Here is an 82993-nt window from a genome sequence, read left to right as displayed (position 1 = left end):
GAGGTAATTTTTTATATAAGATTTATTTCATTTTAAAAATATAATAAATAGTGGGGTAATATTTATGAAGAGTTTTAAAAAATCTTTTGAGGTAAAATTAGTAGGAATCTTTATATCAATTATTATTGTACCTATGATTCTATTAGGAGAGTTAACTTATAATAAATCAAAAAACACTTTATTTAATGAAAAAGTTAGCTCTATGGAATCATTAACAAAGGAAATTGATACATCAATAGATGAATTTTTAGCCAGTAATATATATAAGCTTCAATCTTTATCGAAAAATACTGGTCTTATAACTGTAGCAGAAACCACTTATGAAAATGGATTTTTAGATAGAGCAAGACAAATTGAAGATGCTTATAATGTAGTAGATCCTATAAAAAATCAGCAAATAAAAGATATAAGAGAAACTATGTTCTCTTTAACAGAAGATCCTAATATTAGCACTTGTTATATGACTATGCCAAATAAAAATATGATTTCTGGTAAAACACAATATATTTTTAACAAAACTGAAAAAGATACTTTTGATCCAACGGAAAGGGATTGGTATAAAGAAGCTATAAAAGCAAAAGGAAATGTTGTATGGAGTGAACCTTATTTAGATAGAGAAAAGAATATTTTGTTAATTACAGCATCTAAAGCAATAGAAAATAATGGACAAATATATGGAGTATTAGCTTTAGATATTAAGTTAAACAAACTTATGGATAAAATAGGAACATTAAAAGTTGGAGATGAAGGAGATATTTACATATTAAGTAGTAATAATAAATATATATTTAATTCAGATTCATCATTACTTTCTAAAGAAATAGAGAATAAGGATTTAGAATCTGTAATTAAAAATAATAATGATTTAACAAAGTATGAAGATAAAGATATTGTAAGTACTTTAATTAAAAGTGAATATACTAAATGGACAATTATGCTTTCAGTTCCAAAGGCTAAGATAAATAGTAAATCAGCAGCTATTAAAATCTTCACTTTAATACTAACATTATTATTTATAGCCATAGGAGTTATTATAAGTCTTTTAGTAAGTAGAAATATAGTAAAAAGATTAAATGAATTAGATAATTCATTTAAGAAGGCTGCTAATGGAGATTTAACAGTACAATTAGAAGTAAAATCGGAAGATGAATTTGGTAGAATAGCTTTATCATTTAATAAAATGATAAAAGACATTAATGAATCATTTAAAGAAGTAGCAAAAATTTCACAAGTTATATTAGAAAATTCTAAGGATTTAGAACGAATAGGAGAACAAACAAAAATAAGTTCTACAGAAGTTGGAAGAGCTATAATTAATATATCAGAAGAAAGTTCAAATCAAGCCTTTAGTGCACAAAAAGGTAAAGAAAGAATGGATGATTTCTCTTTAAACTTAGAAGATATAACAAAGTCTATAAAAAATACAGATGAATCAGTAAAGATTACAGAAGCATCTAGTCAAAAGGGAATGGAAACTATTAAAGAGTTAACAGAAAACACTTCTATAATAATACAAAACAACAGTACATTAATGGATTCTATAATGGAAGTAAATAGTAGTGTTAAAGAGATAAGTAGTATATTAATAGCAATTGAGAATATTGCAGAGCAAACAAATCTTTTAGCATTAAATGCATCTATAGAAGCTGCAAGGGCAGGAGAGGCAGGAAAGGGATTTACTGTAGTTGCAGATGAGGTTAGAAAATTATCAGAAGAAAGTGCTAAATCAACTAGTATGATTAAAAAAATAATTAAAGATATAGAAGATAAATCTAATAACTCAGTTAATGAGATAAATAATAATAATAGCATTTTTAAAGAATATGTAAAAATGGTAGATGAAACTGAAGAAGCTTTTGAAAGAATTTCTAAAGGGGTTAAATCTATATATGAAGAAACAATAGAGGTAAATAATTACAATAATTTAGTTATAGAAGGAAAGCATGATGTAGAGAAATTTATTGATAATATAACCTCTTCAATTGATAATACATCAAGTACAACAGAAGAAATTTCAGCTAGTGTAGAGGAGACTATAGCTATGATGGAAAACTTAGATAATAATGTAAAAAGCTTTTACGGATTATCAAAGGAATTAAAAGAAAAAATAGATAAATTTAATATATAAAATATATTAAATTTTCAATGGAAAGTATATATAATAGTAAATTTAAAGAATAATTAAATACAAATAATAATATAAAAACTTTTGTTAATTAATAAAAATAAAAAAAATATTAGAATTTATAAATTCTAATATTTTTTTATTTAAAATTTAAAGTGAAAATATATATTTAAATTAAAAAAATACAATGTATAAATTTAAGCGGAAGAAAAAATTAATCAAGGAGAATATAAGCTATTATTAAAAAGATATAATTATTTATAAAATTAATAAAAAACTAAATAAAAAATAAAAATATTATATTAGATATATATGGAAAAGATAGAATTTTAAAATTATATAGAGCTTTAAAAGGTTAAAGTTTATTATTAAGGCTTTAAGTTAGAATATAGAGTTTAATTTATAAAACCATATAGGATATCATAAATAATAGTTATATATAGGTGTAAAAGGGGGATTTTACTTATAAAGAAAAAAATATAAATCTATATAAATATTATTTTGAAAGAAGGATTATAAATGAAAATTACAACTGTTATAGAGAATTCTCTAGGAGAAAATAAAGAATTAATAAATGAACACGGTTTAAGCTTTTTTATAGAAGCAGAAGATAAAAATATACTGTTTGATACAGGAAAGTCGGGAGAATTTATATCTAATGCTAATAATCTTGCAATAGATTTTAAAAATATAGATTATTTAGTTTTAAGTCATGCTCACTATGACCACTGTGGTGGAGTTAGAGGATTACTAGATAAATTCTCAATTAAACCAGAACTTTATGTTGGAAAAAGTTTTTTTGATAATAAAGATAAATATCATTACTGTAGTTTAGAAAATGCATCTAAAAATCAATCAATAGATTTTATTTCTAGTGATAATGAATATAAATATATAGGAATAGATTTTGATAAAAAATATTTAGAGGATAAGAATATCAATATAAATTTTGTTGAAGATTTTAAAAAAATTTGTGATAATGTTTATTTATTTTCTTCCTTTGAAAGAAAATATGATTTTGAAACATTAAATCCTAATATGCTTATAAAAAAGGATGATCATTACGAAATAGATAATTTCAACGAAGAAATAGCCTTAGTTTTAGATACAGAAAAGGGCCTTATAATCCTTTTAGGATGTTCTCATCCTGGAATACTAAACATGATAACATCAATAAATAAACAAATTAAAAAGCCAATATATGCAGTAATTGGAGGAACTCATTTAATAGAGGCAGATGAGGATAGAATAGAAAAAACTATTGATGAAATTAAAAAATTAAATATAAAGTTAGTTGGGGCTTCACACTGTACAGGAGAAAAAGCTGTAAATATATTTGAAAAAAATTGTGATGGATTCTTTAAAAATTATACAGGAAAAGAATTGACTATATAAATTTTATATTAGTAAAATAAAGTTTTTATAAATATAGGGAGCTGTGTAAAACTATAATTTTATAACTTATATTTAATAGCTGTGAATAAAAAAATAACCAGTAGAATTTAATATTTCTACTGGTTTTATTTTAATTTGTACTTATATAATGAATTCATTTAGTACAATTTAAATTCTTAGACACTTAATATTTTTAAGATAACCTATTTAGTTAATTAAACTTAAGATAAGTAAAATTTATTTATCTTTTCTATTTATTTTTGTGATAGGCTCTATAATTTCATCATCTTTTATATTTAATATAGATAATATTTTTTTAGATCTATCTTTTGTAGAACCTTCAATAACAGAATACTTTACATTTTCACTGTCTAAAAATTGTTTTATAGCTTTGTCTATAGATGATGCAGTATCTTCATCTTGCCATCTAATTCCATCTTTTTTATATCCAAATTCTCTTGGAACAAAGAAGATATAGTCATATTTTTGTAAATCTTTAAGTGCTAAATGGTAAAGATCTTTTAATATTTCGATTTCTTTAGAAGTTCTTTTTCTGTCTCCTAACATAAATCTTCCATATATGTATGGTACAAAAGTCGCATAATCTGTTAAGGCATAATCAAACTCATTTAATCCTTCTTCTAATTGAAGTTGTCCTAAATAAATACCATATTGTTCTGAAATTGATTCAATCATTCCTTTTTCTTTTAAATAATCAGTGCTATATTCTGTAGCGGCTCCTACATTAAGTCCTTTAATCTTTAGTTCTACATATAGTTGTTGAATTAATGTAGTCTTTCCGCATCTTGGCCCACCAAGAATTGCTATTCTAATTGGCATTTTTAAACCCCCATATTTATGTAAATATCTATTCATATTATTAAAAACAAACTTTATTATATCAATTTAAATTTAAACTTTCAATAATATAAGTTTCGTTATAAATATAGATTTTTAAAGGGATTAACAATAAATTATTAAATAGTTAAACTGTTTACATTTTATAGAAAAAATATGAAATAAATTTATTTTTAATCATATATTAATTGTAGAAGACAAAAATTAATATAAAAGGAATGATTTAATTGGAATTAGATATTTTACAGTTTGTACCACAAAATATTATGATATTAATACCGGCTATTTATATATTAGGAATATTTTTAAGAAATTCTCCTAAAATAAAAAATTGGACAATTCCTTGGATTTTAATGGTGCTTGGGATTTTAGGATCTATTGTCATAGAAGGATTTTCTTTTTTGGCAATAATACAAGGAATTATTGTAGCTGGAATGGCTGTCTTTACAAATCAAATAGTAAAACAAACTAGGAATAAAGATTGATAATTTTTTAGTTTATAAAAAATTAGAATTTTAATAATAAGTAATTACTTTAATATTTATTATGATAAAATAAAAGAATAATAAATATAAAGTAAGCAGGTGAATTTTTATGAAACTTTTACAAATAAAACCTACTATATTTAAGTTCAATAAAATTAATGAATTTTTAAAAGAATTTAATATAGGAGAGGGAGATTTAATTTTTACTAATAATAGATTATATGAGGATTTTTTGAAAGAATTAAATCTTAATTGTAATTTTATTTTAAAGGATAAATATAATTTTAATGAGCCTAATGATTATGCTATAGATTCTATATTAAAGGATATTAAAAATATTAGCTACAAAAGAGTTATTGCTATTGGCGGAGGATCTATAGTTGATGTTGGTAAGTTATTAGTTTTAAAGAATGTAGAAAATACAGAAAAACTTTTTAAAAAGCAAATTCCAATTATAAAGGATAAAGAATTAATTGTTATACCAACTACTTGTGGTACTGGAAGTGAAGTTACTAATATTTCTATAACAGAAATAAAAAGTGATAAAACAAAGATGGGACTAGCAGTAGATGAGCTTTATCCTGATTATGCAGTTTTAATTCCAGAACTTTGTATAAGTATGCCATATAGATTCTTTGTTTATAGTTCAATAGATGCTTTAATTCATAGTATAGAATCTTATATATCTCCTAAAAGTAATTTATATACAGAAATGTATAGCTTAGAAGCAATAAAAATCATAATAGAGGGATATAAAGATATAATAAAAAATGGAGAAGAGTATAGAAAAAATATAATGGAGAAATTTCTAATTGCTAGTAACTATGCTGGTATTGCTTTTGGAAATACTGGAGTTGGAGCAGTTCATGCATTATCTTATCCATTAGGAGGTAAATATCATGTTCCTCATGGAGAGGCCAATTATGAATTTTTAATATCAGTTTTGAATTTTTATAATAAGAAGAATCCAGAAGGAAAAATCTCTAAATTAAATGATATTTTATCAGAAATATTAAAGGTTTCAAAGGATAATGTTTATAAAGAATTAGATAATCTTTTAAATAATTTAATAAATAGAAAACCACTAAAAGATTATGGAATGTTAGAAGAAGAAATAGATATATTTTCAGGCTTAGTATTATCTACTCAGCAAAGGCTTTTAAATAATAACTATGTAGCTATGAGTAAAGATGACATGATAAATATATATAAAGAATTATACTAAATCTTTATATTAGAATATTAAAACTTAATTTAAAGCTTAGTAAGCTTTTGGCTTTATAGTTTCATAAAATATTATATAGTGAAATTATAAAAATAAATATTTAAGATATTATAAAATAAGGCTGTATCAAAGTTTAAACAATATAAGATATATAGTATAGGAATAAGTTTAAGAATAGAACTATATATTTTAATTGATAAATCATTAAGATACAGTCTTTTTTATATTTTTTATAAATTGTATAGTAACATTAAGAAATATAAATTTTATAACATAGATTTTAATTTTAAGTTGTTTTTAAAAGTTAATTATATATTTGATTTATACATGAACTTGAATTAAAAGTAAAATTGCAGCGAATAGAGCTATATATCCCATCAGTTTCATTATAAATTTTAACCATTTATCATAGGTTACATTAACCATGGCTAAGGTTGCAAGGATAAGCCCTGTAGGGGTTATGAATGCAATTAAGCCTTGGCCGTATTGATAAGCACTAACTATAACATCTCTAGGTAATCCTACAGTATCTGCAAGTGGTGCCATAATTGGTATGGATAAAACTGCAAGACCAGAAGATGAAGGGATAAAGAATCCTAAAATTATAAATATAATTAGCATTAAAATTATAAATATATTTTTATCCATTCCTTGAACTGCATTTGAGAAAAAGTTAAGGATAGAATCTGAAATTTGTCCATTTTCTAAAACTAGATTAATAGATCTTGCTACACCTATAACTAATCCAACTCCCATTAAATCAGCAGCACCAGAAACAAATCTATCTACAAATTTCTTTTCTCCCATTCCAGATATTATTCCAAGTATTATCCCTACAATCAAGAATAATGCAGTCATTTCTGTAAACCACCAATCTTGGCTAGATACACCCCAGACTAAGATCACAAAAGCAAAGGCAAAGATTATAAGCATTAATTTAAGTCTTAAGGTGAATTTTGGAACTTCTCCAGTGTCAGAGCAGAATCTTTTAGATATTTCTTCCCTTTGATCATATATAAGTGATTTTGTAGGATCTTTTTTTACTTTGTTACCATATTTTATTATGTAAATAATAGTGATTATTGTAGCTATAATAAGGCCTATAGTTCTAAAACCTAGACCCTCTGTAAAGTTTACTCCTGCAGCATTAGAAGCTATTACAGAAGAAAAAGGGTTTACTGTAGCAAACATTGTGCCTATAGAAGAACCCATATATAAGGCTGCTATACAAACTATGGCGTCATATCCAGCAGCCATAAAAACGGGTATTAAAATAGGATAAAGTGCTATAGTTTCTTCTGCTAGGCCAAAGGTAGTTCCACCAAGGGAAATTAAAGATGTAACTAAAACTATTAATAAAAATTCTTTGCCCCTTGTAGCCTTAGAAAGACTAGAAATTCCTGCATCAAAGGCGCCTGTAGCATTTAACACACCAATAACTCCACCTATAACAAATACAAACATTATAATATCAACTGTATCGTATACACCTTTAATAGGTGCTTCAATTATTTGAACTATGCCTTGAGGGTTTTGTTCAACTTTTTCATATGTACCAGGAATAGCAACAGGTTTAGTAATACTTCCATCTGTAAACTTTCCTAATTGAACTTTTATATTTAAATCATCTAAAGTTTTTTGGTTCCCAGGAAGCTCAGAAACTTCACCAGTAGGAGTAGTAACAATAAAAACTCCATTATTCATATTGTATTTTAATTTAGAATATGAACCAGCTGGAATTATGTAGGTTAATATTGCGGCAATAATTAAAACTATGAATAGTACTGTAAATGCTGTAGGGAATCCATGTTTCTTTTTGCTCATTAAAATCCCTCCTATATAATATTATTGTTAATAATATTATACACCTATAAACACATAAAACAAATTATTACCTTATATTATATATTTTAACATTAATGTCTTTTAGTTAATAAAAATATAATAAATATTTTATATGATTTAATATATATTAAAATTTATATAGGATAATATTTTTATTAATTAAATTAAAGAAATTTTAATTAACTTTATTAAGCCTAAAAAAGGTACCATTATAGATTAAATAAATAGTAGATCTATTTTTTACTAATATGTAATTAAATTCATTGCTAAATGGTGTATTTTTTATAGTTATTTTTTTAGCTTTAGGGGCATATATACCTAATGATTTTAATGAAACTCTCCACTGAGAAAAAAATTCTTCTTCTGATATATCATATATGTCATAAGATATATCCTTATAAGTTTTATTATTATAATTAAATAATCTGTTATTTATATTAAGATATTTTCCTGAATACCTTAATGAATCTTCTTTATTTTCAGAGGACATAAAGGTACTAATAATATCATCAGTAACAATCCATTCTCCAGAAATATAATTAATATTTTTTGATTTTAAGTTATTATTACTTAAAAGAAATTTATTTTCATGATGGGTATTTTTTGAGAGTTCTGAATTATATATTAAGTTGGAATATGTATCTTTATAATTAAATTGAAAATTTGAAAATAATAATATAAAAATTGAAGAAAACAAGAAAACTCTTCTCATTAAACTCACCTCTTTAATTTATTTATTAAATATTATTACCATTTTTTTATAAATAATTAGTTTATTTGCTTTAATAAATAAAATTTAGTATATTCAATAAAATAAATTGAAAATTTTTAAAATTTACGCAAAATAATTGATATATTTATAAGTTATATGATATAATTCTTTGATTAATTTATTAGAGGAGAGAATTTATGAGTATAAGGAAAAAATATTTAATATTATTTTTAGTTATTATAATACTTTTAGGGCTTTATATAGTTAAAGTTAATATTGGAAATAAAGATTCAAATAAAGAACTTTCAAAAATAACTTATGAGGAAGCAAAAGAAATGAAAGAACCAATGGTTTTATATTTTACTAGTGATAGTTGTTTTGCTTGTAAAATAATAAAACCAACTTTGGTAGATATACAAAAAGAATATAAAAATAAATTAAATATAGTATCTATAAGTTTAGATGATCCTAATAATTATTTTATAGCTAATCTCTATAATGTAAGGGTTACTCCTACTTTAGTATATTTAAACGAGGAAAAAGAATATGTAACTAAAAGTGAGGGAGCTATTTCTCATAGTGAGATTGCTAAATATTTAAAAGAGATAGGAGTAAAATAAAATGATAGATGGAAATTTTATTAGCTCTAATATATATTTAGCTATTCCAATAGTTTTTTTAGCTGGTATAGTGGCATCTTTTGGACCATGTATTATGACTACTTTGCCTGTAATTATTGGATATATGGGGAATAGCAATATAAAAACAAAGAAAAAATCTTTAATATATAGTTTAGTTTTTGTTTTAGGTATGACTATTACTTTTGTAATAATAGGTATAGCTACATCTTATTTAGGAATGATATTTATAGCAATAAATAAATATGTTTATGTTATTTTAAGTATAATTTTAATAATAAGTGGACTTAATTTATTAGGTGTAATAAACTTAAAAAAAAATAATAATACCTGTGAGGTTCCTAAAAAGCCAGAAAATTTATCACTATTAAAAATATTTTCTTTAGGATTATTTTCAGGATTAGTTGCAACGCCTTGTGCAACTCCAGTTTTAGCATCAGTTTTAGCAGTAATAGCATCTAGTAGAGACGTTTTTATAGGGATAATACTTTTAGTATCTTTTAGTTTAGGGCATTCATTAATTATAATATTAGCAGGAGTTTCACAAGGGTTATTAAATAATATAATTAGCTCTGAAAGATACAATAATATAGGTAGGATATTAAAGATAATATTAGCATTTATAATATTAGGATTAGGTTTTATATTATTTTATATAGGTATATAAAATTAAATGTTAGTAAATTTCATATAAATATAAAAACAAAAACTTATATTGATAATATAAATAGTATTTAAAGAAATTCTTATTAATATGCTAATAAAAGCAATGCTTTTGTATAATATTATATTTTAATGTTATTTATTTTTACATGCTAATAAGAATGAAGTCCTTTTAAATTAGTAGTACAATTAAGTTAATACCATAGTTAATAGTATCCATTATATAATACTATTTTAAAACAAAATTTAAGGGGGCTTCAATCATATGAATATTATGATGTACAAAGATTTTGTTTTATATTCTATTATTTTTTCTTTTATGGTAGTAATATGTATAATACTTTCTATGGCGAGATATAGAATTAAAAGATATAGTGTTAAGTCTAATATAAATATATTTAAGATAATATTTAGTAAAACAATTAAAAATAATTTTAAAATATATGAAGTATTAGAGAGAATTAAAGGTCATAAGAGAATATTAGCAAATGTTAAATTACCATTAAATGAAAAAGATATTTTAACTTTAGATTTTATAGTTCTTCATAAAAAAGGAATCTTTATAATAAAATATAAAAATATAAATAAAAAAGTTATTGGAAATGAAGATTATAAATATTGGGGAGCTATAGATAAGAGAAATTTAAAGTCTCAAATTGATAATCCGATTATAGAGGCTAGAAGAGAGCTGATATCATTAGATAGAGCTTTACCAGGGTATAATAAATACATAAAAATTTTTATTGTTTTCGGAAGAAAGAGTAACATAAAAAATATAATAGTAAAAAATAATAGTCATATTAAACTGACAAAGATTAATTCTTTAGTAAAAGATATAGAGATTTTAGAAGTAGATAAAAGTATAGTATTAACTAAAGAAGAGATAGATTATATATACTATAAATTTAAATATTAAAATAAAACTAAGAAGTTGTTGATTATATCAATTAGGATAATATATAATAGTAAATAATTTGTAAAATTTCCTATTATATATTATTGAGGTGTTTATATGGTTTTAGTTTTAATAATTTTGATATCCGTAGATTTAATTTTAATAATAAATTATTTACCTAAATATCTTAAATATAAAAATAAAAAAGATTTAAAAAATTTAATTTTAATGATAATTTTTTTTATAATAGCTATATTAATTTTAAACTTTATTAAAAATTAATATACTACTTATATAATTTTACTAGCTTTTTAGATTATAAATCTTCAAAGCTTTATTTTTATTTATGTTACAAATTAAATAAAAATGTAAAAAAACATTAAACTTAAATAATATTTAGTTAAAATAAATACGTTTTTAATTTGTAATTAATAAACATGGTATAATTAAATAATTAATAATTTTTCATAAAGAGAGGATTGATAATATGGAAAATGCCAATCCAGCACTAAGAAAAGGCTTTGAAGAAGTAAAAGGATATAAGTCAGAAAATACTATGACTTTAGGTGGAACTGTAATTAAAACAATTTTACTTTTAATAGTAGTTTTATGTTCTACATTAGTTTCATATTTAAAATTAGAGCAGATAGGATTTTTTAACTCTAGTTATTTAATAGTGGCAGCTATAGGAACTATTATTTTAGGATTTGTTACTTCGTTTTTACCTAAAATAGCACCAATAACAAGTGTATTTTATGCGGCGTTTGAAGGGGTATTATTAGCTAATTTATCATTTTTTATAAATCAATATTATCAAGGAATTGCTATGAATGCTATTATTGTAACAATTATTATATCTTTCTCAATGATTTTAGTTTATATGTTTAATCCATCAATTGGTCATAGAATAAGGAAAGCTGTAATAGGAATGACTTTAGCTATTGGATTACTTTATATATTTACTTTTTTATTAGGATTATTTAATATAAACATACCTTATATTTATGGAAATGGTATTATAGGTATAGGTTTTTCGATATTTATTCTAATAGTAGCATCATTAAATTTAATAGTGGATTTAGACTTTATATCTGAGGAAATTCAATATGGTGCTCCTAAATATATGGAGTGGTATTCAGCTTTTGGAATTATGATAACATTAATATGGATATATATTAGGGTACTAGATTTATTAACTAAACTAGTAAGTAGAGATAATAATTAAAATATATGGCATAAAATTAATAAGACTTATATTACTAGGTACCTAATAATTTTCTATTAGGTACCTAGTTTTTTTAGAAAAATTTTCATATATTATTTTATTAAATAATATTATTTAATAAAAAATAAGAAAAAGTTTTCATTCATATATTAACAGGGATTTAAAAAATATATATGAAATTATACGAAAATATTAAAAAACAGTAGAAAATAGTAGATTATCTTTGAGATAAATTAAAAGATAGATTTTATAGGGGTTTGTAAAGAAATATGAACTAATATAATCTAATATTTATATTTTGGTTTTATGTTAATTATTAAATATAAATATAATTTAATAATAAAAAAGCTATTCATTATTATGATAAAATATAAGAAAAAGTTTATATAGTGGGGAATGTTAAAAATGGTTTGAAATTCATAAGATATTTTAAATTTGTGAATTTGAAAGGTGATGATAGAGTGAATAAGGTACTTAATTTAGGATTAGATGTAGGATCTACTACTGTTAAAATAGTTTTATTAGATATAGATAATAATGTGGTTTATAGTAAATATAAAAGACACTTTTCAGATATAAGAAGTACAATAATATCATTAATGAAAGAAGCTTTTGGTGTTTTTCAAGGGGAAATAACAGTTAATGTAACAGGTTCTGGTGGATTATCTGTTTCTGAATGGCTTAAAATTCCCTTTGTTCAGGAGGTTATTGCATGTACTAAAACTATAGAAACATTTATACCGAAAACAGATGTAGCTATAGAATTAGGAGGAGAAGATGCAAAAATAACTTATTTTAAAGGTGGAATAGATCAAAGAATGAACGGAACCTGTGCTGGTGGAACAGGAGCTTTTATTGATCAAATGGCAACACTTTTAGAAACTGATGCCGAAGGATTAAATGCACTTGCAAAAAATTATAATAATATATATCCAATAGCAGCGAGATGTGGAGTTTTTGCAAAAACAGATGTACAGCCTTTAATTAATGAGGGAGCTAGAAAAGAGGATATTGCAGTTTCAATTCTTCAAGCAGTTGTTAATCAAACAATAAGTGGATTAGCTTGCGGAAAACCTATAAGAGGAAATATTGCTTTTTTAGGAGGTCCATTATACTTTTTGTCTGAACTTAGAAATAGATTTATAGAAACGTTAAATCTAAAGAATGATCAAATTATTTTTCCAGAGAATTCTCAGCTTTTTGTTGCAGAAGGAGCGGCTTTAAGTTCAAGGGATGGAGAAATAATAGAGTTTTCTGATTTAGTTAAAAGAGTGGAAAAACTTGAAACATTAAATACAGAAAAGATAGATAGACTTAGACCTTTATTTAAAGATGAAGGGGAATATGAAGAGTTTAATAATAGACATAAAGGAAATAAAATAAAGAGAAAAGATATAAGTGAAATAGAGGGACAGTGCTTTTTAGGTATTGATGCAGGATCTACAACTACTAAAGTTGCATTAATAGATAAAGATTGCAATTTAATTTATTCTCATTATGGAAATAATGATGGGAAACCTTTAAAAAAGACTATAGAAATTTTAAATGACTTATATAGTAAATTACCTAAGGATGCATTTATAGCTAATGCAACAGTAACTGGTTACGGGGAAGGGCTTATAAAACAGGCACTTTCAGTAGATGTAGGAGAAGTTGAAACTATTGCTCACTTTAAAGGAGCAGAACACTTTTTAGATAAGGTTGATTTCATACTTGATATAGGTGGTCAAGACATGAAATGCTTAAGAATAAAAGATAAAGTAATAGATAGCATCTTATTAAATGAAGCTTGTTCTTCAGGATGTGGTTCTTTTATAGAAGGTTTTGGTAAATCTTTAAATTTACCTGTGCAAGATTTTGCAAAAGAAGCACTTTTCTCTAAGCATCCTGTAGATTTAGGATCTAGATGTACTGTATTTATGAACTCTAGAGTAAAACAAGCTCAAAAAGAAGGAGCTACTTTAGGGGATATATCAGCAGGATTATGTTATTCTGTAATTAAAAATGCAATATTTAAGGTTATAAAAATAAGAGATCCAAAGGAAATGGGGAAAAATATTATAGTTCAAGGAGGTACATTCTATAATGATGGAGTACTTCGTGCTTTTGAATTAATTTCTGGTAGAGAAGTTATAAGGCCTGATATTGCAGGACTTATGGGGGCCTTTGGTGCTGCTATTATATCTAAAGAGAGATGGAATGAAGGAAAAGTTTCATCTATAAAGAAATTAGATGAATTAAATAACTTTAAAATTGATACTGAAATAAGAAGATGCGGTAAGTGTAATAATAATTGTTTATTAACAATTAATAGTTTTGGTGAAAATAATAAATTTATATCAGGAAATAGATGTGAAAGAGGAGCAGGAATAGAAAAGAAAAAAGATGAAGCTATAAATCTTTATGATTATAAATATAAAAGAACTTTTTCTTATGCTCCTTTAAAGAAAGAAGAAGCTAAAAGGGGAACTGTAGGAATACCTAGAGTTTTAAATATTTATGAAAATTATCCTTTTTGGGCAACATTTTTTAAAGATTTAGGATTTAAAGTAGTGCTTTCAAGAAGAAGTTCTAAGGAAGTCTATGAGATGGGTATAGAAACTATTCCGTCAGAATCAGTATGTTATCCAGCAAAATTAACTCATGGGCATATAATGGATTTAGTAGATAAAAATGTAGATTTTATTTTTTACCCTTGTATAGCTTATGAAAAACAAGAATATAAGGAAAGTAATAATCATTACAATTGTCCTATAGTAACTTCTTATCCAGAGGTTATAAAAAATAATATGGATATATTGAAAGAAAAGAATATTAAATTTAAAAATCCTTTCTTCTCTCTTCAAAATAAAAATAAGCTAAAAAAGAGATTATATGATGAATTTAGTGAATTTAATATTTCTAAGAGTGAAATAAATAAAGCAGTAGAAAATGCATGGGAAGAACAAATAAACTTTAAGGATGATATTAGAAGAAAAGGTGAAGAAACATTAAAGTGGTTAAAAGAAAATAACAAGATAGGTGTTGTTTTAAGTGGAAGGCCTTATCATGTAGACCCTGAAATAAATCATGGAATTCCTAATATAATTACTTCTTTTGGTATAGCTGTTCTTTCAGAAGATAGTATAAGCCATTTAGCAAAGATAGATAGACCTTTAAGAGTAGTGGATCAATGGGTTTATCATTCAAGACTTTATGGAGCTGCTACAGTAGTTGGAGAAAATGAAAATCTAGAACTTATTCAACTTAATTCTTTTGGATGTGGATTAGATGCTATAACTAGTGATCAGGTAGAAGAAATCTTACATAAAAGTGGGAAAATATATACAATACTTAAAATAGATGAGGGAACAAATTTAGGGGCAGTAAAAATAAGAATTCGTTCTTTAAAAGCGGCCCTTGAAGAAAGAGCAAGAAATAATTATGTTTCTAAAAAGCCGGAAAAGAATGTAGAAAAGAGACCTATATTTACAGAAGATATGAAAAAGGATTATACAATATTAGCTCCAGATATGTCTCCTATACATTTTGGATTTATGAGTAATATATTTAAAAAGCATGGCTATAACTTAGAAGTACTGCCTTATGATGATAAAAAGGCTATAGAAATTGGACTTAAGTATGTAAATAATGATGTTTGTTATCCTTCAATAATAGTAATAGGATCTTTATTAAGTGGGATTTTATCTGGAAAATATGATCCTAAGAAAACAGCTCTTATAATTTCTCAAACAGGGGGAGGATGTAGAGCTACAAATTATATAGGACTTCTAAGAAAGGCGTTAAAGGATGCAGGATATGGAGACATACCAGTAATATCATTAAATGCTAATGGTCTTGAAAAAAATCCGGGATTTAAAATAACACCATTATTAGCAAGAAGATTAGTGTTAGCGTTATGCTATGGTGATTTATTAATGAAATGTTTATATAGAACAAGACCTTATGAAGAAATAGAAGGAAGCTGTAATAGCTTATATGAAAAATGGCAAAGTAAGGCTACAGATACCCTTTTAAATAGTGGTTTTAGCCAATTTAAAAGGGATGTTTATGAGATTGTTAATGACTTTGATAATATTCCGTTAAGAGATATAAAGAAACCAAGAGTTGGACTAGTTGGTGAAATTCTTGTTAAGTTCCATCCACTTGCAAATAATAATGTTGTAGATATTGTAGAAGGAGAGGGAGCAGAAGCTGTAATGCCAGGGCTACTTGACTTTTTCCTATACTGTTCTTATGATGGAGACTTTAAATATAAAAAGCTTTCAGGTTCTAAGTTTAGACAAATTGCAGGAGATTTAGGGATAAAACTTATAGAACATTATAGAAAGCCTGTAGTTGATGCTTTAAAAAATAGTAAGAGATTTAATCCTCCTAAAAGTATATATCACTTAGCAGAAAAAGCTAGTGAAATAATATCTATAGGAAATCAAACTGGCGAAGGATGGTTTTTAACTGCAGAAATGATAGAGCTTATAGAAGAAGGTGCAAATAATATAATTTGTATGCAACCTTTTGCATGTCTTCCTAATCATGTTACTGGTAAAGGTGTTATTAAAGCTTTAAAGGATAGATATAAAGAAGCTAATATAGTCGCAGTAGACTATGATCCAGGAACTAGTGAAGTTAATCAATTAAATAGAATTAAACTTATGCTAAGTGTGGCCTTTGATAAAGAAAAAGAAAATAATAAAAAAGTTAGGCAAGATGAGGAAATAGAATTAGAATTAAAAAATTCTTTAAGTTTTTAAACTTATATAAAATGCGAGTGTTATTTTTAAAAATTCACTCGTATTTTGTTTTATAACATTAAAAAAGTTAACAATTTATCAAAGATATATACAAATTTAATAAATAAATTAGTATAATTAAATAAGCGCCATAAATACAAAATATTTTGGAGGTGAACTTGTGAAAAAGAACTTAAAAAGATGCTATATAAGTATATGGGTTTTTTTGATTGTATTTATTTTTTTACTCCCATAATAGTAAAAGCTGAAGAAGAAGATATAAACTTTAAAAGAATTAATATAGAAGATGGATTATCTCAGGCATCTGTAGAATCTATTTTTCAAGATAATTATGGATACATGTGGTTCGGAACAGAAGACGGATTAAATAGATATGATGGACATAATTTTGATGTTTTTAAATACGAAGGAAGCAAAAAAAATAATATTAATGGAATTATATCTAACATAGTAAGTGATGTTTTACAAGATAAAGATGGTGATTTATTAATAGCAACTTCAAAGGGATTAAGTAAGATAGATAATAAAACAGGTAAAATAGTAAGCTATACTTATGATGAAAAAAATAATAATAGTTTGTCTCATTATAATATATGGGATATATTTATAGATTCTAAAAATAGAATTTGGGTAGGAACAGAAAATGGATTAAACATATTTTTTAAAGAAAAAGGAACTTTTAAAAGAATATACATAAAGGAAACAAATCTTAATGGTGACCCTAATAATTTCGTGACATCCATAGAAGAGGATGGAAAAGGCAATATATGGGTAGGAACTAAAGATGGTTTAGAAAAGTATGACGAAAAAAATAATAAGTTTCTTAGAGTAGACTTGGGAAACTTAAGCAATATTAATCTTCAATATGTAAGTAAGATTTATAAGGATAAAAACAATCATCTTTGGATAGGAACAAAGGATAATGGATTATTTGAATTAGATGAGGAAGGAAATAAAATAAATAGATTTCAAAAAGAAGAAGAAAATCCTTTTGGAATTCCATCTAATACAATTAGGGCAGTTTATGAAGATGAAATAGGGAATATTTGGATAGGTACTGATAGAGGGCTTGCTAAATATTTAGGAAATAATAAATTCATAACTTATAAAAATAGTTTATATAATCCTCAAAGCTTAACAAATGACCAGATTAACACTATTTTTGAAGATAAATCTGGTATTGTTTGGGTTGGTACTAATAATGGAATAAGTACCTTTAATCCTAAAACAATTTTTAAACATTATAAAAGAACGCAAGGAAAAAATAGTTTTAGCGACAATATGATCCAAGGTATATATGAAGATAAGGATGGAGAACTTTGGATTGGTACTAATAGTGGAGGACTAAATAGATTTAATAGAAAAAACAATAATATAAAAATTTATAAACATGATGAAGATCAGAATAGTATAAGTGATGATACTGTATGGACTGTTACAGGAAAAGATGATGAAATATGGATAGCTACTTCTTATGGTCTTAATAAGTTAAATAAAAAGACTAATACATTTACTAATTATTATAATGATGGTACAGATAAATCCTTAATTTGGAATGAAGTTAAATCTTTATATATAGATAGAGAAGGAATTTTATGGATAGGAACTAGAAATGGATTATGTACTTTTGATAGGAAGGATAGCTTTAAAAGTTATAATTTTATTTTTGATAATAATGGAATAATAGATAAATTTATAACATCTATATATGAAGATGATTCTGGAGTTATGTGGTTTGGAAGTGCTATAAATGGAGGGGTTACTAGTTATAATAAAAGTACAGGACAAGTTAAAAATTACAAAAGTGAAGAAAGTGATGATAGCTTAAGTATAAATTCTATTAAAGCAATAACAGGAGATAAATTAGGCAACTTATGGATTGCTACTAATTATGGATTAAATAAATTTGATAGAAAAACTAAAGGGTTTAGTAGATATACTGAAAAACTTGGATTAGCTAATAATTTTGTTTATGGAGTTTTAATAGATAATGAAGGAAATCCTTGGGTAAGTACAAATGGAGGAATATGTAAATTAGATATTGTAAAAAATAAATTTATTTCATTTAATATAACTGATGGACTTCAAAATAATGAATTTAATGCATATTCATTTCATAAAAGTAAAAGTGGAGAAATGTTTTTTGGTGGAATAAATGGATTCAATAGTTTTTATCCTGGCAAGTTACAGGAAGAAACGTTTTTACCAAAAGTGGTTATAAAGGACTTCTTAATTAGTGGTAATCATAAAGATATTAGAGAAAACATAATATTAAATTATAATCAAAACTTCTTTTCTTTTGAATTTTTTCTGCCGGATTATAGAAATGTAACTAAAACTAATTATGCTTATAAATTAGATGGTGTTGATAAAAGCTGGATATATTCTAATAATAGGAATTATGCCAACTATACAAATGTAAGACCAGGAAAGTATAGGTTTTTAGTTAAAGCAAGAAATGCTACAGGGGAATGGAGTGATCCTACAGTTATAGATGTTATGATAAAAAATCCACCATGGCAAACTCCAATGGCTTATACTTTGTATATAATAATAATAATAATAATTGTTATATTTATTTGGAATAGAATGAATATATTAGAAGGCTTAGTAAGACAAAGAACCTTAGAACTTAATAACAAATTAGATGAAAATGAAGAACTTTATAATAAATTAATAAAAATAGAAAGATATAAAAATAATTATTTTGTAAATTTATCTCATGAACTTAGAACACCTTTAAACGTAATATTAGCTACAGTGCAACTTATAAATGAATTTAATTCTAAAGGTAAAAAGATAACAAAGGATAAATTAGCTTATTATATGGATGCTCTTAAAGGAAATTCTGATAGATTATTAAGACTTATAAACAATATAATAGATACTTCTAAGATAGAGTCTGGTACATATAGATTACATATAACAGAGGTAGATATTGTGTACCTTGTAGAAGAGGTAGCTTTATCTATGAAAAATTACATAGAAAGTAAGGGGATAGAGCTTATAATAGATCCTGAAATTGAAGAAAAAGCTATTGAATGTGATAGAGGGGAAATAGAAAGATGTGTTGTTAATTTAATAGGAAATGCTGTTAAATTTACAAAAGAAGGTGGAACTATAGAGGTTGTAATTAAAGATAATATAGATACTGTAGATATAATAGTTAGAGATACAGGAATAGGAATAGATGAAAAATATCATAAAGCTATATTTAATAGATTTGGACAAGCTTATAACTCTATAACAGAAGAGCATGGTGGAAGTGGTTTAGGATTAACTCTTGTAAATCAGTTAGTAAAACTTCATAAAGGAGATATTAAGTTAAAAAGTAAACTAGGAGAAGGTAGTGAGTTTACTATAACAATACCAGTAAAACAAAATATAGATAATAATGATATAGATTAAATTTATTATTATGGTTTTCTATATAGGGTTTAAAAATTAAAAATATTAAATATTTATTTATAAAGACTGCTGATAATTTATCAGCAGTCTTTAATACAATATTGAATAAAATTAAAAAAGAAAACTATAAAAATAATATTATAATTAAATAGTTTAGGATTTAGAAATCTCTATTGTTTTTATTATTTTAGCAGGGTTTCCTCCTACTACAACATTATTAGGGACATCTTTAACTACAACTGATCCGGAGGCTACAACTACATTATTTCCAATAGTTACACCGGGGTTTATAGTAGCATGACCTCCAATCCATACATTATCTCCAATAGTTACAGGTTTTCCAAATTCATATTTTAATCTTTCTAAAGGATCTATAGGATGAGCTGCAGTGTATATATGAACTCCAGGAGCTATAAAACAGTTATCTCCGATAGTTACAGGGCATATATCTAAAATTACAAGATCAAAATTAGAATAAAAGTTTTTTCCTAAATGAATATTAAAACCATAATCACATCTAAAAGGTGGTTCTATAAAAGGGGCATCCTTAAAAGAACCTAATAAATTTTTTAATATTTCTGTTCTATTATTAAAATCTTCATCAGATGATTCATTATATAAACGAGTTAGTTTTCTTGTTCTTAGTCTAGATTTAACTAAAGTTTCATCAGATGCATCGTAATTTTCTCCGTTAATCATTTTTTCCTTTTCAGTAACAAAAGTCATAATTATACCTCCGTATATGATTTACTATTATTTTACAACTATTTAAAGAAAATAAAAAGTATAAAATTTTTATATTATATTGACAAATATAAGAAATTTTTAATAAAAATACAAGTAATAAATCATTAGATGGCTAATTAATAAATTAAAAATCAATACAGAATAGGGAGTTATTTACTTTATTACATAAATGTTAACAGTATAAATATTTTTAAATAATAATTAAATAAATATTAAATCAGTAAATATGTTAAATTTTAATAAATAAACATTATTGACATAAAAAAATCATTATGATAATATTCTAATATATTTTGACGTCTAAATTAATGAGGTGATTTTATGGAAGAAAGAATTGAAACTATATACTATGCATATCTACAAAATATAAAAGCTCACTACCAAAGGATTCATATGGCTTTGGAAAAGCTTGGGTTATACCCAGGGCAACCTTATGTGCTTTTAGCTTTGGAAAGTAAAGATGGCCAAAGTCAAAAGGAGCTTTCTGATAGAATATCTGTAAAACCATCTACTTTAACAATAGTTTTAGGAAGAATGGAAAAGGCTAATTTAATCTATAGAAAATCAGATAAAGAAGATCAAAGAATTTCTAGAGTTTATTTAACTGATAGGGGAATTAAAATTTGTAAAGAAATTAAAGAATTAGAAAAAGATCTAGAAAAAGAATATTTTAAGGACTTTACTCAAGAAGAAAAAATAATATTTAGAAGATTACTTATCCAGATGACAAATAATCTTAAAGAAATTATAGAATATGAGAAAAATAATAAATGATATTAGGAGATGATTAAATTGTTAAAGCTATTTAAATACTTAAAAAAATATAAAAATCCATTAATTATAGTTTTAATTTTATTATTTTTCCAATCAATATCTCAATTATATCTACCTACCTTAATGGCAGATATTGTTGATACTGGTATTGTAAGTGGTGATACTAATTATATTTTAAAAATTGGTGGAGTAATGCTTATTGTTGCAGCTTTAGGCGCTATATGTACTATAGGAGCAAGCTTATTATCAGCTAAAATATCAGTTGGATATGGAAAAGACCTTAGAGATATTGTATTTGAAAGAGTACAAAGTTATTCTTTAAATGAATTTAATAAATTTGGAACAGCATCATTGATAACAAGAACTACAAATGATATAAATCAAGTTCAACAAGTGATAATTATTATGTTAAGAATGATAGTAACAGCACCAATGATGTGTATTGGTGGAATAATAATGGCGGTATCAAAGGATGCTAAATTATCATTAATTATATTAATAGTTATTCCTATTTTGGCATTAACTATATTTGGCATTACAAGACAGGGGATTCCTTTATTTAATGCAATGCAAAAAAAATTAGATAAATTAAACTTAGTACTTAGAGAAAAACTTACAGGTGTTAGAGTAATTAGAGCCTTTAATAGAGATGACTATGAAAATAAAAGATTTAATAAAGCTAATAAGGATTTAACTGATACAGCTATAAAGGTTAATAAAATAATGGCAGCTTTAATGCCTTCTATGATGATAATATTAAATCTTACAACAGTTCTTATATTGTGGTTTGGATCTATTAGAGTTGGCGATGGGAACATGGAAGTTGGTAACTTAATGGCTTTTGTTCAATATGTTATGCAAATAATGTTTTCACTTATTATGGTTTCTATGATGTTTGTTTTAATACCTCGTGCTTCAGCATCTGCAACTAGGATAAATGAAGTGTTAGATCAAGAAACATCTATAAAGGATTTAGATAAGGAAGAAAATTTTAATGACAAAAAAGGTTATATAGAATTTAAAAATGTAACTTACAGATATGAAGGAGCTGAAACACCAGCTATAGAAAATATATCTTTTAGTGCAAAACCTGGAGAAGTTACTGCAATAATTGGTGGAACAGGTTCTGGTAAATCTACAATAGTTAACTTGATACCAAGATTTTATGATGTTAAAGAGGGAAGTATTTTGGTTGATGGTGTAGATATAAGAAATGTAGATCAAAAGAGTTTAAGACAAAAAATAGGTCTAGTTCCTCAAAAAGCAGTGTTGTTTAGTGGAACTATTGAAGACAATATAAGATATGGAAAAGAAGATGCTTCTTTAGAGGAAATAAAAAATGCTGCTAAAACAGCTCAAGCTTTTGAGTTTATTTCAGAAATGAAAGATGGTTTCGATTCAATTATTGCCCAAGGAGGTAATAATGTTTCTGGAGGACAAAAACAACGTTTATCTATTGCCCGTGCTTTAGTTAGAAAACCAGAAATTTATGTTTTTGATGATAGTTTTTCTGCTTTAGATTTTAAAACAGATGCTAAACTTCGTCATGCTCTTAAAGATGAAACAAAGGAATCAACAGTTATTATAGTAGCTCAAAGAGTTAGTACTGTTATGGATGCAGATAGAATAATAGTTCTTGATGATGGAAAAGTAAAAGGTATTGGAACTCATAAAGAACTTTTAAAGAATTGTAAGGTATATTGTGAAATAGTAGAATCACAGCTTTCAAAGGAGGAGATAGCATGAGTGGAGATAAAAAACAAAAAGATTTACCTATAAGAAGAGGCCCTCATGCAGGATTTGCAATGAGTGTTGAAAAGCCTAGGGATTTTAAAGGTACAATGAAAAGAATACTTAAATATTTAAGTCCTAAGAAAGTTCAATTATTTATAATATTTATTATGGCTATATTGAGTACCCTCTTTTCAATTGTAAGTCCAACTATAATGGGTAAAGCTACTACTAAATTATTTGAAGGCATAATGATTAGAATGAAAATACCAACTGCAACTATAGATTATAAATATATAGGTAAACTACTTATAATATTAGCAGGATTTTATGTATTTAGTGCTATATTCAGTTATTTTCAACAATATATTATGGCAGGAGTAGCTCAAAGTACAGTTTTAAAAATGCGTAAAGATGTTGATGAAAAGTTATCTAAGTTACCTTTAAAATATTATGATTCCAAAACTGTAGGAGAAATTTTAAGTCGTGTTACTAATGATATAGATAATGTAAGTTCAACTCTTCAACAAAGTATAACACAACTTGTTACAGCAGTGGTTACTTTAGTGGGAGTAATTATTATGATGCTTACTATAAGTCCTCTTTTAACTTTAGTTACAATTATAACAATTCCATTATGTATAATAGCAACTAAAACTATAATCAAAAAATCACAACAATACTTTGTAAAGCAACAAAAAGTATTGGGAGATTTAAATGGTCATGTAGAAGAAATGTATACAGGACATAAAATTGTAAAAGCTTTTGGTCATGAGGAAACTTCAATAGAGGAATTTAAAGAAATAAATAATAATCTTTATGAAGCTGGATGGAAGGCACAATTTATATCTGGAGTAGTAATGCCTATAATGACTTTCATAAATAATATAGGATATGTTATTGTGTGTGTTGTTGGAGGGGTAATGGTTACTAAAAGAACTCTTCAAATAGGAGATATTCAAGCCTTTATTCAATATTCAAGACAATTTACTCAACCAATAAATCAAACTGCAAGTATTGCAAATATACTTCAATCAACAGTGGCATCTGCAGAGAGAGTTTTTGAATTATTAGATGAGTTAGAAGAAATTCCAGATAAAAAGGAAGCTGTTTCTGTAATAAAAGAAGAGAATGGTATTATGTTTAAACTTTATGAAGATAAAAATGATCTTTTAAAAGTTAATGGTGATGTAGATTTTCATAATGTTAACTTTGGATATAAAGAAGATTCAATTTTAATTTCAGATATGAATATTAGTGCTAAGAAAGGACAAACAATAGCAATCGTTGGTCCAACAGGAGCAGGAAAAACAACTATAATAAATCTTCTTATGAGATTTTATGAAATAAATAGTGGATCTATAAAAATTGAAGGAATAGATACAAGAGATATAAAGCGTGGAGATTTAAGAAGTTTATTTGGAATGGTTCTTCAAGATACCTGGTTATTTAATGGAACTATAAAAGATAATATAGCTTACGGAAAAGAAAATGCTACAGAAGAAGAGGTGATTAGTGCAGCTAAAGCAGCTCATGCAGATCATTTCATTAGAACTCTTCCTAAGGGATACGATACAGTTTTAAATGAAGAAGCTTCTAATATATCTCAAGGTCAAAGACAACTTTTAACTATAGCAAGAGCAATAATTGCAAATCCATCTATATTAATCTTAGATGAAGCAACAAGTAGTGTAGATACAAGAACAGAATTATATATACAAAAGGCTATGAATAAAATGATGGAAGGAAAAACAAGTTTTGTAATAGCTCATAGACTTTCAACTATAAAAAATGCAGATTTAATTTTAGTTATGAATCATGGGCATATTATAGAAAAGGGAACTCATGAAGAACTTTTAAATAAAGGTGGTTTCTATTCTGACCTTTATAATAGTCAATTTGTAAATAATATAGATGAAGCAGTATAATTTTATTTAATGAAGTTTTATGTTTATTATTTATGATAAATTAAAATATATAATCAAAGAAATAAAATAAATTATTTAATTATAGGTTACAATTTTTAAATAAAAAAATATTTATTAAATATATAAAAATAGTATCTTAAGATAAATTACTTAAGATACTATTTTTATGTTATAAATTATTATTTTAAATAAATATTAATCTAAAAACTCTAATTTAAATTTAAATATCCAATTAAATCTTCAAATACTGTTTGAGCAATAGGAGCAGAGATAAGTCCACCAAAATATTCTCCCTTAGGTTCATCTATTACAACCATAACTGTAACCTTAGGGTCGTTACAAGGAGCCATACCAACAAAGGATGATAAATATTTACCAGGCATATAAACTCCGTTATAAACTTTTTCGGCAGTTCCTGTTTTACCACCTATATGAGCGCCTTCTATATAGGCATGTTCTCCAGAACCTTTAGAAACAGTATCTTCAAGAACTTTTCTTAACTTTTCACAGCTTTCAGCACTAGCTACCTCTTTTGTTTTCGGCTCAAATTTTTTATCAATAACTCTTTCTCCATTATTATCAATATGAGAAATTTCTTTCATAACATGAGGTTGAATCCAAACTCCATTATTAGCAACAGCATTAACTGCAGCCATAAATTGAATAGGATTTACAGTATCAGTTTGTCCAAAAGATATTGTAGCAAGATCTATTGGACTTATTTCATCGATAGGTTTTACTATTCCAGGAGTTTCTCCAGGTAAATCTATTCCTGAAAGCTGACCTAATCCAAACTTTTTAATATATTCATTTAATCTTTCCTTACCTAATTTTGCACCTATTTCCATAAATGCTACATTACATGAATTTTGCATTATTTGAGAAAAAGTTTCTGTACCATGCCCCTCTTTTTTCCAACAATGAATAGGTGAACTCATTCCAGGAAATTTTAGAAAACCAGGACAGTAGTAAGTTTCATTACCTCCAGCAACTCCCTCCTCTAAAGCAGCCATAGCTGTTATTATTTTAAAGATTGATCCAGGTTCAAAGGCGTCACTAACAGCCATATTTCTCCACATCTTTTGAAGTTTATCTGAGTTAGTTTTCCCATCAAATTTTTCAGCTCCTGCATAAGGATTATTAGGATTAAAGTCTGGTTTATTTGCTAAAGCTAAAACTTCACCATTTTTAGGATTCATAATTATAATTGAAGCAGCCTTTGCTTTATGTTCTGTCATAGCTTTAGTTGCAGCCTTATCTGCAATATTTTGAAGTCTTTCATCTATAGTTAATGTTACGTCTTTTCCGTTAACTGGATGTATAAAAGTAGATTCAGAATAAGGAAGAGCAGTATCTTGCCTATCAACTTCTCCTATTACCATTCCAGGAATACCGGAGAGTTCTTTATTGTACTCTAGTTCTATTCCAGAAAGACCATTAGAGTCAGTATCTGTAACTCCTATTACATGAGATAGTAAGTTATTATTTACATAATATCTTTTAGTATCAGGGGATACTATTATACCTCTAATTTTTAAGGCTTTAACATTGTCTGCTTGTTCTTTTTCTATTCTTCTTATTAAGGTTACAGAATTTGCAGGCAATCCGCTAGGTAATTTGTATTCTAGTTTGTTTAAAACTTCATTTTCATCCATATTTAATGCTTTTCCAATATCTTTAGATAAAGTTTCATTAGATATTTTTTCAGAACTTTTTTTATTTTTTAAATCTATATATTCTCTAATAGATTTTAAATCTAAATCTACTCTATATACATTAGCGCTAACTGCCAATTCTAATCCATTAGTATCTAAAATTTTACCTCTTTTAGCATCAATTTTTACTTCGTTTGTCCATTGTTCTTGGGCTTTAGCAGCTAATTCTTTATGGTCAAAAACCATTAGATAAAGCAATCTTAGCGTAAGTAAAAAGAAAACAAAGGTAATTCCTACAGATGCTAAAACTAATCTTTTTTTTCTGTTATTAAAAGATTTAAAAAATGGTTTTTTCTCTTTTTTATTTTCTTTTTTCAATTGTTTTGCCCCTCCTATAAAAGGTAGTAAATTTAAAAATCTTGTATAATAAAGTTTAAGATTAACTTTATATCCTTATATTATATAATAACTAAAGTTATAATTAAAATATATTATAAAGAAAATATAAATTTTTATAAATTTTTAAAAAATATTTATAGTTAAGGAGAAATTAAAATGATAAAATACATAATAAGATAGATTTGATAAAAAAAGGAGTGAGATTTTTGAGATTTGGAAAAGAAAGCTGGATAACTTATGAGAAATCATTAGAAAGGGAATGGATCATTGCAAATGGTATAAGTGGATTTGGAGGATGTAGTATTGTAGGATCTAATGGAAGAAAACATAATGGATTATTAGTTGGAGCTATAAATTCTCCAGAGGAGAGATATATGATACTATCAAAATTAGAGGAATATATCTATATAAATGAAAATAAATATCCTTTATTCACAACAAAATACAAAGATTTTATTATAGAAGGATACAAAAATCAGCAATCTTTTGAGTATGATGGAATTCCTCACTATAGATATGTAGTAGAGGATGTTATAATAGATAAATCTATAGTAATGAAATATAGAGAGAACCTTGTAGCTATTAAGTATGATATAAAAAATGGATCAAATAATATATCTTTAGAAGTTAATCCTCTTATGTGCTTTAGGGATTTAAGTATATATAATAATAAAGAAAATTTAGTTTTTAATAAAGAGAAAATAGAAAATGGATTAAAATTAATACCACATATTAAAAAAGATGCTGTAATAAATCTTTGGGTGGAAAATGGAATCGATTCCAAAGATTTAGATTTAATAACAGAAGAAGTTTATTACGACATAGATAAGACAACTGGAGATAAAAAGCCTTATGAAAGATTTTATATACCTAATACAGTTAAATTTAAACTAAAGCCTTATGAAAGAAAAGTAGGGTATATAATATGTACTTTAAATTATTTTAATAAACCTAGTGGAGAGAAAATCTTTAAAGAGGAGATAGGAAGAATAAATAAATTAAAAAATACTTTTAATGATAAAAGGGATTTAGCAAAATATTTACCTTTAGCAGCGGATCAGTTTATTGTAGAAAGAAATTCAACTAATTGTAAAACAATACTAGCAGGATATCCATGGTTTTTAGACTGGGGAAGAGATGCTATGATAGCTATTAATGGATTAACTTTAGCTACTAATAGATTAGATGATTGCAAAGAAATACTTAAAAGTTTTAGTTTATATGAAAAAGATGGACTAATACCTAATATGTTTCCTGGAAAAGGTAGAGAACCTATATATAATACTGTAGATGGATCTTTGTGGTTTATAAATGCAGCTTATAGCTTATTGCTTTATGGTAACGATTCTAAAACCTTAGAGTTTATAAAGGAAGAAATATATCCTACTATAAAAAATATAATTAAATTTTATAAAAAAGGGACAAAATTTTCTATTCATATGGAGGAAGATGGTCTTATTTCAGCAGGATCTGGATTAGATCAAGTTACTTGGATGGATGTTAGGGTAAATGGAATAGTTGTAACTCCAAGGCATGGAAAGCCTGTAGAAATTAATGCTTTATGGTATAATGCCTTAAATATTGCAGGACTTTTATGTAGTAAATTTGAAGAGAAAAAAGAAAATGAGTATTTTAGCTTAGCGGAAAAAGTAAAGAAATCCTTCTATAAAGTATTTTGGAATGAAGATAAAAAATGTCTTTATGATGTGGTAAATGATAATGAAAAGGATGATAGCATAAGATGTAATCAAATATGGGCTGTTTCTCTTTGGTTTACTATGCTTGATAGGGAGAAAGAGAAGAAGATAGTAGATAAAGTTTTTAAAGAATTATATACTTCTTATGGATTAAGAAGTTTAAGTAGAGATAATAAAGATTATAAACCATATTATTGTGGTGAATTATTAAAAAGGGATATGGCTTATCACCAAGGAACAGTTTGGGCATTCCCTTTAGGTGCATTTTTTACTGCATATTGTAAAGTCAATGATTATTCTAAGGAGGCAATAGATTTTGTAGATTCTTTAATGAAGGATATGGAAGATCATTTAAAAAATCATTGTTTAGGAACTATTGCCGAAATATTTGATGGAGATTTTCCAAATACACCAAGGGGATGTTATTCTCAAGCGTGGAGTGTTGGAGAGATTCTTAGAGTTTATTATGAAGATATTTTAGGTAATAGAGAAAGGTTAAATAAAATAAAAAGTAATATTTTTAAATAAGTATAAAAATAATTAGAAAATAAATATAATTTATTAGTATTTTTATATTATATAATGAAAAAAATGAGCATCTAAAAATGAAAAATTCATAAATAGATGCTCTTTTAATAATTATAGGAGTTTAAATTTCAAGAGGTTGATTTTACAGCCATTATTATTATTAACAAAAGTTTTTATAAAAATACTTTCATTAACAAAAAATAATTAAATTTTATAATTGTTGATATAATAAATATAAAATAAAAAATAAGGAGGGTTTATTTTGGAAGAAGAAAAAATTTTTAAAGAAATAAATGATCACTTATTAGAAGATGAAAAACCATCTAAATATATAAGAAGTATGATAAATAAAGGATTATTAAGGGAAGAACCTTTTAATTTTATAAGTAAATTAGAGGATATTCCTCAAAATAAAAAATATCATCCTGAAGGTAATGTTTTAGAACATACATTGATGGTAGTTGATGAGGCAGCAAAAATAAAAAAATTAAGTAAGGATTCTAAGGCTTTTATGTGGGCAGCTTTATTTCATGATTTAGGGAAAATAACTACTACGAAATTAAGAGATGGAAGAATAACTTCATATAATCATGATATTGAAGGAGAAAAAATAGTAGAAGATATATTAGAAAAGCTAAAGGTAGATGAAGATTTTAAAAATAAGGTTTTATATTTAGTTAGATATCATATGCATACATTTTTTATTAATAAAAATCTTCCTTTTAGTGATATAAAAGGTTTGCTTTCAAGAGGAGATGTAGAAGAGGTCGCTTTGATTTCGCTTGCAGATAGATTAGGAAGAGGAGAAATTGATGACTTTGGCAAAAAAGAAGTATATAAATTTATAGAGGATTTTAGAGAGAAAGTTAAAACCTTAAAGTAAGGTTTTACATATAATAATTTGATATAAATTTAAGAGGATATCTATATTGAAAAGTTTTGAAGAGTTTAAAATTTTAGAAAAGAAAAATATTCATCCAATCAATATTAAAGAACTTATATTGAAAAATAGAAGACAAGAGCTTAATTATGTAATTGATACTATAGAAGATGATACAAATGGAGATGGCATTCCTGATAAAATAATTCTCTTAGGAAAAGATTATACTGGGGGAGAAAGTAACTATAAAACTAATATTTATTTAGAAATAATAGATGGTGCTACAAATAAAAAAACAACTATTAATTTTCCAAATAATGAAGGATATAATAGTTGTTTATTTTTAGCTAATTTTAGAAATTTAAAAGAAAAAGATATTTTAGTTAGAATAACATCTGGAGGAAGTGGAGATTATTTATTTGCATATATAGTTTCTTTTATAGAAAACCAGTATAAAATAGTATTTGATAGTGAAAACTATTTTAAAAAAGAAGATTATAATGGAAAGTTTAAAGATTCTTATAAAGTAGAACTTGTAAGCAATATATTAAAGGAAAAATATTCATTAGATATAAGTAATAAAGAAAAAGATTATTTAAACTTAATTTATGAAGGAGAAAAACTAAAAAATCCAATGGAAGTTAATGTATCATCCTTAAATTCTTTAATTCCTTTAAATCAGTGTAATGATAATATATATAATCTATTATCTTTTCAAAAATTATTAGGAATAAATTATGGAGATTTGCTTGGAGTTATTGAAAGTTATATAAAATGGGATAACAAAGGTTTTAAGACATATTTTCAATTATTAGGGTTAAAGGGAGTATAAAATATATATTAATGAATAAAATTACTATGTTAAGTTAAATATATTCTTAACATAGTTTTTTTATTTATAAGAAAAAAGGATTAATCTGTTAATTAACAAACTACTATATGTAAATTTTAGAAAAAAGTTAATTGTGTATTTTAAATAACAATAAATAAATTTAAAATGTAGTGAAAAACATTGAAAATAATAGTGAAAACATTTAATATAGTTATAAATTTAACTAGAAAAGCTTTGGAGAGATTGATAAAAAATAAACAATAATATAAAATTATATTGTAATCAACAAAGAAAATAATATTAATAAATAAGAAAAATACTAATTTATATAAATTCTTAGGAGGAATAATAACATGGCAGTAACAAATGCTAAAGAATTAACAGCAAAAATTCAAGCCCTTAGAGAGGCTCAAAAAATATTTGCAACTTATACTCAAGAGCAAGTAGATGAGATATTTAGACAAGCAGCTATGGCAGCAAATAATGCAAGAATAAAATTAGCAAAAATGGCTGTAGAAGAAAGTGGTATGGGAATAGTTGAAGATAAAGTTATAAAAAACCATTTTGCAGCAGAATATATCTATAATCAATATAAAGATGAAAAAACTTGTGGAGTAATTGCTAAGGATGAAGCATTTGGAATAACTAAGGTTGCGGAACCAATAGGGGTTATAGCTGCAATAGTTCCAACAACAAATCCAACATCAACTGCTATATTTAAAACTTTAATATCATTAAAAACTAGAAATGCGATAATAATATCACCTCATCCAAGAGCTAAAAAGGCTACTATAGAAGCAGCTAAAATAGTTTTAGATGCAGCTGTTAAGGCAGGAGCTCCAGAGGGAATAATAGGATGGATAGATGAACCTTCAGTAGAACTTTCTCAAAACGTTATGGCAGAGTCAGATATAATCCTTGCAACAGGTGGCCCTGGAATGGTTAAGGCTGCTTATTCATCAGGAAAGCCAGCTTTAGGAGTTGGAGCAGGAAATACTCCAGCTATAATTGATGAAACAGCTCATATAAAAATGGCTGTAAACTCAATTCTTTTATCAAAAACTTTTGATAATGGGGTAATATGTGCATCAGAGCAAAGTATAATTGTTATGGATAAAGTTTATGATGAAGTTAAAAAAGAACTTTCAGAAAGAGGGGCTTATATATTAAAGGGCGATGAAATAAATAAAGTAAGAAAAACAATTTTAAATGAAAAAGGAGCCTTAAATGCTAATATAGTTGGTCAAAGTGCTGGCAAAATAGCAGAAATGGCAGGAGTAACTGTTCCAGAAACAGCTAAGGTATTAATAGGAGAAGTAGAATCTGTTGACCTTGAAGAGCCATTCTCACATGAAAAATTATCACCAATTTTAGCTATGTATAAAGCTAAAAGTTTTGATGAAGCATTAAAGAAGGCTTGTAGATTAATAGAACTTGGAGGATTTGGTCATACATCAGTACTTTATACTGATCAGATTAAATCAAGGGATAGAATAGAAAAGTTTGGAGCTGCAATGAAAACTTGTAGAACAATTATAAATATGCCAGCATCCCAAGGGGCTATAGGAGATATATATAACTTTAAATTAGCTCCATCATTAACATTAGGTTGTGGTACTTGGGGAGGAAACTCAGTTTCAGAAAACGTTGGTCCTAAGCATTTAATTAACATAAAGAGTGTAGCTGAGAGGAGAGAAAATATGCTTTGGTTTAGAGTTCCTGAAAAAGTGTACTTTAAATATGGATGTTTACCAGTAGCCTTAAGAGAATTAAAAGATCTTGGTAAGAAAAGAGTATTTATAGTAACAGATAAGGTTTTATATAATTTAGGATATACAGATACTATAACTAGAGTATTAGATGAATGTAAGATAGACTATAAAATTTTCTCAGATGTTGAACCGGATCCAACATTAAAAACAGCTAAACAAGGTGCAGCAGAAATGATGAGCTTTGAGCCAGATGCTATTATCTCATTAGGTGGCGGATCACCAATGGATGCAGCTAAAATTATGTGGGTTATGTATGAGCATCCAGAAGTAAGGTTTGAAGATTTAGCTATGAGATTTATGGATATAAGAAAAAGAGTTTATAAGTTCCCAACTATGGGTACAAAAGCTATGATGATATCAATACCTACATCATCAGGAACAGGATCAGAGGTTACACCATTTGCAGTTATAACAGATGAACAAACAGGTGTTAAATATCCTTTAGCTGACTATGAATTAACTCCAGATATGGCGATAGTAGATGCAGAACTTATGATGAGTATGCCAAAGGGACTAACAGCAGCATCAGGTATAGATGCTTTAACTCATGCAATAGAAGCATATGTATCAGTTTTAGCTTCAGAATATAGTAATGGATTAGCTTTAGAGTCAATCAGACTTATATTTAAATATTTACCATTTGCATATGAAGAAGGAACTACTAACGTAAAGGCAAGAGAAAAGATGGCGCATGCATCATCAATGGCAGGTATGGCTTTTGCAAATGCATTTTTAGGAGTATGTCACTCAATGGCTCATAAATTAGGAGCAGCACATCATGTGCCACATGGAGTTGCAAACTCATTACTTATAAATGAAGTTATAAGATTTAATGCAGCAGATGCACCAAGAAAGCAAACAGCATTTCCTCAATACAAATATCCAAATGCTACATTTAGATATGCAAGAATTGCTGATTACTTAGGACTTGGTGGAAATAGTGATAGCGAAAAAGTTGAACTTTTAATAAAAGCTATAAAAGAACTTCAAGAGAAAGTAAAAATGCCAAAGACAATAGAAGAGTGTGGAGTAACTAAAGAGAAATTCTATGCAACACTAGATGATATGGTAGAGCAAGCTTTTGATGATCAATGTACAGGAGCTAATCCAAGATATCCATTAATGAGTGAAATAAAACAAATGTATATAAATGCATTTGAAGGAAATGGCAATAAAGAAGTTAAGAAAATTAATGGAAAAAGCAAAAATAAATAAAAAATAATTATAAACTGCCTTTGAGTAATTGATTTAATTATTCAAAGGCAGTTTTTTAATTTATTTATGATAAAAATATAAAAATAAATAAATTATAATTTAAAAATATAATTTTAAATTGTAAATAACTATACAATTTATTAAAAAAATGATAAAAATAAAGAAAATTTTTAATAATTTAATAAATTAATATAAATAAAAATAAAAATAAAATATTTTTTTAAAAAAGAATAAAAAAATATTAAATAAATTCCAAAAAATGGTATAATATTATTGAAATAAATACCATAAAAAGTAATTTATTCATGAATACGTTTTAATATAACTTAAAATGAAAAATATTTTTTTATTATAAGGAGGAAATTATGAAAAAGAGGGGTATTATATTAATGCTTACAGGAATGTTAGCATTAGGAACATTAGTTGGATGTGGAAATAAAAATGATGAGGGAACCGCTACATCAGGAGAACCACAAAAAATTAAAATAGGAGCAACTATATATAAGTATGATGATAGTTTTATGTCTTATGTTAGACGAGCTATAGAAAAGCAGACAGAGGGAAAAGCTGAGTTAATTATGAATGATTCTCAAAATGATCAGGCAAAACAATTAGAACAAATAGATACGATGATAGCAAAGGGAGTAAATGTATTAGCCATTAATTTAGTTAATCCTAAAGCAGCTCCAAGTGTTATTGAAAAGGCTAAAAAGGAAGATATTCCAGTAATATTCTTTAATAAAGAGCCAGAAAAATCTGCAATGGACAGTTATGATAAATGTTGGTATGTAGGAACAGAATCTAAAGAATCTGGAGTACTTCAGGGAAAACTAATGGCTGATGATTGGCAAAAAAATAAAGAGAAGTGGGACAAAAATAAAGATGGAAAACTTCAATATGTATTAATAAAAGGGGAACCAGGACATCCTGATGCAGAAGCTAGAACTAAACATTCTATAGAAGAAGTAAAAAATGCAGGAATAGAAGTGGAAGAGTTAGCTATAGATACAGGAATGTGGGATGCTGGTAAGGCTACTGAAAAGATGGATGCTTGGATTTCAAAATATGGCGATAATATAGAAATGGTAGTTTGTAATAATGATGGTATGGCTTTAGGTGCATTAGCTTCTTTAGAAAAAGCAGGATACTTAAAAGATGACAGTAAATATGTACCTATTTATGGTGTTGATGCTATACCAGAAGTTTTAGATAAAATTAAAGAAGGAAAAATAGCTGGAACAGTTTTAAATGATGCTAAGAATCAAGGAAAAGCTTTAGTAGAATTATCAGTTAATGTAGCTAGTGGAAAAGACTTATTAGAAAATACAGAGTGGAAGTTAGATGATAAAAAGGCTGTTCGTGTACCTTATGTAGGAATAAATAAAGAAAATATAACAGTAGGAGAAGATGCTTATAAATAATAATTAAAAAGAGATGCACTTTTGTGTATCTCTTTATTAAATAAGGAGGGGAGACAAGTGGAAAAAAGTGTACATGACAGTAGTGCTTTAGAGTATGTTTTAGAGATGAACAATATATCTAAGGAATTTCCTGGGGTTAAGGCTTTAGATAATGTAACTCTCAAAATAAAAAAAGGTACAGTACATGCTCTTATGGGGGAAAATGGAGCAGGTAAATCTACACTGATGAAGTGTTTATTTGGAATTTATCATTGTGATAGTGGAGATATATTTATAAATAAGAAAAAAGTTAGTTTTGAAAATTCAAAACAGGCATTAGATAATGGGATATCAATGGTTCATCAAGAATTAAATCAAGTTAGACAAAGAACTATTATGGATAATCTTTGGCTTGGAAGATATCCATATAAGGGAATATTTATTGATGAAGAAAAAATGTTTAAAGATACAGAGAAAATATTTAAAAATTTAGATATAGATTTAAATCCTAAAAGAAAGGTTAACACTTTATCTGTATCACAGATGCAAATGGTTGAAATTGCAAAGGCTGTATCTTATGATTCTAAAATAATAGTTATGGATGAGCCTACATCTTCCTTAACAGAAAAAGAAGTAGAGCATCTTTTTAAAATAATAAAGAAACTTAGAAAAGAAGGTATTAGTATAATTTATATTTCTCATAAAATGGAGGAAATTCTTAAAATATCAGATGAAGTAACAATAATGAGAGATGGAAAATGGATATCTACAGAAAACTCTAAAGATTTAACAATGGAAAAGATAATAAAACTTATGGTAGGAAGAGAACTTACTAATAGATTTCCGCCTAAGGAACATAAAATAGATGATGTAATTTTAAAGGTAGAAAATCTTACAGGTTTAATAGAACCTACCTTTAAAGAGGTTAGTTTCTATCTTAGAAAAGGTGAGATTTTAGGTATAGCAGGCCTTGTAGGCGCAAAAAGAACAGAACTTTTAGAAGCTATTTTTGGAGCTAGAAGGGTGGCTGGAGGAAAGATATATCTTCATGGAAAAGAAATTAATAATCTAACTACAGCTAAGGCTATGAGCAATGGCTTTGCATTAGTTACAGAAGAAAGAAGGCAAACAGGGATTTTTGATAAGCTTTCTATAAGGTTTAATACTGTTATAGCTAATATAAAGGCATACAATAATAAAATAAAATTATTATCGGAAAAGAAAATGGAAGAGGATACTGAAAAAATAATTAAATCTTTAAAGGTAAAAACACCTTCTCAAAAAACTTTAATAGGAAGTTTATCAGGGGGAAACCAACAAAAGGTTGTAATTGGAAGATGGTTACTAAGAAGACCTGAGGTATTTATGTTAGATGAACCTACAAGGGGAATTGACGTAGGAGCTAAATATGAAATTTATCAGCTTATGAATAATTTAGCTAAAGAAGGTAAGGGAATAATTATGGTTTCTTCTGAAATGCCAGAGCTTTTAGGGGTATCAGATAGAATTTTAGTGATGAGTAACGGAAGAGTTGCTGGAATAGTAGATTCAGATAAAACTTCTCAGGAAGAAATTATGAAATTATCTGCATTATATCTATAATATAGGGGGCAAGAATACCATGGAAAATAATAAGAAAAAATTTATTACAAAACAATGGTTTATGGATAATGCTATATATATTGTTTTAGCGGTATTATTAGTAGTAATAATAGTTATATCACCTGACTTTTTATCAATAAATAATTTTAAAAATATATTAAGTCAGGCATCTACACGTATAATCATAGCTTTAGGTGTTGGAGGAATATTGATTTCTCAAGGAACAGATCTTTCAGCAGGTAGAGTTGTAGGCCTTTCAGCAGTTTTATCTGCATCTATGCTTCAAGCTGTAGATTATTCATATAAGATGTATCCTAATTTACCTCAATTGCCAATTATAGTTCCTATTATAATAACCATTATTATATGCGGACTTATAGGATTAATAAATGGATTTGTAGTATCAAAATTTAAAGTACCACCTTTTATAGCTACTATGGGTATGATGATTATTGTTTATGGAGCAACTTCAATATATTTTGATAGACCTCCTTATGGAGCACAGCCTATTGGAGGTTTAGATTCTAAGTTCTCTAATTTTGTACAAGGTGGATTTGGAAGTGGAAATTTTGAAATTCCTTATCTTATTATATATGCAGCTATTGTAACAATTTTAATATGGATTTTATGGAATAAAACTACCTTTGGTAAAAATATGTATGCTATTGGAGGAAATACTGAGGCTGCTGTTGTATCAGGTGTTAGTGTAGTTAAAAATTTACTTATAATATATATGTTAGCTGGAATGTTATACGGATTTGCCGGAGCTTTAGAAGCAGGTCGTGTAGGAAGTGCAACTAACAATACAGGAAATATGTATGAATTAGATGCCATTGCAGCTTGTGTTGTTGGAGGAGTATCGACTTCAGGAGGAATAGGTACAGTACCTGGAATAATTACAGGAGTTTTAATATTCCAAGTTATTAACTATGGTCTAGCATTTATAGGGGTAAATCCATATCTTCAATTTGTTGTAAAGGGATTAATAATAATAAGTGCAGTCGCTATTGATATGAGAAAATATTTAAAGAAAAAATAATTGTATTATTTAAAATCATAAATAATTATTTAAAGAAGTATATAGATTGTATATTTTTAAAGGTTAGTACTAAAACTTAAAGTTTCAGTACTAACCTTAATATTTTTAATTAATATATAATTATTAGGTATATTAATACTTAGTAAAAGTTTTAAAATATATAAATATTAAGACTATATTTTAATAATATTTACAATTTATTACCACATATATAGTATAATTACATTTAGTGGAATTTTATATTTTTAAATTTATAATATTTAAAAAATAATAAGTTTAGAAAGAAGGAATACATATGTTAGCTTTGAGAAGAGGAGAACTTGCATTAACTTTTGCTACAGTTTTGGTATGTATAAGCATAGTATTTTTTAGGCTTGAAGATGTATCTTACTTAATATGGAACTTGTTTTTAGCCTGGATACCTATGATTTTTGCTATGTGGTATTATAAACTTCAAAAAAATAAAAAAGATATATTAAAAAAAATATTATCAATACTTGTATTTTTATTTTGGTTATTTTTTTATCCTAATTCTATATATATCATTACTGATTACATACATTTAAGTAAATTAACTTTTTATCATGTAATTAAAAGTGGAGTATATAACCCAGAACCTAAGGTTATATATAGCTTAAAAGGTGCAGTTTGGAGTGAGTTTTTTTTCATATCAATGGCAGCTTTTTTGGCTTGTGCTTTAGGAGTATTTTCACTTTATGTAGTACATAAGCATATTAAAGAAAAATATGGATTAGGAGTTGGGTTAATATTTGTTTTAATAGCTAATTGTTTATGTGGATATGGACTATACATAGGAAGATTTATAAGATTTAATTCTTGGGATGTGTTAGTTGAACCAAAAAAATTATTAGATTTTTTTATAAATAATATAAATAAAGATACTTTAGTTTTTTCAATATGTTTTTCTATTTTAAGTCTTTTTATATATTTTTGCTTTTCAATTTTTGTGTACATAGGTCGCAATGAAGGAAAAAAATATTAGATTTTAAATAAAACTTTATGGTATTTATTAAAAAATAATATAATTAAATACATAAATATTAGCTAGTATTATATTTTTTTTAAAATAATATTTTAATTTAAAATTTTTTCTAAAGTATTGAAAAGAGCCGTATACAACATAGTTTATTCAAAAAATTACCAAACAATATATTGTGTTTTGAAAAAGGAAGCATTGAATTAAGTACAATATATAGTATATAATAGCTTTGGGAAAGAAATACTATGATGATAAATTAATCTTGGTAAGAGGAGTGTTTATATGAAGGTTCGTAAGAGAAATGGGAGTTTAGTTGATTTTAAAATTCAAAATATAATAATAGCTATAGAAAGGGCTATGGATGATACAAAACTTGGAATAGATCATAATTTAAGCTTAGAAATAGCGGAAAAAATAGATGAAAAAATTGGAAAAATGGAAGAATCCTTTATAGAAGTAGAGGATATACAAGATACTGTAGAATTCATGCTTATGGATAGTCCAAGGAAAGATGTAGCTAAAAGATATATAATTTACAGAAGTGAAAAAGAGAAGGTAAGAAGAAAGTCTAAGGTAAAAAATAAATATTTTATGATAAGTGACGAATTTATTAGCAAATATAAACATAGTAAATCTCCTATGGAACAACTTGGAAACTTTGTTTACTATAGGACTTATTCAAGATATATAAAAGAAGAAGGAAGAAGAGAATATTGGTGGGAAACTGTAAGAAGAGCAGTAGAATACAATACAACGATAGTTCCAACTTCTAGAGAAGAAGCAGAAAAATTATATGATAATATATTTAATCTAAGGCAATTTTTATCAGGAAGAACTTTTTGGGTAGGTAATACAGAAGTATCAAAGAAATATCCTATGAGTAATTATAATTGTGCCTTTGAGGTTATAGATTCTTTTGAAGCATTTAAAGATTTATTTTATTTACTTATGATAGGTTCAGGAGTTGGTGTAAGAGTTTTAAGAAAAGATGTAGCAAAGATACCAAAATTAAGAACTGATTATAAGTTAATCCATAAAGACTATATACCAGTGCCAAAAGATGAGAGACAAGATAGCACATCTGTAATTTTTTCTAATAATGATTCAGTAGAAATTATTGTAGGAGACTCTAAAGAGGGATGGGTTCAAGCGTTAGACCATTTCTTAAAATTAATAGGTAATAGTGAATATAGAAATATAAAAACTATTATAATAGATTATGGTAATGTTAGACCTAAGGGAGAAAGACTTGAAACCTTTGGCGGAACGGCTTCAGGGCATGAAAGCTTAAAAAATATGTTTTATAAAATAGATAAAGTTATAAAAAGAAAATCCATTCTTACAGATAAAAATAGAATTAAACTATCACCAATTGACTGTTTAGATATTGCAAATATTATAGGAGAAAATGTAGTGGTTGGTGGAGTTAGAAGAACAGCTGAGATGGTTATAATAGATCCAAAAGATGAAGAAGCTATAGAAGCAAAATCTTCTCTTTACAAGCAAGTAGATGGTAAATGGATTGTTAATAAAGAGCTTATTCATAGGCAGATGAGTAATAATTCAATATATTATGAAGAAAAACCATCAAGAGAAAAGCTAAAATGGAATATAGAAAAGATGAGATATTCAGGAGAACCAGGCTGGATTAATGCAGAAGCTGCATTAAAAAGAAGACCTAATATGAAGGGTGTTAATCCTTGTGGTGAAATACTGTTAGATTCTAATGGATTATGTAATTTAACAACAGTTAATGTTCTAGGTTTTATAAAAGAAGATGGTACATTAGATGAAAAAGGTCTTTTAGAAGCTCAAAGATTATCTGCAAGAGCTGGATATAGAATGACTTGTGTGGAGCTTGAATTACCTAAATGGGATAATGTTCAACAAAGAGATAAACTTATAGGGTGCTCATTAACTGGGTGGCAGGATATGGTTAATGCATTAGATTTAAATAAAGAAGAAGAAGCTATTCTTTTAAAGAAACTTAGGGAAGCAGCTAAAAACGCAGCATCAGAATATGCAAAGGAGCTTGAACAAAATGAGCCCTTATTAGTTACAACTATAAAGCCAGAAGGTACTCTATCTCAACTTCCAACAGTTTCAAGTGGTGTCCATTATTCTCATTCACCATACTTTATAAGAAGAGTGAGAATATCTGCTGATGATCCATTAGTTAAGGTATGTGAAGAGTTAGGATATCCAGTTTTTCCAGAAGTTGGACAAACTGTGGAAAGCTGTACAACAAAAGTTGTAGAGTTTCCAGTAAAAGCACCTCTTGGAAAAACAAAATATGATATTAGTGCCATTGAGCAATTAGAGAATTATAAAATGTTTATGGAAAATTATGTGGATCATAACTGTTCAATAACAATTCATGTAAGAGAACATGAATGGAAAGATGTAGAAGAATGGATATGGAATAACTGGGATGATGTTGTAGCAGTATCATTTTTATCATTGGATGATAGCTTTTATGAATTATTACCTTATGAAGCTATAGATAAAGAAGAATATGAAAGAAGACAAATAAAAATGAAACCTTTTGTACCTTCATTAATTTCAAAATATGAAAAAGAAGAGCAAGAGCTAGATATAGGAACAGAAGGTTGCGAAAGTGGAGTCTGTCCAATAAGATAATAAAAAGTATTATATTAAAAATTAAGTTCTTATAAATAATATTATTTAATATAAATTAATAATTATGAAAGTTATGACTTGAAGAATATTCTTTAAGTCATTATTTTTTATTGTATTGTTTAGAGATTAAATAATATAAAATACATTAATAAAAATTATGAAAAAATAGAATGTAATTTTTTGTAGTTGATAATGTAAAGGTTTATAATTTAAATATAGCTTAATTATTATGAATAGAAGGAAGGGAAATTATGAGAAAGGATTTAAAGGAGTATTTAGGGGAAAAAGTAAAAGTTATTGTAGATAGACCTTTAGGATCTAGGCATCCAAGAATGGGATATATTTATCCTTTAAATTATGGTTATATACAGGAAATAAAAGAGGAGTATGGAGAAGAAATAAATGGATATGTTCTTGGGAAATTTACTCCCTTAAGAGAATTTGAAGGATATGTTATAGCTATAATCCATAGAAAATATGATAATCAAGATAAATTTGTCTTAGCTAAAGACAAAGATATTTACACAAAAGAGCAGATTATGGCTTTAGTAGAGTTTAAAGAACGATTTTTTAATACGGAAATAATAATGAAATAGATTTTTAAGGCATAAAAGAAAGCTATGAAGAATGATTTGAACTGTCTTCTATGAAGTAGATAAGGACAGCTTAAATTTACTTCATAGTTTTTATTTTATTTATATTATGTTAAAAGGATTTATTTTAAATAAAAGTTCACAAAAAGAAAATATAAAAACGAATAATATATAAATAAAACAAATATAATATATGTATATAAACGAATAATAATTGCATAATATATATAAATGTTGACAAAAAATATTTCCAGTGATAATGTATATATTAAATAATACGAATAAAAAAACAATTCTGAATTTAATAATTCGGTTTATCTGAAAGTTTAATTATAAAAGCTTTATTGTATTTAGGAGGTATTATGAGTAAAAAAATACTATTTGTAGAGAAGAAACCATCTTTTAATGTTGAGGGAGAAAAACTTAAAAATGATTTTATAGAAAATCTAAATATTAATATAAATGACATAAGAATTATAAATAGATATATAATCGAAAATGTTAGAGAAGAAGTTCTGGAAAAGTCTAAATATATTATTTTTGCAGAAAAACCAGTAGATAGTCTTTATGAAGATGAAATAAATTTAGAAGGATATAATATTTTTGGAGTAGAGTACCTTAAAGGGCAATATGATCAAAGGGCAGATGCTGCAGAAGAAGCTATGAAAGTATTAGCTCTTGGAAAGAGACCTAATATACATTGTTCTAAGTTTATTGCAATAAAAGGAGACTTAAAAGAAAAGGAATTAGATAAAATAAAAAAATACTATATAAATCCAGTAGATTCAAAAGAAGCCTATCTTAAAACATCTATAGAAACAGAAAACCTTAATTATTCAAAAACAATAAAAATTATTCCTAATTTTTATGAATTAAATGACACAGATTTTTATGAACTTTATAATGATTTAAATTTAGCTATGACATATGAGGATTTTAAATTATGTAAGGATTATTTTAAATTGGAAAATAGAAATCCTACTATTACTGAAATAAAAGTAATAGATACTTATTGGTCAGATCATTGTAGACATACTACTTTTTTAACATCTATAAAAAACATAGAGTTTGAAGAAGGAGATTTTACAGAACCTATTAAAAATGCTTTTCTTCAATATAAAAAATCAAGAGAATATTTAAATAGGGAAAATAAAGATATTACATTAATGGATTTAGCTACTATTATAGCAAAGGAACTTAAAAGGAGAGGAATATTAAATAATATAGACGAAAGTGAAGAAATAAATGCTTGCACTATTAAAGCTAATATAGAAACTAATAAGGGAATAGAAGAGTATTTAATTTTATTTAAAAATGAAACCCACAACCATCCTACAGAAATAGAACCTTTTGGAGGAGCAGCTACTTGCTTAGGTGGTGCCATAAGGGATCCATTGTCTGGAAGAGCTTATGTATATCAGGCAATGAGAGTTACTGGAAGTGGAAATCCTAATAGTCCTTTAGAAAAAACTTTAAAGGGGAAGTTACCTCAAAAAGTGATAACTAAAGGTTCTGCAAAGGGTTATTCTTCCTATGGAAATGAAATAGGATTAGCAACTGGACAAGTTAAAGAATTTTATGATGAAGGTTTTATAGCAAAGAGAATGGAAGTAGGAGCTGTTGTAGGAGCTGTACCTAGTAGTCATGTAAAAAGAGAAATTCCTAAGGAAGGAGATATTGTATTACTTCTTGGAGGAAGAACAGGAAGAGATGGTTGTGGGGGGGCAACAGGGTCTTCTAAAAAACATAGTTTAAATTCTATTGAAACTTGTAGTGCAGAAGTTCAAAAGGGTAATCCAATAACAGAGAGAAAACTTCAAAGGTTTTTTAGAAATCCTAAGGTTTCTAAGATGATAAAAAGATGTAATGATTTTGGAGCTGGAGGAGTATCTGTAGCTGTAGGAGAATTAGCAGAGGGATTAGACATTTATTTAGATAATGTACCTAAAAAGTATGAAGGTTTAGATGGTACAGAACTTGCAATATCAGAATCTCAAGAAAGAATGGCAGTAGTTATAGATAAAAATGATTTTAATGAATTTATAAATTTAGCTAGTACGGAAAATTTAGAGGCTACAAAGGTAGCAGATATAACATCATTAAATAGAGTTAGGATGTTTTGGAATAACCATATGATAGTTGATCTTTCAAGGGATTTTCTAAATACTAATGGAGCTAAAAGTTACATCAATGCAGTAATTAAACCACCTAAAAAGGAAGAAAATTATTTTAAGAAAAATAATTTTAATGGAGACTTTAAGGATAGCTTAGAAATTTTATTAAAGGATTTAAATATATGTAGTCAAAAGGGCTTAAGCGAAAATTTTGATTCAACTATTGGAAGAGGAACTATATTAATGCCTTGGGGCGGGAAATATCAGTTAACAGAACCAGAAGGAATGGCTGGAAAAGTACCGGTTTATAGAGGAGATTCAAAGGATTGTACTTTAATGACTTTTGGATATAATCCTAAAATAAGTAAATTTAGTCCTTTTCATGGTGCCTTATATGCAGTAGTAGAAAGTGTTTGTAAAATTGTTGCTTTAGGTGGAGATTATTCAAAAGTATACCTAACATTTCAAGAATATTTTGAAAAATTAGAGAAGGATGAAGAAAAGTGGGGAAAACCTTTAAGTGCTTTATTAGGAGCTTTATATGCACAAAAAAATTTAAATATTGGAGCAATAGGAGGAAAGGATTCTATGTCTGGTACTTTTGAAGACTTAACTGTACCGCCTACTTTAATATCCTTTGCTTTAACTTTAGAAAAAATAGAAAATGTTATGAGTCCAGAATTTAAGAAGGTAAATAGTCTTATAGTGAAGATAAATTCTACTAAAGATAATAAAGAAGTAATAGATTTTGATAATTTAAAAAATAATTTATCTAAAATAACTAATCTTATAAAAAATAAAAAGATTTTAAGTGTAATTTCTTTAAAAGAAGGTGGAGTAGTAGAAGGTATATGTAAAATGGCCTTTGGAAATAAAATAGGAGCAAATATAGATAAAAACATAAAAGAAGAAGATTTATTTAAAGAAGGATATGGAGAATTCCTTTTAGAAATTGAAGAAAAAAATCTTCCTGAACTAGATGATATAGATTACAAAATAATAGGAAAAACAATAGAGGAAGAATCTATTATTTATAAGGATAACAATTTAAGTTTAGATTATTTAATAAATATTTGGGAAAATCCTTTAAAAAATATTTTTCCTATAAAAGATAATCATAAATCTAATATAAAAGAAAGTTTATATAAGGGAGATAAAAAGAAATCTATTTATTTAAGTGCTGCAAAGCCTAAAGTATTTATTCCTATTTTTCCAGGTACAAACTGTGAATGGGATTCAGCATATGCTTTTGAAAAGGAAGGTGCTAAAGTCTCTCAAAGAATTTTTAAGAACTTAAATGAAAATTTACTTTTAGAGTCTTTAGATATTTTTGAAAAAGAAATAAAAAGTTCTCAAATTCTTATGATACCAGGTGGATTTAGTTTAGGAGATGAGCCAGAAGGTTCTGGAAAGTTTATTACAGCAATATTTAAAAATCCTAGGATAAGGGAAAGTGTTATGGATCTTCTAAAAAATAGAGATGGTTTAATACTTGGAATATGCAATGGCTTTCAAGCACTTATTAAATTAGGTCTCTTACCTTATGGAGAAATAAGAGAATTAGATAAAAACAGTCCAACTTTAACCTATAACACAATAGGAAGACATGTAAGTTCAATAGTTAGAACAAAAATAACTTCAACATTAAGTCCTTGGTTTAATGAAGTTAATTTAGGAGATATTCATAATGTTGTTGTATCTCATGGAGAAGGAAGATTTGTAGCAGATAATGAAACTACTAAAATTTTGTTAGATAAAGGACAAATAGCTACTCAGTATGTTGATTTAAATGGAAATATTGCAGAAAAAATGCCTTTTAATCCTAATGGATCAGTTTTAGCAGTGGAAGGAATAACAAGTCCTTGTGGAAGAGTTTTAGGGAAGATGGGACATAGTGAAAGAATTGGAGATAACCTTTATAAAAATATTCATGGTAGTTTTGATCAAAAGATATTTAAAGCTGGAGTTAATTATTTTATAAAATAGGAGGAAAAGTAATGAAAGTAGCTATATTTTTTGGAAGTAAATCAGATATTGATATTATGAAAGGTGCTGCAAATGCATTAAAAGAATTTGATATTAAGTATAAAGCTTTTATAATGTCTGCTCATAGAGTACCAGAAAAGCTTATTAAGGTTTTAGAAGATATAGAAAAGGAAGATTATGAAGTGATAATTGCAGGAGCAGGTCTTGCAGCTCATCTACCTGGAATTATAGCATCGTATACAACTCTTCCTGTAATAGGAGTTCCTATTAATGGAGCATTAGATGGATTAGATTCTTTATATTCAATGGTTCAAATGCCAAAGCCAATACCAGTAGCCACTGTAGGTATAAATAATAGTTATAACAGTGGAATGTTAGCTGTAGAAATATTAGCACTTAAATATCCAGAAATTAAAGAAAAACTAATTATATATAGAAAAAATATGAAAGAAAAATTTATTAAGGATAATGATTTAGTAGAATTTTAAATAAAATAATTAAAAGCAATTTATTGTTAAGTATACAAAGTTAAGCTATATAGATTTAATTTTAATATTAAAAACTTAATACTTTTAAAAGTCATAAAATTAGATTTTATTTTAAATTTTATAGTGTATTTTAAAAATTTTAAAATGACTTTTTATAAATAAATATAATTTTTTAGGAGGTTTGTTCTATGGATAAAAAAGAATTTTTATATGAAGGAAAAGCTAAAAAGGTTTTTAGTACTGATTGTGATGATGAGGTAATAATTTATTATAAAGATGATGCCACTGCTTTTAATGGAGAAAAGAAAGGACAAATAGAAAGTAAAGGTGAACTTAATAATCTTATAACTTCAAAGATATTTAATTTATTAGAGGAAAATGGTATAAAAACTCATTTTGTAAAAAAATTAAATGATAGAGAACAGCTTTGTAAAAAGGTTCAGATAGTGCCTTTAGAAGTTATTGTAAGAAATATTGCAGCAGGTAGCATGGCAAAAAGATTAGGATTAGAAGAAGGAATGAATTTAGATACTACAGTTTTTGAAATATGTTACAAAAACGATGAGTTAGGTGATCCTCTTATAAATGATTATCATGCTGTATCTATAGGATTAACAACCTTTGAGGAATTAAATAAAATTTATGAAATTACAAAAAAGGTCAATGATATATTAAAAGATTTCTTTTTAAAACAAAATATAAAGTTAGTAGATTTTAAATTAGAATTTGGAAGATATAAAGGAGAAATATTATTAGCAGATGAAATATCTCCAGATACTTGTAGATTTTGGGATGGAACTACAAATGAAAAATTAGATAAGGATAGATTCAGAAGAGATTTAGGAGATGTAAAAGAAGCCTATTTAGAAATATTAAATAGAATAGGTTAATTAAATTTTTGAGAGGGTTTATAAATATGAGAGAGTCTATAGTTGATTTATCAGTTGATAAGTTTAAAGATGAGTGTGGAGTTTTTGGTGTTTATGGAAGAGATGAGGTAGATGTAGCATCCTTAACTTATTATGGTTTATATGCTCTTCAGCATAGAGGAGAAGAAAGTGCAGGAATTGCAGTTTTAAATGATAAAAAAATTGATATCCATAAAGGTATGGGCCTTGTTTCAGATGTGTTTAATGAAAAATCATTAAAATCATTAAAAGGAAAGGCCGCTATAGGACATGTAAGATATTCTACTACTGGTGATAGTTGTGCTTCAAATGTACAGCCTTTATTTACTAAGGGAAAGCTAGGTAATATGGCAATAGCTCATAACGGAAACTTAGTTAATTCTGAGGTTATAAGAGAACTTTTAGAGGATTCAGGATTTATATTTCAAAGTTCTGTAGATTCAGAAGTTATACTTGGAATTATGGCAAGGTATGCAAATAAAGGATTAGAAAAAGCAATAGTAAGTGCAATGGAAATGATAAAAGGTTCTTTTGCAGTGGTTATATTAGCAGAAGATAAATTAATAGGACTTAGAGATCATAATGGAATAAGACCTCTTTGTATTGGAAAATTAAATAACAGCTATATATTAACCTCTGAAAGCTGTGCTTTAGATAGTGTAGGAGCAGAATTTATAAGAGATGTTGAACCAGGTGAAATAGTTATAATTGACGAGAATGGAATAAAAACTTTAAATTATTCAGAAAAAACTAATACTGCTACCTGTGCCTTTGAGTATATTTATTTTGCAAGACCAGATTCAACTATAGATGGAATAAATGTTTATAAATCTAGGGTTAAGGCTGGAGAAATATTGTTTAAGGAATCACCGGTAGATGCAGATATAGTTATAGGAGTTCCAGATTCTGGTCTTCCTGCGGCAGTTGGATTTTCTAAAGCATCTGGAATACCTTATGAAACAGGATTTGTAAAAAATAAATATGTAGGAAGAAGTTTTATAGCTCCTTCTAAATATCTAAGAGAAAAAGCTGTATCAATAAAATTAAATCCATTAAAGCCTTTAATAGAAGGAAAAAGAGTAGTAATTATTGATGATTCTATAGTAAGAGGAACTACTTCAAAAAAATTAGTTCAGCAGTTAAAGAAAGCTGGAGCAAGGGAAATACATTTTAGAATCTCTTCTCCAGTAGTTAAATATCCTTGTTATTTTGGAATAGATACTCCTTATAGAAGCGAACTTATAGGAGCTACTAAAACTATTGATGAAATAAAAGATATTTTAGAGGTGGACTCTATAGCCTATTTATCTGTAGAAGGACTATTAGAATCCTTTGGAGATAAAAATCATGGTTTTTGTCTTGGATGTTTTAATGGAGAGTATCCTGTTGCTGCACCTAATAAGAGTAATGATATGTGAAGGGAGAAAATTTTATGATTACTTATAAAAATGCAGGAGTGAATATTGAAGAGGGGTATGAAGCTGTTAAGCTTATGAAAAATTATGCAAAGGAAACTATAGGCAGTTTAGTTTTAAATTCTATAGGGAGTTTTGGAGCTATGTTTGAAATACCTAAAGGATATGAAAATCCTGTCTTAGTCTCTGGAACGGATGGAGTAGGAACTAAATTAGATATAGCATCAAAGCTTAATAAATATGACACTATAGGGATAGATTGCGTAGCAATGAGTGTAAATGATATTTTATGTCATGGGGCAAGGCCTTTATATTTTTTAGACTATATAGCTTGCGGAAAATTAGAAGCTAATATAGCAGCAGATATAGTAAAAGGGGTATCTAAAGGATGTATTTTAAGTGGAGCATCATTAATTGGTGGAGAAACAGCGGAAATGCCAGGGTTTTATAAAGATGGTGATTATGATGTTGCAGGTTTTGCAGTTGGAATAGTAGAAAAATCAAAAATAATAGATGGGAAAGATATTGATGAAGGAGATGTTTTAATAGGAATAAAATCCTCTGGAATTCATTCTAATGGATATTCTTTAGTTAGAAAACTTATATCGGATTTAAATTGTGACTTTAACGGAGAAAAAATAGGAGAGATTCTTTTAACACCAACAAAAATTTATGTAAAGCCTATTTTAGAACTAATGAAAAAATATAAGATAAAGGGAATGAGTCATATAACAGGAGGAGGATTTATAGAAAATATACCAAGAATGCTTCCAGAAGGAAAGACAGCTGTTATAAAAAAGAATTCTTATAAAATGCCAGAAATATTTAATTACTTAATGAAACTTGGAGTTTCAGAAGAAGAGATGTATAACACTTTTAATATGGGAATAGGGTTTGTTTTATGTATAAATAATCATGATGAAAAAAGTATATTAAAAGCTTTAAAAGATTTAGGAGAAGAGGCTTATAAAATTGGATATATTACCTCTGGAGGTAAGAGAATATGCTTAGAATAGCAGTTTTAATTTCTGGAAGCGGAAGCAATCTTCAATCTATAATAGATAATATAAAAGAAAATAAGATAGATGGAAAAATAGAATATGTAATAAGTGATAGATCTGATGCCTATGGGATAGAGAGAGCTAAAAAAGAAAAAATTAAAACTTATATTATAGATAAAAAAATCTATAGGGGAGATATTTCTGATAAGATTTTAGAGATTATAAATGGGAAAGTAGATTTAGTAGTATTAGCAGGTTTTTTATCTATATTAAAAGGAGATTTATTAAAGATTTTTGAAAACAAAATAATAAATATTCATCCATCCTTAATTCCTAGTTTTTGTGGTAAAGGAATGTATGGCATTTGTGTACATGATGCTGTGATAAAATCTGGAGTTAAAATCAGTGGATGTACAGTACATTTTGTAAGTGAAAAAGTAGATCATGGAGCTATTATTGCTCAAAGTGCTGTGAAAGTTTATTTTGAAGACACAAAGGAAATACTTCAAAAAAGAGTTTTAAAAGAGGAGCATAAGTTATTACCTAAGGTTATTTCATTAATTTCAGAAGGCAAAGTTAAAGTTATTAATGGAAAAACTAAAATAATAGAGTGATTTAGGGAGGAAATTATGAAAAAAAGAGCTTTAATAAGTGTTTATGATAAAGAAGGAATTTTAGATTTTGTAAAATTTTTAAGAGAAAAAAATGTTGAAATAGTATCTACTGGGGGGACATTTAAGTATTTAAAAGAAAATGGAATAGAAGTAAAAGAAGTAGAGGAGACAACAGGTTTTCCGGAAATTTTAGATGGAAGAGTAAAGACTTTACATCCTAAAATTCATGGAGGAATATTAGCAGTAAGAGAAAATAATGAACATATTCAAACATTAAAAAATGAAAACATAGACTTAATTGATTATGTAATTGTTAATTTATATCCTTTCTTTGAAAAAGTTAAAGAGGATATATCTTTTGATAAAAAGGTAGAATTTATAGACATAGGTGGCCCAACTATGCTTAGAGCAGCAGCAAAAAACTTTAAAGATGTAGTAGTTATAACAGATAAAAAAGATTATAAAAAGGTAAAAGAAGAGATAGAAAATAATAATGAAGTTTCTCTAAAAACTAAAAAAATATTAGCAGGAAAGGTTTTTAATTTAACCTCTTCTTATGATAGTGCTATAGCAAACTTTATTTTAAAAGGAGAAATAGAATATAGTGATTATTTAAGTTTAAGTTATAAAAAATCAGGTGCTTTAAGATATGGTGAAAATCCACATCAAAGTGCAGCGTATTATATAGATAATATTAATGAAGGTGCTATGAACAATCTTAAAGTTTTAAATGGAAAAGAATTATCCTACAATAACTTAAAAGATTTAGATATAGCATGGAAAGTTGTAAATGAATTTGAAGAAACCGCTTGTTGTGCTTTAAAACATAATACTCCTTGTGGTGTTGCTTTAGATAATAATCTTTTAAAATGTTATAAAAAAGCTTATGAATGTGATCCTATATCAATTTTTGGTGGAATAGTTACATTAAATAGAAAAGTAGATAAAGAAACAGCAGAGGAAATGGTGAAAATATTTTTAGAGGTAGTAGCTGCTCCAGACTTTGATGATGATGCATTAGAAGTTTTAAAAAGAAAGAAGAATTTAAGAGTTATAAAATGCTTAAAAAAACCATTAAGAAAAAAATCTATGGTTTCTATAGATGGAGGAATTTTAGTTCAAGAAGAGGATAACACTTTTATAAAAGAATTAAAAGTAGTAACAAAGTTAAGTCCATCTAAAGAAGAATTAAAGGATTTAGAATTTGCAATGAAGGTTTGTAAATATGTTAAATCTAATGCAATAGTTGTTGCTAAAAACAATATGGCTTTAGGTATAGGTGGTGGACAAGTTAATAGAATTTGGGCAGCAGAGGAAGCTTTAGAAAGAGGAGAAGGGGCTATAGTAATGGCATCAGATGCCTTTTTCCCTTTTGATGATGTGGTAGAAGAAGCTTACAAACATAATATAAAAGCTATTATACAACCTGGTGGATCAATAAGAGATGAGGATTCTATAAAAAAATGCGATGAATTAGGTATTTCTATGATATTTACTGGAATAAGGCATTTTAAACATTAAAAATGGGATTAAAACTATAAATAAATATTTTATAAGATTTATTATTAAATTAATAAAAAATAATTTATAAAACCTAAATATTATTAAGGGTTTTAGGAGGATAGATGTATTTATGAAGGTTTTAATTATAGGTAGTGGTGGCAGAGAACACGCTATAGCATGGAAGTTATCAAAGGAAGATGATATAGAAAAGATATATGTATCCCCAGGAAATGGAGGAACAGCTTTAGAAAATAAATGTGAAAATATATCTTTAAATAGCAATAAAGACCTAATAGAATTTGCTAAAAAAGAAAAAATCGATTTTACAATAGTAGGGCCAGAAGAGCCTTTAATTAATGGAATAGTAGACGATTTTAAAAGTAAAGGATTAAAAATATTTGGACCGGATAAAAAAGGAGCAGCTCTTGAAGGAAGTAAAGCTTATGCAAAAGAATTTATGGAGAAATATGAAATAAAAACAGCTAAGTATAAAACTTTTATTAATTTAAAAGAAGGATTAAAATATCTGGAAGAAACAGAATATCCAATAGTAATAAAAGCAGATGGAATTGCCGCTGGAAAGGGAGTTATTATTTGCAGAGATAAAGAAAGTGGAAAAGATACATTAAGGGATTTTATGGAAAAGGATATATTTAAAGGTGCAGGCAAAAAAGTTGTAATAGAAGAATTTTTAGAGGGAGTTGAAGCTTCTATTTTAACAGTAACTGATGGAAAAACAATAATACCTTTTATTTCAGCAAAGGATCATAAGCAAGTTTATGATGGAGATAGAGGACCTAATACAGGAGGGATGGGTGTCATATGCCCTAATCCTTATGTAACAGAAGAGGTAATGAAAGAATTTAAAGAAAAAATAATGAATCCAACGTTAAAAGGATTAAAAATAGAAAATATTAATTTTATTGGCAATATATTTTTTGGAATAATGATAACTAAAAAAGGGGTATATTTGTTAGAATATAACGTTAGAATGGGAGATCCAGAAACAGAGGCTATCTTACCTCTTATGAGAACTAATTTAAGTACTATTATTATAAATTCATTAGAAGAAAACTTAGAGAATATAACTATAGAATGGGAAAAGGAAGCTTCAATAAATGTGATGTTATGTTCTGAAGGGTATCCTAAGAGCTATAAAAAGGGGAAAATTATAGAAATTAATCCTATAGATACTGGGAAGATATTTATATCTGGAGCTATTCTTAAGGATAATAAGCTAGTTACATCAGGAGGAAGAGTGCTATCTCTTACTGTAAAAAATAAGAATTTTAACTATGCAAGAGAAGAATGTTATGAAAATATTAATAAGATAAAATTTAATGGAGTATATTTTAGAAAAGATATAGGAAAAAAAGTAAATAATTAATGGAGATTATTAAAATAAAATTAACTATTTTTAAAGAAATATTATTTGAAAATATTATTAAAATATTATATAGTAGATAAAAGACAAGAAAAATAGTTAAGAGGTGAAATGATGACAACTTTAGAAAAGATATTAGCAATTATAGTTATTATACCAGTTATAGGTCTTTTATTATATACAATTATAAAACCTAATGGTACATTAGGAGGTTTAGTAAATGTAGGTAAAGAACAGTCAAGTAAAAAAGTTATTCTTATAAATAGAATAGTTGCAGCTATGGGACTACTAATCTTAAGTACAGCATGTTTTTTAACATTTCTTTATTACTAAACTTTATTTTCAAAATAATTCTTTATAAAATTAGTTAAGGATGTTTTATGATATGATTTTTTTCATAAATAATAATTAGGATTTAGTGATTATTTAAATATATTAATCACTAAATCCTATTTTTGTAAATCTTTTAATATTTAATTTTAAAAAAGATATTTATATTATATAAAAATTTTTTATAAAGAATCTTTTCTAGATTCAAAATCCTTTAATAATTTAATTACTACACCACTTAGGGCTAATAGTCCTAATAGGTTAGGAATTACCATGAGACCATTAAAGGTATCTGCAAGTTCCCAAACTAAATCAACCTTTAATACAGAACCAGCAACTATAAATAAAAGAACTATAAATGCATATATTTTTTTAGCTTTTTCTCCTAATAGATATTTTATATTAGTTTCTCCAAAGAAATACCAACCTATTATAGTTGAGAAAGCAAAAAAGAATAAACATATAGCAATAAATATATTCCCAATATTTCCAAATGCTGAAAAACCTTTTGCGAAGGCATTTTGTGTTAATGTAATTCCAGTTGTATTACCATCTAAAACGCCAGTAGTAAGTATAACAAGTGCAGTTAATGTAAGTATAACAAAAGTATCTATAAATACACCCATCATAGCAACTATACCTTGATCACAAGGATGTTTAACCTTTGCAATAGCATGAGCATGAGGAGTTGAACCCATACCAGCTTCATTTGAGAACAATCCTCTAGAAACGCCATATCTTAGAGCTTCCTTTACAGTAACACCTATTACTCCACCAGCAACAGCAGTAGGGTTAAATGCTCCTATGAATATAGCTTTAAAAGCTGGGAAAATATTAGAAAAGTTTAAGAATATAATTATTAAACTTCCTAAAATATAAAATAGTGCCATAACAGGAACTACTTTTTCAGTAAAAGCAGCTATTTTTTGTCTTCCACCAAAAAATATAAATGATGCTAAGATAGCTACTATTATTCCAACTATTAAAGGATTTATATTAAATGCAGTTTCAAAAGCTGTGCCAATAGAATTACTTTGAACCATGTTTCCCATAAAGCCTAAAGCTAAGATTATAAATACAGCAAAAGCCCCAGCTAATATTTTACCTAACTTTCCTTTAAAGGCAGCACTTATATAATAAACAGGTCCCCCAGTTACCTCACCGTTTTTAACTGTTTTATATTTTTGAGATAAAGTAGCTTCTGCAAAAATTGTAGACATTCCAAAGAACGCACTAAGCCACATCCAAAAAATAGCTCCAGGACCACCTGAGGCTATAGCAGTAGCAGCACCTGCTAAGTTACCAGTACCTACTTGAGCTGCTATAGCTGTAGCTAAGGATTGAAAAGATGACATACCATCTTTTCCAGCTTTATCACCCCGTAGTTTAATGTTTCCAAAGGTTCTTTTGAAACTTTCTTTAAATTTTCTAACTTGTATAAATTTTAATTTAAAAGTAAAATAAATTCCTGTACCGCAAAGTAAAAATATTAATAAAAAGTTCCAAAAAAAACTATTAATTTGTTTTACAATAGTTAATAAATCCATAAGACCCTCCTTTTCATTATATTTTTGTGAGTATATTAAAATTTTATTATTAAAAACTTTTATTTTCAAAAATCATATTAATTTAAATAAATTAATTAACATATATTTTCCAATAAATGCTAATATTATCATTTAAATTCTTAATAATATTAAATTAAAATATCTTATATTAAAGTAATTTTAAGGTTTATAAATAATATAAAAATAAGGTTATATCATTAAAATTAATGATATAACCTTAAGTATTTTTAAAATTTTATTTTTATATTTAAATTTTTAAAGTAATCCATCTTCTTTTTTCTTTTCATAATCTTTAAGGAGCTTACATACAACTCCATTTAAAGCAAGTAAAGCTAGAAGGTTAGGTATAACCATAAATCCATTAAAAGTATCAGCAAGTTCCCAAACTAAATCAACTTTTAGACTTGAACCTACTACTATTAATATAAGAACTATTCCAGCATAAAATTTAGTTGCTTTTTCTCCAAATAAATATTTTATATTAGTTTCTCCAAAGAAATACCAACCTATTATAGTTGAAAAGGCAAAGAATAGTAAACAAATAGCTATGAAAATGTTACCAAAGGAACCGAAGGCAGCAACGAAAGCATTTTGAGTTAATACTATACCAGTGGTTGTACCATCATAAGCTCCAGATGTTAATATAACAAGAGCAGTTAATGTAAGGATAATAAAAGTATCTATAAATACTCCCATCATAGCAACTACACCTTGTTCAAAAGGATGGTTAACCTTTGCAATAGCATGAGCATGAGGAGTTGAACCCATACCAGCTTCATTAGAGAATAAACCTCTAGAAACACCATATCTAATAGCTTGTTTAATTGTTATTCCAACTAAGCCACCGGTAACTGCTTCTGGTGAAAAAGCTCCTATAAATATAGCTTTAAAAGCAGGAATAATATGTGAGCCATTCATAACTAAAATGATAATTGCACCTATTATGTAAAATGCAGCCATAATGGGAACTAATTTCTCGGTAGTAGAAGCTATTCTTTGTCTTCCACCTAAGAAAATAAATGAAGCTAGAAGAGCAACTAATACTCCGACTATTATAGGATTTATACCTAAAGCGTTTTCAAAGGCTACACCTATAGAATTACTTTGCACCATATTTCCCATAAATCCTAAAGCAACTATTATAAAAATAGAAAAGGAACCAGCTAATATTTTCCCTAAATTTCCTTTAAAAGCACCTTTTATATAGTAGGAAGGACCACCAGTTACTTCACCGTCCTTTACAGTTTTATATTTTTGGGCTAAAGTGGCTTCTGCAAAAATTGTAGACATTCCAAAGAAAGCACTAAGCCACATCCAGAAAATAGCACCGGGACCACCCATAACTATAGCAGTAGCTGCACCTGCTAAGTTACCAGTACCGACTTGAGCTGCTATAGCAGTAGCTAAGGATTGAAAGGATGACATGCCATCTTTTCCTGCTTTAGCACCATTTAGTGTTAACCCTCCAAAGGTATGTTTAAAGGCTTCTTTAAATTTTCTTACTTGTACAAATTTTAATCGAATTGTAAAAAATATACCTGTACCACAAAGTAGGAAAACTAATAAGTACCCCCAAAAAAAGGAATTAATACTTTGTACTATGGATAATAAATCCATTTTAAAACCCCCCTTATTAAATTTTGTTAAATAATCTCTAATTAAATCTTATCATTATTAATGGAAAGTTCTCAAAATTAAAAAAGCCCATAAATATTGGTAAAATGGTCATATTCAAGGTAAAACTTACATTTTAAAGCTATATTCATAGAAATTCATTAAATGTCATATTATTAAAATATATCACATAAATTTATATAACTAAATTTTAAGTAAATAAATATTATTAAGAATAAAGAAGAGAATTGTATATAGGATATTTACTTTTGAAAATAAAGGTTTTTTAAAGTAAATATTAATAGATAAATGTATACGAAATAAGTTATGAAGCTAAACTTAAAAGCTTAGCTTCATAATTCTTTAAAAATTCATAATTAATATTTGAAATAGGTTAAGTATTATTAATTAAAATATTTTTTACTAATCAGTTTTAAGAAATCCCTTTTTATATTTAATATGATTATTTAACTTTTTATATTTAATACAATTCATTTTGTAGTTTATATATTTTTTATATAAAGATATTTAGTTTAATATGAACTATATATAAATTGAAAATTATTTTTTTATTATTTATATTTATAAATAAATAATTTTGCCTATATTAAAGCAATTCATCTTTTTGTTTATCTTCATAGTCTTTAAGCAATTTAACTACAACACTATTTAAAGCTAATAAAGCTAGAAGGTTTGGAATTACCATAAATCCATTGAAGGTATCAGCAAGTTCCCAAACTAAATCAACCTTTAAACTAGAACCAACTATTATTAAAATAAGTACTATAATAGAATAAAATTTAGTTGCTTTATCCCCAAATAAATATTTTATATTAATTTCCCCAAAGAAATACCAACCTATTATAGTAGAAAAAGAGAAAAATAATAAACATATGGCTATAAACATATTACCAAAGGATCCAAAGGTTGCAACAAAAGCATTTTGAGTTAATACAATACCAGTAGTTGTACCATCATAAACTCCAGATGTTAATATAACAAGAGCAGTTAATGTAAGTATAATAAAAGTTATAAATACACCCATCATAGCAGTAACACCTTGCTCACAAGGATGTTTAACTTTTGCAATAGCATGAGCATGGGGAGTTGAGCCCATACCAGCTTCGTTTGAAAATAATCCTCTAGCAATACCATATCTAATAGCTTGGCTAATGGTTATACCAACTAATCCACCTGAAACAGCTTCAGGTGAGAATGCTCCTACAAAGATAGATCTAAAGGCAGGAATTATTTCAGAATAATTCATTATAAGAATTATAATGCTGCCGATTATATAAAATGCTGCCATAATTGGAACTAATTTTTCTGTGGTAGATGCTATTTTCTCTCTTCCTCCGAAAAATATAAAGGCAGCTAGAATAGCAACTAATACACCAATTACTATAGGGTTAATTCCTAAAGCGTTTTCAAATGCTACACCGATGGAATTACTTTGAACCATGTTTCCCATAAAGCCTAAAGCTAATATTATAAATACTGCAAAAGCACCTGCCAATATTTTACCTAAAGTTCCTTTAAAAGCAGCTTTTATATAATATGCTGGTCCACCAGTTACTTCTCCATCTTTTACAGTTTTATATTTTTGAGCTAAAGTAGCTTCTGCAAAAATTGTAGACATTCCAAAGAAAGCACTAAGCCACATCCAAAAAATAGCTCCAGGACCACCCATAACTATAGCGGTAGCGGCACCAGCTAAATTACCAGTACCTACTTGAGCAGCAATAGCAGTTGCTAAAGATTGGAATGAAGACATACCATCCTTTCCAGCTTTATCACCGTTTAGTGTTAGATTACCAAAAGTGTGTTTAAAAGCATCTTTAAATTTTGTAATCTGTACAAATTTTAATCTTATTGTGAAAAATATACCCGTTCCGCAAAGTAGAAAGATTAATAAGTACCCCCAAAAAAACGAGTTAAATTCTTTTATGGTAGATAAGAAATTCATTGAAAACCCCCTTATTAAATGTTAGTTAAATAATCTATGATTAAATTTTATCATCAATAATGCAATATTTTCAAGAAAATTCTTAAAATTTAAAAAATGGCTAATAGAAATTAATACAAATTTGTATGATAAAAGTAAATTATATATGAATTTGTAATAAAATTAATAATATTACAAATAAATTATCAAATAAAAGTCTGAAAAACTAATAAAATCTTTTTTATTAGTTTTTTAAACTTTTATTTTTTTAATAATTAAATAATTTATTTATTTTTAATAAAATATAAATAAAAATAATTTTAATTGCATAAAGTTATTATAAACTAATAAAATTTATATTAACTAATTATAAATGAATTAATTTATTAGTTTTAAATAGAATTTAGACAATTGTTTTTTATAAATGTATAATAAAAAGGTATTTTAGAAAGTTAAATAATAAATATAAGATTAATAAAACAAAAGCTTAATTGTGAGGTGATATTATGAGTTGGACAAAAGATTTATCAGTAGAAAGAAAAATGGATATTATATTTTATATTTTATTAATTATTACTCTTCCCTTTAAACTTATGAATAGTGAGTATGATAAGGTATTTTCAATTATACTTACATTTTTTACTGTTATATTAACTAGTATTGTATTTTCTAAGATAAAAATAAAAATGCCAACACAAGTCTATTTTATAGTCTTAGTATTTATATTTTTGTCTATGTATTTAGGAAAAGTAATTAATTTTTATAGGTTTTTTCCTAGATGGGATAAATTCCTTCATCTAATTTCAGGACCTATACTTACTTTAATGGGGTATATAATTTTTTTAAATTTAATAAATAAAAAAGTCTATAAAGGGATAAATCCAGTATTAGGTATTTTGTTTGGTGTATTTTTTTCTATAGCTTGTGCAGGTGGATGGGAAATATTTGAATTTACATCAGATCATCTTTTTGGAACAAATGCTCAAAATAATAGTTTGCTTGATACTATGGGAGATATAATTTGTGGAACAATAGGCGGAACAATAATGGGAATATTAATGTATTTACCTCTTAGAGGTAAAAATGTTCCTTTCTTTAAGAAAATGATGATAGATTTAGAAGAAACTATAGTTAAAAAATAATGTTAGAGTATATGAAAAATAATTAAAAGAATCAAAATAAAAAAAAGCCTTTGTTTTAAATAAAAAATTAAAACAAAGGCTTTTTTTATTTATATAAATAATCTCTAGTCATTGGTAAAGAATTATTTAATCCTTTAGTAATCAAGAATTGATGTATATCAACTACACCATAATGAAATGAAGCAGCACAAGAGCATAAATACATTCGCCACATTCTAATAAATTTTTCATCAAATAACTCTCTAACTTTATCTAAATTATTTTCAAAATTATCTTTCCAACACATAAGAGTTTTTGTATAATGTAATCTCAAACTTTCTAAATCTACAATATTAAAATCATGTTCAGGAAAATAACCAACAACTTCTCTTATTGATGGTATATATCCACCGGGGAATATGTATTTTTTTATCCATTCATTACCATCACTTTCAGTTAGACCAGTGATAAAGTGAAGTAAGAAAACTCCATGAGGGTTAAGAATTTTATCTACTATTTCTAAGTATTCAGGAATGTTTGCTCTACCTACATGTTCAAGCATTCCAACACTGACGACTCTATTAAATGTAAAGCCAGAATTTTTTAAATCTCTATAATCCATTAATTTAACATCAACATACTCTTCTAAATTCTCTTCTTTTATTCTTTCTTTTACTTTTTTATATTGTTCATTACTTAAGGTTATACCTAAAGCATGAACTTTATAAAGTTTAGCAGCTTCTATAATTAAATATCCCCAACCACAACCTATATCTAGAAGACTTTGGCCTTCTTTTAAGTTAAGTTTTTTTAATATGTAGTGAACCTTATTCATTTGAGCATCATATAAGGTATCATTAGGATCTTTAAAATAACCACAGGAATAACTAAGAGTTTTATCAAGCCATAAACTATAGAAATCGTTACCTAAATCATAATGATATGATATATCTTTTTTTTGTTCTTTTAAAGAAGTTCCCTTAAGACTAGAAAGTTTAGCTAGTTTAGCGATAAACTTATTACTATTAAGAAAACTATCTTTATTTTTATATATAGATTCTAAGATTTCTTGAATATCTCCTTCAAAATCTAAATCCCCATTCATATAAGCTTCTCCAAAAGCTAATGAGGCATCATGAAGAATATCTGATTTTTTTAAAGGTTTATTAAAGATAATTTTAAACTTTGGGTCTCCATCTCCTATAAGCTCTTCTTTTCCATCCCAAAACTTTACGATGAAAGTTTCACAAGAAATATTTTTTAAAAATTGTTTTAAGAATAATTTTTCCATATTATTATCTCCAATCTAAGTTTATTATAGTTTTTAAATATGTTTTATTTTAGTGTTATGAGAGTTTTTAATATAGCATTCATCATCATAGTATCACTAAATTATATAAAAATTATTTACAAATGATTAATAAACTTTTAATAAAATGTAATAATTAAGATTTTGATATAAAAATATTTTTTATTTTTTAAAAAATGAAATATAAAAATCCATTCAAAGAATATTAAAAAAAATATAACAATTTTAATAATTTGAAAAAATCTTAATAGAAGGCTTTTCTTAAATCTTAGTAGTATAATGGAGGGCGAATGTTTTTTAGAAAAGGAGGATAAAATGTATAAACCAACAATATTAAAGCTTATTAAAAATAAGGAATTAACAAAAGAACAAATAATAAAAGATATTATTGCAGGAATTATAGTAGCTATAATAGCATTACCTTTATCTGTAGCCCTTGGAATATCTTCTGGGGTATCACCAGAAAAGGGATTAATCACAGCTATAATTGCAGGACTTTGCATTTCACTTTTCGGAGGAAGTCGAGTTCAAATAGGAGGACCTACTGGAGCTTTTGTAATAATAATTTATGGAATAATTGAAAAGTATGGATTAGAAGGATTAGTAGTTTCAACCTTTATGGCAGGGGTAATACTTATAATTTTTGGACTTTTAAAATTAGGAGATTTAATAAAATATATTCCTCGCTCAGTAACTATAGGATTTACGGCAGGAATAGGAGTAACATTATTCTCTACTCAAGTTAAGGATTTTTTAGGAATGGGTATAGATAAGGTTCCATCAAGCTTTATATCTAAATGGTGTGTTTATTTAAGCAATATAAATTTAGTAAGCTTTTGGTCAATGGCTCTAGGAGTAATTTCATTATTAATAATAGTATTTTGGTCAAAAATAAATAAAACAATTCCAGGCTCATTAATAGCTTTGATTGTAGGTACTTTATTAGCTTTTGCTTTTAAGCTTCCAGTATCTACAATAGGAAGTCAATTTGGAGAAATTTCATCAAGTTTCCCAACACCTAAACTACCTATTTTAAATATAAACACTGTAAAAACATTAATAGCACCAGCTTTTACAATTGCATTATTGGCAGCTATTGAATCTTTACTTTCAGCAGTTGTATCAGATAAAATGATTGATTGTGAACATGATTCTAATTCAGAGTTAATTGGACAAGGAATTGGAAGCATAATGTCATCTATTTTTGGTGGAATACCAGCTACTGGTGCAATAGCAAGAACTGCCGCTAATGTAAAAAATGGAGGAAGAACTCCTATAGCAGGTATAGTTCATGCAATAATATTATTATTAATAATGAAAATACTTATGCCACTTATAAAGTATGTACCACTTACAACTTTAGCAGCAATACTTTTGGTAGTATCTTATAATATGAGTGAAGTTAAAGCTTTTTCAAAATTATTATTTAGTTCTAAAATAGATCTAATATTATTATTAGTAACTTTTATTTTAACTTTAGTATGTGACTTAGTCGTTGCTATAGGAGTTGCTATGGTTATATATCTTATGTATGAAAAAGCCTTAAAATATACTCCATTTTATAAGGGTCAACAATCTTAAAATAATTATCTATAGTATTTTATTTATTTAAATTATTAAAATATATATTAAGAAAATAATAAAGAGAAGCTGTAAAATTAATTTTACAGCTTTTTTTACATAATAAATAATATAAGTTAGAGGTAATTTTAAAATAAATATTAAAAGTATATATATTTATTTTAAAATCTATGTATTGAAGAAATTATTATTAGTTGGAATATTAGTTTTATAGGATTATAATACTAAATATATGGTATTTTTTTATAAAGGGGAGAATGTTATATGGTAAAAAATATAATTGTTGATTTAGAAACTATCGAGGGTATGCTATATTTTTGGCAAGCAGCTTCAGAAAAAGAAAATGTTTCAGAAACTTTTTTTTATGATATGTCAGATATGGATGGATTTAATTTAATCTATGATAAGGATTTTACTAAGGAATCTGTAAGAAAAGTTTTAAGTGCTATAAAAAATAGAGAATTACTTTCAGGAGCAGATAAAAAAGAAAAGAGATTTTGGAATTATAATATGTGGGTTATGGAGGATTTAGAATATACTAAGGCTATGGCAGACCCTGTTAAACATCTTAATTTAGATTCTATTATAGAGGAATTAAATAAAGAGGTTCCAAATGGAAAATTTGAAGAACTAAAGGTATTTTTTGTACCTCTTCATTTAGAAGATTATTATATTAAGGGCAATTCTCTTATAATAAACTTTTTTAAGGTAAAACCAAATGATTTTGAAGATGGAGCTAATATAGGGGGAGTACCTTTAGAGAAGTATGTAAAAGATAAATTAGTTGAACTTTTAAAAAAATAATTATTTTAATATAATATATAAAAAATAATTGAATAATATCTAATATAAATTTAGAAAGAAATATTATGAATGAAAAAACTATGAAATGGATATTCTTATAATATCTTTTATACTAATGGATATTATATTTCATTTCATAGTTTTTATTTACATAAGAAAATATTCTAAATAATAATATAAAAAATTACTTAAAATATTATAACTTTAAATAAATTAGATTTTATTGAATTAATTCTAATTTTAATCTAATTCTATCTTTTCAATAATTACATTATATTTTCCTTGAGGAGAATCAACAGTTACCTTATCTCCTACTCTTTTTTTATATATAACTTTTCCAATAGGACACTCAATGCTTACTTTATTATTTAAAGGATCTGCATCTACAGTAGTAACGATAGTAAATACATCAGTATCATTATCATCTTCAAATCTTAGAGTTACTTTTTTACCTATACCTACTTCATCATAAGCAGTATTGTCTACGATTAAATTAGCTGTTCGTATCATTTTTTCAAGATAATGCATTCTACCATTATTTTGAGCTCTTTCTTTTTTTGCAGCTTTATATTCAAAGTTCTCACTTAAGTCACCATGAGCCCTAGCTTCTTTTAGCTCTTCGTTTATTTTAAATCGTACAACAGTTTTTCTATATTCTAATTCTTCTTTTAATTTGTTTAAAGATTCTTCAGTTAAATAGTTATACAATTTGTTCACTTCCTTTAGATTGAATTTATTTATTAGTAAGTTAAAAGTATAGCTTTATATAGTTTAATATTTTGTAAAATTTAAACATAATGTAATTCTAATTAGAATAATACATTAGTAGTGAATTTGTTAAATTATGAGAATTTTATATTTCTAATTATACCACAAATTGATAATTTTTAAGAGTTAGTTATATGAAAATAAGTATATGTTAAAAAATATCTGCACATTAATAATAAATTAATTTTCTGTAAAGGATTATGTATGTTAGAATTAGAGTTATAAGAGTTAGAAAGGAAAAAGAGGTGATATAGATGAAATTATTTGAAAAAGTATCTAAATATTTAGATATTCTAGTTTTAGTCGCTATAGGATTTGTAATAATAAAGTTAATAGATAATTTTCATGTATTTATTCCTTTATTAGATAAAACTTATTCAATAATAAGTACATTTTTATATGCTTTTATAATAGCGTATATATTAAATCCTATTATGAATGTATTTGAAAAGAAATGTAAACTTAAAAGAGGGTTAAGTCTTTTTATAACCTATGCCTTAATCTTAGGATTAGTGTTTATTATATGTTTCTTTTTTATACCTTCCATTGTAAATAGTATTATTGATTTAACAGGAAGTATTCCAAGCTATATAAAGCAAATACAAGAATGGTTTAATAATTTATTGAAGAATGATACAATAAAAACTTTAATGGATCAAACTGGAATTCTACATAAGATAAACGTAATGCCAGAGACAGTAGGCAGCGTAGCAATTAATATATTAAATGGAGCAGTAACAGGATTAGTTTCTACTACTAGTTATGTTATTAAATGGGTATTTGGATTTATTATTTCAATATATGTATTATATGATAAAGAAAAGTTTTTAAAATTTGCAAAAACTATATGTTACATGATTTTAAAAGAGAAAAAAGGAAAAAGCTTTGAAAATTTTGTTAGAACATTACACAAAATGATTGGAGTATATATTGGTACTAAAGCAATAGACTCTACTATAATAGGATTTTTATCTTTAGTAGGAATGCTAATAATAGGCATACCTTATGCATTTTTATTATCTTTAGTAGTTGGCTTTACAAATATGATTCCTTATTTTGGACCATTTTTAGGAATGGTAGTAGCTTTTTCAATAAACATATTTATAAATCCTACAAAAGCTATAATAGTTCTTATTTTCCTATTCTTACTTCAACAATTTGATGCATGGTATTTAGAGCCAAAATTAATAGGAAATAAAGTTGGATTAAGTCCATTTTTAATAATATTAGGAGTAACAATAGGTGGGGGATTTTATGGACCTATAGGAATGATTTTAGCATCACCGGTTATGGCTATAATAAGAGTGTATACAGATAGAAAGTTAGAAGAGTTTAGAGAAAAAAATACTTATCTAGCTTAATATATCTTAATAAAAATATAGCATGGGGGCTTTAATATGTTAATGTATATTGTTATTTTTATATCTAAAATAATTGAAGTATCCTTAACTACTATTAGAACAGTAATGATAACAAGAGGAGAAAAACTAATAGCATCTGTAATTGGCTTTTTTGAAGTTGTAATTTGGTTATTAATAGTTGGAGATGTATTAGAAGGAATACAAGATGATCCTTGGAAAATGTTAGCCTATGCTTTAGGATTTGCTTGTGGCAATTATATAGGATCAATTATAGAAGAAAAATTAGCAATAGGACTATTAACTATTAATGTTATTGTATCAGAAAAAGATGGAAAGGCTATGATGAATCTTTTAAGAAATGCAGGCCTTGGAGTTACAATACTAGATGCCTCTGGGCTTAAAGAAAATAAAAAGGTTTTAATAATACATGCTAAAAGAAAAAGAAAAGATGAGATTATAAGTTTAATAGAAAATAGTAATATAAAAGCAGTAATTTCAGTTACTGATACTAAGACAGTATATGGTGGATATGGATTGAAAAAATAAAATGGTTTATGGGAAATTAAAGGAGATGTAAAACTACATCTCCTTTAATTTATTAATATTATAAAATTATTTATATAAAAATATTTAAGAAAAAGTATGAAATTTTTAATAAAATAGGTTTATATATTAGAAAAAAAGAATATAATATATAAAAAAGTTTTAATTTAATATTGACATTAATATTTTAAGATGATAATATAAATGCAACAAGTTAATAGAAAAAAGCAAAGATGAGAAGAAGTAATTATTAGAACTGGTTTAAGCGAGTAGATGATGGTGAAAGATCTATACTAAGCTAGTAATGAATAACATCTCGGAGCTTCCAATGGAAATTTAATTTTTAAAAAGTACACTTGGACGGAACCATCCTGTTAGAAAATGGACAGTATCGAATAAGTTTAAATTCTGTACTGGTTAAGGAGAACTTGTTATTTAGTTAATTTAGGTGGTACCGCGGAAGATATACCTTTCGTCCTAGTTTTGTAGGATGAAGGGTTTTTTTATATTTAAAATAAATTACTTTGCAAAGTATAAAATAAACATATGAAAAATAATAGGAGGAGCAAAAATGGGATTAGATAGATTAATTTTACCAGAAAAATATGAAACAAAATTAGGCTTAAAGGATACAGAGATAGCAATTAAAAAATTAAAAGATTTTTTTGAAGCTGAATTATCAAAGGTATTAAACTTAACAAGAGTTTCAGCACCTTTATTTGTAAAAAAAGAAACTGGGGTTAATGATAATTTAAATGGAACAGAAAGACCTGTTGCTTTTAACATGAAAGAAGCTAAGGATGATGAAATAGAAATAGTTCATTCATTAGCTAAATGGAAAAGAATGGTTTTGTATAGATATGGCTTTAAAAATGAAGAAGGTTTATATACAGATATGAATGCCATAAGAAGAGATGAAGATTTAGATAATATTCACTCTATATATGTAGATCAATGGGACTGGGAAAAGGTTATAGATAAAAAAGATAGAACAGAAGAAAAGCTAAGAGAAATTGTAAAATCAATTTATGGAGTATTTAAAAAAACAGAGAAATTTATTTGCAGTGAATATAAAGGCATAGAAGAAATTCTTCCAGAAGATATTTATTTTGTAACTGCCCAAGAATTAGAAAATAAGTATCCAAACCTTTCAGCTAAAGAAAGAGAAAATGCTATATGTAAGGAAAAGAAAGCAGTATTTATAAAAGGTATTGGTGGAGAGTTAGAGTCAGGAGAAAAGCATGATGGAAGATCACCAGATTATGATGATTGGAACTTAAATGGAGATATATTATTTTATTATCCAGTACTAGATATGGCTTTAGAGCTTTCATCAATGGGAATAAGAGTAGATGAAGAAGCTTTAGAAAGACAATTAAAAATAGCAAATTGTGAAGATAGAAAAGAATTAGATTTTCATAAGAAACTTTTACAAGGAGAACTTCCATACACTGTAGGCGGTGGAATTGGACAATCAAGAATTTGTATGTTCTTTTTAAGAAAAGCACATATAGGAGAAGTTCAATCATCTATATGGACAGAGGATATGATAAAAGAATGTGAGAAAAATAATATAGTATTACTATAATAAGATATATTAAAACAATTTAAATTTATTTGGTAATTATTTATAATAAAGAATAAACACTATCAAAGTTTAATACTATGATAGTGTTTATTTAAATTATAAAATAATATTAGTAAATTTATGAATAAAAGTATATTAAAAGAAAAGTCCATAGTTACCTATAGTATTTTTGAAACAAATTTGCCATAATATAAGTATATAATTATTAACATAGCATTTATGCATTTAAATATAAAGAACTTTAAACAATTATGGAGGACGCTATGGAATTGAAGATTTTTGAGTTTATAGATGAGGTTGTAAATGATTTAGAAGAGTCTAATGAAAAATTTGAATATATAGCTAATGAAATAAAAATTTATTTTGAAGAAGTATTAAGTCATTATGGAGATGGGTATTTAAACATAAATTCTAGAGTTAAATCTACTGAAAGTTTAAAGGAAAAAATACTTAGAAACAATTATTATAAAAAATTCAGTAGCTCTAAAGAACTTTTTTATAATCTTTCTGATTTAATAGGTACAAGAATTGAATGTAGATTTATTAATGATGAGAAAAAAATATATCATCTAATTAAAAATTATTTTTATAAAACTAATGGGGATGGCTTTTATTATAATCCTATTAATAAAAAAATATTTTTAGAACTAGCTGGAAAACAGCCTCAATTACAAAAAAATGGTTTCGAAATTTATAGAATAGATGGTGTTTACATAGATGGAGAAGAAAGAGTTAGATTTGAACTTCAAATAAAATCCCTAGTTAACGTCTTTTGGGGAGAAATAGAACATAAAATAATATATAAAAACTTTAATTACATGCTTACTGATAATTTTCTAAAACAAATAATGAGTTCTTTAAAAAAGAACTTAGCAATGATAGATAATGAACTTCTAATTATTTATGAACAATTTAATAGAATAGATTCTGAAAAAACAGACATAAGAAAAGAACTTATACAAGGAGTGCTTGCAAAAGGTATATATGATTTATTTTCAGAGAGAATGAAAACTTCTATAGGTTTTGTAATAGACTTTAAAAAATCCTGTGAAACAGTTATGAAATATATTTTTAGATCTAATTATGTAACAGATGTACAAGAATATACAGCTACTTTGTTAAATACTTTAAAAAGATTAAATGAATTATCTTATGATAATGTAGATTTTTCTCAGGAAATTATTTTTGAGAGGGAAATAGAGTTTGAAGACGATTTTTCTAAAATAGTAGGACAAACATTATTAAAATCAATAAATGAAGATTTTCAGTGGAATCTTTTCTTTAAAATATTATTTCATATAGAGCCTGGAGACAATGTAGAAGATTTTTATAGTTTTATCTTATTTTTTAAAGATTTATTTTACACAACAGAAGGAGCTAAATCTTTAATCAAAGCCTTTGGTGAAGATAAGGGAAGAGAAATAAGTGAAGGATTATTAAAAGAATTAGCAATTTGTTTTAAAAAAGTAGATTCAATAGAATTCATATATGATAATAATATAGAATCTATAAATGAGTGCATAATAAATTTTATAAATATTATAGTTAACAATGTAAGAGATTATAATCAATGGCTACAAGTTAAAACTATTTTCTTTAAATTATTTAGAGTTAATATATTAACTATATTTAATGAAAAAGTAGATAAAAAAATAATAAAGGATTTGATAGAGGAAATTAAATATTGTCCAATAAATATGGATATACAAAAAGAATTTTTGAATCCTTTAGATAGACTAGACTTTTTATGTGAATTAAAAGATAATGAAATAGAAAGTTTTTTTAAAGTTTTATAAATTATATATTTTTAAAATAGGGGGAAAGATAGTGGAAATTAGATTTAATATAAATGAAGAGGATTTGATACAATATAATTTGTATCAAGCAAGTACATTAAAAAGTATCAAAAGAGCAGTAATGCTTCAAAGATTTGTACCAGCTGTAATATTTATAGTTGCAGGTTTTTTATTTTCCAATAAGGATTCTAGTAGCTACTATATATCTATAATGTCTTTTGTTTTATTAGCTATAATATGGATTGGGTTTTATCCTTTATATTTTAAAAGACATGTTACAAAAAGTATGAATAAGATATTTAAAAAGGATGAATCTAAGAAACTTTTTGGAAACTATTCTATAAAATTAGATGACAAAAGAGTATTAGAAATATCACCAAGTGGTAAAAATTCAACAGATTGGGAAAAAATTAAGGGGTTAGTAGAGTATAAAGGATATTTATTTATAATTTTAACAGAGCTAACAGCTTATATAGTTCCACCTAAAGCTTTTAAAGACGAAAACAAAAAGCAAGATTTTGTAAAACTTATAAATAATAAAATAAAAAATAATGAAGTATAATATAGTTTATATTAATAAGCTGTATCAAATATCTTACCGATTATATATTTTAGATGGTTTAGATTTTGATACAGCTTTTTATAAAATTAATTTGAATTTTATAGTATTTTATTTATTTCATTTAATGAAGAATTTATTAGAATTAATTTATCTCTTCTATTTAAGTTTTTTATTAAGTATTCTTCTTTTTGAGCATCTATTTTAGAGGAAAAGGCTTTCATAAAAACTAATTTTACAGGTCTTCTACCTCTAGTATATTTAGCTCCCTTTTTAGAATAATTATGCTCATAAAGTCTTCTTTTTATATCTGTTGTCCAACCTGTATATAATGTATCATCACAACATATAACTATATAAACGTAGGCCATAAAAACTCCTTATCTTAAAATATATTTCTTTATTTATGCTTAGGTTTTATTATTGTTATTTTAGTATATAAGCATTAACTTAAATGCATGGAATTTATTTGTAAATTATTAATAAGTTTACTTAACTATGATAAAATATCATTTATAAAGAGGAGGTTGTTATAATTATGGAATTTATAAAAAAGTTTAAAAGCAACATAATAGTATTATCTATATTTATATTTGCTTTTTTAATAACATTAATAAAAAATTTATTTTTTACGAGATATATACATTATGAGAGTATTTTAATAGCTTTGGTACCATTAATATTATATAGTATATCTTTATATATTGTAGTAAAAAATAATAAGAAGATTAAATGGACAAGATTTTCAAATTTTTTTAATTTAATACTTTTTTTATTAATAGTAATAATTAATTTTTTTTATATATCCTTTAAAGATTCTACAGGAACTATTAAAAATATTAGTTCCTATAATAGAATATTAAGGATTTATAATTATGATGAAAATCCACTTATAAATCATTTTCCTGTATCAATTCCTAAAGATGCTTCTGATATAGAGTTTTTAGAACATCCTCAATTTTTACAAGGATCTGCACAGATGTATTTAAAATATAAACTTCCAGAAGAGAAATTTAAAAATTTAGATAAAAAGTTAATAGAGAAAAATTATAAAGAAATAGATAACTTCTCAGAAGTTGCTGAAGAAATTGAAATTCCTAAATCAGTTAAAGAATTTTTAAATAATGGTAGTAGTAAATACAAGATATTCTTAGTAGATAAAGAAGATTATGAAAATAATTTAAGTAATGGTGGAACCTTTGGAATAGCTTTAAATTACTCTAATAGTTCTGTAATGTATTGGAGTGAAAGCTTATAGAAAATTATACAATTATAGTATTAATATGACTAAAAATCTAATATTATGTAATAATTATAATTAATTAGTAGTGACTTTGCTTTTGAATTGTAGTAAAATTTAATAGGATTTCTATACTTATTTAAATTTTAGAGGTGAACTTATGAAAAAAGTCATTATTAATGGAGTTTTAATTGAAGAAAGTAAAGATATAACAATCTTAGAATTAGCTAAAGCAAACAAAATAGATATTCCTAATTTATGTTTTTTAAAAGACTGTAATGGTGGAAATAACTGTGGAATATGCGGGGTAGAAGTAGAGGGAGAAAAAAATCTAATTACTGCATGTAATACTATAATTAAAGATGGAATGGTAATAAATACAAAATCAGAAAGAGTTTTAGAAAATGCAAAAGAAAAAGTTTCAAAATTATTAGATACTCATGAATTTAAATGTGGTCCATGTAAGAGGAGAGAGAATTGTGAGTTTTTAAAAATTGTTATAAAAACTAAAGGAAGAGCATCTAAACCATTTATTGTGGAAAATAAAAAAGATTATATAGATGATAGAAGTAAATCATTAGTTATAGATAGAAGTAAATGTGTTAAATGTGGTAGATGCGTTGCGGCTTGTAAAGCTAAAACAGGAACAGAGTCAATAGAATTTTATAAAAAAGATGATGTAAAGATTATAAGACCTAAAAATGGTATTTCTTTTGATGAAGGAAAATGTCTGCTTTGTGGACAATGTGTAATGGCATGCCCTGTAGATGCTTTATATGAAAAATCACACATAGAAAGAGTAAAGGAAGCCTTAGAAGACCCTAAAAAACATGTTTTAGTAGCTATAGCTCCATCAGTAAGAACTGCTATGGGTGAACTTTTTGGAATGGGTTATGGAGTAGATGTTACTGGAAAATTATATTCTGCTTTAAGACTTTTAGGGTTTGATAAAATTTTTGATATAAATTTTGGTGCAGATATGACAATAATGGAAGAGACTACAGAGCTTTTAGAAAGAATAAAAAATAATGGTCCTTTTCCAATGTTTACATCTTGTTGTCCAGCATGGGTAAGACAGGTTGAAAATTATTATCCTAATTATTTAGAAAATTTATCTACAGCTAAATCACCGCAGCAGATTTTTGGTACTGCAACTAAAACTTATTATCCACATATAGAGGATATTGATCCTAAAAATGTATTTACTGTAACAATAATGCCTTGTACTGCTAAAAAATTTGAAGCTGATAGAGAAGAGATGAAATATAAAGAATATAGAGACATAGATGCTGTAATTACAACAAGAGAACTAGCAAGGTTTATAAAAGAGAAGAAAATAGATTTTAAAAACTTAGAAGATAGTGAATGTGACCCTGCAATGGGAGAGTACACTGGTGCAGGAGCTATATTTGGAGCCACTGGAGGGGTTATGGAAGCTGCTTTAAGAACTGCTAAGGATTTTATAGAAAATCAAGATCTTTCAAATATTGAATATAAAATGGTAAGAGGATTAAAGGGAATAAAAGAAGCAAAGGTAATATTAAATAATAAAGAATATAATATTGCAGTAGTAAATGGAGCAAAAAATTTAAAAGAATTTATGGATTCTGATAATTTAAACAAAAAGCAATATCATTTTATAGAGGTTATGGCCTGTGAAGGGGGATGTGTAAATGGAGGTGGACAACCACATATTTCATCTAGCGAAAGAGAAAATATTAATATTAGGGAGGTTAGAGCATCTGTATTATATAATCAGGATAGAAACCTTAAAAAGAGAAAATCTCATGAAAATACTGCTTTAATAAAAATGTATAAAACTTACTTTGGAGAAGCCGGTAAGGGTAAGGCTCATGAATTATTACATCATAAGTATAAATAATAATTTAATTTACATAATATAATATTAATAAAATATTGAAACATACTTTCTTTAATTTATAAAGTTAAAAATAAAGTTAACTTTTAGTTAGAGAAAGTATTTTTTTTTGTAGAATATGATAGAATTTGTTGGAAAAAAGAATAAATGATGTTATAATTAATAACATGTAAACAATTACACATTATTTTAATAAATGGTTGGGAGGAGTTTATATTGAAGAAAAAACAAGTTGCAAAGAAATTTATGACATTTTTAGTGGCATTTATTATGGTAATTTCTTTAATAACACCATTTGATGTTACAAAAGTATTAGCGGCAGAGAATAATATTACTCTTCAAATACTTGCTACATCAGATGTTCATGGTAGATTTATGCCATATGATTATGCAACTGATTCAAAAGATTTAAGAGGAAGTTTAGCGCAAGTAGCTACAAAAGTTAAAGAATTAAGGAAAAATAATCCTAATACAATTTTAATAGACAATGGGGACTCTATACAGGATAATTCATCAGCTCTATTTATAAATGATAATCCACATCCAATGATGTTTGCTATGAATAAAATAGGCTATGATGTATGGGTATTAGGAAATCATGAGTTTAATTATGGAATTGATAATCTTAATAAAATAAGCAGTCAATTTAAAGGTGCTGTATTATCAGGAAACCTTTACAAAAATGGAAATAGACAAAAAGATCCTTATAAAATAATGGAAATTGGAACAGAAAAAGAGAAAGTTAAAGTTGGAATAATAGGTTTAACTAATCCTAATATAAAAAGATGGGATGGTCCATTACTAAAAAATTATGAAGTAAGAGATGTATCTAAGGAAGCAAGAAAATATGCTGATGAAATAAAAGATAAAGTAGATATAATAATAATATCATGTCATGTGGGAGAAAACACAGAATATAGCAATACAGATTCAGCAAGAGAAATAGCTAAGGCTGTTCCAGAAGCTGCTTTAGTAATAGCAGGCCATGCACATACTTCCGTTAATACAAGAGAAGGAAATGTTTTAATAGTAGAACCTAATAAATGGGCTAGGGAAATTTCAAAAGTTGATATTACTTTAACAAAAAATCAAGATGGAAAATATGTTTTAGAAAATCAATTAAAAGATGTTAAAGGCCAAGCTATTTCTATGAATAACATAGAACCAGATAAAGAATTAGTAGAGGCTTTAAAACCTTCTCATGAAAAAGCTTTAAAAGATGCAGGCACAGTTATTGGAGAATTAAAAGGTGGAGATTTAGTACCTCCAAATGAAATAAAAGGTATTACACAGTCACAAATCCAAGATACTGCAATGATTGATCTTATAAATAAAGCTCAATTAAAATATAGTGGAGCAGATGTATCTGCAGCAGCAGTATTTAAAAATGATGCCAATATGAAAAAAGGCCCTATAACTAAGTCCGGAATGACATCTATATATAAATTTGATAATACTTTAATAGGACTTGAAGTTACAGGAAAACAACTAAAAAAATATATGGAATGGACAGCTAATTACTTTAATACTTATAAAGATGGAGATTTAACTGTATCATTTAATCCTGAATTTAGAGGATATTTATACGATATGTTTTCTGGTGTAAATTATGATATAGATATATCTAAGAATCCAGGAGAAAGAATAACGAATTTAACATATTCTAAAAATGGTGTTTCAGTTAAAGATACTGATAAAATAAAACTTTGTATAAATAACTATAGAGCATCATCAAACCTTTTAGGGGACTTATTTAAAGGAGAAAATATACCTGTATATTTTGACTCAGAGAAATTATGGGGCGATGATGGAAGAATTAGAGATTTAATAAGACGTTACATATTAGAAGAAAAAGGTGGAGTTATTACTCCAGAAGTTGATAATAACTGGAAGATAGTAGGAAACAATTGGGATAAGGACAAAAGAGAAAAAGCTAAGGAATTAATAAATAATGGAACAATAGCTTTGCCAGAAAATAATTCAAGAGCTATAACATGGAATGATTTAAAATCAGTAGTATCTAGTGAAGATAAAATTATTGATGTTTTATCCATTAATGATTTACATGGTTCATTAATGGAACATGGTAAAAATATCGGGGTTGCTAAATTAGCAGCTCAAATTAAAAAGTTAAAAAGTGAAAATCCAAACACAATTATGGTAGCTGGAGGAGACCTTTACCAAGGTAGTGCTATGTCTAATTTATTAAAGGGAGAGCCTATTACAAAGTTCTTAAAGGAAGTAGGAGTTGAAATATCAGCAGTAGGTAATCATGAATTTGACTGGGGAAGAGAACTTATTCCTAAATGGGCAAAAGAAGGTGGCTTTGAATTCATAGCTTCTAATATATATGATGAAAAAACTAATAAGCCAGTAGATTGGGCTTTACCATATAAAGTTATTGAAAAAGATGGAAAGAAAATAGGATTTATAGGACTTGCAACTCCAGAAACTGCCTTTAAAACTAAACCAGATAATGTAAAGGGATTAGAATTTAAAGATCCAGCAGAAAGTGCTAATTATTGGGCAAAATATTTAAAAGATAAGGAAAATGTAGATGCAGTATTAATTTTAAGTCATATAGGAGGAATGCAAAATCAAGATACTAAGGAGATAACAGGAGAAGTTGCAGATTTAGCTAATAAAGTTAAAGGAGTAGATGCTATAATTTCTGCTCATACTCATCAATTTTTAGATGGGGAGGTAAATAATATTCCAATTATACAAGCTATGTGTAATGGAAGAGCTTTAGCAAAAATTTCTTTAGTATTTGATAAAAATGGTAATTTAGCAGTAAAACATTCAGTAGATCAACTTTATAAAAGAGTAAAAGAGTTACCAGTAGATTCAAATACTGAAGCTATTGTTAATAAATATAATGAACAATTAAAACCTATTTTAAGTGAAGTTGTATGTAATGTTGATTGTGAATTACCTCATGATAGATGGCTTGGATTATCTCCATTAGGACAGTTTATGACTAAGTATATGACAGAAGTTACAAATACTAAGATAGGAATTACTAATGGTGGAGGATTAAGAAGACCTTTAAATAAGGGTGATATAACTGTTGGTGATTTATGGGAAGTTATGCCTTTTGACAATACACTTGTTACTATGAATCTTAAAGGATCAGACCTTAAGCGAGTATTAGAAAATGGAATAGAAAATACTCAAATAGGTTGGGGTCAATTTTATGGTGTAAAAGTTTATTATGATAAAAATGCTAAAGAAGGAAACAGAATAACTTCAATGAGATTATTAGATGGAACAAAAATTGATGATGATAAATACTATCCTGTAGTAACTAACGATTTTATGTATGCAAATGGAGATAATTATGATTTTTCTGGAGCAAAAGATGTAGTAGATACAGGAGAGCCTATAAGAGATGCTATAATGAACAAACTTAAAGAGGTTAAAAATGTTCCATTTAAGTTTGATGATAGTACTTTAGTAGCTGGAGTAGATCCAAAATTAAATGATAACGAAGTGGTAAATCCATCACAAGATATAAAACCAAATGAAAATAATGATACTATTAATAATAATGAAGTTATTACTGAAAGTCCAAATGAAAGTATTTTAGATGACAATAATCAAAATAAAGATAATAAGGTTTCAAAAACTAATAAGAATAACAAAAAATCAGATATTCCAAAGACAGGATCTATAGTAGGAACAAATGAAGCAGCAGAATTAGGAATGGCATTAATAATTCTTGGAATATTTGTAGAAATTGATAAGAAAAGAAAAAGAAAAATATCATAATAAAAAATAAAAGGAGCATTTTTAAATGCTCCTTTTATTTTAATAAATTATAAATAATATTTAAAACTAAATTGTGATTTATAATTTTAGTATTAAATTTTTTATTCAGCATCTACATCTAAATCATTTTTTAAAGTTGTAGTCCACTGATTATCTGTAGCAGTTTTTTCTTTTGAATTAGAAGAAACACACTTTTTATTAGAATTTTCAACAGTTGAAACCCATTGATTATTTGTAGCAGATTTTAAAGCTTTTTTCATAGCATAAACCTCCTTTATTTTATTAATTTTATTTTTTACTAATAAGAGATTTAAATACTATGAAATCAATTAATAAATTGAGTATATATGTTAATTTAAAATTATATATTTACAAAATTTAATTTAATATATTAAATTTCTGACATAACATTAATTAAATCCTCTACTTTTAAGGATTTTTTTATAGATGTTTTTAACTCTTTAAAAAAAGATTCTTTATCGTTTTTATTAGAAATTTTATTTATTTTTGCAAGTATTGGAACAGTAGTTAAGCTAGTTATAATATCTATATTATCATTGCATAAGTCCGTATTTTCGTATTCATTAACTATAATTCCTTTTATATTAATGCCTACAGATTCTAAGTATTTTATTGTTAATAAAGTATGATTTATAGTTCCTAAAGAAACTCTAGTAACTATGATTACATCCATATTTAAATCCTTAATAAGATCTTCTAATAAATAAAAGTTATTATTTAATTTATTAGAATTATTTATGATTTTTCCTATATTTTTAATTAAGGGGCATATTATTCCACCACTACCTTCAGCTATAATATAGTCGTATTTTTCTTTTAAGATTTTATAAGAATTTTTGATTTTATTAATATCTATAGGATTATTTTCTATAATACTAGCTAAATGTGGGGATACAGCAGTTTTATATACATAAGGAGTTAAAAGATTATAATCTTCATTAAGATTACTAAGCTTACACACTATATCTGTATCAATTGGAATGAGCTTGTCACCTGATGATTCAGCTCCACTTAAGGCAGCTTTAAAATAAGTGCTATTATAACTATTAGAACGAAGAAGATACATTAAGGCGGCAGTTATTATAGTTTTACCTACATTAGTATCAGTACCAGTTATAAATATTCCTTTAGTCATTTTTCTTAACCTCCAAATTTAAAGATTTAATCATTTTTATATCATCTTTAATTTTATTTCCAGAAGTAGTTAGGTAATTTCCTGTTATAGTAGCATTAGCACCGGCTAAAAAGCATTTTTTTCCATAATCTTTTATAAGATTTCTTCCACCAGCTAATCTTATATATGCTTTAGGATTTATAAACCTAAATATAGATATTGTTTTTAGAATTTCTTCTTCACATAAAGGTTTAGAATTTTCTAAAGGTGTTCCTTTAATAGGATTTAATATATTTATAGGAATTGAATGGACATTAAGCTTATTAAGTAAGAATGCTAAATCTAATCTATCGTTAAAGGTCTCACCAAGACCTATAATTCCACCGGAACAAACTTTTAATCCAGCTTTTTGAGCCAATTTTATAGTTTTTATTCTTTCCTCATAAGAATGGGTTGTACATATTTTAGGATAAAAATTTTCGCTGGTTTCTAAGTTATGATGATAAAGTAAAACACCAGAATTTTTTAAATCTATTAAATTACATATATTTAGAATTCCTAAAGATGCACATAAAGATATATTTGTATCTTTATTTAGATTTTTATAAATTTCTAAAATTTTAAAGAAATCATCTCCAGCTAAACCTCTACCACTAGTAACTAAAGAGAACCTACTACATCCTTCTAATTGATTTTCCCTGGCCTCTTTTAGTACTTTTTCATAAGATACTAATTCATGTTCTAAAATATTAGTTTTATAGTGAGCTGATTGAGCACAAAACTTACAGTCTTCTGAACATTTACCACATTTACCATTGATTATAGAACAAAGATCAACTTTTTTTCCATTAAAAAATAAATTAATTTTATATGCAGAATTCATTAATTGATCTAAATCTTTTTCATTTTCAATAGTGGATAATTTTAAAGCTTCATTGTAGGTTATTATATAACCTTTTTTTATTTTGCTTTCTAAAGTTTTTATAAATTTTATCATGAAATTCTCCTTTAAGCTGATTGAGATTTAAGTACGCTTTTTTTTCTAAAATAAGGTACTATTCTAATTGCAAGTAAAGAACCAGCAAAGCATACAATAATATCCCCACCTAAACATAATAAAGCTCCATATTTTATAGCCCACGCTATTGATTTTACTTGACCTAAATATAGATTATAAATTTCATAAAGATATACTACACCTAAAGTATATACAATTATTAGTCCTATGATAGATATAAAAAAAGCTTTTTGCATAGTTAAAGTTTTTATATTTTCAGTTATCTTTCCAATTACATAAGCAGCAACTATAAAGCCTATAAGATATCCAAAGGTTGGTTTAAATATATAACTAGGACCACCGCCTTCAGTAAATACTGGTATTCCTATAAGTCCTATAAACACATAAACTATTTGAGATAAGGCACCTAATCTACTTCCAAGAACCATTCCCGCTAAAGCACAGAAAAGATATTGAAGAGTAAAAGGTACATAAGGAATGGGAATTCTAATAAAAGCTCCTATAGCTGTAAGTGCTGCGAATATAGATACTAAAATTAAATTTTTAGTTTTCATAAATTACCTCCAAAATTATTTTGATATTCAAAGTATTTTTATATTATAATTGAAAAATATAAATTAGTCATTATTTTAAGAACAAAATTAACAAAAACTTTTGAAATTATTAATAATTTCATATTTAAATTAAAGAGAGATAGACTATTTTAAATATATATATTTAAATAGATGGAAATATATTATAATTTAGTTAGAGAATTAAATTTTGGGGTAATGCCATTGGAGGTACTAACAATGTATAATTTCGATGAAAATAAAAGAAGAACTGGTACAGGTTCTGTAAAATGGGATTTTTGTAAAGAAGGAATAGGCTATGAAGATGTTATTCCTTTATGGGTAGCTGATATGGATTTTGAGTCACCTAAAGAAATAAAAAATGAAATGGCAAAAAGAGTTAATCACGGCATATTTGGATATAGTGAAAAAAGTGAAGAGTTTTATAAATCTTTAATAAATTGGTATAAGGAAAATCAAGGAATAGATATAAAAAAAGAATGGATTAGTGTTTCACCTAACTTGGTTTTTGCTTTAGGTCTTATAGTTAAAGCTTTTTCAAAGGAAGGAGATAGAATTTTAATTCAACCACCAGTATATCATCAATTTAAGAAGGTGATTTTAAATAATAATAGAAAAGTTGTGGAAAATCCTTTGGTTTTAAAAGAAAATAAATATGAAATTGATTTCAATGATTTGGAAAATAAAATAAAAGAAAACAATGCTAAGATATTTATATTATGCAATCCGCATAATCCAGTAGGAAGGGTATGGAATAAATCAGAAATTAAAAACATAATAAAAATATGTAAAAAATATAATGTGCTATTAGTTAGTGATGAAATTCATGGTGATTTAGTTTTTGATAAAGAAAAATTTATAAGTTTATTAAAGTATGAGAAAGAATTTAAAGATAATCTAATAGTTTTAAATTCTGCTAGTAAAACTTTTAATTTAGGAGGATTACATTTAGGTAATATAATAATTCCTAATAATAAGACTAAAGAAAAATATGATGAAGAGCTTAGTAAAAGTGGAATGGAAAGACCTAATATTTTTGGGATAGTAGCGTCAGAAGCAGGATATAAATATGGTGCTTCTTGGCTTGCAGAAGTAAAAAACTATATAAAAGGAAATATTAATTATTGCAAAAATTTTATAGAAAAAGAAATACCAAAATTAAAGATGATAGATACAGAGGCAACTTATTTAATTTGGATAGACTGTAGAAAATTGAATATGAGTGATAGTGAGTTAAGTAAATTTATAGGAGAAAAAGCAAAGCTTGGAGTAAATGATGGACCAGTCTTTGGTACTGGTGGTAGTGGCTTTATAAGGGTGAATGTTGCATGTCCAAGAATATTACTTGAAGAGGCTATGAATAGATTAAAAAAAGCTATTGATTTACTTTAAAAATAAATTTAATTAGATATTATAAATATATAAAGAGCTGTTTAAAATAAGGATTTTATTTTAAACAGCTCTTTTTTATAAAAAGTAAATTCATAATACATAATTAATAAAAATAATAATTAACAATTAATATTTTTAAATTTAGATGGAGGAATTCCCACATATTTTTTAAATAATTTGCTAAAATAATAGTAATCTTTATATCCAACCTCTTCAGAAACTTGTCCTATTTTTAAATTACTATCCTTTAATAATAATTTAGCTTTTTCAATACGTTTTTTTGTTGTGTATTCAACTAAATTATCACCAGTTATTTTTTTAAAGATAGAGCTTAGATGAGAAGCATTTATATAAAACTTATTTGATAAAAATTCTAAAGTTATATTTTGAGAAGAAAAATTATTATCTATATAATCTTTTATTCTAATAATAGTATATGCCGAATTAGGAAGGGGGGCTATTTTATTAGAATTAATTATAAGTTCTACTTTTTTTATCAAGAAATTTGTTAAATCATTAATGTTTTTATTTATATATAAAGAGTTATTAGTTAAGTAGTCAATATCTGATATTAAAGACTCTTTCTTATCCTCTAAATTATCATAATATAAAGCGGCAAATAAATCATTAATAAAGGATTTAAGAGCCATTATATCCTTAGATTTATCTATAAGATTTAAATAATTATTTATAATATCTTTAATTTTATTTAGATTTTTTGACTTTATAAGCACTATAAAATCATTTCTTAAGTTACTTGGTAAAATAAATTTATTACAATTTATATTATTAAAATGTATTAATGAGTTACTCTTAAAGAATATTCTAGAGGAAAAAGCTTTAAAGGATTCTAAAAATGCAGTTTTTAAATCCTTTAAATCAGTATAGATATTACTAAAAAAACAATAAGTTAAGATATTATTTTCAATTAAATTATTAAATAACTTATCTATTTGTTCAATTGATTCTATAGAACTTATTATTAATATTTTACTTGATTTTGTAAATCCTGAAATTACTTCATAGTTA

The 82993-nt window shown here is 26.1% G+C and carries 59 protein-coding genes, 1 pseudogene and 1 other annotated feature; of the genes and pseudogenes, 44 read left to right on the top strand and 16 right to left on the bottom strand.

The window, feature by feature from the left end; genetic code table 11:
- Positions 1 to 64 precede the first annotated feature (64 nt).
- Both BUA70_RS07275 and BUA70_RS07270 read left to right on the top strand, forming a co-directional pair.
- A complete protein-coding gene (locus BUA70_RS07275; RefSeq protein ID WP_072895600.1) occupies positions 65 to 2128 on the top strand; it encodes a methyl-accepting chemotaxis protein in 2064 nt (687 codons plus the stop codon).
- Positions 2129 to 2644: 516 nt separating this feature from the next.
- Complete coding sequence (locus tag BUA70_RS07270; RefSeq protein WP_072895597.1) at positions 2645 to 3520, top strand: MBL fold metallo-hydrolase; 876 nt, start codon at positions 2645 to 2647, stop codon at positions 3518 to 3520.
- Between the two features lie 237 nt (positions 3521 to 3757).
- Here BUA70_RS07270 and BUA70_RS07265 read toward each other — a convergent pair whose 3' ends face one another.
- The gene (locus tag BUA70_RS07265) at positions 3758 to 4360 is read right to left on the bottom strand and encodes an AAA family ATPase (RefSeq protein ID WP_072895593.1); all 603 of its coding nucleotides are present in this window, start codon (positions 4358 to 4360) and stop codon (positions 3758 to 3760) included.
- A gap of 245 nt (positions 4361 to 4605) precedes the next feature.
- Between BUA70_RS07265 and BUA70_RS07260 the strand changes: the two genes are divergently transcribed.
- Both BUA70_RS07260 and BUA70_RS07255 read left to right on the top strand, forming a co-directional pair.
- Positions 4606 to 4863, top strand: coding sequence for a phage holin family protein (locus tag BUA70_RS07260; RefSeq protein WP_242977308.1), 258 nt, complete (start codon positions 4606 to 4608; stop codon positions 4861 to 4863).
- Between the two features lie 109 nt (positions 4864 to 4972).
- Positions 4973 to 6088, top strand: coding sequence for a 4-hydroxybutyrate dehydrogenase (locus tag BUA70_RS07255; RefSeq protein ID WP_072895590.1), 1116 nt, complete (start codon positions 4973 to 4975; stop codon positions 6086 to 6088).
- 321 nt (positions 6089 to 6409) lie between these two features.
- Here BUA70_RS07255 and BUA70_RS07250 read toward each other — a convergent pair whose 3' ends face one another.
- Positions 6410 to 7912 (bottom strand): YfcC family protein, encoded by a 1503-nt coding sequence (locus BUA70_RS07250; protein WP_072895587.1) that lies wholly within the window; start codon positions 7910 to 7912, stop codon positions 6410 to 6412.
- Between the two features lie 196 nt (positions 7913 to 8108).
- Entirely contained in the window at positions 8109 to 8645 is a 537-nt protein-coding gene (locus BUA70_RS07245; RefSeq protein ID WP_072895583.1) for a hypothetical protein, read from the bottom strand.
- A 197-nt stretch (positions 8646 to 8842) separates the two neighbouring features.
- Between BUA70_RS07245 and BUA70_RS07240 the strand changes: the two genes are divergently transcribed.
- The 6 genes from BUA70_RS07240 (at position 8843) to BUA70_RS07215 (ending at position 20225) form a co-directional block, all read left to right on the top strand.
- Positions 8843 to 9265 carry a thioredoxin family protein gene (locus BUA70_RS07240; RefSeq protein ID WP_072895580.1) on the top strand — a complete coding sequence of 141 codons (423 nt, stop codon included), beginning with the start codon at positions 8843 to 8845 and terminating at the stop codon, positions 9263 to 9265.
- A 1-nt stretch (position 9266) separates the two neighbouring features.
- Positions 9267 to 9950 (top strand): cytochrome c biogenesis CcdA family protein, encoded by a 684-nt coding sequence (locus BUA70_RS07235; protein ID WP_072895576.1) that lies wholly within the window; start codon positions 9267 to 9269, stop codon positions 9948 to 9950.
- A gap of 261 nt (positions 9951 to 10211) precedes the next feature.
- Positions 10212 to 10862 carry a nuclease-related domain-containing protein gene (locus BUA70_RS07230; RefSeq protein WP_072895573.1) on the top strand — a complete coding sequence of 217 codons (651 nt, stop codon included), beginning with the start codon at positions 10212 to 10214 and terminating at the stop codon, positions 10860 to 10862.
- Positions 10863 to 11328: 466 nt separating this feature from the next.
- Positions 11329 to 12066, top strand: a complete 738-nt coding sequence (locus tag BUA70_RS07225) for a Bax inhibitor-1/YccA family protein (RefSeq protein WP_072895570.1) — start codon at positions 11329 to 11331, stop codon at positions 12064 to 12066.
- Positions 12067 to 12527: 461 nt separating this feature from the next.
- The gene (locus BUA70_RS07220) at positions 12528 to 16817 is read left to right on the top strand and encodes a 2-hydroxyacyl-CoA dehydratase (protein WP_072895566.1); all 4290 of its coding nucleotides are present in this window, start codon (positions 12528 to 12530) and stop codon (positions 16815 to 16817) included.
- 180 nt (positions 16818 to 16997) lie between these two features.
- Positions 16998 to 20225, top strand: coding sequence for a sensor histidine kinase (locus BUA70_RS07215; RefSeq protein WP_072895563.1), 3228 nt, complete (start codon positions 16998 to 17000; stop codon positions 20223 to 20225).
- A gap of 153 nt (positions 20226 to 20378) precedes the next feature.
- On the opposite strand, the gene BUA70_RS07210 is transcribed toward BUA70_RS07215, so the two are convergent.
- Complete coding sequence (locus tag BUA70_RS07210) at positions 20379 to 20951, bottom strand: maltose acetyltransferase domain-containing protein (protein ID WP_072895559.1); 573 nt, start codon at positions 20949 to 20951, stop codon at positions 20379 to 20381.
- 342 nt (positions 20952 to 21293) lie between these two features.
- On the opposite strand from BUA70_RS07210, the gene BUA70_RS07205 reads away from it, so the two are divergent.
- Genes BUA70_RS07205 through BUA70_RS07195 form a run of 3 tightly spaced genes read left to right on the top strand, consistent with a single transcriptional unit; the run spans position 21294 to position 25405 of the window.
- A complete protein-coding gene (locus tag BUA70_RS07205; protein WP_072895556.1) occupies positions 21294 to 21746 on the top strand; it encodes a MarR family winged helix-turn-helix transcriptional regulator in 453 nt (150 codons plus the stop codon).
- A gap of 18 nt (positions 21747 to 21764) precedes the next feature.
- The gene (locus tag BUA70_RS07200; protein ID WP_072895553.1) at positions 21765 to 23492 is read left to right on the top strand and encodes an ABC transporter ATP-binding protein; all 1728 of its coding nucleotides are present in this window, start codon (positions 21765 to 21767) and stop codon (positions 23490 to 23492) included.
- The gene (locus BUA70_RS07195; RefSeq protein ID WP_072895550.1) at positions 23489 to 25405 is read left to right on the top strand and encodes an ABC transporter ATP-binding protein; all 1917 of its coding nucleotides are present in this window, start codon (positions 23489 to 23491) and stop codon (positions 25403 to 25405) included. Before BUA70_RS07200 ends, BUA70_RS07195 begins: the two co-directional genes overlap by 4 nt.
- A 209-nt stretch (positions 25406 to 25614) precedes the next feature.
- Here the strand turns inward: BUA70_RS07195 and BUA70_RS07190 are convergent, their stop codons facing one another.
- Positions 25615 to 27438 carry a stage V sporulation protein D gene (locus tag BUA70_RS07190; protein WP_072895548.1) on the bottom strand — a complete coding sequence of 608 codons (1824 nt, stop codon included), beginning with the start codon at positions 27436 to 27438 and terminating at the stop codon, positions 25615 to 25617.
- Positions 27439 to 27665: 227 nt separating this feature from the next.
- On the opposite strand from BUA70_RS07190, the gene BUA70_RS07185 reads away from it, so the two are divergent.
- The 19 genes from BUA70_RS07185 to BUA70_RS07095 all read left to right on the top strand — a co-directional run bounded on the left by BUA70_RS07185 (position 27666) and on the right by BUA70_RS07095 (position 54403).
- The gene (locus BUA70_RS07185; RefSeq protein WP_072895546.1) at positions 27666 to 29684 is read left to right on the top strand and encodes an amylo-alpha-1,6-glucosidase; all 2019 of its coding nucleotides are present in this window, start codon (positions 27666 to 27668) and stop codon (positions 29682 to 29684) included.
- Between the two features lie 262 nt (positions 29685 to 29946).
- Positions 29947 to 30567 carry an HD domain-containing protein gene (locus BUA70_RS07180; RefSeq protein ID WP_072895543.1) on the top strand — a complete coding sequence of 207 codons (621 nt, stop codon included), beginning with the start codon at positions 29947 to 29949 and terminating at the stop codon, positions 30565 to 30567.
- Positions 30568 to 30613: 46 nt separating this feature from the next.
- Positions 30614 to 31396, top strand: coding sequence for a hypothetical protein (locus tag BUA70_RS07175; RefSeq protein ID WP_083573481.1), 783 nt, complete (start codon positions 30614 to 30616; stop codon positions 31394 to 31396).
- A gap of 353 nt (positions 31397 to 31749) precedes the next feature.
- Positions 31750 to 34383: a bifunctional acetaldehyde-CoA/alcohol dehydrogenase gene (gene adhE / locus BUA70_RS07170; RefSeq protein ID WP_072895539.1), complete on the top strand. Its 2634-nt coding sequence runs from the start codon at positions 31750 to 31752 to the stop codon at positions 34381 to 34383.
- A 365-nt stretch (positions 34384 to 34748) separates the two neighbouring features.
- Entirely contained in the window at positions 34749 to 35804 is a 1056-nt protein-coding gene (mglB, locus tag BUA70_RS07165; protein ID WP_072895536.1) for a galactose/glucose ABC transporter substrate-binding protein MglB, read from the top strand.
- Positions 35805 to 35861: 57 nt separating this feature from the next.
- A complete protein-coding gene (gene mglA, locus BUA70_RS07160; protein ID WP_278337199.1) occupies positions 35862 to 37385 on the top strand; it encodes a galactose/methyl galactoside ABC transporter ATP-binding protein MglA in 1524 nt (507 codons plus the stop codon).
- A 19-nt stretch (positions 37386 to 37404) separates the two neighbouring features.
- On the top strand, positions 37405 to 38424 hold the full coding sequence (mglC, locus tag BUA70_RS07155) for a galactose/methyl galactoside ABC transporter permease MglC (protein ID WP_072895532.1): 1020 nt from the start codon (positions 37405 to 37407) through the stop codon (positions 38422 to 38424).
- A 295-nt stretch (positions 38425 to 38719) separates the two neighbouring features.
- A complete protein-coding gene (locus tag BUA70_RS07150) occupies positions 38720 to 39427 on the top strand; it encodes a DUF1361 domain-containing protein (protein ID WP_072895528.1) in 708 nt (235 codons plus the stop codon).
- Between the two features lie 279 nt (positions 39428 to 39706).
- The gene (nrdJ, locus tag BUA70_RS07145) at positions 39707 to 42064 is read left to right on the top strand and encodes a ribonucleoside-triphosphate reductase, adenosylcobalamin-dependent (protein ID WP_072895524.1); all 2358 of its coding nucleotides are present in this window, start codon (positions 39707 to 39709) and stop codon (positions 42062 to 42064) included.
- Between the two features lie 251 nt (positions 42065 to 42315).
- Positions 42316 to 42660, top strand: a complete 345-nt coding sequence (locus tag BUA70_RS07140) for an inorganic pyrophosphatase (protein ID WP_072895521.1) — start codon at positions 42316 to 42318, stop codon at positions 42658 to 42660.
- A 356-nt stretch (positions 42661 to 43016) separates the two neighbouring features.
- On the top strand, positions 43017 to 46757 hold the full coding sequence (locus tag BUA70_RS07135; RefSeq protein WP_479723255.1) for a phosphoribosylformylglycinamidine synthase: 3741 nt from the start codon (positions 43017 to 43019) through the stop codon (positions 46755 to 46757).
- 11 nt (positions 46758 to 46768) lie between these two features.
- Positions 46769 to 47245, top strand: coding sequence for a 5-(carboxyamino)imidazole ribonucleotide mutase (purE, locus tag BUA70_RS07130; RefSeq protein ID WP_072895513.1), 477 nt, complete (start codon positions 46769 to 46771; stop codon positions 47243 to 47245).
- A 188-nt stretch (positions 47246 to 47433) separates the two neighbouring features.
- Complete coding sequence (gene purC / locus BUA70_RS07125) at positions 47434 to 48135, top strand: phosphoribosylaminoimidazolesuccinocarboxamide synthase (RefSeq protein WP_072895510.1); 702 nt, start codon at positions 47434 to 47436, stop codon at positions 48133 to 48135.
- A 26-nt stretch (positions 48136 to 48161) separates the two neighbouring features.
- Entirely contained in the window at positions 48162 to 49571 is a 1410-nt protein-coding gene (gene purF / locus BUA70_RS07120) for an amidophosphoribosyltransferase (RefSeq protein ID WP_072895507.1), read from the top strand.
- 14 nt (positions 49572 to 49585) lie between these two features.
- A complete protein-coding gene (gene purM / locus BUA70_RS07115) occupies positions 49586 to 50584 on the top strand; it encodes a phosphoribosylformylglycinamidine cyclo-ligase (RefSeq protein ID WP_072895604.1) in 999 nt (332 codons plus the stop codon).
- Complete coding sequence (gene purN / locus BUA70_RS07110; RefSeq protein WP_072895504.1) at positions 50572 to 51183, top strand: phosphoribosylglycinamide formyltransferase; 612 nt, start codon at positions 50572 to 50574, stop codon at positions 51181 to 51183. Before purM ends, purN begins: the two co-directional genes overlap by 13 nt.
- A 15-nt stretch (positions 51184 to 51198) precedes the next feature.
- Positions 51199 to 52704 carry a bifunctional phosphoribosylaminoimidazolecarboxamide formyltransferase/IMP cyclohydrolase gene (gene purH, locus BUA70_RS07105; RefSeq protein WP_072895501.1) on the top strand — a complete coding sequence of 502 codons (1506 nt, stop codon included), beginning with the start codon at positions 51199 to 51201 and terminating at the stop codon, positions 52702 to 52704.
- 112 nt (positions 52705 to 52816) lie between these two features.
- Positions 52817 to 54073 (top strand): phosphoribosylamine--glycine ligase, encoded by a 1257-nt coding sequence (gene purD / locus BUA70_RS07100; protein WP_072895498.1) that lies wholly within the window; start codon positions 52817 to 52819, stop codon positions 54071 to 54073.
- A gap of 111 nt (positions 54074 to 54184) precedes the next feature.
- Entirely contained in the window at positions 54185 to 54403 is a 219-nt protein-coding gene (locus BUA70_RS07095) for a hypothetical protein (protein ID WP_072895494.1), read from the top strand.
- A gap of 179 nt (positions 54404 to 54582) precedes the next feature.
- Here BUA70_RS07095 and BUA70_RS07090 read toward each other — a convergent pair whose 3' ends face one another.
- The 3 genes from BUA70_RS07090 to BUA70_RS07080 all read right to left on the bottom strand — a co-directional run bounded on the left by BUA70_RS07090 (position 54583) and on the right by BUA70_RS07080 (position 59548).
- On the bottom strand, positions 54583 to 55947 hold the full coding sequence (locus BUA70_RS07090; RefSeq protein WP_072895491.1) for an alanine/glycine:cation symporter family protein: 1365 nt from the start codon (positions 55945 to 55947) through the stop codon (positions 54583 to 54585).
- A gap of 276 nt (positions 55948 to 56223) precedes the next feature.
- A complete protein-coding gene (locus BUA70_RS07085) occupies positions 56224 to 57585 on the bottom strand; it encodes an alanine/glycine:cation symporter family protein (protein ID WP_072895487.1) in 1362 nt (453 codons plus the stop codon).
- A 604-nt stretch (positions 57586 to 58189) separates the two neighbouring features.
- Positions 58190 to 59548: an alanine/glycine:cation symporter family protein gene (locus BUA70_RS07080; RefSeq protein ID WP_072895483.1), complete on the bottom strand. Its 1359-nt coding sequence runs from the start codon at positions 59546 to 59548 to the stop codon at positions 58190 to 58192.
- A 485-nt stretch (positions 59549 to 60033) separates the two neighbouring features.
- Between BUA70_RS07080 and BUA70_RS07075 the strand changes: the two genes are divergently transcribed.
- On the top strand, positions 60034 to 60669 hold the full coding sequence (locus BUA70_RS07075) for a DUF2238 domain-containing protein (protein WP_072895480.1): 636 nt from the start codon (positions 60034 to 60036) through the stop codon (positions 60667 to 60669).
- A gap of 85 nt (positions 60670 to 60754) precedes the next feature.
- Here the strand turns inward: BUA70_RS07075 and BUA70_RS07070 are convergent, their stop codons facing one another.
- Positions 60755 to 61939: an SAM-dependent methyltransferase gene (locus tag BUA70_RS07070; RefSeq protein WP_072895477.1), complete on the bottom strand. Its 1185-nt coding sequence runs from the start codon at positions 61937 to 61939 to the stop codon at positions 60755 to 60757.
- A gap of 333 nt (positions 61940 to 62272) precedes the next feature.
- Between BUA70_RS07070 and BUA70_RS07065 the strand changes: the two are divergent.
- A pseudogene (locus BUA70_RS07065) lies at positions 62273 to 63478 on the top strand (SulP family inorganic anion transporter); the annotation flags it as partial.
- A gap of 324 nt (positions 63479 to 63802) precedes the next feature.
- A complete protein-coding gene (locus tag BUA70_RS07060; protein ID WP_072895470.1) occupies positions 63803 to 64342 on the top strand; it encodes a TDE2712 family protein in 540 nt (179 codons plus the stop codon).
- A gap of 240 nt (positions 64343 to 64582) precedes the next feature.
- On the opposite strand, the gene greA is transcribed toward BUA70_RS07060, so the two are convergent.
- Positions 64583 to 65050, bottom strand: a complete 468-nt coding sequence (gene greA, locus BUA70_RS07055; protein ID WP_072895465.1) for a transcription elongation factor GreA — start codon at positions 65048 to 65050, stop codon at positions 64583 to 64585.
- A 314-nt stretch (positions 65051 to 65364) separates the two neighbouring features.
- Between greA and BUA70_RS07050 the strand changes: the two genes are divergently transcribed.
- The 5 genes from BUA70_RS07050 (at position 65365) to BUA70_RS07030 (ending at position 70960) form a co-directional block, all read left to right on the top strand.
- Positions 65365 to 66471 (top strand): AI-2E family transporter, encoded by a 1107-nt coding sequence (locus BUA70_RS07050; RefSeq protein WP_072895462.1) that lies wholly within the window; start codon positions 65365 to 65367, stop codon positions 66469 to 66471.
- A 36-nt stretch (positions 66472 to 66507) separates the two neighbouring features.
- Positions 66508 to 67017 (top strand): DUF2179 domain-containing protein, encoded by a 510-nt coding sequence (locus BUA70_RS07045; protein WP_072895459.1) that lies wholly within the window; start codon positions 66508 to 66510, stop codon positions 67015 to 67017.
- Positions 67018 to 67235: 218 nt separating this feature from the next.
- Positions 67236 to 67497: a binding site (T-box leader), on the top strand.
- Positions 67498 to 67585: 88 nt separating this feature from the next.
- The gene (gene asnA / locus BUA70_RS07040) at positions 67586 to 68602 is read left to right on the top strand and encodes an aspartate--ammonia ligase (RefSeq protein WP_072895455.1); all 1017 of its coding nucleotides are present in this window, start codon (positions 67586 to 67588) and stop codon (positions 68600 to 68602) included.
- A 263-nt stretch (positions 68603 to 68865) separates the two neighbouring features.
- A complete protein-coding gene (locus BUA70_RS07035; RefSeq protein WP_072895452.1) occupies positions 68866 to 70398 on the top strand; it encodes a GTP pyrophosphokinase in 1533 nt (510 codons plus the stop codon).
- Between the two features lie 31 nt (positions 70399 to 70429).
- Positions 70430 to 70960: a YcxB family protein gene (locus tag BUA70_RS07030; RefSeq protein WP_072895447.1), complete on the top strand. Its 531-nt coding sequence runs from the start codon at positions 70430 to 70432 to the stop codon at positions 70958 to 70960.
- 98 nt (positions 70961 to 71058) lie between these two features.
- Here the strand turns inward: BUA70_RS07030 and BUA70_RS07025 are convergent, their stop codons facing one another.
- Positions 71059 to 71328, bottom strand: coding sequence for a GIY-YIG nuclease family protein (locus BUA70_RS07025; protein ID WP_072895444.1), 270 nt, complete (start codon positions 71326 to 71328; stop codon positions 71059 to 71061).
- A gap of 167 nt (positions 71329 to 71495) precedes the next feature.
- On the opposite strand from BUA70_RS07025, the gene BUA70_RS07020 reads away from it, so the two are divergent.
- The 3 genes from BUA70_RS07020 to BUA70_RS07010 all read left to right on the top strand — a co-directional run bounded on the left by BUA70_RS07020 (position 71496) and on the right by BUA70_RS07010 (position 77847).
- Complete coding sequence (locus tag BUA70_RS07020; protein ID WP_072895441.1) at positions 71496 to 72215, top strand: hypothetical protein; 720 nt, start codon at positions 71496 to 71498, stop codon at positions 72213 to 72215.
- Between the two features lie 142 nt (positions 72216 to 72357).
- Positions 72358 to 74079, top strand: coding sequence for a ferredoxin hydrogenase (locus BUA70_RS07015; protein WP_072895437.1), 1722 nt, complete (start codon positions 72358 to 72360; stop codon positions 74077 to 74079).
- A 213-nt stretch (positions 74080 to 74292) separates the two neighbouring features.
- Complete coding sequence (locus BUA70_RS07010; protein WP_072895433.1) at positions 74293 to 77847, top strand: 5'-nucleotidase C-terminal domain-containing protein; 3555 nt, start codon at positions 74293 to 74295, stop codon at positions 77845 to 77847.
- Positions 77848 to 77948: 101 nt separating this feature from the next.
- On the opposite strand, the gene BUA70_RS13150 is transcribed toward BUA70_RS07010, so the two are convergent.
- The 4 genes from BUA70_RS13150 to BUA70_RS06995 form a co-directional block, all read right to left on the bottom strand.
- Positions 77949 to 78107, bottom strand: a complete 159-nt coding sequence (locus tag BUA70_RS13150; protein ID WP_172607472.1) for a hypothetical protein — start codon at positions 78105 to 78107, stop codon at positions 77949 to 77951.
- A gap of 131 nt (positions 78108 to 78238) precedes the next feature.
- Positions 78239 to 79003, bottom strand: coding sequence for a dethiobiotin synthase (gene bioD, locus BUA70_RS07005; protein ID WP_072895429.1), 765 nt, complete (start codon positions 79001 to 79003; stop codon positions 78239 to 78241).
- Positions 78996 to 79979: a biotin synthase BioB gene (gene bioB / locus BUA70_RS07000; RefSeq protein WP_072895425.1), complete on the bottom strand. Its 984-nt coding sequence runs from the start codon at positions 79977 to 79979 to the stop codon at positions 78996 to 78998. The genes bioD and bioB overlap by 8 nt, the downstream gene beginning before the upstream one ends.
- Positions 79980 to 79990: 11 nt before the next feature.
- Entirely contained in the window at positions 79991 to 80554 is a 564-nt protein-coding gene (locus tag BUA70_RS06995) for a biotin transporter BioY (protein ID WP_072895422.1), read from the bottom strand.
- Between the two features lie 237 nt (positions 80555 to 80791).
- Here BUA70_RS06995 and BUA70_RS06990 point away from each other — a divergent pair, with 237 nt between their 5' ends.
- On the top strand, positions 80792 to 81964 hold the full coding sequence (locus BUA70_RS06990) for a MalY/PatB family protein (protein WP_072895419.1): 1173 nt from the start codon (positions 80792 to 80794) through the stop codon (positions 81962 to 81964).
- Between the two features lie 119 nt (positions 81965 to 82083).
- Here the strand turns inward: BUA70_RS06990 and BUA70_RS06985 are convergent.
- A partial coding sequence (locus BUA70_RS06985; RefSeq protein WP_143762336.1) for a helix-turn-helix transcriptional regulator occupies positions 82084 to 82993 on the bottom strand: 910 nt, incomplete at its 5' end.

Source organism: Clostridium fallax (genome assembly GCF_900129365.1).
Lineage (GTDB): Bacteria > Bacillota > Clostridia > Clostridiales > Clostridiaceae > Clostridium_AH > Clostridium_AH fallax.
This window is presented reverse-complemented; position numbering and strand designations above follow the sequence as displayed.

Coding starts and splice junctions, on each gene's coding strand:
- BUA70_RS07275 (WP_072895600.1), top strand. CDS start 65: ATGAAGAGTTTTAAAAAATCTTTTGAGGTAAAATTAGTAGGAATCTTT.
- BUA70_RS07270 (WP_072895597.1), top strand. CDS start 2,645: ATGAAAATTACAACTGTTATAGAGAATTCTCTAGGAGAAAATAAAGAA.
- BUA70_RS07265 (WP_072895593.1), bottom strand. CDS start 4,360: ATGCCAATTAGAATAGCAATTCTTGGTGGGCCAAGATGCGGAAAGACT.
- BUA70_RS07255 (WP_072895590.1), top strand. CDS start 4,973: ATGAAACTTTTACAAATAAAACCTACTATATTTAAGTTCAATAAAATT.
- BUA70_RS07250 (WP_072895587.1), bottom strand. CDS start 7,912: ATGAGCAAAAAGAAACATGGATTCCCTACAGCATTTACAGTACTATTC.
- BUA70_RS07245 (WP_072895583.1), bottom strand. CDS start 8,645: ATGAGAAGAGTTTTCTTGTTTTCTTCAATTTTTATATTATTATTTTCA.
- BUA70_RS07240 (WP_072895580.1), top strand. CDS start 8,843: ATGAGTATAAGGAAAAAATATTTAATATTATTTTTAGTTATTATAATA.
- BUA70_RS07235 (WP_072895576.1), top strand. CDS start 9,267: ATGATAGATGGAAATTTTATTAGCTCTAATATATATTTAGCTATTCCA.
- BUA70_RS07230 (WP_072895573.1), top strand. CDS start 10,212: ATGAATATTATGATGTACAAAGATTTTGTTTTATATTCTATTATTTTT.
- BUA70_RS07225 (WP_072895570.1), top strand. CDS start 11,329: ATGGAAAATGCCAATCCAGCACTAAGAAAAGGCTTTGAAGAAGTAAAA.
- BUA70_RS07215 (WP_072895563.1), top strand. CDS start 16,998: ATGCTATATAAGTATATGGGTTTTTTTGATTGTATTTATTTTTTTACT.
- BUA70_RS07210 (WP_072895559.1), bottom strand. CDS start 20,951: ATGACTTTTGTTACTGAAAAGGAAAAAATGATTAACGGAGAAAATTAC.
- BUA70_RS07205 (WP_072895556.1), top strand. CDS start 21,294: ATGGAAGAAAGAATTGAAACTATATACTATGCATATCTACAAAATATA.
- BUA70_RS07195 (WP_072895550.1), top strand. CDS start 23,489: ATGAGTGGAGATAAAAAACAAAAAGATTTACCTATAAGAAGAGGCCCT.
- adhE (WP_072895539.1), top strand. CDS start 31,750: ATGGCAGTAACAAATGCTAAAGAATTAACAGCAAAAATTCAAGCCCTT.
- mglB (WP_072895536.1), top strand. CDS start 34,749: ATGAAAAAGAGGGGTATTATATTAATGCTTACAGGAATGTTAGCATTA.
- mglC (WP_072895532.1), top strand. CDS start 37,405: ATGGAAAATAATAAGAAAAAATTTATTACAAAACAATGGTTTATGGAT.
- BUA70_RS07150 (WP_072895528.1), top strand. CDS start 38,720: ATGTTAGCTTTGAGAAGAGGAGAACTTGCATTAACTTTTGCTACAGTT.
- nrdJ (WP_072895524.1), top strand. CDS start 39,707: ATGAAGGTTCGTAAGAGAAATGGGAGTTTAGTTGATTTTAAAATTCAA.
- BUA70_RS07140 (WP_072895521.1), top strand. CDS start 42,316: ATGAGAAAGGATTTAAAGGAGTATTTAGGGGAAAAAGTAAAAGTTATT.
- purE (WP_072895513.1), top strand. CDS start 46,769: ATGAAAGTAGCTATATTTTTTGGAAGTAAATCAGATATTGATATTATG.
- purC (WP_072895510.1), top strand. CDS start 47,434: ATGGATAAAAAAGAATTTTTATATGAAGGAAAAGCTAAAAAGGTTTTT.
- purF (WP_072895507.1), top strand. CDS start 48,162: ATGAGAGAGTCTATAGTTGATTTATCAGTTGATAAGTTTAAAGATGAG.
- purM (WP_072895604.1), top strand. CDS start 49,586: ATGATTACTTATAAAAATGCAGGAGTGAATATTGAAGAGGGGTATGAA.
- purN (WP_072895504.1), top strand. CDS start 50,572: ATGCTTAGAATAGCAGTTTTAATTTCTGGAAGCGGAAGCAATCTTCAA.
- purH (WP_072895501.1), top strand. CDS start 51,199: ATGAAAAAAAGAGCTTTAATAAGTGTTTATGATAAAGAAGGAATTTTA.
- purD (WP_072895498.1), top strand. CDS start 52,817: ATGAAGGTTTTAATTATAGGTAGTGGTGGCAGAGAACACGCTATAGCA.
- BUA70_RS07095 (WP_072895494.1), top strand. CDS start 54,185: ATGACAACTTTAGAAAAGATATTAGCAATTATAGTTATTATACCAGTT.
- BUA70_RS07090 (WP_072895491.1), bottom strand. CDS start 55,947: ATGGATTTATTAACTATTGTAAAACAAATTAATAGTTTTTTTTGGAAC.
- BUA70_RS07085 (WP_072895487.1), bottom strand. CDS start 57,585: ATGGATTTATTATCCATAGTACAAAGTATTAATTCCTTTTTTTGGGGG.
- BUA70_RS07080 (WP_072895483.1), bottom strand. CDS start 59,548: ATGAATTTCTTATCTACCATAAAAGAATTTAACTCGTTTTTTTGGGGG.
- BUA70_RS07075 (WP_072895480.1), top strand. CDS start 60,034: ATGAGTTGGACAAAAGATTTATCAGTAGAAAGAAAAATGGATATTATA.
- BUA70_RS07070 (WP_072895477.1), bottom strand. CDS start 61,939: ATGGAAAAATTATTCTTAAAACAATTTTTAAAAAATATTTCTTGTGAA.
- BUA70_RS07060 (WP_072895470.1), top strand. CDS start 63,803: ATGGTAAAAAATATAATTGTTGATTTAGAAACTATCGAGGGTATGCTA.
- BUA70_RS07050 (WP_072895462.1), top strand. CDS start 65,365: ATGAAATTATTTGAAAAAGTATCTAAATATTTAGATATTCTAGTTTTA.
- BUA70_RS07045 (WP_072895459.1), top strand. CDS start 66,508: ATGTTAATGTATATTGTTATTTTTATATCTAAAATAATTGAAGTATCC.
- asnA (WP_072895455.1), top strand. CDS start 67,586: ATGGGATTAGATAGATTAATTTTACCAGAAAAATATGAAACAAAATTA.
- BUA70_RS07035 (WP_072895452.1), top strand. CDS start 68,866: ATGGAATTGAAGATTTTTGAGTTTATAGATGAGGTTGTAAATGATTTA.
- BUA70_RS07025 (WP_072895444.1), bottom strand. CDS start 71,328: ATGGCCTACGTTTATATAGTTATATGTTGTGATGATACATTATATACA.
- BUA70_RS07020 (WP_072895441.1), top strand. CDS start 71,496: ATGGAATTTATAAAAAAGTTTAAAAGCAACATAATAGTATTATCTATA.
- BUA70_RS07015 (WP_072895437.1), top strand. CDS start 72,358: ATGAAAAAAGTCATTATTAATGGAGTTTTAATTGAAGAAAGTAAAGAT.
- BUA70_RS13150 (WP_172607472.1), bottom strand. CDS start 78,107: ATGAAAAAAGCTTTAAAATCTGCTACAAATAATCAATGGGTTTCAACT.
- bioD (WP_072895429.1), bottom strand. CDS start 79,003: ATGACTAAAGGAATATTTATAACTGGTACTGATACTAATGTAGGTAAA.
- bioB (WP_072895425.1), bottom strand. CDS start 79,979: ATGATAAAATTTATAAAAACTTTAGAAAGCAAAATAAAAAAAGGTTAT.
- BUA70_RS06995 (WP_072895422.1), bottom strand. CDS start 80,554: ATGAAAACTAAAAATTTAATTTTAGTATCTATATTCGCAGCACTTACA.
- BUA70_RS06990 (WP_072895419.1), top strand. CDS start 80,792: ATGTATAATTTCGATGAAAATAAAAGAAGAACTGGTACAGGTTCTGTA.